Source organism: Thalassospira sp. A40-3, assembly GCF_015871485.1.
In the GTDB taxonomy this organism is placed as follows: domain Bacteria; phylum Pseudomonadota; class Alphaproteobacteria; order Rhodospirillales; family Thalassospiraceae; genus Thalassospira; species Thalassospira tepidiphila.
The window spans coordinates 413,187-528,529 of record NZ_CP065428.1; the positions used below are offsets into that span (position 1 = coordinate 413,187).

Sequence of the window (115,343 nt, forward strand, 5' to 3'; positions counted from 1 at the left end):
ATGTTGATCAAATGACCAACAAGGTCGCCGAGGAAGAGGCACGCCTCAAATCGGTGCAACAGCGTCTCAGTGAACTGAATGCCCGCCGTGCGCGCCTGACCGAACGCCATGACGAGGCTGTCGCCAAGCTTGATGATATCCGCATTGAGGCCGACTTTTCCGAGGCGCTTGAAGAAGCAAGTATGCATCTTGAAGAGTGTGAGGAACTGGTTGAACAGCGCAAACTGGCCGTCGAAGAAGCAGAGATGCGCTTGGCTGAAATGCGTGACCGTGAAGATGGTCTGAAAACCGCCGAAAGCGATGCGCGCGATGCATTGCGTGATGCCGAAAGCCGCAAGGCGCGCCTGACTGCCGAGATCGACGCACTTGAAAGCCTGCTGCGCGGCGGTGACGATGATAAATATCCCGGTGTGATCGAAAACATCACGGTTCAAAGCGGCTTTGAACTTGCGATGGCAGCCGCCCTTGGTGAGGACCTTGATGCGCCGGATGCAACCGATGCCGCAATGCATTGGGCCGCCATTGACCCGGCGACCGATGACCCGGCCCTGCCCGATGGGGTGTCGGCCCTTGCCAAATATGTTGAGGCACCCGCACTTTTGAACCGGCGTCTGTGGCAGATCGGCATTGTTGAAGACGAAGCAACCGGCAACTTCCTTGCCAAAAACCTCAAGGTTGGTCAGCGCCTTGTGTCGCGCGAAGGGGCGCTATGGCGTTGGGATGGCTATCGTATTCTGGCTGGGGCGGAACTGCCCGCCGCGGTCCGTCTGCGCCAGCGTAACCGACTTGATGAATTGCGCGGCGAGCTCGAAGAAGCCGATGCGGTGGTCGAAGCCGCAAGCGAGCGCGCCGAAATCGCCAGCGAAAATGTCGAACGCCTCGATGAAGAAATCGAGGCGGCCCGAACGGCCGAACAGGAAGCACACCGCGCGGTGCGCGATGCTGAAAACGCGGCCTCATCTGCACGTGAAGAAATCGCCAATATCAAACGCGATGCCAGCGCTATTGAAAGCCGCCTTCAGAACGCCGAAGAGGCCGAAAAACGCGCCAAGCAGGACCTTGATGAACTGATTGCTGAACAGGAAGAACTCGCCGCCCTGCCAGAGGAAAGCAGCGAGGGCCTGATGGAAATCAAGGCCGAACTGATCGAAAAACGCGCCAATTTGGCCGATGCGCGTGCGGACCATATGGAAGCCCGCAGTCAGCTTGAACGCATGCAAAGCACCATGTCGGGCCGGCGCAAGCGCCTTGAATTCGTTGAAAACGAAATTGCCACCTGGAATGAACGTGCATCGGGTGCCGGTGAACGGGTTGCCGAATTGCGCGAACGCCAGGAAGAGGCACGCATGGAGATCGAGGAGCTTGAACTCAAGCCCGAAGAGATCGAAGAACGCCGTGCCATTCTTTCTGACCGGATCGAACTTTCCGATCAAACCCGCAAAGATGCGGCTGATGAATTGCAGCGCGCCGAAAATGCCCAGCGCGAAGCGGATATCAACCTGCGCGAAGCCGAACAGAAACTGGCCGAAGCCCGTGAGGGTCGCGTGCGCTGTGAAGCGCTGCTTGAGCAGGCCGAACAGCATCGTCGCGATTTGATCGAACGTATCCGCGAACGTGTCAATGCGACGCCGGATCAGTTGGTTGAGCTTGGCAAGATTGACCTGACCAAGGACCTGCCAAGCGAAGGCGACATCGAAGCCCGTCTGCAACGCCAGACCCGCGAACGTGAAAACCTTGGTGCGGTTAACCTGCGTGCCGAGGTCGAACTGGCCGAGATGCAGGAACAGAAAGACACCATGGTGTCTGAACGCGATGATTTGATTGCTGCCATTGAAAAACTGCGCAATGGCATCAATCAGCTCAACCGCGAAGCCCGTGCGCGTTTGAAAGCGGCCTTTGACGAGGTGGACAAGCACTTCCAGCAATTGTTTGTCCGCCTGTTTGGTGGCGGCGGTGCGCACCTGATGCTGACTGATGCAGATGATCCGCTTGAAGCCGGACTTGAAATCATGGCATCCCCGCCGGGTAAAAAGCTTCAGCATCTGTCGCTTCTGTCAGGTGGGGAACAGGCGCTGACTGCTGTGGCGCTTCTATTTGCGGTCTTCCTGACCAATCCGGCCCCGATCTGCGTCCTTGACGAGGTCGATGCCCCGCTTGATGACGCCAACGTTGACCGCTTCTGCAAGCTGTTGGAGGCCATTGGCCGTCATGCTAATACCCGCTTCCTGGTCATCACCCACCACCGTATGACCATGGCCCGCATGAACCGTCTGTTTGGGGTGACCATGGCCGAGCGCGGTGTGTCTTCGCTGGTATCGGTCGACCTGCATCAGGCAGAAGTCTATTCCAAAAAAGAACAGACCGAGCTCGATTTCACCAGCTAATCCGTGCCGCTTATTAAGCATTCCATTAATAAACTGATAGGGCACGCGATGTTACACATCATTGAAACTCAATGATGGTGAAGGCCGAATGTCCCAGAAAGTGCGCGAGCTTTACGAACAGTTTCCCTATCCGTTGCGCGATCCAGGGCAGGAGAAAGACCGCCTGTTAATGCCGCCGATCGATACCCTGTCACGGGTCAATCATTACTGCTTTGGCGGCACAAAGGAATTTGATGCTACCTTCCGTGCGCTGGTTGCCGGTGGTGGCACCGGGGATTCGATGATCTGGCTGGCGGAACAGTTGCGCGATGTCGGTGGATCGGTGACCTATCTCGAACCGTCCGCGGCCAGTACCAAGGTCGCCCGTGCCCGGGCCGAGGCACGCAGTCTTTCAAATGTCACTTACGTCAATCAGACCATCTCTGAATTTGCCAAATCCAAGCCTGAGCCATTTGACTACATCAATTGTGCAGGTGTCCTGCACCATCTTGAAGACCCGAAAGAAGGCCTTCGCGATTTGACGTCGGTGCTTAAGGCCGACGGTGCGATGGGCATCATGGTGTATGGCGAACATGGGCGCCTTGCCGTGACCGAGTGGCGCAAAATGATCGAGCCATTGCTGGAAGGCAAAGACCTGCAGCAACAGTTGGCCATGACGCGAACATTGCTATCGGCCCTGCCCGAAGACAACATGCTGCTTAAAATGGGCGGTGGCCCGGGCTTCATCAAAGGGTTGCTCGAAAACGATCCGGAAATTGTTGATTTGCTGCTTCATCCCGTCGAATGCGCATATGACGTCCACGGGGTATATGGTTTCGCCTCTTCCGCGGGCCTTCATGTTGCGGCCTTTACCGGTTTCTTCGGGTTTGGAGGAACCGGCAAGGCGCATTACAAGATCGATAATCTGGTGCGTGATCCGTCCATTCTGCGCGAATTGGCGGCCAAGCCGCTTCGCGATCAGCAGGCCTTTTGCGAACGGTTCAGTGGCGCGATGCCGCTTCATGCATTCTATCTGACCCGTGAAGACAAGGGCCAAACTGCCGAAATGCTGCCCGACGCAGAACTGGCACCTTACTTCTTCGTCCCGCCCAACAAGACCTTCTTTGATGATCTGGTGGCACTCGCCGGCCAACCTGTTCTGATCGAAGACGGCAGTGGCAATGCGGTCGACCTGACCGGTGGGCCGGATCTGGTCCGCTTGCTGGCGGTCTTTGATGGCAAGAAGACGGTTGCAGAACTTGTCGCCATTCTGCGCGATGAAATTCTTGATACCCAGCCGATTGATATGAACTCGATTGCGATCAATACATTGGGGGCTGTGTGGGCGCTGTTTCACAAGTTCGATTGGATGTTGTCATCGAAGCCTGGTGGCTGGCAAAAAACCGACGGTGAGAGAACACTTAGCGTGCGCAAGATCTGATTGGTTTACGGGGGTAGTGCCCCTGCAAGCGTCATTCGGTGACCGCGGGTGAATCGGGAATGCCCACTGTCTTTAATCCACCGATATTTCATGGTTTTGGGCAAAAACGCTCCTGATTTTGGCAAATTGCCGGGGCCCGGTGAAAAACACCAAATTTGTCATCTGTGGTGTCAAAGGGGATAAAACCGGCAGGAACCAAGGAAAACCGCCGGTTGCAGGCCAGTGGCGCAGATCACTGTCAATTCTTTTGACTGCGACTATTGCCTAACTCTAAAAGTGTTTTCCTTCACATTTAAGGGGTTAAGTGACTGAAATAATTATTATTATTTCGGTTTTCAAAGGTCCGGGGAGACGGGGTTTTACAGCTTGACAGCCCATGGGGTGCTAAGTATGTTGCCCGCGCATTTCCTTGCGACGTTTGCAGGGCTGCCAAAGCGGGGTTCACGACAATGAGCGATGATAAAGATCGCGCTTCATTAGCAGAGCTTGAGAGCAAACTGGCAGCCGTAGCAGGCAAGCGAGAAGAACTGCACAGCCCGAACCGGGCGACCGGCAAACCATCTCAAGGGATGGCGCTTGGCATGAGGATTTCGGCGGAAATGATCGCTGCGGTTCTTGTCGGCTTGCTGATTGGCTGGGCGCTGGATCGGGTGCTTGATACGACACCTTGGCTGCTTGTTCTGTTTGTTTTTCTCGGAGCAGGTGCCGGAGGTTTGAACGCTTATCGCGTTGCCAAGGGTTTTGACAGTGCTGTCGGACTTGGTCGTGCGATGGGGGAGCGCAAGCAGGGGAACGGGGACAAATCCGAACCCTGATAATATTGAGCGAGGATTACGGTGGCTGGACCGCTAGAGCAGTTTGAAATCAAGCCCTTGGCCGAACTTTCGGTTGCCGGCATTGATATTTCCTTCACCAACTCCGCACTTTGGATGGTGATCGCAGCCGTTCTCGTAACGGGCTTCATGACGCTTTCGATGCGTCGCGGCGCGCTGGTTCCGGGCCGCTGGCAGGGATCTGCCGAGGTGATGTACGAATTCGTCGCCAATATGCTCAAGGACAACGTGGGAAGCGCAGGTCGCAAATATTTCCCGTTCGTCTTTACGCTGTTTATGTTTGTTCTGTTCGGGAACCTGCTTGGCATGATCCCGCACAGCTTTACCTTTACGAGCCACATCGCTGTTACCTTTGCGATGGCTCTGGTGATCTTCCTCGGTGTGACGGTCATCGGCTTCATGCGTCATGGTACGCATTACCTTCGGATGTTCTTCCCTGAAGGTGCGCCGATTGCGACCGCGATCATTCTGATCCCGATCGAAATCATCTCCTATTTCTCTCGTCCGTTCAGCCTGGCGATCCGACTGTTTGCGAACATGACCGTCGGCCACATCATGCTGAAAGTTATCGGTGGGTTCGTCGGCCTGATTGGCATTCTCGGCGTGCTTCCCTTTGCTTTGCTGACGGGGATTACTGTTCTGGAGTTTGGCATTGCTGCGCTTCAGGCTTACGTCTACACAATTCTCACCTGCATCTATCTCCATGATGCAATCCACATGCACTGATGTGTGTGGTTTGGTGTGATCTCTTCTGATTGCCTTTAAGAAATTCGAAAGGGTGAAGTTATGGAACTCGATGCTGCTAAGATGATCGGTGCTGGCCTGGCTGCTATTGGCATGATTGGTGCCGGTATCGGTGTTGGTAACATCTGGTCGAGCCTGATTGCGACTGTTGGCCGTAACCCGGCTGCAAAAGGCGACGTTGAACTGTATGGCTGGATCGGCTTTGCTGTTACCGAAGCTATTGCACTGTTCGCACTCGTCGTTGCGCTGATCGTTCTGTTCGGCTAATCGGCGCCTTTTGCGCGAATACACGGCCCGGCGAGGCACTCCCTCGCCGGCGTCGTTGAATTCGGGAGTAGGCTATGCCGCAGTTTGATATTGCGACGTTCTCGGAACAGATCTTCTGGCTGTTCGTCATTTTCGCCATCTTGTATTTCCTGATGTCGAGAATTGCGCTGCCGAAGGTTGGTGAAGTTCTTGAACGCCGTCAAAAAACCATCGAAGACAACCTTGGCAAGGCTCGGGCGTTGAAAGACGAAACCGATGCCGCCATCGCGAAATACGAGGCTGCTCTGGCAGAAGCTCGTGAAGCCGCTCAGGCTGACATTCGCGAAGCATCGGAAAAGGCTGCTGCAGAGCAAGCCAAGAAAACCGAAGCTATGGTCAAGAAGCTGTCTAAAAAGACATCTGATGCCGAGAAGGCAATTGCGGACGCCAAAGCGGATGCAATGACGGGTGTTGCAGAAGCAGCATCGGAAATTGCCCGTGAAGCAACCGACAAACTTATCGGTGTCAAGGTTCAGGCCAAAACTGCCGACAAGGCTGTTTCGGCAATCGTAGGAGAGTAAGACAATGGCAACCCAAGAGGTTACTTTCCTTACCGATCCATACACCTGGACCACGCTTTCTTTCGTGCTGGTCGTCGGTTTTGGCGGTTTCAAAGCCGTCAAAGGGATCTCGAGCGCACTTGATAAACGTGCACAGAAGATTTCCGACGAACTGGACGAAGCACAGCGTCTTCGCGAAGAAGCCCAGGAGCTTCTGGCCAATTATCAGGCCAAACAGCGTGAAGCGCTTAAGGAAGCTGACGAAATCCGTGCGCATGCCAAGGTGGAAGCCGACCGTATGCTCGAGAACGCCCAGGCAGAACTGAAAGCGGCGCTTAAACGTCGTGAACAGCAAGCTCTGGACCGTATCTCCAACCTCGAAAGCCAGGCTATTGCCGAAGTTCGTGCACATGTTGCCGAAATCGCAGCCAAGGCCACCATGGCCCTTGTCAGTGACAAGGTTTCTGGTGCAAAGGCAGACGAGTTGGTTGATAGCGCGATCGCGGAACTCAAAGGTCGTCTGAACTGATTTTTTCCGGTTTCCGGAAACTGAAAACCCCGCAGCGATGCTGCGGGGTTTTTTTATTGTTCGACAGTCCGGCTGAGGATCAGGACAAGTGTTCGCGGCCATGCGGTTCATCAAGGTCCAGAACCGGGCCCAACGGGACCACACCGGACGGATTGATCGTCGGGTGGCTTTCGTAATAGTGGCCCTTGATATGGTCCATAAAGACTGTCTCTTTGATCCCCGGGTGTTGATACAGATCGCGGGTATAGGCCCAAAGATTGGGATACTCATTCAGCTTGCGCAGGTTGCATTTGAAATGGCCGTGATAGACCGGATCAAAGCGCAACAAGGTTGTGAACAGGCGCCAGTCGGCTTCGGTAAGCCGGTTGCCAACAAGGTAGCGTTGCTTTGAAAGGCGTTCCTCAAGCCAGTCCAGCGCATCAAACAGCGTGGTGACGGCTTCTTCATAGGCAGACTGCGTGGTGGCAAAGCCGGATTTGTAAACGCCGTTATTCACATCGTGATAAACGCGTTCGTTCACTTCATCGATTTCACCGCGCAAATCTTCGGGATAGAAATCGACCGTCGTTGCACCAAGATCGTCAAACGCGCTGTTAAGCATGCGGATGATTTCAGCCGACTCATTGCTGACCAGCTTGTTGGTCTTCCTGTCCCAAAGCACCGGCACGGTGACGCGACCGGTGTAATCAGACATCGCATCGGTATAGACCTGATGCATGAAGTCACGGTCTTCGAGATGGTCCGGAAGGCCCGCGTCGCGATCAAACTTCCAGCCGTTCTCACCCATGTGCCAATGCACGACCGATACGCTGATCATGTCTTCCAGTCCCTTCAGGGCACGGAAGATCAGCGTGCGATGTGCCCAGGGACAGGCGTAGGATACATACAGATGGTAGCGGCCCTTTTCGGCCGGGAATTCGGCATCCTGATCGGCAGAGACCCAGTTGCGAAAAGCTGAAACCTGGCGTTTGAATTTTCCGCCGTTGCTTTTGGTGTCATACCATTTGTCGTGCCAGACTCCGTCGACAAGTAATCCCATGTCCGTTTCCCAAATTTTGTTAATCGGTTCTGGCAGGCATTCTGCCGCGGTTAAGCTTTATTGTGCTTATTTGCGCGTTGAAGACAATCCGTTGATGTGACATTAATTTGTTTCCAATCGCGCAACAGTACCCCGCTCAGGAGCCGCATAATGCTGATCGGAAATCTTGACGGCATGACCGTCTTTGCCCGTGTCGTCGAGGAACGCAGTTTTTCCGGTGCGGCGCGCAAGCTTGGCATGTCCAAATCCGCCGTCAGCAAACATGTAACCAAGCTTGAAGATAATCTTGGTATCCGGCTTCTGAACCGCACCACCCGTCGTCTTAGCCTGACAGATGCCGGGTCGACCTTCTATCAGCACTGCGCGCGTGTGGTTGAAGAAATCGAAACAGCCGAACATGCGCTGACCGATTTGCGCGGCACGCCGCGCGGCACATTGCGTATTTCAGCCCCGCTGACCTTTGGGCAGATGTATCTGCCGCAATTGGTGACCGAGTTCATGGATAAGTATCCCGGGCTGCATGTCGATATCCATCTGGCCGATCATATGGTCGATCTGGTGGCCGAGGGGATTGATATGGCGATACGTATTACCCGGCTTAAGGATTCCAGCCTGATCGCCCGCAAACTGGCCGATTTTACCGGCCATGTGGTGGCCTCACCGGGTTATCTGGAACAGTATGGCGAACCCAAAACGCCACAGGAACTGGCCGAGCATCGAACGATTTCCTACACCAACGTGCCAAGCCCCAATATCTGGGACTTTGACGGGCCTGATGGTCAGGTCTCAGTCCGGGTCAATCCGGTGATGTCATGCAACAATGGTGAATTCACGTCTGTCGCGGCTATTCGCGGCCTTGGTATTGCCCGTGAACCGGAATTCATCGTTGCGGAGGCACTTAGCGAAGGGCGTCTTGTCCGCATCCTGCATGATTACGATCCGCTTAGCAGTGGTGGTATTTACGCGGTTTATCCCGAACGCCGCCACCTGCCCAGCAAGGTGCGTGTCTTCATCGATTTTCTAGTCGAAAAGTTCAAAGGCGGATTGTGCAACTTCCATCAGGAAGCCTGTGCGGAATATCGTGAAGGACGCGGCCGTCAAAGACCACGGCCCTAATCACTTGCTTTCGACCCGCCAGCCCAGCAAACAGATCGCCCCGATCAAAAGCGCGACAAACGGGATCGGCAGCAAGTTTGTAATGCCGCCAATCACGGTCTTGAAACTGTCGGTCTGAAGGAACCCGGCCCAGTTGCTGCCATGCCAGATACGGTCATCGGGCACATGGCGGAAATCGGGCAAACCATCTTCGATCCGGCCGATATAGCCATCATTTTCCGCCACCAGCCCGGCCAACAGATCCGGGGTGGAGTTGGTGTTTCGGGTTTCGGCGGTCAGGACATCACGATCGACATGCAACGCGGTTTGACTGCGATCATCCTGATCACGTACCCGAACCCGGATCAAACCGCGGGTTTCAATCGGAACAGTCGCCTGCCAGGATTGATCGGGCAGTTGTTCGAAGGCGGCATTGATCTGTTCGCCGGTTTCCGGATTGATCACGCTGGCTGCTTCGGGGGCCGCGCCGATCTTGCGCCAATTCAGGATAAGGCTCTCGCCATCCGGGCTGCGTTCGGTCAGCACGGTGTTTTCATCAAGGGCCGGTTCCTTCATCAGCCAGTGCGATAAACGCCGCAGCAATTCTGCCACAGGGCCGCCGCCATCATGGCCGCGCTGCCAAAGCCACATCTGATCGGAACTCAGCATTGCCACACGGCCTTCCTCGACCCGCTGCATGGTCAGAAGTGGCAGGTCATCCACACCGGTCAGAAGCGTCATGGCATCGGGATCAGAAATACGCGTTTCGATCTGACGATACCATTGTCCCCATTTCGGGGGCGTGTTGGGGGATCCGGCAATGGCAGTTGTAACCGGGTGCAGGCGGCCGGCCTGATTAACACGGGGGACAAAGGCCTGCTCGATAATCCGTCCGGTCGGGGCTGCCGGCATCAGATCATTCAACGCCGTGCTGGCAAGCCCGTCCGGGCCGACATATTCCGGCCCGGCGACGACCAGTGCCGCGCCACCCCATTTTACGAAATCAACCACCTTTTCCAGATAGTGCGGCGGCAAGACGCCGCGCATCTGGTAGCGGTCAAAAATGATCAGATCAAATTGACGCAGGCGCACTTCGAACAGATCACGGATCGGAAACGGGATCAGTGCCAGTTCATTGATCGGCGTGTCGTCGCCCTTTTCTGGCGGGCGCAAAATAGTGAAATGCACAAGATCCACCCCCGGATCAGCCCGCAAAAGGTTACGCCACGCCCGCTCGCCCGGGTGGGGTTCGCCAGATAACAACAACACGCGCAACCGATCACGCACACCGGTGGTCTCAAGGATCAGCCGGTTGTTGGATTTGTCGGTTTCTTCCTCAAGCGTATCCATACGCAATTCGGCAAGAACCGATCCGGCATGTGGCACCGGGATGCTGACCCGGCGTTGTTCGTTGGCGGGCAGGGCAATTTCGCGTTCCGTACCATCTTCAAGCAGCATCCGTACCGGGATCGCCGTGCCGGGCGGCAATTGCGGATCGACCGCCTCGATCATGAATTCGGCGTCCTTGCCGACAATGCCGTAATCTGCACTTTGGCGAATGACCAACCGGCGATCACGTTCATCGCGTCCGCCACTGATCAAAACATGCAAGGGTGCGTTCAGATCAAGGCTGCTTGGCACGTCATGAACCTGCCCGTCGGTAATCATCATGACCCCACCCAACCGTTCGCGCGGCAAGCCGCCCAGCAACCGGTCAAGGACGGCAAACATGCGGGTATCGGTATCGCCCGGAACATCTTCAAAGCGAAGCTCCACCGATGGATCATCGGCAAAGCGATCTTGCAATTCGGCAATTGCCGCATCGGTTTGTGCCGCACGGTTTGCGATATCCTGGCTTGCCGACCGGTCAACAAGGACCAGTATGATATCGCTAAGTTTTTCGCTTTCACGGTCGGTAAATTGCGGTGCCAGAAGGGCCAGAAGAACCAGCACCATCACCAACCCGCGCCAGACCGTGCCACGCAGCCGGAAGATCGTGAACACAATGACCGCAACCAAACACAGAATAGCCAACCCTTGCAGGATGGTTATGTCGAGAAGCGGGGAAATCTGAAGGTTCTGCCATCCCTGGTTCATCGGCCCAACCTTTCCAGAATGGCAGGGATATGGACCTGATCGCCCTTGTAACTCCCCGTCAGGGCATACATCACCAGATTAACACCAAACCGATAGGCCATTTCGCGTTGCCGGGGGGATATGTCTTCGCTGCGCAGTTCATCGCGGCCTTCGGGAATGATCCAGGCCGATGCCCAGTCATTGCCCCCAAACAGAACCGACGCCACCCCATCCAGGCGTTGACTGGGACGCGCATCAAGCCATAGCGGTTCGGAAAACCGGCCAAAGGCATGGTCAAGCAGATAGAAACTGCGAAACAGAATGTGATCACTTGGCGCACGATCCAAAAGCGGGACTTCCAACCCGGCCAAAAGACGCCGCAAGCGCGCTGGTTGGACTTCGCGGTCCCGGCTGTCGATCAGGATCATGCCACCATTGTTCAGATAACGGTTCAATCGTTCCTGTGCGCGTTCGGAAAACGGTTCCTGCCCGTCAACCAGCGGCCAATAGATCAGCGGATAGAAACTAAGCTCGTCGGTCTCCGGATTAACGCCATCGACGGTGTTGAGGTCTGCCGCACTACGTCGGCGTAAAATTTCGGTCAGGCCGGTCATCCCGGCACGGCTCAGGCGATCTACCGGCGCATTGCCGGTCTCAAGATAAGCCAGACGCGGTTGCAGGGCGGCCTCGGGCAGTGTTGCCGCCATGGATGCTGCGGGCATCATCACGCTTGCGGTGGCCACACCGGTCAGGACGGCGGCCAGCAAAAGCGATGTCAGGGCATTGCTGCGTCGACTGCGCCGCAGCGACACGTTGTTCAGCACCAGCAAGATCGCGGCATCAAACAAGATCAGGATAAAGGCGGCCAACAGGCAAAGGGCGGCAAGGTCAACCTGGCTTTGATCGGTGATTTCGCGTGTGCTGATGCCCGATGGCCAAACCACATCGCGGCCGATATCGGAAAGTGACGGACCAAGGTTCAGCGCAACCGCCTGTCCGTTTTCACCGTAAATGCCCGGCGGATGGCGCGGATTGGGTGTCGGAAGCGGGGTTTGAACCGGCAGGATCAAGGCATCTGGCTGATGCGGTCGGCCAAAGCCATCCAGAATGGTCTGGGCAGGCAGGCTGCTTTGCAGTTCGGCATCGCTGCGATTGCTCGGACTGGCAAGGGGAAGAAGCCGCTGCCACAGCTCGACAAACAGGCCCGACATCGGCAGGTTCGACCAATCTGCCCACGGTGTGACATGGAAAAGAACAATCCGCCCGGCATTGCGCGGTGTGCTGGTGATCAGGGGCGTCCCATCGGTCAGACGTGCCCAAGTCTTGCTGACAATGTCCGGGTCGGGTTCGGCCAGCAATTGTCGGGTGACCGTGATGTCGTCAGGCACTTCGACCCCGTGAAACGGACTGTTGTCCGGAAAGTCGAGCAACCTTTTGGGCTTTTCCCACGACATTGACCCGCCAAAGTCGCGGTTGCCAAGTCGAAGCGTGACGGGCAGGAAATCGTTGCCAATCTGCGACGAACTGTCGCCCGCAAACCGCACCAGCATGCCGCCTTCATTGACCCAGCGTTCAAGTGCGTCAAACTGGCTGCCCAGCCCTGAAATCGGCCCGGCGGAAACCAGAACATCGACCTTGTCTTCAAGCAACGTTCCAAGCGGCGCATAAGTCACATCGGCATAGGGCGAAAGCGCCCGATCAAGGAAGAAATACTGATCAGACAACACCCCCGGACCATCGCCAGAACTGACCACGACGCCAACCCGGCGTTGTTGCCAGCGGGCACCGGTCTGAAACACCGATGCGGCACTTTCGACCCCCTCAATGCCAACGGATTGAATGGCGTTGGAAATATCACGCGGCAACAGAATGGCGACATCGCTTTGATCGCTGTCTGGTGTTATTTCCACCGTATGGCGCAGGATCACATTGCCGCGTTCGCCGCGGGCCAGCAGATTAATCTCACGCGGTTGATCGTCGCGATTATGGGCCAATGTTGCCAACATGCCGGTACCTGACCGGCTAAGCGACCGGATGGCGATACGGTCGGTAAAAGTCGGTGAAATCGTTGTGATCGGTGCGATATCAAGCAGTTCGGATGCGATTTTGGCCTTGCCGGGGCTGTCCATCTCGCTGGTTAGCCACAAGATGCTACCAACAGCCCGGTTCATTTCCGGGCGTTCGGAAATCAAATCCGAAAGGGCGGTATAATCCGAGGGCCAAGGACGTGGCTGCAAGCGATCAAACAGGTTTTTGGTATCGTTGGGCGATACCGGACCGACAATGTCTGGAAGTTTCCATGTGGTCGCGCCTGCTGCCTCGGGCGCGGTTTGGGCAATATAGACCGTTTGCAACTCGAACCGGGCCTGATTGGCGATCTGTTGCAATGCCGTGCGGTATTGCCGCCAGTTAGCGGCACTGTCCCAGCCGTTATCGGCAATGATCAATATCGCGCCATCATTGGCGGCAAAATCATTGCGGTTCATCACCGGGCGGGCAGCGGCAACAATCAGAAGCGTCAGGATCAAACAGCGCAGAATGGTTTGCCAGATCGGCGCGCGCTGAATATCGCGGCGTTTGCTTTTAAGGCCGCGCAAAATACGCGCAGCCGGGAAGATAACGGTTTTGGGTGACCGTGGTGCCGATCTGATCAAAAGCCAGACAATCGGCAATGCCAGCAACCCGGCCAGCATCGCAGGATACAGGAATGTGATGGCCGACAGGCTCATGACATCTCCTGCGTGTTATGGCGATGCAGGTTAGGACGACCGCGCCCGTTCGATCCGCTTTGATTTTGTCGTTCGCTCAGATGCTGATACAGGGCCAGCAATGTCGGGCTGGCACTTTCGGATGTGACATGCCGGTCATAAAGCCAGTCATTCTGGCGCGCAGCATCGCGGACCAATGCCCGCCATTTCTGGGCGCGAAGTTTATAGCCCTCCGTAAGGTCTTCGAACTTTTCGCTGCGAAAGATCATCTGATCATCGGTATCAAACAGATCAACCCGCCCCTGAAACGGCGGGGCGATTTCCGCAGGATCAAGAATTTGCACCAGCGCGCCGTCATTTTGATACTGGCCCAAACGGCGTACCGTGCGTGCCGACTGTTCGCTTTGATCCGCAAATTCAAGGAAGTCGCCAAGGATCAGCACCGAATGTTTGCGGCCGGGGTGAATGTTTGTCGCTTGGCCTGCGATGCTTTGCGGACTTGCCAGCATCGCGTGACCCAGTTTTTCAAGATGCTCTGCCGATGTGATGCGCGTACGTTCGCCATCAAAGGTGCCAACGGTTTCGCCGTTGCGGATCAAAAGGTCGGCCAATGCGATGGATATGATCAGGGTGCGTTCCGCCTTTGACGGCAGCTTGTCACTTGATGCCCAATAGGTCGACGGCGAAAGTACCGGCCAGATCCAGTAATTATGGCTGGCCTGCCATTCTGTCTGGCGGATGAAGGTATGTTCGCTGCGCGCAGATCGGCGCCAGTCAATCTGGTTGGTTGGATCGCCAGGAACATAAGGGCGAAATTGCCAGAAATCACTGCCCGGTCCGACCTTGCGATTGCCATGCAGGCCACTGCGCAGACTGATGGCCGTTCGGCGCGACTCATCAATCAGCTGTGGCAGTTTCGCCGCAAGGGCGCGGGCAGCGGCAACATGATCCTGCACGGGGGCGGTGACCAATTAGTTTTTCTCCTGCAGGTGGGCAAGCGCATCGGTAATCAGCCCCTTGGCGGTAAAGCCTTCGGCGCGTGCGCCATAGGTCAGGCCAAAACGATGGCGCAAAACAGGAACGGCAAGTTCTTCGATATCCTCGATCGAGGGGGCAAAGCGCCCAAACAGCATCGCACGCGCCCGGCACGCCAGTGACAGGGCCTGTGCCGCACGTGTACCGGGGCCCCAGGCAACATTTTCACGAATATCGGCAAGTGATGTGCTTTCCGGGCGGCATTCGCGACACAGGGCAATGATGGTATCAAGAACGCGGTCCGGCATCGGCAGGCGACGGACAAAGTCCTGTGCCTCCACCAGATCATCGGTTTGAAGAACCTGTCGCGGGCGGGCCGGATACCGGCCGGTGGTTTCGGTCACGATCTTGCGTTCTTCATCGGCATCGGGATAGCCTAGCCGGACTTCAAGCAGGAAACGGTCAAGCTGTGCTTCGGGCAGGGGATAGGTGCCTTCCTGCTCCAACGGGTTCTGGGTAGCCAGAACATGGAACGGTTCGGGCAGTTTGTGGCTGTAACCGGCAACCGAAACCTCGCGTTCCTGCATCGCCTGCAACAGGGCGGACTGTGTACGCGGGCTGGCACGGTTGATTTCATCGGCCAAAAGCAACTGGCAAAATACCGGTCCCTTGATAAAGCGAAACGCGCGTTTGCCGTCTGCTCCTTCTTCAAGAACTTCGGAACCCAGAATATCGGCGGGCATAAGATCGGGTGTGAACTGAACACGCTTGTCAAGCAGGCCAAGAACCTTGCCCAGCGTGTGCGCCAGAAGCGACTTGCCAAGGCCCGGCGCACCGACCATCAGCACATGTCCACCGGATAAAATGCCGATAAGTGTTTGCTCTACGGCATCATTCTGCCCAAATATAATACTGGAAATCATTTTGCGGGCTTCGGCCAGCCGTGCGACACACTCGTCCAGACGGGCTGCATCGCGTTCAAGACTGCTTTCCTGGGAGAAACCCATTTCTTCGGGGAATTGTGGCGCGTTTGTCATGGCGGTTGACTGTGCTTCCTATGTTGCAGTGCAGGCGTTGGCAGGCCAGAGAACGCAGATGAAATCGCATAAGTATAACGGGAAAACGTCTGGTTCAGGATCAACTCTACAGCATGAATGAAAACCAAAAAACCATCGATCTCGCCGAGAAGTTGTGGACGCGCTTGCGCGGGCAGAAGCCCGACACCGGGCGGCACCCACAAATCTGTGGCGATATCCCTATGTCTATAGGTCGGGATGGAACCTGGTTCTATCAAGGTGGTCCGATTGGCCGAATTGAGCTGGTGAAGCTTTTTTCTTCCGTGTTGCAGCGTGATGAGGAAGGCGGGCACTGGTTGGTGACCCCGGCCGAGATGGCCCGGATCGAGGTCGAGGACGTCGCCTTCATCGCAGTTGAAATGCAAAACGAAGGCGAAGGCAAAGATCAGAATATCCGTTTTCGGACCAATATCGACCAGTGGGTGGAACTTGATGATGATCATCCCCTGCGCGTTGAACACGACCCCGAAACCGATGAACCATCGCCTTATGTCGGGTTGGAGCGCGGCCTTGAAGCGCGCCTGAACCGGGCGGTATTCTATGAATTGGTCGAATTGGCCGAAGAAATTAGTGACCCTGACCACAACATGATACGTATCGGTGTTTACAGTCATGGGAAGTTTTTTGAGATCGGTCGGATGGAGGCCACGGAATGACACCCGATGACATCGTTGCCGCCTTGCGCGCGCCAACTGGCGATGTTTTGCAGCGCCGTGGCGACCATGCGGTGGACTTTCCGGGTTCGAAATCGCGCGCACGTGCATTTGCCGACGGGGAACTGATTTCGCGTCCGGCAGCCGTTCTGGTGCCGCTGGTCAAACGTGATGCGGGTTTGCATGTGATCCTGACAAGGCGTACTGATCATCTCAGCGACCACGCAGGTCAAATCAGCTTCCCCGGTGGGCGGCAGGAAGAATTCGACACCACCCTTGAAGAAACCGCGCTCCGCGAGACGGAGGAAGAAATTGGTCTTGCCCGCCGTCACATCGATCTGGTGGGGCGGATTGATGATTATTACACCGTGACCGGCTATCAGGTGACCCCGGTCGTCGGTCTGATTACACCGCCATTCGATCTTAAGCCCGATGACCACGAAGTGGCCGAAGTGTTTGAAGTGCCACTCAGTTTCATTCTTGATCCGCGAAATCAGAAACTGCAAACCGTGACGTTCGAGGGCACCCGCAGGCGGTATTTTGCGATCCCGTATCGCGAATATTACATCTGGGGCGCGACCGCCGGGATGCTTGTCAACTTCTCTGAAGTCATCCGGGCCAATGCGCCATCGCTTAACCGTTAATCCGAATATTAGGACAGAGCTTTATGTTGCGACAAATCATCCAGATCGGTCTTCCTCTGATCCTGCCCTTTGTGATTTACGGGCTGTGGCTGAAATGGGCCCGCGCCAAGGCCATCCGTGAAGGTCATGACATCATCCCGCCATGGAACAAGGGGCCGTGGCTGATGCTGTTTGGTTTGGGCGTGTTGCTGACCGCCGCAATCCTGATTTTCACTGCACTTGGGACTGGTGCGCCGCCCGATTCCATTTATCATGCGCCGGTATTGCGTGACGGCGTGGTCGAGCCGGGCTATTTCGAACCCAAGGAATAGAACAGCCCAGCCACCGTCGTGGCACTTGATATGACAGGTGGCAACAAGGCAGCGATGACAGCACTCGAAGTAACCGGCAGATTGCGGCCATACGGGATCATGGTCGCCGATGATACCGCCCGCGTGTTTGATGCCATTGCGCAGCAAGGTGGCTGTGCGCGCTTTGTTGGTGGTGTCGTGCGCGATGCGTTGCTGAAACGTGATCTGGTCGATGTCGATATCGCCTGTGATCTCGCGCCCGAGGAAACGCAGGCCGCGCTGGAAAAGGCGGGTATTCGTGTCATCCCCACCGGCCTGAAGCACGGGACTGTCACCGCAATTACCGATGCCGGTGCCTATGAAATTACGACGTTGCGTGTCGATGTCCTGACCGATGGCCGCCACGCGGAGGTCGCCTTTACCGACAGCTGGCTTGAAGATGCCAAGCGCCGTGATTTTACCTTCAACGCCATTTACTGCGACCTTGATGGCACGATCTATGACCCGTTTGATGGCGAAACCGATTTGCGCGACGGGCGGGTGCGATTTATCGGAGTGGCCGAAAACCGCATTGCCGAGGATTTCCTGCGCATCTTGCGGTTCTTCCGGTTTCAGGCCTGGTTTGGCCGCCCGCCGATTGATCCCGTCGGGGCAGAGGCCTGCCGCAAGGCGGTAAACGGCCTTCATGATATTTCGGTCGAACGTATTCGCGACGAGATGTTCAAGCTTCTGCGCTCGCGCAGTCCTGCTGGCACGATCAATGACATGATCGGGTTTGGCATTTTGCCGGCCATTCTGCCCAAACTGATCCACACCGACTGCCTGCGCATCATGCAGTGGCTTGATAGCACCGCCCTTGCCGATCCGGCGATCCAGCCCGATCCGTTGCGCCGTCTTGCAGCACTGTTTGCGCCGGGGGGCGATCGACGTAACAGCGATGATGACGAAGACAATCTGGCAGCAGCCGAACGCTTTGCGCGTGATTTGCGACTGTCGAACGAAGAAACCGACCGTTTTGCTGAAATGGTTGCGCATGCACCGTTGATTGATCCGAAACTGCGGCCTGAAATCGTGTGTCGCGATCTGTACCGGATGGGTGCACCCGCATTTCGTGATGCCGTGCTCTTGGCATGGAGCACGCGCGCTGCGGTGCCACCACGTTGCACACGCGCAGAAAATGACGAATGGAAAGCCCTGATTGAGGCCGCAGCAAACTGGCAACCCGTGAAATTACCAATACAGGGCCGCGATATCCTAAAAGCGGGCCTTGCACCTGCGGGGCCGCGTGTCGGGGCGCTTTTAAGACAGGCCGAGGAATACTGGATCGATCACGATTTCCAGCCCGGTCGGGACGAATTGATGGACTATATTGCCCGCCAGGTCACGGCAGGCGATGAGGAGAAAGAATGACTACAGGCGCAATTGGACATCGGATTTGCTGTTTTGGCGACAGTCTGGTCAATGGTGTTCGCGATGGTGAAAAGGGCGGCTGGCCGATGCGTTTGGCCCGGCGTCTTTTGGACGAGGCCGGGCGTGACGTCACGATCTATAACCTTGGTATTCGCGCGGAAACGTCCGAGGGGCTCAAGTCCCGCTGGCAGGGTGAAGCCAGCCTTCGCATGGTTGAAGAATTCCCGACGGTCCTGATCTTCAGTTTTGGGGTGAATGACGCCAATCACGCCGAAGACCGGGGCGAGGAAACCACCATGCGGGTTTCGCCGGCAAAGTCGGCGGCCAATGCCGCCGAGATCATCGGGGAGGCTTCCAAACTGGCACCGACCCTTTGGGTCGGACCGCAGGCCGTGATTAACGGCAGCAAATCCAGTCAGGAAATTAACCAGCGCCTCGAAGGCCTGAACCAGATTTATCTCGAAACCGCGCGCGGGTTCGATGTGCCCTATCTTGATCTGCTTGCCACGACGCTTGAAGACGATACATGGCAACGCGCATTACGGCGCGGCGATGGCTATCACCCCGACAAGTTCGGTTATGATCGGCTGGCAGATTTGATCTGGGAATGGGGTGCTGTGCAAAAGACCATTGGTCTTTCAGCGTCAGACGACTAAGGGCCGGTCAACCAATCAGGTCAGAATATCGAAATACTGACCACGACCGCCGGCACCGGCGGTCAGGTTGTTCAACGGATCGCCAGATGCGCTGTATGTCGGTGACGAGATCTTTTCGACATAGCTGTCTGAAATAGTTTTCTGTTCGCCGTCTTTCAGGAACTGCTTTTGTTCACTGCGGTCACGCTGATAGGACTGAACAGCGCGCTCGATCTCCTGATCCGATGTCAGGACAGAGGCGCGTGTCCCATCAATAATCCGGCTTTGCTCGGCAAAACGTTGCTCATCGCCACGTTGCTGGGCGATGGGGCTGGTCTGGCGGACGGGATTGGACAGCGAAAGATCAGAAAAAGGCGCGATATTTACCATTGACGGAACTGCTCGTTTGAACCGATTGGCGTTTTTAATTCGGCCGGAATATTACTCAGAGTGACTCGGATTTGAAGCCCTAATTTGCGCTTCAGAGCGACAAAAATGACAAGTCTTTGAAAAAGCGATCAAAGAAGTTTTGGTTCGCTGGCGTTGTTGCTGTCCGGGTCATAAATACCTGCCGCGAATCGGCGTGGACTGGTCTTTGCAAGCGCCTTGAGTTTTGCCGCTTCGACCGAAATATGATCAAGGGTGATGTCGGTGCGTTCTGCCGGAATCCGGATCAGCGCGGCACTGACACTCATCAGATCAAACCGTGCAGGTTGGCCATCGCGACCCTTGCCGGTCAGGTATCCACTTTCACGTGTTTCCGGGTCATAGAAACTCTTGATCTGGGCATCAAACATGGCCTGAACGCGTTGGACAGCCGCGACCGCATCCTCAAAATCAATCGATTGTACATAGGCAAAGAAATCATCACCGCCGATATGGCCAACAAACCAGTCATTCTGGCTCAGGACCTTACCCAGGATATCCTTGAAAAGCAGGATCGCGCGGTCACCCTGGCGGAACCCGTATTGATCGTTGAACGGTTTGAAATTGTCGAAATCGAAATAGACCGCAAACCGGCGTCGGCGCGGCTCCGCCAGGGCGCGTGCGGCATAACGGTAAATCGCACTATTGCCCGGCAGGCGGGTCAACGGGTTTTCATCGCGTGCATTCAGGGTATTGCGTTCATTGACCGCACGCAAAAGTGCACTTTGATCCAGAACACCCAGATACTGGTCATTTTCCGTCAGGATCACCCCGTCCAGCGCCTCGGTCGCGACAAAGGTTTCCAGAAGCTCCGACAGACTGGTGCGGATATCGGCAACCGGACAACGGCGCAAAAAGCGTTTTATATTGGCCCGGTTTGCCGGGTTTTGCAGCAATTCACGGCCAAACGGCGTGTAGATAAACGCCTTGAATTCTGAGTCCCGGACAATGCCCAACGGCTTGCCGTCATGGTCGACGACCGGCACCAGCGAGATATCCGGATTTTGTTGGAAGTAGCTCAGGATATCGACCGGATTGATATCAATCGGCAGGGCCGGTGTTTCCAGCAAGTAGGATCTGACAACATCATCATCGCGATCCGACTGGCGGCGCGAATCTGCAGCGATGTCGGCTGCTGAGGACACAATATCGGTCTGTTCGGGGATGTCGAGTGAGGGGCGCGCGATAAAGAAACCCTGCACCAGATCACAACCCAAACGCCGACAGCACAGGAACTCCTCACGGGTTTCGACACCTTCGGCGACCACCTGTGCCGCGATCATGTGGGCGAACGCCGTTATTTGCGTAACAAACAGTTCCTTGCGACGGTCGCGGTCGATGCCATCAATAAAGAACCGGTCGATCTTGATGATGTCAGGTTCGCATTCGTAAAGCGCACGCAACTGGGCAAAGCCGCTGCCGTAATCATCAATGGCAATCTTGAAGCCCTGACTGCGGTAGCGCACCAGAATGTCTTTGAGGTACCCGGCATTGCTGATGTCGTGGCGTTCGGAAATCTCAAGGAAGATGGTATCGCGTTCAAGTCCGGCGTCGCTCAGCAGGGCGGCAGTCTGACCGGGTTGGTAATCCTCGGTTTTCACAACGCGATTGTCGAAATTGTAAAACAGCTTGAGCCGCTTGGCGCCCGGAAAACGTGCGAACTTCTCAATCGCCTTGGCGCGCAGCATCATATCGACACTGTGCAGGTTGCCAGTATCCCATGCGGTATCAAACAGGGCCTGAATGGATGTAAATCCGGCTTCTTCCCAGCGCCGCAAAAGCGCCTCATAGCCGAAAACATGACCGGTGTGCGGACTGACAATGGGCTGAAAGGCGAAGTCGACTTTTTCGACGACCTGCTGCCAGTTACGGAGCATGACCGGTTGGGTCATGGGTCGGTCGGATATCCACTGTTCATCTGCATCAAAGGTCAAATGCAGTACCCCGATCTTCAAAATGGTCGGCTTTCCCGGAAGTTGTGAGAATTAGAAGTTCCGAGGTTTGCTGTTATCCCAGATATGACAACAAGTTCATGACAGTGGGGTTACGAATATGTGACATCCGCAGAAAACATCCGCTTTTTTATCAAGAAACGGCGGGATATCTATACAAAGGGGTTAGACAAATCGGCGAACCCGATACTGCTTCGACTAACCAATTGCCCGTGTTGCCAGCGGATGATGTTCCTGAACCAGTCCGCGCAGCCGTGACTCGAGAACATGGGTATAAATCTGGGTGGTCGAGATATCTGAATGACCCAACATCTTTTGCAGGCTCCGCAAATCTGCACCATTGGCCAGAAGGTGACTGGCAAAGGAATGGCGCAAGACGTGCGGCGATACCTTTGATGGCGGGACACCGGCCTCAATCGCCAGATCCTTGATTATTTTCAAAAACATCTGACGGGTCAAATGCCCGGTTTTCCCGCGTGACGGGAAAAGGTATGAGGATTGCCCGGGGCGATCAGCATGGCCGTTTGATTTGTCTGATGGAATGAAGGCATCGCGCACTTCAAGGTAATCACGCAGCGCATCGCGCGCCGGATCGGAAAGCGGCACCAGCCGTTCCTTGCTGCCCTTGCCACGCACAATCAGCATCTGCGGATCACGCGCCGCTGCGGCAAAGGGGAGCTCGACCAGCTCCGAAACGCGCATGCCGGTGGCATACATCAGCTCCACCATCGCAAGTAACCGCTTGCCCTTGATACCCGGATGATTGGTGGCGGCGATGATCAGACGATCAATTTCCTCAATCGACAGGAATTTCGGCAGGGTCTGGCCCTGTTGCGGACTATCGATATTCGATGACGGGTCATCATTGCGATACCCGTCGGAATAAAGGAACTTGTGAAACTGCCGCAAGGCCGACAGGCGCCGCGCCTGCGTACGCGGGGCAAGCCCGGCAGACCCCAGTTCGGCCATATAGCGTCTGACATCCGCATCGCTTGCCGATACCGGATCAGCCTTGCCCGCAGTCAGTGATGACGCATAATCTTCAAGATCACGCCGATAGGCATCAAGCGTATGCACACTGGCCCCGCGTTCAGCCGCCATCATTTCCAGAAAGGCCGATATCAACGAGCTTGTCAGTGCCTTGGCCATGACCGGTCCTGCCAGTGATTAAAGAGCCTACTGATTAAACGACATCAGCAGTTCTGTCGCCAGACGCCGTGCGTCATTTTCCTGCCCGATGACCAGAAGCGACGTCACAGTATCGCTCAGGACCTTGGGGTCGGCATTGTCGACAGCCGCGACCTGTTGGGCCTGAATGGCCAATGCCGCGGTTTTCGCCTTTTGCCGCGCAGCCGCAGCTGCGTTGAGTTGATGCGATACAGCACTGCTGGTTGTCATGCGTTGTTCGGCATAGGGGGCGGTCAGGATGCTGTCCCACAACGTATTGGGGACTTCGATGCCGAAACCTTCAAACAGGTTGAAAATCAGTTCGCTATAACGTCTTGCCGCGGCCTGATCGCCGCGCGCAGCCTGCATTTCCTGCCATTCGACCATACGTGCACGATGGCGGGCAAGGGCGGCTGCGCGATCAGATGCACTTTGCACATCCTCTGCCGAGGCCGAGTTGGGCATGACGGTTGCCGACGCCATGCCGCCACTTGATGTCGGTGCACCCGGCACGACGGCACCGCCAAGACCGAAGGTTTGCGTCGGACCGGATTGCGGATCAGCCCCAAAACTCTGCGAAGAACTTCCATCCGTTGCCATGGCTGTCGGTCGAACGGCGCCTGTTTCTTCAAGGCCGGAAATCGCCAGAACCGGATAAAGCAGGCTCAGGCGTGATGAAATGTCATTCGATGCATTGGCCGATGATTTGGCAACCTGAAGCCAGTTTTCTGCCCGCTCGAAATTGTTTGCGGCAATTGATGCCCGAAGGGCAGGAACAGCAAACCACGAAAAGTCGCCATTCACCGGAATGTCGGTCATCAGCGGCGCTGCCAGCCTTGCGACCTGCATGAAATCGCCTTCAAAATCCGCGGCGTCAAACAGGGCAGCCAGAATTTCGGCCCGTGCGGCGGCAACATCACTTTGTGCTGCGGCCTGATAAAGCTTGGCATACTGGCGCGCCTGAATGCCTTCGCTGGCATCATCAAGAACGCTTTCCAATGCCGCCGGTTCGAAATTCACCGACTGATAAACATCAGCCAGCTTTTCCGGGCTGATCAGGCCAAGATTTTCAGCCTTGCGGGCGGCCTCAAGGCGAACATCGGTCGCAGTCGCATCGGCAGTGGTAATGCCGATGATGGCGGCTGGATTTTCGGTTTCAAGCTGGCTGGTCGGGATCGATTGTTTGGCAACCGCCAGAAGTGCCAGATCGATCGGGCGCAAATCATTTAGCAGGTCGGCATCGGCAGTACTGCCACTGCGGATTGCGGAAACCAGACCAAAGAAGGTGGCATCGCTTTCGCCACCCATTTCACGCACAAGATCGACGGTGAAGGCCGCAGAAGTCGGGTCATTGGCGTAAAACGCGCACATCGCCGCCGCCTTAAGCCAGAAAAGCTCCTCGTAACTTGCGCCGTAACCTTCAATCGCGTCACACGCCGCATCAATTCTGGAGCCAATCAGAAGGGCGTTGACCTCTGCCTGCGCCAGCATGGAGCCGCGCGATCCTTGCGGGGCGGCGCGGACAAGTTCGATGGCGTCATCAAGCGCGCCCATTTCGATCAGCTTTGCAACACGCGCTTCAAGCAGGCTGATATCAGCCGAGCCCTGAGGCAGGGCGGCTGCGGACAGAAGCAGGCGTTTTTGCAAGTCACGCGCAGCATGGGTCGCCGGGGTCGCGGGCAATTCTGAAATCAGTTGTGCCGCAGACCGGCGGGTGGTGCCGTTCCACATATCGGCGCCAAGGCCACCGCGCGATTGATCAATGGTCCCGACGGCCTCGGCGTCGACTGCGCCAAGTGACAGCGATTGCACCGCGTTCGGATCCGACGGGAATGCATCAGTCTCGCTGGTGCCAGATGACGTATTGCCAAAGCTGCCTGATCGCGGGGCCGATGTGGCCCCCGGATTGGTCGGGCTTGGGGCAACCTGGCGTTCCGCGTCCTGTTCTGCTTCCTGTTTTAAAAACAACGGCACGGGGGCCGAGTTTTGCGCGTTTGCAGGGGCGGAACCCAGTCCCGTTCCCGTCATCATGGCCAGTACACAGGTCTGCATTAACAGGCGGGAACGCAATGTCATCTTAGTTAAACCTCGAATTCGGGATGGTTTCTTCGATTTGGGCGGTCGGGGCAGGAATGTCCCAGGTCACCAGGAAAGTGGCACCGCCGGCAATCACGGCGATAACCAGCAACAGGATGATGCGCGATAAAATTCTCATTTTAATCCAGACTTCGAAGCGTTTAAGCGATGGACGCGAATACCAGTATGCGGACGAAAATCAAAGATGCAAGAACCGCAACCGCCAATCATTCTGGCGATCCGTCCAAGTATCTTGAACCTGTCATCGCAATGGGGTGGTCGCACTCCAATTCGGCAACTTAAAGGCAGTATAAGTGCCTGTTACTCACAGAGAGTTAATGCCATCGCGCAGAACAACATTGGGCAAAACGATGCATAGGCATGCCTAAAGTGACTGAAAGGGGCAATTTGGCGCAGTATTTTTGTCGTGTTTTCTGTCCGGTTTGCTTGCGTTCGGGGGCAAGCTGGCCTAAAGATTTGGGTAATTTGTATCTCAATGATTGAACCACAGGACTGCAAACCGAACATGGACAGCAACATTGCCGAGTCGGGTTTGCACGAAGACGTGATCGCCAAAATTCGGGACGGCCTGAAAGGCCGGACATTGGTGTTCATTGGACTGATGGGTGCAGGAAAAAGCTGCATCGGCCGTATGGTCGCCAAGGAACTCAAACTGGATTTTGTCGATGCCGACCGCGAAATTGAAGAAGCCGCTGGCTGCTCGATCGCCGATATCTTCAAGCTGTATGGCGAAGAGGCGTTTCGCGACGGCGAGGAACGTGTAATTGCCCGTTTGCTTGATGGCGAACAGATCGTGTTGGCCACAGGCGGTGGTGCGTTCATTCGCGAACGTACCCGACAATTAATCCTCGAAAAATCCGTATCGGTCTGGCTTCGTGCCGACCTTGATCTGCTGATGCACCGCACCAGCGGGCGGACCCATCGTCCGTTGCTTAATAACGGTGATCCCAGACAAATTCTCGCGGATCTGATCGAGACGCGTTACCCGGTCTATGCCGGGGCAGACATTATTTTCGACTGTGATGAATCCTCAAAGGAAGCCACCCGCGATGCGGTTCTTGAACTGCTTGCCGATTCCTTTGATGACGATGGTCAATTGATCAAGACAGGAACCTGACAGAGTGAGCAATCACGACACCCTTCGCGTCGACCTTGGTGCGCGCAGCTATGACATCCTTGTTGGCAGCAACCTTTTGGCCGATACCGCCAAATATATTGCCCCGTTCGTCAAGAAGGCCGGTGTGGTCGTGATCAGCGATGCGGCACTGTCGGACAATCATTTACCGACCGTGCTGGCATCGCTTGACGGGGCGGGCATTCCTCACCGCGAAGTCGTCGTGCCGTCTGGTGAAAAGTCCAAAAGCTTTGCCATGTTCGAAAACGTCGTCGAACAGATTTTGGCGATGGGGATCGAACGGTCCACCCTGATCATTGCCCTCGGTGGCGGTGTCGTTGGCGATCTTGCCGGGTTTGTTGCGGCGTCTTTGTTGCGTGGTCTTGATTTCGTTCAGATCCCGACCACTTTGCTGTCGCAAGTCGATAGTTCCGTTGGTGGCAAGACCGGGATCAATTCCAAGTCGGGCAAGAATCTGATTGGTGCGTTTCATCAGCCGCGTCTGGTTCTGGCCGATACATCCGTTCTTGATACCTTGCCGGCACGTGAATTGCGGTCGGGTTATGCCGAGGTCGCCAAATACGGCCTGATCGATGATCCGGAATTCTTTGCCTGGCTTGAAGAAAACGGGCAGGCGGTTCTTGATAAAGATGGATCTGAGCGCCGTCAGGCCGTGATAAAAAGCTGTGCGGCGAAGGCCCGCATCGTGTCCGAGGATGAACGCGAAGGCGGCAAGCGTGCACTTTTGAACCTTGGTCATACCTTTGGTCACGCGCTTGAAGCCGAAACCGGATATGGCGAAAAGCTTTTGCATGGCGAAGCGGTTGCCATGGGTATGGTCATTGCCCATGACGTTTGCGGTGCCATGGGTATGGCACCTGCGGGCGAGAAAGACCGGATTGTTGCCCATCTGAAATCGGTGGGTCTTCCGGTGACGGCATCCGAGGTCACGGGCATGCATTGGGATATCGACAAGGTGATCAGCCACATGTCACGCGACAAAAAAGTCCGCGACGGCGAGATCACCTTTGTCATGACCCGCGGGATCGGCAAGGCGTTTACATCCAAGGCAATGGATGTTGAAAAAATGCGTGCCGCGATCACCCGATCCTGTCGGGGTTGATCAATATTATACTGATTCACAATGCGTGTGGGTCGACGGACGTGCATGGTGGCGGTCACTTCGCGGTGGTGACTTTGCCGCCAATGTGTTGTTGTTAACTTGTTTAACGGCATTTGACCTTATAGATGAACACAGAACAAACTTGCTCTGTTGCAATCACCGCTTGGAGACGGCCCTGAATGACGATCACGATTGTCGTGATTTTTTTGCTGCTGATGCTTTCGGCATTCTTTTCTGGCTCGGAAACCGCGCTGACGGCGGCGTCGCGTCCGGTCATGCATCACAAGGAACAGGATGGTGACATTCGGGCCGCAATCGTCAACAGGTTGCGGCGGTATCAGGAACGGTTGCTGGGCGCGATCCTGCTTGGCAACAACATGGTCAACATTCTGGCCTCTGCCCTTGCAACATCGGTGATGATCGAACTGTTTGGTGAAAACGGTGTCGTGTATGCGACGGCGGTGATGACCGCGCTTGTTCTGATTTTCTCGGAAATTCTGCCAAAGACCTACGCGCTTCAGCATGCCGATACCATGGCGCTGCGCGTCGCGCGCCCGATGAGCATCCTTGTCGTTCTGTTCGCGCCGATCACCCAGACCATTCAGGTCCTGGTGCAGGCGACCCTGCGCCTGTTTGGCAGTGGCGAGGGCCCCGGTCTTGATAGCGAACGCGAATTGCGTGGTGCCATCGAACTGCATGCCGATGACGTGGTTGTCGGTAACCACCATGCCGAACGCACGATGTTGCACGGGGTGCTTGATCTTGAAGATGTCGGCGTTTGGGAAATCATGGTGCACCGTCGCAAGGTGCAAATGATCGACATTTCCCGCCCGATGGAAGAAATCCTTGATACGGTTCTGGCAAGTCCGCACACCCGTATTCCGATCTACGAAAAGGACCCGGACAACATTGTCGGTGTTCTGCATGCGCGTGAAGTTCTCAAGGCGATTGTACGCGGGGCCAAGCCCGCCAGTGCCGAGGATGTCCGCGAACTGAGCTCTGAACCCTGGTTCATCCCGGATTCAACCACCCTTGCCGACCAGCTTAAGGCGTTCAAGGAACGGCACGAACATTTTGCCATCGTGGTTGACGAATATGGCGCGTTCGAAGGCGTTGTGTCGCTTGAAGACATTCTGGAAGAAATCGTTGGCGATATTGCCGATGAAACCGACGTCGAAGTGGTTGGTGTCCAGCCGCAGGCTGACGGATCGGTCATTGTGCGCGGCGATGTCACCATTCGCGACCTGAACCGTCGTTTCGGCTGGCGTCTGCCAGATGAAGAAGCCGCCACCGTGGCCGGTCTTTTGCTGTATGAAACCCGGCGTATTCCCGATGTCGGGCAACAGTTCCGTTTCCACGGTTTTGAGTTTGAAGTGCTGCGGCGTATTCGCAACCAGATCACCCGTGTGCGTCTGCGCGCGGTGACGGATCCGGCCGGGGAAGAACAGGAATAAACCTTCTTCCCCGCTTTACCGGTGTGTTGCCGACAAACCACTATAGCGTAAAAAATTTCAGCTTTATCTACTTATGGGTTAAACTCTTGTTTCAGGGTCTTGACCCAAAGGATTGCAGGGCCACTTGCAAATAAGGGCCCGTCACACTGTGTCATCCAGTGACGTCATTTCTATGTGACGTCAGTCAGTGTGAAACCAGATGATCTGATCGGGTTTGGGCATGTGGCAACAGCAACCTGCAGAGAGAGATGCATGGATACGAAAATTGTACCGGGTGTGGTCCAGGAACAATCCATCGCGACACTCAACCCCGCCGATTCCGTGATGGACGCCGTCACCATGATGACGGAGCGCAAGATTGGCGCTGTCATCATCGTTGATAACAACGCCAGACTGGCTGGAATTTTTACCGAGCGTGACCTTGTCAACCGTGTGGTGGCAAAGGGGCTGGATGCGGCATCTGTGCCGCTTTCCAAAGTCATGACCGCTGATCCCGATACGCTTGGTCCGAATGATTCCGCCATGAGTGCGCTTGATCTGATGAGTGCACGGCGATACCGCCACCTGCCGGTTGTCGATGGCGACAAGGTTGTTGGCATGGTGTCGATCCGTGACCTGTTTAATGTGGTCAAACGCCAACTCGAAGAAGATGTGCGGGAACGCGAAAAGTTCATCTTCGGATCGGACTACGGCGTGGCCTGAAGCCACCGGTTTTCTGGAAGCAGCATATGGCGTCGGTCTGACGGGGAATTCCCCGTCAGGCCTTTGCAACGTGATGAATTCCGATGAGTTTCCCGAAATTCCGGTGACCGTCTTTTGCCGCGAGGCTTGGGCGGCGGGAATGACGGAAAATGCGTTTGCGACTTGACAGCCCGCAGGTGAACGTCTTTACGTTTACGTAAAGGAGAAATTCCGATGCCACTGTCCCGCCCCGCAGAACGCGAACACATCCATACCCGCACCGTGACCTGTCAGGGGTTCCGGCGCAAAGACGGCCTTTGGGATATCGAAGGTCACATCACGGATGTCAAAACCTATGGTTTTTCCAATCATGATCGTGGTGAAATCCCCGCCGGCGAGCCAGTCCACGGGATGTGGATACGCGTTACCATTGGCGATGATCTTGTGATCCGCGAGGTCGAGGCCGTAACCGACTATGCCCCGTTTTCGGCCTGCGATGCGATTGCCCCGAATTACGAAAAGCTGGTCGGTTTGAAGCTTGGCCCGGGCCTGCGCAAACAGATCCGCGACCGGGTGGGTGGCGTTCATGGCTGTACGCATCTGAATGAATTGATGGGCCCGGTTGCGACCACGGCGTTTCAGACAGTCTTCCCGATATTGGCCAAGGAATCCCTGCAGGCACGCGATGAAACCGATGACAAACCGCCACGACGCAATCCGCTGATCAATACCTGCCATGGCTGGCGCAGTGACGGGCCCGCCGTCAAACGGATATCCCCGGAACTCTATACCGGTGGAGATTAACCGGGGCGTCTTGCAAGTGCATCTGCCCGGTCCAATATCCAAATGGTCCGTAACGTGTAATTGTCAGGTGGCGTGTGTTCATGTTGCGTAGGTGTGGAAACGCCAATAACAAGAAAGATTGCAAAGGCTTCTTGCACCCGTTTGAAATGGCGGTGTTCTATTGTTGCGTGACTGCCATATTACTTCTGACGGCATCCATCGCGAAGGCACATGATCTTGCATCGCCACAGGCAGAAGCCGGACAAGCCAATCTTGATGAACAGGATGGCTTCCTGATCTTGCAGACCAACCTGCACCCCCCCTATCAGGAACTTCATAACGGCATACTCAGCGGATATTCGGTTTCGATCCTGAACTGTGTGTTTGATCGGCTTGATATTGGCTATGGGCTGGCGATTGCACCCCGCCAACGCAACCGCGAAATGGTGCGCACCGGCAAGGCCGACGGGTTCTTTTTGGCCCGCATCAGCGACGCGATGGACGAATACGCCGTGGCGTCAAATCCGTTGGCGCTTGAAAAATGGGTTTGGGTATCACCCGCGATCAAGTCGGATGATCCCCGTGTCAGTCGGCGGCCTAAGCCCGGTGATTTTTCTACAGTCGGGGCGATACTGGGATCGAACGAGGCCGAGTGGTTGCTTGAACAGGGCTACACCGATGTCATGCGTGTACCTTCGATTGCGTCACTGGTCGCGCAAGTCGCAGCAGGTCGGGTCGAATATGCCCTTGTCGATAAGCACAGTTTTGAATTCGCCCGTAAGGAACTGCAACTGACAGCCGATAAGTTCCGGATGCAGTTCGAACGCTATGTGCCACTGGTTGTGTATTTTTCCAAACATTACGTTGCGACTTTCCCGCGGCTGCTTGATGACCTCAATGCCGTTTTGGAATTTTGTGAAACCCGCCCGATGCATTTGGAAGCCTGGGAACGCGAAGCAATCCAGAATGTTCAACTACCCGGCATTCGCCAGTTTGCAAGTTCCCCGGAACTTTTGGGCTATGTTTTTAACCAGTTGGATGAGACAGAAATACAGAGTGCCGATCAGAAACTTCTGACGGATCAAGAATGGATCACGCTGGCGCGCGAAGGTGCCGCCAGTGCAATCGCGACGGAAATCCTTGGCAATGATTTGTCAAAATACCTTCGCACGTTTCAGGCCAGTATTGGCGAACAAGTGGCAGAGGCATTCGTTTTTGACACCCATGGTCAGATCATCGGCATGAGCCGCCTGACATCGGATTTTGATCAGAGTGACGAAGCCCAGTTTCAGATGATCGATAGCCTTAATCGTGAAAAGGCACTGATCACTGATATTTGGTATGACGCCTCGACCCGTGCGTTCCTGTCGCAAATCACGGTGCCGATCATTGACCCGGATAGTGGTCAGACACTTGCCGCCCTGACCGTAGGCCTGAACGTTTCCGCAGCACTGCGTCCGGAAAGCTGAGATCACGTAACGGTAAATCGTCCGGATTACTTGCCGGGCGGCTCGGAAATTTCAATCGCGATATTACTGTACCAGTCCGCCGCGGCTTGCATCTCCGCATCCGTCAGGTCCTTGGCAATCGGTGTCATGACGTCATGAACCCGCTTGCCGGTGCGAAATGCCTTGAGTTGCGTTTCGATATATATATTGGTTTCGCCTGCCAGATTGGGGGCGTCTTCCAGTGTTGAAATGCCATTCGCGCTATGACAGCCAACGCAAAGCTCGGGTGCATCATCTTCGGATGTGTCGGCGGGCAGGGTGCCTGATACCTCGAAATGGCTGAACCAAAGCGCAACCTTGCTGATCTGATCATCAGACAGTCCGCTTGCGACCACGGTCATCATTTCATGTTCACGGGTGCCGGTCTTGAAGGCGTTTAGCTGGGCGATCAGATAATCGACCGGCTCGCCCCCGATATGCGGGGCAATCGGAATGCGCGCCAGCCCATCAAGCCCATGACAGGTGCGACACATTCCGGCAACCTTGCGGCCATCCTGAAGGGCGTCCGCATCAGGCGTGGACTTATCTTGGGCCGCCACATTGGACACGCCCCCGGCGGACAAAAGCCCGCCGAGGAGTGCGATCATAAATCTGCGCATCAATTGCCCTCATACCAGATGCGATACAGCGCACCGGCCAGATCATCGGAAACAAGGATCGAGCCGTCGCGCAATTGGGCAACATCAACCGGACGGCCAAGATATTCCTCGTTCTCGTCAATCCAGCCTTCGGCAAACGGTTCGATGGTGGCGTTTCCTTCATCGTCAATGAAGGTCACCATCACCCGCGCGCCCACCGGGGTTGTGCGGTTCCACGACCCATGCTGGGCCGAAAATATCGCGTTCTTGTATTTGGCCGGGAACATGTTGCCGGTATAGAAGCTCATGCCAAGGTCGGCGGCATGCGCCACGGTTTCAACCGCAGGCATGACCACATCATAGGGCACTTCCTGACCGGCATATTCATTGGTGCGGACATCACCGCCGCCATACCACGGATGGCCAAAATGTTGGCCTGCGGCGGTTTGATGGTTGATCTCGCCGGGCGGGATATCATCGCCCATGCCATCGACCTGGTTATCGGTCCACCACAGTTCACCGGTGACCGGATGGAAGTCATGCCCGACGGAGTTGCGCACCCCGTATGTGTAGACTTCGCGGCCGGTGCCATCGGTATTGATGCGGATGATGCCACCAATTCCCCACTCGCGATAAAGATCCAGCTTGTCTTCCGGCGCCACGTTAAACGGCTGACCAAGCGAGATATAAAGCTTTCCATCCGGGCCGATTTTGCAAACGCGCGCGGTGTGGTTATAGCTTTCCTCGGCGGGTGGGATCAGATCACCCTGCTTGACCACGTTGAACGCGGCAACGTCCGGGCTTTCATAGAAAAACTCGGCCGCCGGGAACACCAGAACACGGTTCTGTTCGGCGATATAAAGGAACCCGTCCGACGAGAAGCACGGACCGTTCGGGATGCTAAATCGAAGCGACGGGGCGAAGTCCTTGACCTCGTCGGCGACACGGTCCTTGTTGCGGTCGGTGACCGACCAAACCTTGTCCTTGCGCGTGCCAACAAAGGTCACAACCCCCTGTGGCCCGACGGCAATATGGCGGGCATCGGGGACAATGGCATAAAGACCGATCTTGAAACCATCAGGAAGCTTGATGCGCTCAAGGGTCTTTTTGATCCCTTCGGCGTAATCACCACCCTGTTCGATGACGGTGAATTCTGTCGTTCCGGTTGATTGGAAGTTGGAGAGTTTTTCAAGATTGTCCGGCGCAGGTGCTTGCGCGTAGGCGGTTCCGGACATGGCAAGCGCAATGCTCGCCATTAGAAGGCGTTTCGTCATTACGTAGTCCTCCCGATTGTCGCGGATGCCATTGACCGGCATCCGTGCCGCGCGAATTTCACCATTCGCACGGCTTGTGTATAAGCATTGCGCCTAATCGGTATGAACGTCTAGGTTGATTTCACTATGTGGAATTATTCTTAATTGTTTTTGTTGCCCAAGGCGATTTCGTATTCTGCTGGTGTCATGGTTTTGAGTGCCAGCGCGTGCACGCGATCCTTCAGCAACGCATCAAGCGCGCCATATACAAGGCGCTGGCGATTGACACGGTTTTCGCCTTCGAATTTTTCGGAAACCACAAGAACGGAAAAATGGGACTCGCCACGCGGGTCTGCACCGGCGTGACCGGCATGTTTGGACGAATCATCATTGATCTGTAGTTCGACCGGGCTGAATTGTTCGGTCAGGATGTCACGGATCTGGTTGGCGACCTGCATGGTAAGGGCCTCTGTTTTCTGGTGATGTTTGCAGATTGCTGCAAAAACGTTTCTTTACGTCACGTTCTGTCATGCGGTGACCGTTTTTCAAGCCTTTTATCGCATTTAAAGCGCCCGTATGATATTGCGCGCATCGAATTTTCAGAACATATAGACGCAAATGAACCGAGGACACCGCAACAAGCGCAAGACGCTTTACCATGAAGAACCCGTTCTGCCGGAATGTGACTGGCCGGAATGTGACGGGCATGGGGAATTCCGTGCGCCCAAGGATCGCAAGTTGCGCGACTATTACAAGTTCTGCCTGGAACATGTCCGCGAATACAACAAATCCTGGAACTATTATGCCGGCATGAAGGCCGAGGATATCGAAAACGACATGCGTCGCGATACCCACTGGCAACGCCCGACATGGCAGTTCGGTCATATCCGCGGATCAAAAAAACCGTTCAATTTCAAATTCAAGGACGGGTTCGGCTTCTTTAACGAAGACGGCGACCAGACCCATCATGGCCCCGGCGCCGAAGCCAGGGCCAATGCCGAACGCAAACGCAAAAGCGAAGAAGCCCAGCGTCGCGCTGGCGCCATGGGCATGCCTGCCGAACAGCAAGAGGCCATGGCGACCCTTGATCTTGGATGGCCGTTCACCCGCGATGAACTCAAGACGAAATACAAGGCACTTTCCAAAAAGTACCACCCTGATGCCAATGGCGGCGACAAGGCGGCCGAGGAACGGTTCAAGCGGATCAGCGCGGCCTATACGTCACTCACGCGCTATATCCGCGATCTTGAAGCGCGTGTGACACTTTAGCTTTCTGGCTAATTTTCTGCGAAATTTGGTCAAAACCGGTCTATCTGGTTGCAGTTTGCGTATCTGGAAGGTCTTATCGACCAAACCTTTTGCGATAATAGATATTTTTTGCGCATCTTCCCTTTGTGTGATGCGTCATAACCGCTATTAATGAGCAAGTTTAACGAAACGACCGCGTCACCAGCGCCGGTCCGAAAAACGCGCGAGTACTTATGAGCCAAGGTTACGAAGCGAGCGGTGCAGCGGCAGAACATCCGCTTGATACACCCGACATCACCATTTCCGTCCGTGAAACGTTCGGGATCGATATCGATATGGAAGTCCCGGCATTCAGTCAGGGCAGCGAACATGTGCCGGCGATTGATCCGACCTATCGTTTTGATCGCGATACCACGATGGCGATCCTGGCGGGTTTTGCCCATAACCGCCGCGTGATGATCCAGGGTTATCACGGCACCGGTAAGTCGACCCATATCGAACAGGTGGCAGCGCGTCTGAACTGGCCGTGCGTGCGCGTGAACCTTGATAGCCATATCAGCCGTATCGACCTGATCGGTAAGGACGCGATTGTTCTGCGTGATGGCAAACAGATCACCGAATTCCGCGAAGGCATTTTGCCTTGGGCGCTCAAACGCCCTGTTGCGATGGTGTTTGATGAATATGATGCCGGTCGCCCCGATGTGATGTTCGTGATCCAGCGTGTGCTTGAAGTCGATGGCAAGCTGACCCTTCTTGATCAGAACAAGGTCATCCACCCGCATTCGCATTTCCGCCTGTTCGCAACCTCGAACACGGTCGGTCTTGGCGATACCACGGGCCTTTACCACGGTACTCAGCAGATCAACCAGGCACAGATGGACCGTTGGTCGATCATTGCGACGCTGAATTATCTGTCGGTCGAAGACGAAACCAACATCGTCACCGCCAAGGTTCCGGCATTTGATACTGCCGAAGGCCGCCAGAAGATCGAGGCAATGGTTGCCCTTGCCAATCTGACGCGTCAGGGCTTTGTGGCTGGTGATATCTCGACCGTCATGAGCCCGCGTACCGTGATCACGCTTGCAGAAAACGCCAAGATTTTTGGCGACGTTTCCTATGCCTTCCGCGTAACGTTCCTTAACCGTTGCGATGAAGTCGAACGTCCGATTTTGGCGGAATATTACCAGCGTTGCTTTGGTGAAGAACTGCCTGAGGAAGCCATTAATGTAATGGTCCGCTAAGGCGTGGCTCTTAAGCAGATTGGCGAACTGGTTCCACAAGCGAGTAGTGCGATGAAGAATGATGAGGCTCTTTCCGGCTTCTTGCGCGGCACGGCAGCGACGTTTCGTGCGCTTGCCGGGCGCAATGATCTGGAAGTCGGCTTTGTCAAAGGCGGGCGTCCGGGCGGCTATGGTGAACATGTGCGTTTGCCGATGCCCAAACAGTCTATGCCCAAGGATGAAGTCGCCGATCTGCGCGGTGTTGCCGATGGCTGGGCGCTTAAGATGCGCCACCATGATGCCACCCTGCACGCCAAACGCATGCCCGAAACGGCCGAGGCACAGGCTGTTTACGATGCGCTTGAAACTGCACGTGTCGAAGCAGTGGGTTCGCGGTATTTCCCCGGTGTGCGCAAAAACCTTCGCGAACATGCCGAACAGGATTGCCATGCCAAGAACTATCACCGTGTGACATCGCGCGACGATGCCCCGTTTGCCGATGCGATCGGGATGCTGGCGCGTGAAGTCTTTACCGGTGAAAAGGCCCCTGAATCTGCCGGTCCGCTGATTGATCTGTGGCGTTCACATATCGAAGAAAATGCCGGTTCAGACCTGAGCAACCTGCGTGATCTGCTGGACGATCAGGATGCCTTTGCACGCGGCATGCGCAAATTGCTTGATCACCTTTCGCTTGAAGACGACCTCGACGATGCCCCGCCCGAACAGGAAGGCGAGGATGACGAGCAAAAAGACGGCGAAAATGATCCCGATCAGGAAGACATGGAAAGTCAGGGCGGCCAGCAGGGCCAGAATGACGATTCCGAACCTGATGGCAGCGATGATCAAACCGACGCCGGTTCCGAAGAAGCCGAAGCCGGTGAAGGCGACATCGATGATCAGCAGCTTGAAGCCATGTCGCAGGAAGAAAAGCCTGCCGGACCGGGCGAGCAGCCGGAATTTGATGGCCGCAACGAGCCAGTTGAACGTGGCTATGAGCCGTTTACCCGCGAATTTGACGAGGTCGTCACCGCAGATGATCTGTGTGAAAACCTCGAACTGTCGCGCCTGCGCGCCATGCTTGATAAGCAGCTGGCCAACCTTCAGAACGTGGTTTCCAAGCTTGCCAACCGTCTGCAACGCCGCCTGATGGCGCAGCAGAACCGTGGTTGGGACTTCGACCTTGAAGAAGGCATTCTTGATGCCGCCAAGCTGGCCCGCATCGTCTCGACCCCGTCGACGTCGCTGTCGTTCAAGCAGGAACAGGATACCGACTTCCGCGATACGGTTGTCACCCTTCTGATCGATAATTCCGGCTCCATGCGGGGCCGTCCGATCACGATTGCCGCCCTGTCGGCTGATATTCTGGCCCGCACACTGGAACGTTGTGGCGTTAAGGTCGAAATCCTTGGTTTCACCACCCGTCAGTGGAAAGGTGGCCAGTCGCGCGAAAGCTGGGTCGAGGCCGGAAAACCGCCGAAACCCGGTCGTCTGAACGATCTGCGGCACATCATCTACAAGGCTGCCGATACGCCATGGCGTCGGGCACGCAAGAACCTTGGTCTGATGCTGCGCGAAGGGCTGCTTAAGGAAAACATCGACGGCGAAGCACTGCTTTGGGCGCATGAACGTCTTCTGGGTCGCACCGAACAACGCCGGATCATGATGGTGATTTCCGATGGTGCGCCGGTGGATGACTCGACCCTTTCGGTCAATTCCGGGAATTATCTGGAACGTCATCTGCGCGAAGTGATCGAATGGATCGAAACCAGATCTCCGGTCGAACTTCTGGCGATCGGGATCGGTCATGACGTCACGCGTTATTATCGCCGGGCGGTCACGATCAACGATCCGGAAGAACTCGGTGGCACCATGCTGCGTGAATTGTCCGATCTGTTTGACGAGCAGGGCGCGCGCCAGCCCAAACGTCCGATGCGCCATGTGCCCGCCGATAACGCGCAGGCCCGCGATCATGCCACAGGCGATCGCGACCGCTGGTAAGGGCAGGGGTGCTTGAAGGATGACCACGATCACCCGCTTTGCACCAAGCCCGACCGGATATCTTCATCTCGGCCATGCGGCCTCAGCCTTGTTTTCTGCAAAACAGGCCGGGCCGGATGGCCGTTTTCTTTTGCGGATCGAAGATATCGACCAGACCCGGTGTCGTCCGGAATATCTGGATGCGATCTATGAAGACCTCGCCTGGCTTGGCCTTGAATGGGAAAAACCGGTTCGGGTGCAGTCCGATCACTTTGCCGATTATCAGGCGGTGCTGGATCGCTTGTTCGACATGGAACTTCTTTATCCGTGCTTTTGCACCCGCAAGGACATTCAGGCGGAAATCGCCCGCATCGGCAACGCACCACACGGCCCGGATGGCGCGCTTTATCCCGGGACCTGCCGACAGTGTTCGCCAACCGAACGCAAGAATCGCATTGCAGCCGGTGAAAGCTATGCACTTCGCCTTGATATGTGGGCTGCGATCAAACGGGTGGGCAAGGAACTGACATGGTTTGATCGCTCGGCAGGCAAACAGATCGCCACCCCGGAAATCTTTGGCGATGTGGTTCTGGCACGCAAGGATACCCCGACCAGCTATCATATCTCGGTTACCCATGATGATGATCTGCAGGGCATAACCCTCGTCACTCGTGGTGAGGACTTGTTTTTTGCCAGCCACCTGCATCGTTTGTTGCAGGAATTGCTGGGCTATGACGTGGCGGAATATCACCATCACGGGCTTTTGACCGGGCCTGATGGCAAACGCTTTGCCAAGCGTGACAAATCCAAGACGCTCAGATCCATGCGCGAAGAGGGGATGTTGCCCGCCGACGTGATCAAGCTGGCGGATCATTTCTGATTGACCGGGGCTGGTCGGTGATCCCTTAGTAAGCCGTAATATTTTGTGTTTTTCATATTCCCGTTGTCGTTGATTATTACCTCCGTATAGGATGTTTTGATCGAACGATGATGTCGGGGGCACAAGACCAGATGAAAAAAGATGCTGGCTTGGTTAGGGGAATTGCGAAGCGCATTCTCGACCCGGGCATAGAAATAAGTGCCGGGGAAGAGTTGAACGGAAAGGTTCAGCGCGACCTTCTTGATCTGGCCTATCGCAACAATTGGGCAAACATTTTGGTCAACCTTGCTGCGGGCGGCAGTTTGGTTGTGATGCTCTGGCTGCTGGGCGATCTTGCACCGATCACTGTGGTCTGGTTGATGGTCGTGACGGTGGTCTGTTTTGTGCGCTTCTGGGGTGGGTATCTGTACCGGATGGAGCGTGAAAACGTCAGTAACCTGTCCGATGCCTTGTTGCGCAAGTGGCGATTTCGCTACCAGACTGGTGTGGTTGTAACCGGGCTTCTTTGGTCAATGGTCGGAGTGATCGAAATTCCGACGGTCCATGGTGAAAGCCAGTTTCTCACCATGATTATCATCGCTGGTATGGCCGGCGGCGCCACGGGAATTCTGGCGCCCGTCTTTTGGGTCGGGCGCATTTACCTTTGCGCCCTGTTGCTTCCGCCGGCGGTCATTCTCTCGCTGATGCCAGAATCGAACTACATCCTGTCGGCATTGGGGCTGGTGTTCCTTATGGTGATGCTGGTGACGCACCGGAACAACCATGCTGTCCTTTTCCGATCCTTCGTCCTGAAGCATCAGAACCATGGGCTGGTCGAAGACCTCAGGCAGAAAAACCGGATTACCGAAAACTGGAATGCCACCCTCGAAGCGCGGGTCGAACAGCGCACAGAGGAGCTGCGCAATCTGGTCGAACACGATGCCCTGACCGGTATCCTGAACCGTGACGGGATTGTCGCATGGTTCGAACATAAAAAGAGATCGGACGCGCTTCTGGATTACGCTGTGCTGTTTATCGATCTCGACCGGTTCAAACAGATCAATGATGGCTTAAGCCACGCGATTGGTGATGAAGTTCTGCGTGCTGTCAGTATGCGACTTCGGGAATGTGTTGATGACCGCCATGCGTTGGGCCGTTGGGGCGGGGATGAGTTTCTGATCGTTCTGGCCGCCCCGCATGAAGAGCTTCACCCACTGGTCGAAACCACGGTTGAACTGGCGCAGCGTGCGGTTAATCAGCCGATCAATATTGTCGGTCATACATTGCATGTCGGGTTCAGTACTGGCGTTGCCTTTTCGTCCGGACGTAATCCGTCGATATCCGAACTGATCCACTGGGCGGATCTGGCCGCGGCCGAGGTCAAGCGATCCGGCCGGGGCAGTGTGCATAACTACGACAAGATGCTGCTGACGGAGCAGGAACGCCGCCTGAGCGTGACACAGGCGCTGCGCCGGGCACTGAGTGCTGATGAGTTTTATATCGAGTACCAGCCGGTCATTGATGCAACCCGTTGCGAAATAATCGCCTACGAGGCGCTTTTGCGCTGGAATAGCGCGGTGCTTGGCACTGTGCCACCCGATGAATTCATTCCAATTGCCGAGGAAAGCGCGCTCATCGTTGATATCGGGGAATGGTGCATGCGGCGCGCCTGCCAGACCCTGCATGACAATACCGAGATTCCGGTCACCACGAAAATTGCCATCAACGTTTCGATCCGTCAGATCGTGATGCCGAATTTTCCCGATATGGTTTCGCGCATCCTGACGGAAACCGGTCTTGCATCCAGTCGGTTGGTTTTGGAAGTCACGGAATCGATCTTTGAAAAACGCCAGACGTCGCAGATTTCCGCCGTGCTTGATCATCTGCACGCGATGGAAGTTGGTATTCATATCGATGATTTCGGGACCGGGTATTCATCCTTGTCGCGCCTGCATGAAATTCATGTCGATGCGGTCAAGATCGACAAATCCTTTGTCTTGTCGATGGATGAAAATGCCCGCGTGGTGATCGAGGCGGCAATTCTGATCGCTCATCGCTTTGGTCTTAAGGTCATTGCCGAGGGGATCGAGACCCCGCAACAGCGCGCGGAACTCCGCGCGATGGGGGTAGATGCCTATCAGGGGTACTTCTTTGCCCGTCCGGGACAACTTCCGTGTCGTGACATTCACTGGAAAACTGATCCGGATTTGCCGACCTGAGGCTGTTTCTTTGGAACTGGCGCAAAAAAAAAACGGCCTGCCGCAAGTGTGGCAAGCCGTTCACAGTCCTGTTCTGCTGGGGGACAGAATCAGCGGCTAAAATCAATCAGAACAAGGAAGCTGACCGGCACAAGCGCCAGTGCGACATAAATCCAGAAGGACGCGATCGGAACGCCGAACGCGGCAAGAACATAACCGGCAAGGTAAAGTGCCAAGCCAATTACAGCGACCAGCAGAATGCCCAAAAGCGGCAGAGAAACTTTGCTATCTGATTTCATGTCCCGTCATGCTCCCGAAACGGATTTCTTAACTCATGGTGTTGAACCTACCATGCTGTGCGCGTAGGCGTTTTGATCCGTATCAATAAACGCGACAGTTTGAATCCAAAGGCCTTTGCAGGCATGAAGCAGGGTACTCTTATTATATAAACACAGAGAATCGATTGTTCGCACTGTCTCAGGATGGCGCAATTGCCTGTAAATGGGGTCTTTGTTATTGTCGCCCCGGTTTGGAAAATATCAGATTCCGTGCGGTTGAGTTGGGCAAATACCGGCACAAACCAAGGATTATCGTCAAAACAGCTCTGATAAGCGTTTTTGTCGCGGTTTTCGGTTGATGAAGGCTTGACGGCATGGGTTAGAGGCGGTAATAACCCGCTTCCAAGCGCGGGCCTGCATGTTCAGGCCAAGCGTCCTTTTGCGAATTTATAGACCAGGAGATCAGGTCATGGCACGTCGCTGCCCGGTATCCGGCAAAGGCGTTTTGGTCGGCATGAATGTGAGCCACGCCCACAATCGTACCAAACGTCGTTTCCTCCCGAACCTGCAGCCGACCTCGCTGCTTAGTGAGTCGCTCGGTCGTTCGGTGCGTCTGCGTCTGACCACCAATGCTGTCCGCACCATCGAAAAACGTGGTGGTCTGGATGCGTATCTGCTCAGCACTGCAAATGCAAAGCTGCCGGCAGATTTGGTGAAAATCAAACGCCAGGTCGCCAAAGCTGTTGAAGCAAAAGCTGCCTAATTAAGGCTTCTGCTTTACAGACAGAATTTACGAAGGCTCGCTTTTTAGCGGGCCTTTCGTTTTTTTCGGCTCTGGGCTTGGCCATCCGATGCATCGGTTCAGGTGCACCAGACAGGCTGCCAGACATCGTCGGGCGGCTTTTTTTGTGCCGTGCCGCACTGGCAGTTATCCAAGGGTTTCTTGGGCTACGCAAGGGTGCAGTCTCAATAAACGCGACTCGGCAGAACACGAGCTTTGCGCTTTTGGAAATTTGCTCTATACTTTGCTCTATCAGTGGTTTACGTCGCCGTGTCGCCCGGTTTGGTGAAACGTCATGATATGTTCATCAACAGCGATTCCCGGACCTGCTAAATAAGGCAAGCGACTCGGTAAACACGGTGGAGCGGATGGTATGCATTTATCGCCCAATGCGTGTCCGGCACTTGTTCTTAACGCCGATTTTCGGCCGTTGAGCTACTTCCCGCTATCTCTTTGGTCATGGCAGGATACGCTCAAGGCAGTCTTTCTTGAACGCGTCGATGTTCTTTCCGAATACGATCGCGAAGTACGCTCTCCTTCCTTTAAAATGCGCCTGCCCAGCGTCATCTCGCTCAAGGAATATGTCCCGCTTAAAAGCAGCCCGGCCTTTACCCGGTTTAACGTCTTCCTGCGCGATGAATTTTCCTGTCAGTATTGCGGCGACCGCCTGCCGACAAATGAACTGACCTTTGATCATGTCATCCCGCGTGCGCGCGGAGGGCGAACCAATTGGGAAAACATCGTCACGGCCTGTTCTGACTGCAACCTGTTTAAAGGCAGTCGATCGGTGCGCGAGGCTGGCCTGCGACTACGCAGGACGCCGGGACAGCCCTCGATGCACGAACTCCAGACCACAGGACGCCGTTTCCCGCCAAACTATCTTCACGAAAGTTGGCGGGATTTTTTATACTGGGATACCGAACTGGAATACGACTTCTAGTCGACACCAAAACTTTTACAAAGTTCAGCTTGGCAACGAAAAAGCCGACGGCAGGACCGTCGGTTTTTTTGTATTCGCTGGTTCAAGAAAACTTACAGATCGAGGGTAAGCTTTAGAAGTGCCGTACGTCCTTCGCCATAGCCGCAGGCCGTGGCTGAACTGCAACCTGCGACATATTCCTTGTCAAACAGGTTGCTGACATTGAGGCTGAGGTTCCACTGGTTCTCAACGCCGTAGCCAAGGCCAGCGTCAAACAATGTTGCTGCCGGTACTTCGTACTGGTTGGCCTCGTCCGCATAGGATGCGCCTTGATAACGTACACCACCACCTAGGCGAAGGCCGCTGAGCGTGCCCTGACGGATGGTGTAATCGAGACCAAGGGTCGCCATCTCGGTCGGGACGGTGACCGGTTGCTTACCAATCACACTTGCGTCTTCGTCCTTGGTAACTTCAAGGTCGTAGGCAGTTGCGCTAGCACTGAGCAGCAGGTTCTCAGTGATGTTCGCCTTGGCCTCAAACTCGATACCCTGTGAGTTAACTTCACCAAGCTGACGCTCGTTCTGGAAGGTGCCGGTAATCACGTTCTGACGGGTCAGGTCAAATACAGCAACCGTGAAAAGGCCATCGAAGCTATTGGGGACGTATTTCAGGCCTGCTTCATACTGGCTGCCGGTTTCCGGTTCATACACCCCTTGGGAGCTTGAACCGAGAACCGGGTTAAAGAACGTTGCAGCGCTTACATACGGGGTCAGACCATTGTCGAAGGTATATGCCAAGCCAGCGCGACCGCTCCACTCACCTGTGGTTTCGCTATAGTTGTTGTACCGGGAAATCGGATCGTCGCCATCGGTTTTGACATAATCATAACGACCATTCAGCGTCGTGATCCAGCCGTCACCAAATCGGATTTGATCCTGAGCATATACACCGATCTGGTTCATGACAATGTCCTGATCGAGATAGGCAGATCGTGCGACCTGTGCGGTGCCATGTACGGGATTCAGCGGATCAATATCGGTACCTGCGCCGGAATATTCTTTGCGCGACATATCAAACCGCTTTAGGTCGATGCCACCAAGCAATGTGTGATCAAGTGCACCGGTCTCAAAGCGCTGTTCGAGCTGGTTATCAAGACCGATGGATGTGATCTGGGTGCGGTGTTCGAACCCCCAGCGATCAAGGTCGTAATTGGTGGTTGTTGGTGATGTTCCACCGGTGGCATAGCCACTTGGGTAGTAGTAAATCTCATGAATGTCCGCATGTCCGATCCGCGCATTCTGGCGGAAGGTTAGGTCGTCATTGAGATCGTGTTCAAGTTCGTAACCGACCATAACCTGACGGCGCAGGTTTTTATCAAGGTCGGGTTCAGAGAAGTTGGTTTCCGGATCAATCTTGCCATAAGGCGCATCTTTGGCAGTGCCGAAATAGGGCAGGAAACCAAGGCCACCATTATGCTTGCCGTCCACGAAGGTAAAGCTGCTAAGCAGGGTCAGGCTGGTGTCTTCGTTCGGCGTCCAGGCTAAGCTTGGTGCAACCGTCCCCTGGAATCCTTCATTGTCGTCGGCCTGTTCGTCGCCATTGGTAAAGTTACCGGTCAGGCGGTATGCTGCAACGTCACTAAGCTTGTCGCTGAAATCGATGCCTGTGCCATATTTCCCCGTCTCGGTGACGGAAAACTCAAGACGGCGCAGTGGCACATCGGTCGGGCGTTTGCTGACATAGTTTACCATGCCGCCGGGATTGGTGCTGCCATACAGGACAGAGGCGGCACCGCGAAGGACCTCTACCCTTTCAAGAGTGTAATCATTGACCAAGAATGCGCCAAAGCCATAGGCGTAGTTTTGCAAGCCATCAAGATAAGCTCCGCTCTGGGTTGCTTCAAAGCCACGAATGAAGAACCAGTTGGTATCCGTGTCGGAGCCATAAGGCTGGGTGAATACGCCAGCGGTATATCGCAATGCTTCATCGACTTTGTCGACACCGCGGCTGTCCATCTCTTTGCGGCCGATAACGGATACGGATTGCGGGATTTCCTCAATGGCGGTGCCGGTTTTTGAGCCGGTTGCACTGTGTGTAGCAACATATCCGTTTACAGGAGCATGTGCAGGCTCTGCTTCGGACTCAATGATCAGAGGTTTAAGGGTAGTGCTTTCGCCGTCACGTTCTGTCGCGTCATCTGAAGACTGCGCAAGCGCAAAATCGGGTGCGGCAAAAACCAATGCAAGTGCCGTACCCAGCAAAAGGGTTGAAGACAATTTCTGTCCTGTAAAACGCATTTGGGATTCCCTGTATCGGTTGTCTTTGACGACGACCTGTCGGGCGGGAACCGGCGGGTCATCTGTGATGATGGCCTTTTCGATATCACGCGTTGGGGGATGGGATATTGAACCGGATTTCGGCGTATTGAACGGAATTTGGCTTAAGTTACGCGATCTGTTCCTTGCGCCATGCACCCGGCGTGGTGCCAACGATTTTGCGGAACACGCGGGTCAAATGCGCCTGATCGGCAAAGCCGACCCGAAGGGCGACCGACGCTAGCGGTGTCTCGGCATCTTTAAGCAGGGTTTTGGCGCGCTCCACCCGGGCTTTCATCTGCCACTGTTGCGGCGGCATGCCGGTACTTTCGCGGAAGGCCGAGCAGAAATAGGATTGCGAGAGCCCGGTCAACTGTGCCAGTTCATCAAGGCGGATGGTGCGTCCGCAATTCTGTTCGATATAATCGACCGACTTGCGCAAATGGTACGGTGCCAGTTTGCCGCGTTTGCGTTGCGGTTCACTTGCCGCGCGCGGTTGCAGCAGGGCCGCGGTCAACGCGCTGATCAAACCTTCGCCATAGATCTGCGGGCTTTGGTGTTCGCTTTGCAGGTCGTCGGCCAGCAACCGAACCAACGTATTGATGCGCGGATCACAAAAACCGATGCGGGGTGTTTCTAGGGTCGCGAGGTCAAGTGGGGCGCCCATGCTGTTTTCAAGCGCGTCGACATCAAGATGGATATCAAGATGGCGCAGACGACACGCGCCGAAGACCTCGGATGAGACCTCCATCCCGGCCGGGATATAGGACAGGCATCCTTTGCCGCGACGTTGCTGATCTGCCGCGTCATCTGAGGAACGGACGTTGATACGCCCATCGCCCACGCAATCAATGATCGCTACCAGACGCGGGGCTTGCGAAACATAGGTTCCCCCGGCCTCCGCTTCACATTCCACATGCCATAAATCGGAAATGGCGGTGTTCCAGCGACGGAACCGCAGGTCATCAAGAAGGGAAATACCTTCGATGTGGCTGGTCATATGCGGATGGAATGCCATGGCGCTCACGACAATGGGGTCCTTTGTGCAGTCGGAACTTATGGTGCGAATGGGTCTCAATATAACCGGGAATTTTCTGCAAACAATAACAATTCTCATTATCAGGCGAAGAATTGTCAGATTTCTGAGCAATTGTTCGCGCAAAAGGCGGCCTTTGGAAATGCAAAAACCCGCCTGACGTGTCAGACGGGTTTTGTGAGGCTTGGCTTCAGCAGCGTCGAAGGTGTTCGCGGTTATTTCTTCATCCAGCGCGACGATGCGATCAGGCAGAAAACAGTGAGTGCTGACGAGAAGAACACGTTGACCGTCGGCATGGTGATGCCAAACAGGGTCCAGTCGATCTTGTCACAGCGAATGATCGGTTGTGCCATAAGCTGCGCTTTGAGGTCTGCCACGGATGCGGCGCCGCTTTGCACGCCCCCACACATGGCGGGCCCTTCCCACCACAATTCCTGAACACCAACGTGGTAAAATGCAATCGCCGTTCCGACGGCAAAGGTCGCAGCACACAGATAAACCACCGCTCGTGCGGCGGCAGGAAAGCGGATCAGCAACAGCGCGACGATCGAAAGACCGGCAACCATATAAAATGGCACACGTTGATAAAGACACAGCACACAGGGAAGCAGCTTCTGGACATATTGCGCGTAAAAGGCAAAGCCAATGCTGCCCGCTGAAACCAGCAGCAGGGCAAGGGGTGGAAAGGCCGGGATGAAGCGTGGGCGCAGCAAATTGAACATCAGTTGGTCCGTTTATTGGCGTGCATCAGAATTTGGCGTCGGGTCAACCATGCGGGATCAGCTTTATCGCGGCAAACCCGCCGACAAGAACCACGATAAATATGGTGAAAACGAGGCCCAGTCGACGTTCGATGAAGTCGCGGATGACAGGGCCGAATTTCCAGATCAGGGCAGCAATGACAAAGAACCGCAATCCGCGCGCCAGGATCGATGCCAGCGTAAAGACAACCGGGTCAAGTGCGGTCACACCCGACAGGATGGTGATTACCTTGTAGGGGAATGGCGTTACACCGGCAATGAACACCGCCCAGGCACCCCATTCATTATAATAGTCGCGGAACTGATCAAACTTGTCGGCATAGCCATAAAGCTCAAGCACGGGCTGTCCGACCGTTTCAAACAGGAAGAAACCGATACCGTATCCGACAAGCCCGCCAAGGACAGACCCGACGAGGCAAATCAGCGCATAGCGCCAGGCGCGCGTCGGGGCGGCAATGATCATCGGGATCAGCAAAATGTCAGGCGGGATCGGAAAGACAGAGCTTTCAATCGCTGCAATGAAAAACAGGGCCCAGCCGGCATGGCGGTGGCCGGCAAGGTTCATGGTCCAGTCATAGAGGCTGCGGATCACGGCAATAGCGCCTTGTCATGTTGTCTGCGATTTGGGAGCGGCGCTTGGCCTTGAAAACAGGCCAGATCAAACCGCATTTTGCCGGCAATCGCAATGGCGCAGTTTATCCGTATCTACGCAGACGTATTTTTGCACAAAGCCCCATTGACCCGGCGAAATTTACGGCTATTATCCCGCCCGTTGATGGAGGGTGCGCACACGCACCCGAATTGCCTGCCCCTGTGGCGGAATTGGTAGACGCGGCAGACTCAAAATCTGTTTCACTTAGTGAGTGGGAGTTCGATTCTCCCCGGGGGCACCATCGCTTTTCCAAACCCAGCCGTAATCGGTTGGGTTTTGCTCTTTTAGCTTCCCACATCTTTTCCAGACGCTGCGTATTAATCGATATGTGCCACGTTGAGATACGGGGTGCTTAAAGGCAGTGTTGGCAATGGTGATGGAACATTGCGTTATCAGTCGGTTTTCTTCGGGGTTGTACTTGCGCGGACAACAAGCTCTGCGCCGACCTGAACCTTGACCGCAGGCAGGGAGCCCTCTGCATTTAAGAGTTCATCAAGTACCGTAACAGCCATGCTTCCGATTTTGCGTTTCGAAACATCTATCGTCGTTAAGGACGGGTCAAGAGTGGCGCTCATTGGAAGGTTATCAAACCCGACGATCGAGATGTCCTGTGGAATCTTATATCCTTTTTCTTTCAGGGCTTTGGTAAATCCATATGCCATGATGTCGTTCGCGCAAAAATAAGCTTCAGCAAGGCTGTCGTGATTGGAAAGCGCCTTGAAGCTATCTTCATATGCCGAGGCGATGGTGGAACCGATTGACAGGATGTGACTGCTGTTCACTGTCAGTCCGAGATGGTGCATGTTTTTCAGGAAGGCTTTCTTGCGCAGAGCAAAGTTTCGGGTCTGAGTTTCACTGCCGACAAAGCCAATTTTACTAAAACCAAGATCTTTTAAGTGCGAAAGCACGGTGTAAACCGCATCGCCATTGTTCATGTCGACGAAATTTGCATCAATGAGATCATAAAAAGAATCAATAAAAACAGTTGGTAATCTGAAGTCCTGGATTTTCTGAATATCTTCACGCGTTAGCTCGGTGCCAAGTATGATGGCGGCCGTTGCATCCGAATTTGCCAGGATGTCTGTGATGTCACTTGCTGTGACATTTTCATAGCTTAAAACCTGCAGCTTATAACCACGACTGGTTGCCTCTGATGACATACCGTCAATGTAATCAGAAATGAAATGGCTATGGTCACGGTTCACAGTATGACCGTGTTTGGCGATCTTGAGAAACTTGATGGTTTTCGCCGTTTTTTCGCGATTTTTGGGAGCGCGCGGCAGGTAGTTCAACGAAGAAACAACTTCAAGGACCCGTGAACGGGTAACGCCGGAAATTTCACCCTTGCCATTCAGAACAAGCGACACCGTAGAAGGGGAGACACCCGCCTGTTCGGCAATCTGTTTGATCGTCGGTTTGTTATTTTTTTTCATGTACTTAACCTTGGTGCTCTTCCCTGATTCTTCATTGTTTATGTTTTTTAGTAAACATCCTGCCGGATATCAATGCAACTGTGATGTAACAGTTTGTGTCAAACAGATGCTTGCCAACATAAAAATGAATTGATAGTTTTTAGTCAATAAACATAAAAATTTACTAAAAGTATGGGGAGGATCCATGCGCTTTTTTGACGGGCACCTGACCGTTCTAATCGGGCTGATCGTCACGTTGATGACGGCGGGCGCGATTGTTTCTGATGGAAACTATCTTTCGCTGTTTAATCTTCAGTCGATGGCGGGCCAAGTGCCTGAAATCGGGTTGTTGGCGATCGGTGTTTTGCTGGCGATGTGTGTCGGGAATGGCGGCATCGAATTGTCGGGGATCGCGTTGGCCAATCTTTCGGGCGTCGTCGCTGCGACCATTGCTGTAAGTTTTTTCTCTGCCTCTCAGGACCCGGAGATTTTCTCGCTCATCTTTATCGTGGTGGCATTGGCAACCGGGTTTCTTGGCGGTTTGCTGAACGGCCTGTTGATTGCCTATCTTAAAATCACGGCGATCCTTTGCACGCTGGGCACGCAAATGCTGTTTATCGGGCTTGCCGTTGCGATTTCCGATGGTCGTTCGGTAAGGGTTGGTGCACCGGGCCCGCTTTATGAAATCGGCAACGGATTGTTGTTTGAAATCCCGATCAGTTTCCTTTTGTTCATCGGGGTTGCCTGCATCATCGGTTTTGTTCTGCGCTATACGCCGTTTGGCATGTGGCTGATGCTCAATGGGTCAAACCCCAAGGCCGCTGAGTATGCCGGGTTTCCAAAAAACAAAGTGATCATTTCGACCTATACCGTAAGCGGCATCCTGTCGTCGCTTGCCGGGATCATAATTGCCGCGCGGACCATCAACGTGAAGTGGGATTACGGCACATCCTACCTTCTGGTGGCGATCCTGATTGCGGTGATGGCCGGTGTTAAACCCGAAGGCGGTTATGGGCGGGTGATCTGTGTTGTTCTGTCGGCAATCACGCTGCAGATGATGTCGAGCATGCTCAACTTCATGGGCCTTTCAAACTTTATTCGTGATTTCGCTTGGGGGGCCCTGTTGCTTGGGTTCCTCGCGATCGGGCGGTTCAGATTGCTTGATCTGATTAACCTGCAAAAACATGCGATCTCTGCCTCTGTGCGCAGCCCTCACGCACAGAAGTAATCAAAAATCAGAGGGAAACATCTGGCCAAACAGAATATTTCCAATTGGGAGGAAACATTATGAAAATTGCCAACCTTATGAAAACCACAGCTTTCGCACTGGCTGCGATGTCTGTTCTTGGTTTTGCTGCTCCGTCCTCGGCGCAGGACACAAAATCCATTACGACTGTCGTTAAAATTAGCGGTATTCCATGGTTTGATCGTATGGAAACCGGTGTTACCAAGTTTGCCGAACAAAACCCCGAAATGGATATTCGTCAGGTCGGTCCGGCAACGGCGGATTCCGCCCAGCAGCTTCAGATCGTCAATGATCTTGTGGCAACTGGCGTAGACGCACTGGCTGTTGTGCCGATGGATCCAGATATTCTCGAAGGTATCCTTGGCCGCGCGATGGACCGCGGCACAATCGTTGTGACGCACGAAGCCGATAACCAGACCAACACCCATGCCGATATCGAAGCATTCGATAACAGCGATTATGGTGCGGCCCTGAACGAACGTTTGGCGCAGTGCATGGGCGAAAAAGGCAAGTGGACAACGTTTGTTGGATCGCTGGGAAGCCGTACGCACATGCAGTGGGTTGGTGCCGGCGAAGAAAATGCCAAAAAATATCCGGGTATGGAATTGGTCGACCCGAACAATGAATCGTTCGATGATGCCAATGGTACCTATGAAAAAGCCAAGGAAATCCTCCGCAAACATCCTGACATCAAGGGCTTCCAGACTTCGGCTGGCAACGATGTTCTTGGTGTCGGACGTGCGATCGAAGAAGCTGGTCTTGCCGGCAAGGTCTGCCTGGTTGGTACCGGTCTTCCGAACCCGTCAACGGCCTATCTGGAATCTGGTGCGATCACCGCAATTGGTTTCTGGGATCCGCAGAAAGCTGGCATGGCAATGAATGCCGTTGCCAAGCTGATGCTTGAAGGCAAAGAAGTTACCGATGGCATGGACCTTGGTGTTGAAGGCTACGAAAGCGTGACCGTCACACCAGGCGCAGGCAAAGGTCTTCTGATTGTTGGCAATGGCATGGTCCTTGTCGATAAGGAAACCTACAAAGATTACCTTTTCTAAGCGAACCCGGTTGAGGCAGCCCGGAATGTGTCTTGGCATGTTTCGGGCCGCCCGGCCTCGTCAAAGGCCGGGACATGTCAGCAGGAAAGGGTCTGACTGGTGACGCAAAACACGCAGAAAAATCGCTGTTTTCTTGAACTAAGAAACATTCACAAACGTTTTGGCGGTGTCCATGCCCTGCGCGGTGTTGACCTGTCACTTGAAGCCGGGGAGGTATACCACCTGCTGGGCGAAAACGGTTGTGGCAAAAGCACCGTGATCAAGATCATGGCCGGGGCGCATCCGCCCAGCGAAGGCCAGATTGTTCTTGATGGCGAGGTGTTTAACGAACTTACCCCCATTCAATCTCTCGATTTCGGGATTGAGACCGTCTATCAGGACCTGTCTTTGATCCCCAATCTGAGCGTAATGGAAAATGTTGCCCTTGGGGAGCAACTGGTCGAAGGCCACGGCAGGCTTCTGCGCCGTATTGACCGGGCGCGGATGCAGCAAACGGCGACCAAAGCCCTGTCGCAAGTGGGCCTGGACGTAACACCCGAACTGATGTCGACGATTGTCTCGGAACTGCCTTTGGCAACACGTCAGCTTGTGGCAATTGCCCGTGCGATTGCCTGTGAAGCACGCCTTGTCATCATGGATGAACCGACGACGTCGCTGACCCGTCGCGAGGTGGAAAACCTTATTGATGTGGTCTCACGTCTGCGGTCGCAAAATGTCGCGGTGCTGTTTGTCACCCACAAACTCGAAGAATGCTATCGTATTGGCGGGCATGCGATCGTATTTCGTGACGGGCAATGCGTGGCACAAGGACCGATTGAAAGTTATAGCAGGGCCGATTTGGCCGAACTGATGACAGGTCGTCAAATCAGCGAAAAGCGATACCGCGAAGGTAGCCCTTTGGAAGATACGCTGATGTCGCTTTCGAACTTCAGCATGCCGGGCCGTTTCAACGATGTCGGATTTGATCTTCGCAAAGGCGAGGTACTTGGCATTACCGGGCTGTCGGATTCTGGGCGAAATGAACTTGCTTTGGCAATAGCCGGTATCCGGCCTGCGGCAAGTGGCACGATCTCTATCAATGACAAGAACATCCGCATTGCAACAGCATCGGATTCAATTGATGCCGGCATTGCCTATGTCCCGGAAGATCGTCTGTCCGAAGGCCTGTTTTTAAGCAAATCTATCTATCAGAACGAAGTGGCTCTGATCCTGCGTAAACTTGCGGGGTTCATGGGCATTCTCGACATGAAGAAGGGTAAGGAAATTGCCCGCGAAATTTCGGCCGACATGCGTCTGAACACCGCAGATATCGAATTGCCGGTTTCATCGCTTTCGGGTGGGAACCAGCAACGCGTTCTGATTGGTCGCTGGTTAAGCATCACTCCGGAAATTCTCGTGCTGCATGGTCCAACTGTTGGTGTCGATGTCGGGTCAAAGGACGCGATCTATCAGACAATTCAGAAAATGGCTGAAGACGGTATGGGGCTGATCATCGTCAGCGACGATTTGCCTGAACTTCTTCAAAACTGTGACCGCATACTTGTGATGAATGCCGGCGAGGTCGTCTCAGACCTCAATGGGGCATCCGCAAGTGAAGACGATATTTACCAGGCGATGCTTGGTTCAGTACAGGAAGGTGCAGCATGAGTTCGGCTGGAACCTCAAACAAACCTGCTCCGGGCCATGTATCGGCATCCGGGCAATTGCAGCAGCGCCGGGGATTGGGTGATCTGATTGCCAAGAAACCGGAATTGGTGACCTTGGGTCTTCTTATTGCCATTTGTATCGCTGTCGCCATTGCAAACCCGGCCTTTTTGCAGCCATCCACCCTGATTGATATTGGTCGTGCCAGTGTCGTGACCGGCCTGTTTGCATTGGGTGTTTTTGTGATCCTGGCGGCAGGCGGCATTGATGTGTCATTTACGGCCATCGCAGCACTGACGATGTATTCGATCACACTTCTGGCAATCAACCATGCACCGAACATGCCGATCTATGTCGTGTTCCTGATCGCGGTTGCCGGTGGCATTGCACTGGGCGTTCTCAATGGCTTTCTGGTTTATACGCTGCGTGTGCCGTCTCTGATTGTCACGATTGGGACGCAGTACCTGTTTCGGGGCGGCTTGCTGGCTTTTGTCGGCACGACCTGGATCATGGAGTTGCCCGGTCAGATGGGCACGTTCGGGCGTATTTCCCTGCTAGAATTTGAAACGGCAAATGGCGCAACGGTCAGTTTGCCTGTTTACTTCCTGATCCTGCCAGCAGCAGCGATCCTGACCTGGTGGATCATGCGCCGTACCCTGATGGGACGCGCCATCTTCTCGCTTGGTGGAAGTCCGGATGTCACCGCCCGTCTGGGGTACAACGTCAAGATCGTCCATCTTTTCGTGTTTGGTTATGCTGGTGCTTTGGCCGGCCTGGCAGGCATCGTTCATGTGACGGCCAACCGTTTGGCGAACCCGTTTGATCTTGTCGGAACCGAAATTGCGGTGATTGCAGCGGTTGTTCTGGGCGGGGCCCGGATCACCGGCGGAACCGGGTCGGTGATTGGCACCATGCTGGGCGTTTTGCTTGTCGTTGTGGTCGATAATGTTCTTGTGATGGTTGGAATTCCAAGCACATGGCAACGGGTGTTCGTCGGCGCGTTCATTCTGCTTGCCGCGGCGTTCTTCGTAACCCGTCAGCGCAAATTCAAACCTGCGAAATAAAGAGAAAATCATGAAAAAATTTATGAATGATCCGAAGAATTTCGTCGATGAAATGCTTGAAGGCATCTATCTGGCGAACAAAGAGGTCACCTATGTTGCCGATGACAAGCGCTGCTATGTCAAGGCCGAGCCGGTCAAAGGCAAGGTTGGCATTGCCACCGGTGGTGGTTCGGGGCATTTGCCGCTGTTTCTGGGTTATGTCGGCAAAGGCATGCTCGATGGTGCGGCTGTTGGCGGCGTGTTTCAGTCACCCAGTGCCGAACAGATGCTTGAAGTGACCAAGCATATCGATCAGGGGGCTGGTGTCCTTTACATTTACGGCAATTATACCGGGGATATCATCAATTTCGATATGGCGACCGAGCTGGCCGACCTTGAAGACATCAAGGTGATGTCGGTTGTCGGCAATGATGATGTGGCGTCCTCTGTCGTTGGTGAAGAACACAAGCGCCGTGGCGTTGCCGGGATATTCTTCCTTTATAAAGCTGCCGGTGCGGCCGCACAGGAAGGCATGTCACTTGAAGAGGTCGTTCGCGTTGCCGAAAAGGCCAAAGATCGCACACGCACCATCGGTGTCGCGCTGAGCAGCTGCATCATTCCCGAAGTTGGCAAACCATCCTTTGAAATCGGCGATGACGAGATGGAAATCGGCATGGGGATCCATGGCGAAAACGGTATTACCCGTAAAAAACTGACTGCTGCTGATCCGCTCGTCGACGAGATGATGGAGAAAATCTTCGCCGAGCAGGATTACAAGAAAGGCGACGATGTTGCCATTCTGGTTAACGGTCTTGGCGCGACACCGCTTGAAGAACTTTACATCATGTTCCGTCGTGTTTCCCAATTGATGAGCGAGCGCGAGATCAACGTGAAGCATGTTTGGGTCGGTGAATTTGCGACTTCGATGGAAATGGCCGGTGCATCTGTTTCGGTTCTGCATCTTGACGAAGAACTTGACCGCTTGATGGCCGCCAAAGCCGACACGCCATTCTTCAAACATTTCGCAAAGTAATCGGAGGCTAGGATGGAGACGATTAATACCGGCAATATTGCCGCCCTGTTCGAAGCCTTTCATGAGACGTTTCGCGACAAGCGTGATGAGCTGATCGCCCTGGATGCAAAGGTCGGTGACAGTGATCTTGGCATAACAATGAATTCTGCGTTTGAGGCTGCCTCTAAAACGGTCTCTGACATGGATGGCGAACCACTGGGCAAGCAGTTCAAAATGGCTGGTGCGGCAATGGCAAAGGCAGCGCCCTCGACAATGGGGACGTTGACAGCAACCGGATTTATGCGCGGAGGCAAGGCTGTTGACGATGCTGCCGCGATTGGTACCAAGGAAATGACGGCCTTCTGGCGGGCGTATACCGACGGGATTGCCGAACGCGGCAAAGCCAAACTTGGCGATAAAACTGTCTTGGATGTGCTTGAGCCCATCGCCCGGAGCCTTGAACAATCTGCCGACCAAAACCACCCGTTGGTCGATGCGGTTGCAGACGCCGCACGTGCCGGACAGGCAGCGCTGGTAGCAACCAAGGATATGGTCGCCCAGCACGGCAAGGCTGCGGCGTTTGCCGATAAAAGCAAAGGTCTTCAGGATGCGGGGGGCACGGTTGCCTTCCTGTTGATTGAAACGCTCGCACGCTTTGTAAAAGGCTGACTTTCTAAGTCTCAGCATGATTGCGCCGTGCTTGGGCGGCATGCTGAGACCTTTTCCTCCTTGCACCACACTGCAATGACTTGCATCGAAAGGACCGGGTTATGGAATATAGAACACTAGGCAGATCAGGGTTGAAAGTCTCAGCCCTTTCGATGGGGACATTTACGTTTGGCGGCGACGGCCCGTTCGCAATGGTCGGTTCGCAACAGGTGCCCGAAGCACGCCGTCTTGTTGATTGCTGCATCGATCACGGGGTGAACCTGTTTGATACCGCCAATATGTATTCAACTGGTCTGTCCGAGCAAATCCTTGGCGAAGTTCTTGATGGCCGACGTGATCAGGTTCTTGTCACATCCAAGGCCCGCATGCGGATTGGCGATGGCCCGAATGATGAAGGGGTAAGTCGCTATCACCTGATCCGGGAATGCGAAAAGACGCTCAAGAATCTTCGCACCGATCACATCGACATCTATTACATGCACGAATGGGATGGCGTCACCCCGGTCGAAGAAAAGATGGCCGCTCTTGATACTTTGGTCACACAGGGCAAGGTGCGCTATGTCGGCTGCTCAAACTATTCGGGCTGGCACATCATGAAATCTTTGCAGGCATCCGAACGGGATCGCCGTGTGCGGTTCGTCACACAGCAAATTCATTACACCCTTGAGGCCCGCGAAGCAGAATATGAACTTCTGCCGATTTCGGTGGACCAAGGGCTTGGAGTTTTGGTCTGGAGCCCATTGGCGGCGGGATTGCTCTCGGGCAAGCATCGCCGTAGTCAGCCTGTTGCGGAAGGGTCCCGGCAGGCTGCGGGCTGGACCGAACCACCCATCCGGGATCAGGATCGTTTGTGGGACATAGTTGACGTCCTGATCTCGGTGGGTGAAAAACATGGCGTTGAGGCCGCCCAGATTGCACTGGCTTGGTTGTTAACCCGCCCCGCAGTTTCATCGCTTGTAATTGGGGGCAGCAATATCGATCAGTTCAAAGCTAATTTCCGTGCGTTTGATGTCAAGCTTGATCCAGATGATCTTAAACGTCTTGATGAGGTCAGTGCTCCGCCGTTGATTTATCCTTACTGGCATCAGGGACAATTTGCACATGACCGTTTTTCCGAAGGTGATTGGGCCTTGCATGCTAGGCCGGGTAAATAGCTGGCCCTCTCGGAAACTATCGTCCATGAGTTAAGCCTGATTTTCTTTTCAATTAGAATGAACGTGTCTTGTTGAGCAAGCTGTGATGCGTGGCCCTCGTTTCCAATTTTGGGGGCGTAAAAGTTGAATGTGCCCATCAAATGAAAGGGACTTTCGTTTGAGAAAGCCCCGAGTTCTTCTGCGCGCGGTCATCTTCGCCTATCGATTTTTCATAGCCTCGCTGAACGGCAGGTTGAATAATCATGTTGTTTCAGCTTTGGAGTTGACAGCAATCTGAGCCGAGAAATCTTAAGTACTGCGTGGTCAGCGGATATGATGAAATCCATTCCGTAAATTCATTCACGAAGTACAAGATACAAGCTCCGAAATGCTGCCTGTATTTTGGAAATGTACTGATTTCATTGAGTTTTCTCCGCCCTCAAAATCTGTTTCACCTAGTGAGTGGGAGTTCGATTCTCCCCGGGGGCACCATCACTTTTCCCAAAAGATAGAATGACAAAAATTGCGAGCTTGGTGAGACAGGCTGATCGCCTGCATGTTTTGCCGGAGCGATAACCGATCATGTCAGGTGTTCGATTGATCGGTTGCCGCTCAAATTTCTTTTAATGATCGCCGTTTTGAGCCATTTTTTTGTTGGCATTGTAATTGCTGCTCCCTGAGTCCTTATCAACTTAGGGAGGAAAAAATGCAAAAAGCAAAAATGCTTGTCTCTGCATCCATGATGCTTGGTCTTATCGGCGCAATCGGTACCGCTTCGGCCGATGACCGGTTTACATCACCGTTTGGACCAGATGATCAAATCGGGGCAGCGAACTATCTCACTTCGGACGTAACACTTGCAGCCAGTAAGCTGATTTCCGAAGGCAAGGTCTATTCACTGGGGATGGAAATTTCACGTGATACGCCGGCCTTTGCACCACGTGGTGTCGCTGTGACGGTTTTCTCGCCTGGACAAAGCGGTAACAAAACAATCGGCAGCAATGCAGGAACCTATAACGATGACATGTTCACCGGCTGGCTCGGTGTCGGGACACAGATTGATGGTCTGGGCCATCTTGGTGATCATCATACCTATTATAACAATAACCACGCCGAAGACATGGTCGCAGCCACCGGCCTGACCAAGCTGGGCATCGAACATGTGCCGCCGATGGCAACACGTGGTGTCTTGCTTGACGTTGCTGCGATCAAGGGGACTGATCGTCTTGAAGGTGGCTATGTCATCACCCTTGAGGACATCTTGGCGGCCCAAAAAGCTGCGGGTACCGAAATTCGCAAGGGAGATGTGGCTCTGATCCATACCGGATGGCTTGATTTGGTCGGGAAGGACAATGAGCTTTACGGAACGACCGAACCGGGCCTTGGTCTGGAAGCAGCGGAATGGTTGGCAAATCAGGGGGTTGTGGCCGTTGGTGCCGATACATGGGGGCTTGAAGCTGTTCCCCATGAAGATCCCAGTGCTTTCTTCCCGGTCCATGTGAAGCTTCTGGCAGAAAACGGTGTCTATATTCTTGAAAACATCGTCACCCGGGACCTGGCCGCAGACCGGGCGCACGAGTTCCTGTTCGTTCTTGGACAGGCCAAGCTTAAGGGCGCTGTACAGATGATCATCAACCCGGTTGCCATTCGCTAAGCCGGTCTGATCATCTTGATAACTTTAGAACCGGCGGCCAAGCGACCAAACAGGCCGCCGGTTCTTGTGCCACGATACAAACCGAAGTTTGCAAACGGGCAAATCAATAAACGCCGCGATAAATCGCCTCGATCTCCTTGGCGGTCATGTCGCGCGGATTGCTGTCGATCAGGCGATGGATCTTGGTAAAGACTTCCTCGGCCATTTCCGGCAGGGACTCTTCGGTGACGCCAAGATCGCGCAGGCGGATTTCAAGACCGCTGGCCGGGACCATTTCCTCGATCCGTTTGACGAACGCCTCGGCGGCGGCGTCTTCGCTGTCGAAATCGACCCCTTCGATCAGGCACGGAGCGAGTTCGGCATACAGCTTTTTCGCGGCTGGCAGGTTAAAGCGAATCACCTGCGCCATGACCAGCGCATTGGCATGACCATGCGGGATGTGGAAACGTGCGCCCAGCGGATAGGCCAATCCATGAATGGCGGCAACCGATGCATTGGCAAAGGCCATCCCGGCAATCAGCGATCCCTGCAACATGGCAGAGCGTGCTTCCTTGTCACCCGGATTTTCAATCACCTTCATCAGGTTCTTGCCAAGCAGCGAAAGGGCGGTGACCGCCATGCCATCGGCAATCGGGTTTTTGCGTGTGCGGCTGGTATAGCCTTCGATCGCATGGACCATGGCATCAAGGCCCGTGGCCGCTGTGACCTTTTGCGGCAGGCCATAGGTCAGTTCCGCATCAAGAAGGGCGATATCGGGCATCAGTTGCGGGGTGTAGACAACCTGTTTCAGGTGGTCGTTATCGGTAATCACCGACACCCATGTAACTTCCGATCCGGTCCCGGCGGTGGTCGGGATCTGGATCAACGGCAGTCGATCACCGGTTGCCTTGTCCACCCCATAGATCTCTTCGATGGTCTGATCGCTGTTGGCAAGCAATGCAACCAGCTTGGCACTATCAAGCGAGCTGCCGCCGCCAAGGCCGATTACGCCATCCGCCTTCCAGTCACGCGCCCCCGAAATGGCGGCTTCGACAATTTTCTGGGGCGGGTCGGCCTCGACCTCGGAAAAGACCTGAACCGCGATACCGGCGGCCTCAAGTGCATCTTGCGTCTTTTGCGCAAAGCCCAGTTCGACGATGCCCGGATCGCAGACAATGGTGACACGGCTGGCGCCGAGTTCCTTGATCAGGCTGCCGGTCTTGGCAATGCCACCGGCTTCGCAGACGATGCGCGGCACGCTTCGGAACATGAAACTCATGATGTGTCTCCTTATCCGGGATCAGTTGGCATTCCCGGCGAGACCGCCGAGGCACATATATTTAATCTCGACGAAATCATCGACGCCGTATTTCGACCCTTCGCGGCCGATGCCGGATTCCTTGACCCCGCCAAACGGGGCTGATTCGGTCGAAATGATGCCTTCGTTGATGCCAACGATGCCGTATTCAAGCGCCTCGCCAACCCGCCAGATGCGGCCGATATCACGGGCATAGAAATAAGCCGCCAGACCAAATGGCGTGTCATTGGCCATGCGAATGGCGTCTTCTTCGCTGCTGAACTTGAACAGTGGTGCAACCGGACCAAAGATTTCCTCGGAGAAAATCCGCATATCCGACGTAACCCCGGTCAGAATGGTCGGGGTAAAGAAATTGCTGTCGGGCTTGGCGCGATCACCACCCAGAACAGCCTTTGCCCCACGAGAAACCGCGTCTTCGACCAGTGCTTCGACTTTTTCAATCGCCTTGGCATTGATCAGCGGGCCCTGGGTGATGCCTTCTTCGGTGCCCAAACCGACACGCAATTTGCCAACGGCCTCGGCCAGTTTGGCGGCAAAGGCGTCATAGACACCTTCCTGAACCAGAATGCGGTTGGCACAAACACAGGTCTGACCGGCATTGCGGTATTTCGAGGCAATCGCGCCTGCAACGGCCGCATCCAGATCGGCGTCGTCAAAGACAATAAACGGCGCATTGCCGCCAAGCTCCAGGCTGACTTTCTTGACGGTATCAGAACACTGACGCATCAAAAGTTTGCCGACCTGGGTAGAGCCGGTGAAGGACAGCTTGCGCACGATCGGGTTGGCAGTCAGTTCACCACCGATTTCCGCCCCGTGTGATGCCGTGACGATATTGATCACGCCATCGGGGAACCCGGCGCGTTTGGCCAGTTCAACCAGTGCAAGCGCGGTCAGCGGGGTATCTTCCGCCGGTTTGATGACGACAGTGCAACCCGCGGCAAGGGCCGGGGCACATTTGCGCGTGATCATTGCCATCGGGAAGTTCCACGGCGTGATTGCGGCAACAACACCAATCGGCTGTTTGACGGTGATGATGCGTTTGTCCGCCCCATGCGACGGGATAACATCGCCATAAATGCGTTTGCCTTCTTCGGCAAACCATTCAAGGAAAGACGCGCCATAGGCCACTTCGCCGGATGCCTCGGCCAGGGGTTTGCCCTGTTCGCGGGTCATCAGCAATGCAAGGTCGGCCTGTGCCGCCATGCAGAGGTCAAACCATTTGCGCAATACATTTGCACGTTCCTTGGCGGTTTTGGCCCGCCAAGTTGGAAGGGCGGCATTGGCGGCATCAATCGCACGATTGGTTTCGGCCGCGCCCATATCGGGCACATCGGCAAGATGTTCGTCGGTGGCCGGGTCAACAACCGCAAAGGTTTTGCCGCTGTCGGATGCAACCCATTTGCCGTCGATATGCCCCTGGGTTTGCCAAAGGCCAGTATCATTTAGCTGGATGGTCATGGTGGCTATTCCTTTTCGTTACAGCACGGCGGCATAGATCGCGCGTGCGGCGTCGAACGTCATTTCACGCGGATTGTTGATCAAAAGGCGTTCGACCTTCATCGCATCGGTCGCCAGCATGTCGAGATCGCTTTCCGCCACGCCGACTTCGCGCAAGGTGCGGCTGAACGGCATGCGCTCGACCATGTCGGTCATGAAAGCAATGAAGCGATCACAGGCAGCATCGTCATTTGCGAACTTTTCACCCGGCAGAATGGCGCGGGCGAGTTCGGCATATTGCGATACGGCTGCATCCCGGTTGAATTTCAAAACCTCGATCAGGACCAGCGCATTGCTGTGTCCATGCGGGACATGGAAATGCCCGCCCAGTGGATAGGCAAGGGCATGAACCGCTGCGACCGGGGCATTGGCAAAGGCCATTCCGGCCAGCATGGACCCCTGAAGCATGGCTTCACGCGCTTCGCGTGACGGGCTGGCAGAAACCGCATCATCGATATGGGCGGTCATCAGCTGCATCGCGCGGATGGCAAGTCCGTCCGACAGGGCATTTTTCTTGTGCTTGGTGGTGTAGGCCTCGATGGCGTGCACCATGGCATCAATGCCGGTCATGCCCGTGATCGGGGCCGGAAGACCCATGGTCAGTTTGGCATCAAGCAGTGCGACATCGGGATAAAGCAGGCTGGATACCACGCCCTTTTTTTCGTGCTTCGGCGTGGTGACGATCGAAATCGGCGTGACTTCCGAACCGGTGCCCGCCGTGGTTGGCACCTGAATAAGCGGCAGGCGCGGACCGGTTGCCAGACCGATGCCATAGATCTCGTCAAGTTTCTGATCCTTGCCACACAGAAGGGCGACCAGTTTTGCGGTATCAAGCGATGAACCGCCGCCAAGGCCGATGACGATATCGGCCTTGAAGTCACGGGCACCCTTGACCGCGGCAAGAATGCTTTCCTCGGGCGGGTCTGCCTGAACATCGGTCCAGAGCAGGGTTTCAATCCCGGCTTCTTTAAGGGCTGCATAAGGGGCGTCGATCAGGCCAACCTTCTGCAAGCCCGGATCGGACAGAAGAACGGCGCGTTTCGCGCCGAACTCCTTGCACAGGGTGCCGAGTTGCAAGGCACCGTCGAACTCGCAGATGACGCGAGGGGTGGTTTCAAACACAAAGTCTGACATGGGGACCTCGTCTTTTGACATGTCTGTTGTCGGGGCTGTCGTCGGAATTAGGCGGTTTCCAGTTCAGCCTTGGAAACGGTGCCACGTTCGATGCGATAACTGCCCGCCACCAGATCGGCGGAGTGGCTGTCATCAGACTCAGAGATCAGAACGCACAGCCCGCTGCTGCCAAGATCGGAAATGACTTCCGACAGGCGGCGTGACAGGACAGGTGCGACCCCTTCGAACGGTTCATCGAGCAACAAAAGATTGCGACCGGGCATCAATGCGCGCCCGAGCGAGACCAGTTTCTGCTGACCACCGGAAAGCTGCAGCGCACGGCGATCCCGGAACTGAGCGATTTCCGGCAGCAGGTCATAGACCCATTTCAACCGTTCCGCGGCGTCCGCAATACCGTTGGTCCAGGCCGGAAGAAGAATGTTTTCCTCGACCGTCAGGGACGGGATCAGACGGCGATCTTCGGGCATATAGCTGATGCCGGCTTTGGCACGCGCAAAGTCAGCCATCTTGCGCAGGTCCTGCCCATCAAAGGTGATGGTGCCCTGATCTGCGTCCAGAAGGCCCATGATGGCGCGCATCAGCGTGGTCTTGCCCGCCCCGTTATGGCCAATCAGGCCAAACATCTTGCCGGACGGCACCGAAAGCGAGACATCGCGCAGGATCGGAATATTGCCGATCGATACATCGAGATTACTGATTTCCAGGGTCATGATGCGCCATTCCCTTGTTTGGTGGTGGGACGATGGCCGGTTACAAGATCGCGGACCTGCTGATCGGCCAGAACAGCCGCAGGTTCGCCATCAGCAATGATTTCGCCGCTATAGAATGCCAGAACGCGCGAGACATAGCGTTCGACCACATCCATGTCATGTTCGACAAACAGCACGGTCACGCCATGCTGACGCACGGCATTCATGACCGTATCCATCAGGTCGGTTTTTTCATCCACGCTGACACCACTGGTCGGTTCATCAAGCAGCAGCATCTGAGGATTGCCGATCAACGCCATGGCGATATCAACCAGTTTACGCGCACCCTGCGGAACGGCGGTTACCAGTGAATCGCGATAGTTTTCGACACCGAATTCCTTAAGGATTTCCTCAGCCCTGGCGATGCGGGCATCGCTGCGAAGGGGGCTTAGGAAACTCGGACGGGCGCTTTCGGCCGCAGCCAGCGCGACAATCAGGTTGTCGATCACGGTCATTTCCGGGAACAGCTGGGCAACCTGGAAGGAACGCGCCATGCCGGCCCGCGTGATCGCACGCGGGGAATGGCCCATGATCGACTTGCCTTTAAACAGGATCTCGCCGCGCGTCGGCTTGAGATAGCCCGTCACCATGTTGATGAAGGTCGTTTTACCAGCCCCGTTGGAGCCAATCACACCAACCACTTCACCCTTGTTGATCTGAACGTTCAAATCCTTTGCGGCGATGACCGCGCCGAATTCCTTGTTCAGCGAACGTGTTTCAAGAATGCAGGTCATGCCCGTTCTCCTGTTTTTTCACGGCTGACCAGGCTCCACAGCCCTTTGGGCAGGAAGATAATGACCGCAAGCAGTGTGAAACCGAGGATCATCTGCCAGGTATGGGGAACGAATTCGATGGCGTAGGTCCGCACGAACGAGAACACGATGGCCGCAATAAACGGTGCCGCCACGTGGCCCAAACCACCCAAAAGCGCGATAAAGACAAATTCGCCTGATGTGGTCCAATAGGCCATCTCCGGATCAACGTGGCCGGTGGCCAGCGCCGTCAGACCGCCACCAAGGGCCGATACCGCTGCCGCAGCGACATAGTTGCCATAAAGCAACCAGCGCGGTGACAGACCAAGATATTCAACACGGACTTCATTTTCGCGAACAGCCTCGCAAATGACGCCAATGCCTGCCTTGGTGTACCGATGGATCAGAACAGCAACGATCAGACCTGAGACCACAGTCATGGTAAAGACGGTGTGCTGGCTGCCAGCGCCCGCTTCGGGGGCCCAGCCAAACAGGGTCCAGTCATGAACGTTAAAGCCGTCCGTGCTGCCCAGTTCCTGACTTTTGACAAGGATGCCAAACAGGATCATCGAAAATGCCAGCGACAGCATGGCAAAGAAGATTTCGCGATAGCGCGTCAGCAACAGACCCAACAGCATGGCAACAACGATTGCGACAAACATGCCAAGTGACAGGGCGGCAATCGCATCATGAATGCCAAAGAACTGGCCGCCCATGCCAACGGTGTAACCACCGATGCAATAGAACAGGCCCTGGCCAAAGGATACGAGGCCGGAACGCATCTGCATGACGACGCCCTGGACGACAAGTGCCTTGGCCAGTGCGATGGTCAAAAGGAAGATCAGCCAACCCGGCGAAACGAAGCCGAACAGAACGCAGGCAAGCGCAATCAGTCCGAGCGAGATTTCAGTTTTATCAAGACGCATGTCAGATTTTCCTCGCCAAAGTACGGCCAAACAGGCCTTCGGGACGGAACGCCAGAACCAGTGACATCACGCCATAAATGACGAACAGTTCGAATTCAGGGGCATAGTGAACAGCGGCTGCACGGCTTAACCCGACCAAAAGGGCACCAACAGCGGCCCCCCCGATGCTGCCAAGGCCACCGATAACCACCACGGCAAAGGCCAGAACGATCACTTCGATGCCGATCCCCGGCACGACAGAGATCGCAGGCGCAGTCAGCGCACCGGCAAGTGCGCCCAGTGTGGTGCCCAGAACGAAGGTGATGGTGAACATCAGTTTCACGTTCACGCCCATGGCAACCGCGATTTCGCGGTCATGGATCACTGCACGCAGGACCTTGCCCTGGTTGGTGCGTTCAAGCCACGCCCACAGGCCAAGCCCAAGCAATGCGGATACCCCGACCAGGGCGACGTCGTAATTGGAAACCTTAAGCAAGCCGAGCGATGTTCGCCCAAGCTCGGAATAAGGCTGATAGGCGAAATAGGGGCTGACACCCCAGACGATTTTCATACCGTCTTCAAGGATCAGAAGAAGGGCATAGGTAATGATCACCATCAGGATTTCGTCGCGGCCATACATGAGGCGCAGCAATCCGCGTTCGACGATCACACCGACAATCAGACCGGCAACCAGCGCGGCACCAACCAGCAACAAATAGCTGACCCATGCCGGGCCCATGCCGTTGTTGAAATACCAGCCAACCAGTGACGCTGCCGAATAGGCGCCAATGGCATAAAAGCTGCCATGCGCCATGTTCAGGATGCGCATCACCCCGTAAATCACGGTCAGGCCGGCAGCCACAAGAAACAGCCACGATGCATAGATCGAGCCATCAATCAGGACGGCAAGAAGACTTGTCATCACAAATATCCAGTGTGCAGGGAAAGGGGCGGACACCCCAAGGGAGACGGGATGTCCGCAGGATCAGGAAGCTCTGTAAAACAGAGCGGGCAACTTAGTTACACTTCGCGCCCGGGAAGCCGTCTGCGATCCAGTCCGCAGCAGCAACACCTTCCGGGGGTGTTACGCATTCGCCATCAAACGAAACAGCGTTCTTGATCGAGGCAACGCCATCTTCGTAGTGGTATTCACCATAGGTGATACCCTGCATGGCCTGATGACCATTGGCGCGTGCCATTTCAACCGTGCCCGAAACCGACTCAAAGGTTGCACCTTTCATCGCAGCAGCAAGTTGCTCTGCCGACGGGATTTCCTTATCGGCGACACCGGCATTCTCGGCGGCATATTTCAGGCCAAGGATCGCCTGGGCCATCTTGGTTGCCGGATAGACCGGCTCAAGGTCATAGGCGTTCTGATAGACACCCTCAAACCAGGTGTTCAGTTCGTTGTCCGGGGCAAACTGGCCAAACGGGCCACGTGCACCGATGATCATGCCGTTCGGGGCCTGATCCTTGTAGGTGGCAAAGGATGCCTCGCCGCAGGTCAGAAGACCGGTTGCATCTTCAAGCAGGCCACGTGCGTTTGCCTGCAGAACCAGTGCTTCCATGTCACCACCCCAGAAGGAGCTGTGAACGATTTCCGGGCGCTTCACGGACAGGGCAGAGATTTCTGCACCGTACTGACCCTGATAGATTTTCGGGAATTGCTCTTCGACGATTTCTGCTTCGGGCATCAGGACCGATGCAGCCGCAGTGAAGTCAGCCCAGCTGTCCTGACCCCAGGAATAGTTCTGCTGGATACCGGCAAGACGGGTAACGTCCGGGCGGGTTGCCGCAAGGTAGCGAACAGCACCGATGTTATCGACAGATGCGTCAAGGCCGGTACGGAACATGTAGGCCGCGTCCGGGTTATCAGCAAACAGGCGGGGAGTACCGCAATCATATGCGATGGTGAAGGTTTTCAGTTCTTCGGCAACCGGCGCAATTGCCAGGCAGTCGCCCGAAGAAACATAGCCGATGACGGCATCGACTTTCTGACGCTGAACAAGGTTGCGATATTCTTCAACCTGCTTGGTTGCACCACCGGCTTCGTCGATGATCACGGCTTCGATTTCAGCACCATTGATGCCGATCTTGTCGTATGGTGCGGGCAGGTTGCCCTTGTTCAGCTCTTCAACAAGAACCTTGGCGGCATTTGCCGACGGAACACCGAACGGACCAGCTGCCGGACCGGACAGGAAGGTCACGATCCCGACGCGGAATTTGCCGTTCTCAGCAGCCGATGCAGAACCGGCTGCGCCAGCTGCAAGGGCAAGCGCTGCGACGCCCGATACAAGGTATTTGCTGAATTTTGATTTATTGTTCTTCACTATTTCCTCCCTTGGGAAAGGTCATGGAGTTGGCGGTGGAACTGCCTCCGACCCGCCGGCCACGGCATCGCGGCGACGTTTGACCATCTCTTTTGATGGTTTGAGGTCTTCGGCATCGTAGATCGCCCAGTTCCCCACCATCAGTTTCGATGGCGGAAAGTCTTCGTTGTGGACGACCGTGCCCACGGCTTGCGCCTGGACAATCTGGTGAGTTTCGGGATCGATATAGGATGCAAATCCCGGCGGATCTTCGGGCAGGGCCAGTTGCAATCCTTCAAGTGCGGTGATGAGCGCGCGGTCATCGTCAACGCCGCCAGCCTTTTCAATGGCGCGTGCAATGGCGATGATCCCGGTATAGGCGCCTTCGGCCGCATAGGTCGGATAACGCCCGGTCATGTCGTGAAACTGTTTGACGAACCGCTTGTTACGTCCGGTGTCGGGCCAGTTATTGTGATGGCGCGCCGACAGGATCAAACCCGGATAGGGCTGATCACCAAGAGCCATCATCACATCGTAATTTGCACCGGTATCGAAATTGGCCAGACGGGTGGTTTCAAAGAAACGGGTTGATGCCGCCTGTTTGATAAAGGCGATGAAGTCCCCGCCCCAAAGGGCGGTTACGACCACGTCGGCCTTCGCCGATTGCAGGGCGTTGATATAGATCGAATAATCCGGCTCATAAAGCTTCGGCCACAAATCGCCGACGGTCTCATATTCGACACCCAGTTCATCAAGGGCGAGTTGCAGATCCGTCCAGGAAACATGGCCGTAATCATAATCCGGTCCGACAAAGGCAAGGCGTTTCCAGCCGGTTTCTTTTTGCAGATCGCGTAAATAACGCGCACCGGCGGCCATCGACGTCCAGCTGTCATTGGTGACGCGGAAGTAATAATCGTGGCCGGCCTCGATGCTGAGCCGCGATGACGCATGATCGGTACCGACCATGATGATCTTTTCGTTCTTGGCGAGATCGCTTACGGCGTGGGCCACACCCGATGACACGATGCCGCAGAAGAACTTGGCATTGTCATTGGTGATGAAATCCTGTGCCAGACGGACCGCATAGGATGCCTTTGATCGCGGGTCATCGGCGATGACGCGTAGATTGGGCACATCCAGGCCGGATTTTGCTTCGGCTTCGAGGTCCTGAAGGGCGATCTTGATGCCGGAAATACTGTCGCGGCCATAGGTGGCCGACCGTCCGGTCATCGGGTACAAACAGCCGATGACTGCATCTGCGTTCTGTGCAGGTGCGCCCAGCTCAAAACGTTCTGCCTGTGCGGTATTGGCCGCAAACAGTGCGAACGTGGCTACAATAATGGTGATGCACCCGGAAACCGGGTGTTTGAGCATCTCCATGACTTTCCTCCCTGCGAATGGTTGTTCCATCCGCGTTTGTACCTTTGTCTCGCTATTCCGCAAAGGCTGTGCCAGTTGCGAAATTTCGGTGCAAAGTCAGGAAAGCCGCGCGATTGACCATTTTGGGCCAAAACCATGGAGCGGTCTTGAGCGCGAATTTGAGCGTTAGGCGCTCAAACAGCAAAACACCCTTGAGCGGAAACCGCTCAAGAGTGCATCGGAAATGCTTCGGGTTGGGGATAGGTTATTGCAGGCCCAGCCTTTGTAGTCGGCGTTTCAGGGCATGACGTGAAATACCAAGTATTTCTGCCGCACGGCCTTTGTGACCGTCGGCCTGATCAAGCGCATCTTGCACCAGATGACGCTCGGTGTTGTCCATGCGGTCCTGCAATTGCGCATTGCCATCCGAAACTCCGCCATGCCGATCATCCGGGTTATCATCCGTTACGTGGAATTCAGCCGGCAGCAGATCCGTTGAAATCTGTTTGGACGGATAAAGAATGGTCAGACGCTCAATCAGGTTTTTAAGTTCGCGCACATTGCCGCGCCAGCGATGATGGCGCAGCAGATCAAGGGTTGCATCGTCAAAATGGATCGGATGGCATCCTTCGGCCTTTGCCTGATGATCGGCGAAATGGTCGACCAGTTTGATAATGTCCTCGCCGCGGTGGCGCAGTGCCGGGATATCAATGGTGATGACGTTCAGGCGGTAAAACAGGTCTTCACGGAAATTGCCCAGACGAACTTCCTCGGCAAGGTCGCGGTTGGTCGCGGCAATTACGCGGACATCGGCCGATGCGGAATGTTCGCTCCCGACCGGGCGATAGTCGCCGTTTTCAAGGAAGTGCAAAAACTTCGCCTGCAGCGCCAGCGGCAATTCGCCGATTTCATCCAGAAACAGACTGCCGCCATCAGCAAGACGGACAAGGCCGGTGCGTTTCTGATGCGCACCGGTGTAGGAGCCCTTTTCGGCGCCAAACAGTTCGCTTTCGATCAGCTGTTCCGGCAGGGCGGCACAGTTGACTTCGATAAAGGCGTTGGAAGCACGCGGGCTTTGGCCGTGAATGGCACGCGCAACCAGCGCCTTGCCGGTCCCGGACTCCCCTTGCAACAGGATGCGGCTGGCACTGCTTTGTGCGACACGGTCGATCGTTGTGCGCAATTCGCGCATCGGCGCGCATTCGCCAATCAGACCGTTGGTCGGGACATTGCGCTTGCGGTGGTAATCAAGCTCAAGTGCGGTGCGGTTCTGATCAAGGGTGGTGTTGATCGTGTGGATCAGCTCATCAAGTTCGAACGGCTTGCTAAGGTAATCGGCCGCACCGAGTTTGACGGCCTTCACCGCTGCACGCGTGTCACCATGGGCCGAAATCATGATGACGGGCACGTCGATATCAAGTTTGCGGATGCTATCAAGGACCTCCATGCCATCGGCACCGGGCAGGCGCAGATCAAGCAGGATGATATCGAACTTGTTTTCACGGACTTGCAAAAACGCATCTTCACCGGAATGGACGCCGGTGACATCCATGCCTTCGGTACGAAGCGCAAAGCTTAGCGATCGGACGAATGATTCCTCATCATCAACGATCAGAATCCTGATCTGGCGGGGCATTTCTCGATGTTTCCTCCTTTGAAGTTTCCGATTTCGTTGCCGGGAACTTCAATGTGATGATCGTGCCCTCTTGCGGGGCACTTTCAATATTGATTGAACCGTTATTTGACTCGACCAGTTGTTGGCTGATTGTCAGGCCAAGTCCGGTTCCTTTGCTTTTCATGGTAAAAAATGGCTGCACGACGTCAAGCAAATGCTCTTTGGGGATGCCCGAACCATCATCGGTGACGCGGATCTCTACCTGATCCTGATGGCGCTCTGCGCGCAGGCTCACTGTGCCGCCGGGCTGACAGGCCTGAATGGCATTGATCCCGATATTCAGCAGGATCTGCAGCACCTGATCGGGGTCGACAAAGATCGTCAGGCGGGAATCGCCGCTGGTGTAAAACCGCACCTGGGCCTCTTCGGCGACCGGCGTCAGGACGCGCGATGACTGTCGGAACAGATCCCGTATTTCGGTTTCCTGCGGGCAGGCTTCACCGGGTCGGCCATAAGCCAGAAGATCATTGACCACGCGTGACAGACGATCAATCTGGTGGCCCATATCATCCAAAAGTGTTTTGCGCTCACCATCGGGTTCCTTGCGCACAAGGGCCTGAACGGTGGTTTTCATCGTCGCCAGCGGATTGCGGACCTCATGCGCGACACCGGTGGCAAACTGGCCCAGAACGGCAAGCTTTTCGGCGCGCACTGTACGATCAATCAGGTCTTTAAGCTGCCAGGCCATGGTGTTGAAGGCCTTGGCAACCGTGCTGATTTCATCGCGACGGCGACCTTCGGGCAGGCGGTAATACAGATCGCCCGATGCAATACTGTGTGCCCCCTGAACAAGTGTATCGACCCGTCGGCGCAGGCTGCGCGACAGGGCAAAAAAGATCGCCAGAATAACCACAATGATGACGGCGGCTGTCACCGTCAGCCAAAAGCGCGTTTCATCAATCGGCTGCAGGATGGTGCCCGGTCGAACACTCATCACAAGGTTCCATCCCGGAAGGATGCTGGGACCTTCGATCAGTTCGCCAGTGACCTCGGTCGGGCGCCCGGTGGCATCAAGAACAATACCGCCCGGCGTGCGCAAAAGCGGATCGATCACACCCGATACCCCGGCACTTGCCAGAAGCTCGGTCAGGGATGCCAGACGCACATGCAGAGCGACAGACGTGTTCTGCCCCAAGCCGGTATCGCGGATGTGTGCCCGCATTAAAATCCAGCCGGAATTGCCATTTTCAGGCAATTTGGGGCCAATAAACTCAATACCTTCATGCTCTACACGCGGCAGGCCGGAAATATCCCAGCCGTTTTTCGACCAATAAGGCGGGCCGGATGCGGCTTGGCCTGCAACCAACCGATCAAGATTGTCGTACCAGTCAAAAAACAGTACACCATAAAGGTCAGGCGAATCTGCCTCCACCCGAAGCAGCGTCAGAGCCTCTTCCGCCTGTGGGGAGTTCGGCGCTTCAATAAAGGCCGGCAGGGCCGGGTGGTTTGACAGGGTGACCAACTGATAGATGCGCGCATCTAGAAAGGCAGAAAGTTTGTTTGACGTCGCCGCGACCTGCGCGCTGAGCCGCTCACCTGTCAGACGGTCAATCAGTTCATTGGAAAAGCGCTGATAAAAGAAACTGAGTGCCAGAAGCGCGCACACGACAACACCGACCGATAACAAGGTATATCGGCCAACAAGGCTTAGTCGTTGATTTCGGGACCAATGAAATCCGGCCAAAAGCGTTCCCTTGAATTAGGACTCGGTACTCGAACTATAAATTGGCCCACGTGCCAAAGAAATCTCTTTAATTTAAATGCTCGAGTTTGACGGCGAGGAGGCATCCAGAGATTTAGCGATGCGCCATGCTTGCGGTGCTGCAGGCGAGTGTCACAGCACCCCATTCCATTACCTGCGCCAGGCATTTCTCATAGCGGCTGGTTTGATCGGCTGAAAGTCGATCGGCCAGTTCTGTCCAAAGTGCCACGCCATAGGTCGCCGCGCTGATCTGCATATAATCGTGGGCGAATTTTGCAGGCGTGTCGCTGGCGATGATTTCTGATGTCATCTGTTGCCAGTATGCCAAAAGCTTCTTTGCCAGCTCCGTATCACCGCGGGTGCCCACGATCAGGTCGCTGATCAGGGCCTCGAACGCCTTGGCACTTGTGCCGTCCTTGTGCCGGGTCAAACGACCGGCAAGGGTCAGGGCATGAATGCCGTTTGTGCCTTCATAAATCTGGCAGATGCGCGCATCGCGCAGTGTTTGCTCGACCCGGTATTCGCGCAAATAGCCATAGCCGCCAAGAACCTGTATGCCGATCTGGGCGGCTTCAACCCCGGCATCGGTGCAGAACGATTTGCAAATCGGGGTCAGGAATTCGATCAGATCGGAATTTATACCCGTCTCCATCAACGCAAAGGTCTTATAGGCCATCAAGCGGCCGGTCGTCGCCAGCATGTCCTGACGGGCCAGCATGCGCGCAACGTCGTGATGCTGATCGATGGAAATCGGTTGACCGGTATTTCGGTCGCGGCCCTGCTTGCGCTCCGCGGCGTAGCCTTGGGCGATGTGATGGGCACGCGTGGCATGTGCCACCCCCTGCAAGGCGACATCAAGTCGGGCATGGTTCATCATGGTAAACATGCACATCAACCCCTTGCCAACCGGGCCAATCGGGGTGGCGGTTGCGCCGTCAAACGCCAGTTGGCAGGTGGGTGAGGCATGCAAACCCATCTTTTCTTCGATCCGGGTGACCGTGACGGCGTTGCGTTCCGTCTCGCCAATATCGGACGGGCACAGAAACAGCGTCAGCCCCCGAACCCCGTCTTCGCGGGTACCGGTCCGCGCCAGCACCAGATGAACGATTTCATCACTCAGATCCTGATCCCCACCGGAAATAAAGATCTTCTCCCCGGTCAGAACCCAACTGCCGTCTTGTTGCTGGCTTGCGACCGTGCGGATATCCGAAAGGTCTGAGCCTGCTTGCGGTTCGGTCAGGCACATGGTGGCAAGATGGCTGCCCGATGCCAGCTCGGGAAGCCAAGTCTGGCGTTGGTCATCGGTGCCAAATTGCGCAATCAGTCTGGCTGCACCAGGGACAAGTCCGGTGACCATCTGAAAGGAATGACAGGCCCCGGCCAGTATTTCGCTGATCGCGCCACAGACGGTGGCCGGGGCACCCTGACCACCAAATTCCTCGGCCAGTGAAATCGATTGCCATCCCTGTTCGACATAGCTCTGATAGGCCGTGCGAAACCCGGACGGCATCAGGACCCGGCCATTTTCGATTTTGCAGCCTTCCTGATCGCCCGGCTCGTCAATCGGGGCGATGACGTCTTCGGCAAAGCGGGCAAAATGATCCAGAATTTCGCGGGTGATTTCCGTATCAAAGCCGTGATCTGCGGCGCGGTTTTCATCGCCGGTCACTGACAGGGCAAACAGAATATCGTCAATCGGCGCTTTGAAGGGGATCACGACGGCGTCTCTTAAGCTTGCGTTTCCTGATGGAGTGTCAGGCGGATAACCTTGTCTTCTGACAAGGCAGCCTTGACCGTATCAGGCACGGGAACAGCAACCAGACTTGCCGGGTTGTCCGGGTTGGCCCGCCCCCAGACGCGGGTTTGCGATCCTTCAAGCAAGGTGGTTTCACCCAGCGTAAAGCGATGGGAAAGGTCGAACGATTTGCCGCCCCAGCGTGATACTTCGACGTGATGCACGATCAAATCCCCGACCCGGGCAGGCGCCATAAAGCTGGCATCACCACGCACCAGCGGCGTTCCGCGAAAATCGCCATCCTTTGCGATCATCGTGGCAAGATCGAACCCGGCAACTGACAACAAGGCCAGAAGGCCGCCTTCCATCCAGTCATAGAAGTTCGGGTTATAGACAATCCGGGCCGGGTCACAGTGACCCCATTCAACACGGATTTCACGGGACAGTCGCAACATGGAACCTTACCTGATCTAAGCGTTATTTTACCTGCTGAATACGGATCAGCATCTCTACAAGGTGTGCGCGTTCGTCGGGATCAAACCCTTCCAGAAGCTTGTCTTCGTGCTTTTGAACCGCACGGCTGGCCTCAAGGAAAAGCTCGATCCCCTTTGCGGTGGTGCGCAGCGCATAGACACGACGATCGGTTGGCACCTTGTTGCGCACGATTAATCCGCGCGCCTGAAGTTCATCGACCATGACGACAATGTTCGACCGTTCCATGGCAAGCGACCGCGCCAGATCGGTCTGACTGATGTCTGGGTTTTCATTGATGATGGCAAGCGCGCTATAGGTCGTCGGCTTCAGATCAAGATGCGTCAGGCTGGCGACAAAATCGCTATGGATCGACATATAGGCACGCTTGAGGTTATAGCCGACAAAGCCGCGCAGCGGACTGTCGGGCGACAATCCCGCAATACCGGTATCCGTATCGTTTTTCTTCTTTTTGTTTGCTTGCAACGGTGTCTCCATCTTTTTGGACGCGGCTATCCTGTGACGATATCCACCAGCCAGAATGTCAGTACCGGGAACGCGACAATGATCGCGATGCGCAGGCACTCGACCAGCAGGAACGGCACCGCCCCGCGGAAAATCTTGCGGGTCGGAATATCGGGTGCCATCGCCGATATCATAAACAGATTAAGCCCGACCGGGGGTGTGATCATCCCCAGTTCAACAACAATCAGGGTGATGATACCAAACCACAGCGCCTGATGGGTCGGGTCCATCCCGAAATCCATCGCCATAAAGGCCGGGAAAAATACCGGCACGGTCAAAAGGATCATCGACAGGCTGTCCATGATGCACCCCATGACGATGTAAAACAGGATCACCACCATCAGAACCGTCATCGGCGCGATCCCGGCCGTGCCGACCCACTCGGCGGCCATGGTCGGTACGCGGGTCAGGGCAAGCGCGACATTAAAAAGATCTGCGCCAAAAATGATGGCAAAGATCATTGCCGTGGTTCCGGCAGTCTCGATCACGCATTCAAAGAGGCCCTTCACCGACAGGCTGCGCATCAGGAAACCGGTCAGCGCAATCAGAACCACCCCAACAGATGCCCCTTCGGCCGGCGTAAAGACACCGCCATAAATCCCGCCCAGAACAGCAATGAAAACAAGCGCAACATGCCAGATCCCGCCAAGCGACCTGATGCGTTCGCGCATCGGGAGTCCGGCATGGGCCGGGCCTTCTTCGGGAAACAGGCGAACGTAAACGCCAATCGCCAGGATAAAGCCAAGCACGGCCAGAAGCCCCGGAATGGTCGCGGCGAGGAACAGTTTGACGATGTTCTGTTCAGTCAGAAGCGCATAAATGATCAAAACCACCGATGGCGGGATCAGAATGCCAAGCGTGCCGCCCGCGGCAAGTGTTCCGGCCCCAAGTGCGCCGGAATATCCGTGGCGCCGCATTTCGGGCAAGGCAACGCGTCCCATGGTGGTTGCGGTCGCAATCGAGGACCCGCAAATCGATCCGAACGCCGCACAGCCGGCAACCGATGCCATGGCAAGTCCACCCCGCCAATGACCAAGCCAGGCATTGGATGCGGTAAAGATTGCGCGGCTGATGCCCGTCCGGGTGGCGATCTGCCCCATCAGGATAAACAGCGGAATGACGGCAAGGTCATAGGAAATGTACTTATCGACAATTGCGGTCTTGAGATAAGCCGACAGCGGCAACCATCCCGACAGGACCACATATCCGCCCGCCCCGACAACGGCCATTGCCAATGCAATCGGCATGCGCAGGAAAATAAGCGCCAGCAGGACGACGACCATAATGATGCTGATTTCAACCGGGCTCATTGTGGGGCATCCGTTTGCGATGAGGTGGTTGGGCGAACAAACTGTTCGATCACGTTCGACAAGGCGGTCAGGGCTGAAAGCCCAAGCCCGAACAGTGCGAAGCCGTAGATAATCCAGGTGGGCATTCTCAAAAGCATGCTGCGGTCGTTATAATCAAACATATCAATCAGGCCGTAAGCGACCCGCCAGGAAATAATCACCCAGCCACAACAGAACAGGATCTCCCAGAGTTGATCCAGAATGGTGCGGGTGCGTTGGGGGAAGGCCATGCTGAAAATGTCGACCATGACATGGTTGCCCTTGCGTTGGCACAACGGCAAAAACAGAAATGCGGCAATCCCGCATCCCATTTCGACAATTTCAAAGTCACCACGAATGCCGCCAATGCCGATATATCGCATCGTCACGGACAGCGTTACCGTGACGGCGACAGCAAGCATGACGGCACCCGCAACGGCAGCGGATGCAATGCAGGCACGATCAACAAACTGACCAAGAAAATGAATGGGCGCAGCGCGATTGCCGCGCCCATTGTGATCACGGGTGGCGCCTGACATGTCAGGCGGTCTCGGCGTCGATCAGCTGATTAAGGCGATCAATCATCGCCTTGCCATCATGTCCGGCATCATTGAGGGTCTCGATCCACTCATCGACGACCGGCTGGGTCGCAGACTGCCAACGTTCGATTTCGTCTTTGGGAATCTCGACGAACTTGTTGCCGCGATCGGCACACATTTTGTAGCCAACCGATTCAAAGCTATCGAACTGTTTGCCAATCTGGCGTGACAGATCGATACCGGAATTGGCATCAATCACTGCTTTCAGATCATCGGGCATACTGTCATAGGCATTGCCCGCCATCAAAAGCGCAAACGAGTTGGCATAAAGACCGCGTCCGCCTTCTGCCGGGGCGCAATGCACGGATGTCAGTTCATGCAGTTTGAAGGCCGGAACCACTTCATAGGGCAGGCAGGTGCCATCAATCACGCCATTGGCAAGACCGACGGCCATTTCCGTAACCGGGAAGAAGATCGGCTCGGCGCCCAGAATGGACAGGGCCTTACCAACATTCTGGTTCGGGGCGCGGATTTGCAGGCCGTCAAGATCAGCCTGATTTTCAATCGCCTTGTCGCGCATGTGGAACTTGCCACCGGCATGAACATGATAGGCCAATGGCTTCATGCCACGGTATTCGTCCTGACCAAACTCATCCATGAACTTGTGCATGGCAACCGATGTTGCCTCGGCCGTTGTCACCATGAAGGGCAGGCTCAGCGTTTCGGAAATCGGATAACGACCCGGGGTGTAGACGGTTAGCGTCCAGGCGATATCCACAACGTTGTTTGCCACCTGTTCGGCAAGCTGCGGCGGTTTGCCGCCAAGCTGCATGGCCGGGAAAATCTGAATATCGATACGGCCATCGGACTGTTCGCGGATGGTCTTGGACCACGGTTCGAAGAACGCCTTGTGCATCGGTGCAACCGGCGGCAACATATGATGCAGACGAAGGGTCACTTCGGCTGCGCGTGCCTTGCCAATGATTGCAGGCGCTGCAAGTGCGCCGCCCATGATGCCGAGCATCTGGCGGCGATTAACGGAAAATCCTGACATCGAACGTCTCCTCACATTATGGGCGCACCGGTTTTTTGGGTGGCCCTGTTCCTTCCTGATTGTTCTGGCGTCCGCTTTGTGCGGTTTCTTGCCGATCCTTGATCTTATGGTATGCGATCTGATGGCCGCAATTATCTGCGGCTCTGTTATAGGCGGTTACTTGAAATTCGGTGCACGTTTTTCAAGGAACGCCTTCAATCCTTCCTGTGCATCTTCGCTGGTTTGCGTCAGGGCGGCACACAGGCTTTCGGTAAACAGGCCATCGGTTTTTGCCATGTCTTCGATCCGTGACAGGGCCTGGATCATGACATAGTTCGAAAGCTGCGCATTTTCGGCAACCGTATTGGCAAGCTCGATGGCCTTTTCTTCGGCGGCTTCCTCGCTGTCACAAACATAATGCGTCAGGCCAAGGCGAAGGCCGTCTTCGGCGTTGTATTTGCGCCCGGTCAGCATCATCTCGATCATGCGATCCGCACCCAGAATCCGGCCGACCCGGACCGATGCACCGCCGCCAACGAAAATGCCACGGCGCCCTTCGGGAAGCTGGAAAAAGGCGGTTTCATCGGCAATACGAATATGGGTCGCACTGGCCAGTTCAAGGCCGCCACCGATGACCGCCCCCTTAAGCAAGGAAATCACCGGCAATCCACCATACTGGATCATATCCATGATGCGGTGCCAGTTGCGTGAATGGCGCATCGTATCGGCGGCATTGCGCGCAACATGTTCGGCCAAATCAAGCCCGGCTGAAAAATGCCCGCCTTCACCAGCCAGGATAACAACCCGCACCCCTTCTGGCGGATTGGCAAAAAACGCCTCAAATGCTGCCATCAAAGTATCGCTGACCGCGTTACGCTTTTCAGGTCGCGTGATGGTCAAACGGGCAATCGATCCGTTGATTGCGACGTTCAATACGTCATTCGCGCCGTTGGTCATGTTCTTGTTCCTTACGTAAAGCAATCTGGTCTTTATTTTGCCTGCAGGCGAACCGCGCCGTCGATCCGGACGACGGTACCATTCAGCATGGTATTTTCGACGATATGGCGGGCAAGGTCGGCATATTCCTGTGCCTTGCCCAGCCGCTTGGGAAACGGAATGTTGGCTTCAATCGCCTGACGGGCTTCTTCGGGCAGGGTGTCGGTCATTGCGGTGGAAAAAAGACCCGGTGCAATCGCCATCACCCGCACACCGATCCGCGCCAACTCGCGCGCGGCTGGCAACGTCATTGACGCAATCCCGCCCTTTGATGCCGCATAGGCGCACTGGCCGATCTGCCCGTCTTCATACCCGACCGATGATGTGTTGATGATCACGCCGCGTTCGCCATCGTCATTTACCGGGGTTGCTTCCGACAGCAACTGCGCGGCATAGCTCATGGTGATGTAGCTGCCGGTCAGATTGACGTTCAGTGTTTTGACAAAATCATCAATCGGAAGGCTGCCATCGCGTGGCAAGATGCGGTTGGCGGTGCCAATGCCAGCGCAATTCACAAGGATGCGCGGCAGGCCAAGATTTTGTTTCACGGTCTTGAATGCAGCTTCGACCGAGCTTCGGTCTGACACATCGACTTCCAGACCAATTCCGCCAGTTTCACTGGCGACTCGTTTGGCGGCATCGCCGTTGCGATCAAACACCGCGACCTTCGCGCCCGCAACCGCAAATGTGCGTGCGGTGGCGGCACCAAGGCCGCTGCCGCCGCCGGTAATGATGGCGGGAACCTGATTGAGCTGCATTTCCTTACCCAAAGTTTGTTATGTTTTATAACAATTATGTTTACACAGTAAAAGAGCGGCGTCAATCGTCATTAGTCAACTGAAATCGCATCAAAATTCGCCCCCCTCGCGCGCGAGCATAATTATACTCAAGGTCAAATTGTTGGGTCCACGTACACGCATAAAGATATTGCGCTTGATGTGATGAATTATGATTGTTATGAATTATAACAAATAAGAAAATGAAAACTGGAGGTTTCGTCTCATGCCTATGATTGCTGAACCCGGACTCCGTCCGGTTCGCATGGGAGATACACGTGTCTCGATGTCCAAAAAGGACAACGGCACGATCTATATCCGATCAACGGAAACGCCGGATGACTATCCGCGCACCATCACTGACAAGCTTGACCATTGGGCGCAACATACACCCGATCATCTGTTTCTGGCCGACCGTGACAAAACCGGCGGCTGGCAAAAACGAAGCTTCCTTGAAACCCGAAACGAGGTCCGCAGTCTTGCGCAGTACCTCATCGAACAGGACCTGTCCGAAGATCGCCCGGTCCTGATCCTGTCGGGCAACAGTCTTGAACACGGGCTTCTTGCATTGGCATCGATGTATGCCGGTATTCCCTATGCGCCGGTGTCACCAGCCTATTCGCTGGTGTCGTCCGATTTCGCCAAGCTGCGCCATATCTGTGATCTTTTGAACCCCGGTCTGATCTTTGTGGATGATGGTGCCAAATATGCCAAGGCACTGGCCGCCGTCATGCCAAAGGATGCCCGTCTGCTGGTTCTGGAAAACCCGCTGTCGCAATATGACTGCGATGTTTTCAATGATGTTCGTCAGACCACACCGACCGATGCGGTCGATGCCGCCAATGGCAAAATCACCGAAGACACGATTGCCAAGTTCCTGTTCACGTCCGGCTCCACCGGGATGCCAAAGGCCGTGATCAATACCCAGCGGATGCTGTGTTTTAACCAGATGATGCTGCGTCACGCGTTGGCATTCCTGCAGGATGAACCACCGGTGATGGTTGACTGGTTGCCCTGGAACCACACCGCAGGCGGCAACCATAATTTCGGCATCGCGCTTTATAACGGCGGCAGTTTCTATATCGATCAGGGCAAACCGACCCCGGACGGTATTCATGAAACCGTGCGCAATCTTTGCGAAGTATCGCCCAACATCTATTTCAACGTTCCCAAGGGGTACGAGGCACTTGTCCATCATCTGCGCGAAAACAAAACACTGCGCGAGATGTTCTTTGCCAAGCTCAAACTCATGCAATACGCCGGTGCCGGTTTGTCGCAATATGTCTGGGACAATCTGGAAAAGATCGCCGAGGACACGGTTGGCGAAAAGATCGTCATCGTCACCGGCTATGGCTCCACCGAAACGGCCCCCTTTGCCTTTACCACCACTTGGGCGGTTGATCAGGCGGGCAGTGTCGGCCTTCCGGCCGTCGGGCTTGATATCAAGCTGGTGCCCAATGCCGAAAAGCTCGAAGTCCGTCTTAAGGGACCGAGCATTACACCGGGATATTGGAAGCAACCTGATAAAACCCGCGAGTCTTTTGACGATGAAGGCTATTACCTGATTGGTGATGCCCTGAAATTTGTTGATCCGGATAATATCGAACGCGGCTTCCTGTTTGATGGCAGGGTTTGCGAAGATTTCAAACTCTCGACCGGGACGTGGGTGCATGTCGCCGCTATCCGGACGGCCATTGCCCAGACCTTTGCGCCCTATGTGCGTGATGCGGTGCTGACCGGTTTGAACGAAGGCTATGTCGGTGCGCTGATCTTTGCCGATTTCACCGCCTGCAAAAAGCTTTGCCCGGATCTGCCCGCCAACGCGTCGGAGCGCGATATCGCAACCCATCCGGCCGTGCAGGCGCATTTCCAGAAATGCCTCAATGAGCTGGCGACCAAATCGACCGGCAGTTCGAACTTTGTCGCGCGCGCGATCCTGCTGGAAAGTTCGCCGGAACTTGATGCGCACGAAGTCACCGACAAGGGCTCGATCAATCAGCGCGCGGTTCTGACCAAACGCGCTGACAAGGTCGCCGAACTTTATACCGACCCGTCACCCGCCGGGGTCATGATTGCCAAAAAGGGATAAGCAGAATGACTGCGAACGCCAAAGGTCTTCGGACCGAATTTGAAGATGTCTGGCTGCTGGGCGGAAAACGCACACCGTTTGTCGATTATACCGGGGCGTTCGGGCTGGTCTCCCCGATTGATCTTGGCATCAAGGCCGCCCGCGCGGCCATCGAGGACGCCGGGGTGAATGCGAACGATATCGATTTCACCGTCGCCGGATCGATGGCCCAGGCATCCTATGATGCCTATATGACGCCTCGCCATATCGGGATTTACGCCGGGGTGCCGGTGGATCGCCCCGCCCATCTTGTGCAGCGGATCTGTGGTACCGGGATCGAAGTCATCCTGCAGGCCGCTGATCATATTTCACTTGGTCGTGGGGATCTGGCACTTTGTGTTGGCACTGAATCCATGAGCCGCAATCCGATTGCCGCCTACACCCATCGCAGTGGTTTTCGCATGGGGCAGGTCGAATTCAAGGACTTCCTGTGGGAAGCGCTTCTGGATCCGGCGGTGAGTTGCACCATGGGCGACACGGCCGAAAATCTTGCCAAGAAATATAACATCACCCGCGAAGAAGTGGATCGCTTTGCCGAACGCAGTTTTGCCCGTGCCGTTGCTGCGCACGAAAACGGCTTCCTTGCCGGTGAAATTGCCACAGTAACCAACGAAACCTTTGAATTTGCCGATGGTAATCCGCGCTCCATCCGCCTGCCGCGCAAGATCGATCAGGTCGACCGCGACAGCCACATCCGGCCATCGCCCTATGACATTCTGGCAAAGCTGCGCCCTGCCTTTGGCGGGGTCCAGACGGGCGGCAATTCATCAGCCGTGGTGGATGGCGCGGCGGGCGTTGTTCTGGGCAGTTCCGATTATGCCCGCAAACACGGCCTGACACCGCGTGCCCGCATCATCGCTGGCGCAGCTGTCGGTGTGCCGCCGGAAATCATGGGTATTGGCCCAGTCCCGGCCATCGAAGCCGTTCTCGATCAAACCGGTATGACCCTTGATCAGATTGACCGGATCGAAATCAACGAAGCCTTCGGCGCGCAGATACTGGCCTGCATCCGCGAACTTGGCCTTGATGAAGACAAGGTCAATGTCAATGGCGGCGCGATTGCAATTGGTCATCCGCTGGGTGCGACCGGAGTTCGGATCACCAATACGCTGGCGCGCGAACTGGTCAAATCCGGCGGTCGCTATGGCATCGCATCGGCGTGCATTGGTGGCGGGCAGGGCATTGCTGTTCTGATCGAAAACACGAAATTGGCATAGGCACGATCCAGGGCGCCATCAACTGCGCCGGGTCGCGACAAACGGAGACGTTATTTTTAGCCGGGACATTGGTTTTGGGCCCGGTTTGGCGATCAGCCCAACCCATGGGGTAAAGGCTTCCAAGGGTGGTCTGATCAAATCGAGGAGCCGACAGACAAGGTAACAAAAACAAAATTGCCGGTGTCGGTTTTCTCAGGGAGGAAACAATGAAACGACTTAAACTTGGTTCAGTGATTGCCTTGGCGTCAGTTGCCGCCATGTCTGCCATTTCCGGTGCGTCTGCCCAGGAAGTGAATTTCCGTCTGGCCCACTGGTTGCCGCCAACCCATCCGGTACAAACCATGGGGCTTGAAGAATGGACAAACTCCATCCGCGAGGCATCCGGCGGCAACATCGACTTCACGATTTTCCCGGCCCAGCAACTGGGCTCCGCACCGGATCACTATGACATGACCCGCGATGGCATTGCCGATATCGGCTATATCAATCCGGGTTATCAGGCCGGGCGTTTCCCGATCTATGGCCTGACCGAGGTGCCCTTCAATGTGAAGGATGCGGTCAATGGATCGGTCGCCCTTCACAAGTGGTATGCGAACTACGCCGAACAGGAAATGCCGGAAGTCAAACTCTGTCTGGTCAACCCGCATGACCCCGGCACCATCCATTCAAAAATGCCGGTCCGCGTGCCGGAAGATATCAACGGCCATGCGGTACGTCCGGCGCACGCGACCATGGCACGGTTTGTAAACCTGCTGGGTGGGGCAAGTGTTCAGGTCCCTGCACCCGAGGCCCGCGAAGCCATCGCCAAGGGCACGGCAGATGCGATCACCTTCCCGTGGAACTCGATCTATATCTTCGGGATTGATCAGGAAACCAAATATCACCTTGATATGCCGTTCTATGTCTCTTCGCAGATCCTTGTGATCAACCGTGGTGTCTATGACGGGTTGTCGGCCGAAAACCGCAAAGTCATGGATGATCACTGCACGCCGGAATGGTCCGGTCGTTTTTCCAAGGGTTGGGCCGAGAACGAGGCATCGGGCCGTGACAAGATGATGGCATCGGGTGATCACGAACTGTATCAGCCGACCGCCGATGAACTGCAACAATGGCGCGATGCCGCCGAACCGCTTGTTGCTCAATGGCGCGAGAGTGTTACGGCCAAGGGCGGTGATGCCGATGCCATTTACAAGGCCTTCATCGACGCGCTCGAAGCCGAGAACGCCAAATATTGATGACACTCCCTGTATCGGCGGCATCGCATCTCGGTGCTGCCGATACCTCTGAAAGTGCATAAATCATGCGGGTTCTTCATCGCTCCCTGACATATCTCGAAGCCTTTTCGCGCAAGGTCGAAATGGTCTCGGCCATTTTGCTTGCGGTGATTACGTTGCTGGTTCTGGCCTCTGCAATTGGTCGCTACCTGTTTGCATGGCCGATCCCCGATGCATTTGATTTTTCGCGCCTGTTTCTGGGCGTGGTCATCATGTGGGGCTTTGCCTGCGTGGGCTATCGCGGATCGCACATCAAGGTCGATCTGTTTGCCCTGATGCTGCCCGCGCGTGTTCGCCGATGGACGGATTTCTTTGCCTGGATGGTCTTGCTGGGTTTCACCGGCTTGCTGTGCTGGAAGATGCTGGCGCGTGTCACCAGCGCCTATAACAGTGGTGAGACGACATTTGATCTGCAAGTACCCGTCTGGCCGGTCATGGGGCTGATCTGGCTTGGCGTTGCGGTCAGCATGCTGACCATTCTGGCGCGCGCCTTGATGATCGCGCTGACCAATGCGGGTCTGGATGATTTTGAACCCGCCGAGTCAGAGCCGCATATTGCCTCCGACCCGCAAAAACAAAAGCAAACTGGTGGTTCAGGGGGAACTGATGACTGAAGCCGATTTTGTCGCACTTGGCGGGTTTGTTGCGCTGTTTGCCCTGATGCTGCTTCGGGTTCCAATCGGCATTGCGATGGGGATTGTCGGTGTCGGCGGCTTTGCCGCAATCGTTGGCCCGACGCCTGCACTCAACCTTCTGGCGCAATCGCCGATCCGCACCATCACCGACTTTAACCTTAGCCTCATTCCGTTCTTTATTCTGATGGGCGTTCTTGCCACCAATTCCGGCATGTCGCGCGAACTGTTTCGCGCAGGGCAGGCGTGGCTGGGATCATTTCGGGGCGGCATGGCGCTTTCGACCATCGCGTCCTGTGCGGGGTTTGCCGCCATATCGGGATCATCGGTCGCAACGGCGGCAACCATGACCAAGGTCGCATTGCCGGAAATGCAGCGCAGTGGCTATCGCGATCATGTGGCGACCGGGGTGATTGCCGCGGGCGGAACGCTCGGCATCCTGATCCCGCCATCGGTTGTTTTGGCGGTGTATGGCTTTATCACCGAACAGGATGTCGGCAAGCTTTTCATTGCCGGGATCATCCCGGGCCTTTTGGCGATTGTGATGTATATGCTGGCCTTTCGGGTGACCTATGCCCGTGGATTGCCGGCGGGCGAACCGTTTGATTTACGCAACGCCATTCGGTCCTTGCGCGATGTCTGGGCGGTTCTGGCCCTGTTCATCGCCATTATCGGCAGCATCTATTTAGGTGTTGTCACCGCAACAGAGGCCGCGGCGGTTGGCTCTGTCCTGACCGCCCTGATCGGGGTGATCCGGGGGCGGCTTGGCTGGCGTAGCATTCTTGATAGTCTGGTCGAGGCCCTGCGCACCTCGGTTGCGATCTATACCATTCTGATCGGTGCGATCCTGTTTGGCTATTTCCTGGCCATCACCCAGACCCCGCAAAAGATCACCGCGTGGCTGGTCGGGCTCGATATCGGGGCCTATCCGACACTTGCCCTGATCCTTGTGTTTTTCCTGTTGCTGGGCTGCATCCTTGATGCCATGGCGATGATCATTCTTCTGGTGCCCATCGTGTTTCCGGTGGTCACCCAGTTGGGGTTTGATCCGATCTGGTTTGGCATCATTGTTGTCATGACGGTCGAACTTGGCCTGATCACACCGCCTGTCGGGATGAACGTGTTTGTCATCAATTCGATTGCCCGCGAAGTGCCCCTGCAAAAGGTGTTTCAGGGTGTCATCCCGTTTGTTGCGGTCGACATCATTCGCCTGATCCTGTTGGTGTTGGTGCCTTCCATCGTTCTTTTCCTGCCGACGACCATGAATTAAAGAGGCCGATATGAAGCTTGAACTTGAACATTTTTGCGATCTGACGGTCGAGCTGGAAGCCCCGATGGAGCTTGGCAATTCGATGCGCGGCACACGCCGGATCATTCCGATCATTGGTGGGCATGTCGAAGGCAAATCGTTGAACGGCCGCGTTCTGGCATTGGGCGCGGACTGGCAAACCGTTTTTGACAACGGAGTGGCCGAACTTGATACCCGATATTGCATCGAAACCCATGACGGGGCGCTGATTGATATCCGCAATTTCGGGTTCCGGCATGGGCCCAAGGATGTTCTGGACGCGCTTGCACGCGGTGAACATGTCGATCCGTCGAAATATTACATGCGCACCCAGCCCCGGTTCGAAACCGGCGATGAACGCTATAGCTGGCTTAATCACCGGATCTTTGTCGGATCCGGACAGCGTGAAAAAAGCACGGTCTATGTCTCGGTCTACGAAGTCCTGTAATAGCCGCTTTGGGGACTTAAAGCGCAGCCCCAAACAAAAACGCCCCCAATAAATCGGGGGCGTTTTTTCATTTTGAGTTCTTTGCCTAGAACACCACGCTTGGCAGCCAGTTGGCCAGTGACGGCCAAAGCCAGATCACGAAAATGCCAAACAGCTGAAGCGCGATAAACGGCACCACACCCTGATAAATCTGGCCGGTGGTGATTTCCGGCGGGGCGGCACTGCGCAGATAAAACAGCGAGAAGCCGAATGGTGGCGTTAAGAACGATGTCTGCAGGTTGATCGCAATCAGGATCGCAAGCCACACCGGATCATGGCCCATCATGATCAGCCCCGGCGCAATCAGCGGCAGCAGGATCACCGTGATTTCCACGAAATCAAGGAAGAAGCCCAGCACAAAGATCAACGCCATGCAGAAGATCAGCGCCCCAGTCGGACCACCGGGCATCGATTCAAGGATTTCCTCCACATGGTCTTCACCGCCCAGCCCGATAAACACCAGCGAGAACATGCTGGCTGTCAGGATCGTAGCAAAGATCATCGAACTGACCGTCATGGTCGATGTCAGGGCCGATTTCAGAATGTCGGCTTTCCATGCCTGACGCAGGCAGGCGAGGATCGCGATAATCCCGATAACAGCCAGCGCCACATAACCAGCGCCCAGGGCATAATCAACACCGGTCAGGTCACTGCGCTGGAAACGCACCGGCGCGACACCTGCCATGATCGCCAGGATCAAAAGTGCGACGGTCCCGGTCAGAACCAGATTGCGGTTCGCCCCCTGACGGACACCCGCCATCAGGATCGCACCGATTGCACCGACTGATGCCGCCTCGGTCGGGGTGGCAACCCCGCCCAGAATGGCACCCAGCACGGCAATGATCAGAAGCACAGGCGGCAAAACCGCACCCACCACTTCGCCCGCACTGGGGCGGCCATCATCGCTTTGAACCGGTGGCATATCGGCCGGGCGTATCAGCCCGCGCAGAAGGATATAGATGATATAAATCGCCACCAGCGTCAGACCCGGGATCAGCGCACCGGCAAAAATCTGCCCGACCGAAATGGTTTCGATGGTGAACTTGCCCTGTTCATATTGCGCCTGCTGATAGGCCGATGACATCACATCCGACAGAATGATCAAAAGCGTCGAGGGCGGGATAATCTGGCCCAATGTGCCCGCGGTGCAAACAAGGCCCGATGCCATTTTCGGGTTATAGCCAGTGCGCAACATGGTCGGAAGCGCGATCATGCCCATGGCAATCACCGTGGCGCCAACGATGCCGGTTGAGGCCGCGAGCAACGCCCCCACCAGCACCACCGAAATCCCCAAACCGCCGCGCAACTGCCCGAACAGTCGCCCCATGGTATGGAGCAAATCTTCAGCAATGCGGGATCGTTCAAGGACGACACCCATGACGACAAACAGTGGAATGGCGATCAGGACATCATTGGTCAGCGTGCCAAACACGCGCTGCCCGAACGCCCCCATCAGGCCGATATTCATCGTGTCGGTGACCCAGCCGAGATAGCCGAAAATCACTGCCGTTCCGGCAATCGAAAACGACACCGGAAAACCCAAAAGGATGCAGCCCATCAGGGCGGCAAACATCAAAAGATCAAGATATTCCATCACTTCGCACCGCCTTGATCTTCAACATTGCCGCGCAGCAAAACCACCTGCCTCAGAAGACAGGCGACGGACTGGATAATCAACAGAATACAAAAGGCCGGGATCAGGGATTTCAAAAACCAGACGGCCGGAATGCCCCCCACCGAAATCGCCCCTTCCATCATCGAGATCGAATTGATCACCGATGGCCAGGTCCAATACAGCAGTGCTGCCATCGACGGGATTGCCAGAACCACATAGCCAAACGCATCGATCCGCGCCTTGGTCTTGTCGGTGGCTGCGGCATAAAAAATGTCCACCCGGACATGGCCATCAACCAACAGCGTATAGCCCGCCCCCAACATGAACAAAGCGGCATGCAGATACAGAACGCTTTCATTCAGCGCAATTGAACTGAACCCGAAAACATAGCGCAGCAAGACCACGGTAAACTGCAGCAGAACCATCAGAAGTGCGAACCAGCGCACGGTCATCCCGGTCCAGTGATTTATCTGGTCAAGTGCATCAGCAAGGCGTTGCATGACATCTCCCCGTGAAAGGCACGCCTGAAAAAAGAAACCGGTGCCGAATATTTCCGGCACCGGTCATAACGTCTATCAGAAGCCAAGCGCTTTGGCGCGTGCATTCATCTGACCGTTATCGGCATAGGTCATGTAACCGCCGATCAGGTCACGATATGCAACAAAGCTTTCGGTGACTTTTTTGGTCAGTGCATCGTCGCTTTCGCGAAGCTCAGCAATCACCTCGGCACCGGCTTTGGCCATGGCTTCAACAACCTCGTCCGGAAGCTTGCGAACCTTCACATCCTGTTCTGCAACAAGCTGTTTAAGGGCCATGGCATGCTTGGTCTCGTACTCGGTCCAGACTTCGTTATAAAGGCTGTCTGCCGCGAACTTGACGACGGCTTTCAGATCATCAGGAAGATCGGCATAGGCCTTGGCGTTCACCGCGCATTCCTCGGCCGAGGACGGCTCGCCAACACCCGGCCAGTAGTAGTTTTTGGCAACCTGATAGAAGCCAAGCGCACTGTCGCTCCACGGGCCGATGAATTCACCGGCATCAAGCGCACCAGACTGAAGTGCCTGGAACATGTCACGACCGCCCATGGCCTGAACCGCCATACCAAGTTTCGAGCACATCTCCGATGCCAGACCGGTGGTGCGGAACTTCAGCCCCTTAAGGTCATCGACCGAGTTGATTTCGTTACGGAACCAACCTGCCCACTGCGGGCCGGAGTTACCGCACAGGAACGGCTTCAGTCCGAACTGACCATAGATTTCGTCATACAGTTCCTGACCGCCACCATAGTTCAGCCAGCCAACCTGTTCATCGGCGCGCAGGCCAAACGGCTGCGACCCGAACAGAAGGATACCTTTGGATTTCGAACCCCAGTATGCCGGAACCGCGTGATAGATCTCGGCCGTTCCTTCGGCAACGGCGTCAAACACACCATTGCCCGGAACCAGTTCGCCCGCGGCATGAAGTTTCACTTCAAGACGACCGCCCGAAAGTGTGGTGATACGGTCTGCCAGTTTCTGCGCAGCCACACCCGGCCCAGGCAGGTTTTTCGGCCATGCGGTGACCATGTTCCACTGGCGCTTGTCCTGTGCGATGGCAGGGGTTGCGAATGTTGCAGCGGCCGCTGCACCTGCACCGGCAACACCGGCGGTCAGAAATTCACGTCTTTTCATGTTAAGAAGCCTCCTTGATTGTACCCTGATAGGGCGATGCAGGGGCAGTCGTCACTGCCCCCACGCGTGAGTTTTAATTACTTGCCGAGAATCCCGGGCAGGTTCAGCCCGTGTTCCCGGGCGCAATCCAGTGCGATGTCATATCCTGCATCCGCATGACGCATCACACCGGTTGCCGGATCGTTCCAAAGGACGCGTTCGACCCTGCGTGCGGCATCTTCTGTGCCGTCACAACAAATCACCATGCCGGAATGCTGCGAGAAGCCCATTCCGACACCGCCGCCATGATGCAGCGATACCCAGGTTGCCCCGGACGCCGTATTGAGCAGCGCATTAAGCAACGGCCAGTCACTGACCGCATCCGAGCCATCTTTCATGGCCTCGGTTTCGCGGTTCGGGCTTGCAACCGAACCGCTGTCAAGATGGTCACGCCCGATGACGACCGGGGCTTTCAGTTCACCATTCTTGACCATTTCGTTGAACGCCATACCCAGACGGTGGCGCTGTCCCAGACCGACCCAGCAAATACGCGCCGGCAAGCCCTGGAAGGAAATGCGCTCGCGCGCCATATCCAGCCAGTTATGCAGGTGCGGGTCATCGGGGATCAGTTCCTTGACCTTCTGGTCGGTCTTGTAGATGTCCTCGGGATCACCCGAAAGGGCCGCCCAGCGGAACGGACCAATGCCCTTGCAGAACAGCGGGCGGATATAGGCCGGAACAAACCCCGGGAAAGCGAAGGCGTTCTCGAACCCTTCCTCAAGCGCCATCTGACGGATGTTGTTGCCGTAATCGACCGTCGGGACACCCGCCTCGTGGAAGGCAACCATGGCTTCGACCTGAACGCGCATCGATGCACGCGCCGCCTTGGAAACAGCCTTGGGATCGGATTCCTGTTTTTCGCGCCATTCGGCCACGGTCCAACCCTGCGGCAGGTATCCATGTACCGGATCATGCGCGGATGTCTGATCGGTGACGATGTCCGGGCGAACGCCGCGCTTGACCAGTTCCGGGAAGACATCGGCCGCATTGCCGATCAGGGCAACGGACTTGGCTTCGCCTGCCTTGGTCCAACGCTCGATCATCTCAAGCGCTTCGTCCAGCGAATGGGTTTTCTCGTCGACATAACGCGTACGCAGGCGGAAGTCCGCACGGGTTTCATCGCACTCAACTGCCAAACAGCACGCACCGGCCATCACAGCCGCCAACGGCTGTGCGCCACCCATGCCGCCAAGGCCACCGGTCAGAATCCACTTGCCCGTAAGGTCGCCGTCATAATGCTGGCGGCCGGCCTCGACAAAGGTTTCATAGGTGCCCTGAACGATGCCCTGTGACCCGATATAGATCCACGAGCCCGCCGTCATCTGGCCATACATCGCCAGACCCTTTTTATCGAGTTCGTTGAAATGGTCCCAGTTGGCCCAATGCGGCACAAGGTTGGAGTTCGCGATCAGAACACGCGGCGCATCCTTGTGCGTGCGGAATACGCCAACCGGCTTGCCCGACTGCACCAGAAGGGTCTGGTCATCTTCAAGTTCCTTCAGGCTGGCAACGATCTGATCGAAATCCTTCCAGGTGCGCGCAGCCCGGCCAATGCCACCATAGACAACCAGCTCATGCGGGTTTTCGGCAACATCGGGATGCAGGTTGTTCATCAACATGCGCATCGGTGCTTCGGTCAGCCAGCTTTTCGCCGAAATCTTGCTCCCGGTGTCGGGATAAATATCACGCTGGTTGTGACGCGGATTGTTGGTCATGACTTGCCTCTTAGTGCTGGGGCCAAATCGGCCAGTGTCTTCAGGATTTCAGTAAGATGCGTGCGCAATTTTGCTGCACGGCTTTCGTCATAGGACCAAGGGGCTTCCTCGGCCGTTAGATAGGTGGATTGCGCCAGTTCCATCTGGATGGCGTGTTGATTGATCTCCGGGCGGCCATAATGGCGGGTGGTCCAGCCGCCTTTGAAACGACCGTTCAGAACCGCACTGTATCCTTGGGCCTGCGAACAGATTTCCGACGTCAGCGTCTCGATCATCGGATCGCATGTCGCGCCCAGATTGGTGCCGATATTGAAGTCCGGCAGGGTCCCGTCAAACAGGAACGGAATGTTTGAGCGGATCGAATGGCAATCATAGAGGATCGCCACACCGTGTTTGGCGCGCACCCGTTCAAGCTCGGCCGCCAGTGCCTGATGATAGGGCGCGTGGAAGGTTGCGGCCCGATAGGCGATGTCATCCTCGGTCGGGGCAACGTCCCAGATATTCTCGCCGTCAAAATCGGTCAGCGGCACAAGGGTGGTGGTGTTCTGACCGGGATAAAGGCTGACACCTTCGGGGTCGCGGTTGGCATCAATCGCATAACGATGAAACGTCGCACGCACCGTCGTCACACCATCGAGCAACCCGTCATAAAGGGTATGGATATGCCAGTCGGTATCAGCCAGTTCACAGCCACGATCATTCAGTTTCGCCGCTATGTCGTCCGGTACATAAGTGCCGGTATGGGGCAGGCCCAGAACAATCGGGCTATCGCCACGTTTGATTTCAACCGGATCGGTCATGGTTATGCTGCCTCCCCAACGACAAAGCCCGAAAGCTTGGCCGCAGCCACAAGGCTGCCACCCGTCACAAGTTCGGCGGCCTTCGCCAGATCCGGCGCCATGTAACGGTCTTCCTTGACGGTCGGGATGTCGGCACGAACGGATTTCAGAACATTGAGCAGACCCGGGCTGGTCTTAAGCGGCGCACGGAATTCAACACCCTGTGCGGCACAGATCAGCTCGACACCAAGGATGTAGGAAAGGTTGGCATTCATCCGTGCCAGTCGGCGCGCACCGTGCGCGGCCATCGACACATGGTCTTCCTGATTGGCGCTGGTCGGCGTGCTATCGGTCGAGCACGGGTTGGCCAGATGTTTGTTTTCACTCATCAGCGCTGCCGTCGTCACCTCGGCAATCATCAGACCGGAATTCAGGCCCGGTTCCGGCGTCAGGAATGGTGGCAGATCGTGCGACAGGGTCGGATCGACCATCAGCGCGACACGGCGCTGGGCAATCGCGCCGATCTCGGCAACGGCAAGCGCGATCTGATCGGCGGCAAAGGCCACGGGTTCGGCGTGGAAGTTGCCGCCTGAAACAATGCGGCCGTCTTCTTTGAGAACCAGCGGGTTGTCGGTCACGGCATTGGCTTCGATCTCAAGCGTCTGACCGGCAAAGCGCAGCAAATCCATCGCCGCCCCGGTGACTTGCGGTTGGCAGCGGATGCAATAGGGGTCCTGAACGCGGGTATCGCCTTCGCGGTGGCTTTCGCGGATTTCCGACCCATTCATCAGATCGCGCATCGCACGCGCGACATTGATCTGGCCCGGATGACCGCGAAGCGTATGGATTTCATCGACCAGCGGCGCGGTCGATCCCATGATCGCATCGGTCGAAAGCGACGATGTCACAATCGAACTCGCCGCATTGCGCCAGGCCGAAAACAGGCCGACCAGCGCGCAGGCGGTGGAAAACTGCGTACCGTTAATCAGCGCCAGGCCTTCTTTCGGACCCAGCACCACCGGCGTCAGGCCAGCCTTGGCAAGTGCCTCGCCACCCGGAAGCGTCGTGCCTTCATAGATGGCATCGCCCGCACCAATCATGACGGCTGCCATGTGCGCCAGCGGGGCCAGATCGCCCGATGCGCCAACCGATCCTTGCGATGGAACGACGGGGGTAACACCCTTGGCCAGCATGCCTTCGATCAGTTCGATCAGATCCCAGCGCACACCAGATGCACCGCGCCCCAGCGACAGCAATTTCAACGCCATCATCAAACGGGTGGTCGCGATATCAAGCGGCTCACCCACGCCGCAGCAATGGCTCAGGATCAGGTTGCGTTGCAGGGTTTCGGTATCTTCCGGGGCAATCTTGACCGAGGCCAGTTTGCCAAAGCCGGTATTCACGCCATATACCGCATCGCTGCCGTCGGCAGCCTTGCGCACCATTGCGTGCGCCGCTTCAACACCATCGCGGGCTGCGGGGTCGAGTTTGACTGCGACCTGATCACGCCAGATGCGTTCAAGCTCTGCCAGTTTGACCGAAGCGGGGATAAGGGTGACCGTCATAATCTATCCTTAAGGGCATATGTTGATGCGGTGGCGCGGTTATCTTTGGGCTCAGGCGGCGGTGCTTTCACCGCCAACAATGCGTTCGAACAGCGGGTTGAACCCGATGCGGTATGCAAGCTCGGCCGGGTGTTTGGCATTCCAGATGGCAAGATCAGCCCGCAGTCCCGGTTTGATCCGACCGGTATCAGAAAGGCCAAGCGCGCGCGCCGCATGGGCGGTTGCGCCAACAAGCGCCTCTTCGGGCGTCAGGCGGAACAGCGTGCAGGACATGTTCATGGTTAAAAGGATTGATGCCAGTGGCGACGAGCCGGGATTGCAATCGGTCGCAATCGCCATCGGCACGCCGTGCTTGCGGAATGCGTCAATCGGCGGCAGCTGGGTTTCATGCAGGGTATAAAACGCACCGGGCAGAAGTACCGCGACCGAACCTGCCTTGGCCATGGCAATCGCGTCTTCTTCGGTGGCGTATTCAATATGATCGACCGACATCGCCCCATATTCGGCGGCCAGTTTGGTGCCGCCGATATTCGATAGCTGTTCGGCATGGAGTTTGACCGGAATGCCAAGCGCGCGGGCAACGTCAAACACGCGTTTGATCTGGTCGGTGTTAAAGGCAATGCCTTCGCAGAATCCATCAACCGCATCGACTAACCCTTCAGCGTGGGCGGCTTTCAGGGCCGGGATGCAGACATCATCAATATAGCCGTCCGGGTTATATTTATATTCAACCGGCACCGCATGGGCGCCAAGGAAGGTGGTTTTGATCCGTACATTACGATGATCGGCAATTTGCCGGGCTGCGCGCAGCATATTAAGCTCGGTCTCGCGATCAAGGCCGTAACCCGACTTGACCTCGATCACCGACACGCCCTCTGCCAGCAGCGCATCCACGCGAGGCAGGGCGGATGCCAGAAGATCCTCTATTGATGCTTCGCGGGTCGCCTTAACGGTCGAAACAATTCCGCCGCCCGCACGCGCAACTTCTTCATAGCTTGCACCCTTCAGGCGCATTTCAAACTCAACCGCACGGTCTCCACCATGGACAACATGGGTGTGGCAATCAATCAGGGCCGGGGTGATCAGGCGACCTTCAAGGTCCCGCGCTGGACCGTCAAGATACTCGGCCGGGATGGCGTCATCGGCACCGACCCAATCGATCAGGCCGTCCTTGATGGCAATCGCGCCGCACTCGATCAGGCCATAACTGTCCTGATCCTCAATCGTGACGATTTTTGCGTTTCGAAGCAGCATCGCGAAGCATCACCCCTTGATAAGTTTGTTATTAAAGATAATATGTACGTACATAATATTTCTGTCAAGACGGGTAGAGGCAATGAAGGTTCTTTGGGCAAATCAGGCACTTACGACATCAGGCTGGCAGCGCAATGTCCGGATCGAGATCGATGAGAATGGCAGAATTGCTGCGATTCAGGCCGATTCTGCTGCGCCATCCGATGCCACCAGCAAAACCGATATTCTTCTTCCGGCGATTTCAAATCTGCACAGCCATGCGTTCCAGCGCTCCATGGCTGGCTTGACGGAACGGCGCGGCCCCGACCCGCGCGATACCTTCTGGACCTGGCGGCAATTGATGTTCCGCTTCCTCGATCAGCTGACCCCGGACCATGTCGAAGCGATCGCGGCCTTCGTTCAGATGGAAATGCTGGAAGCCGGCTATGCCAACAATACAGAGTTCCATTACCTGCATCACCGCCCCGGTGGGCATTTGTATGACAATATCGCCGAGATGGCCGAACGTATTGCGGCGGCCACCGAAATCACCGGCATCGGCCTGACGCTTCTGCCCGTGCATTATCAATATGGCGGCTGTGACAAGCGCCCGCTCGGTCCCGGTCAAATCCGTTTTGGCAATGATCCCGACCAGTTCACCAAGTTGTATGAGGAATCCGTTCGCGCGATCAAAAACCTTCCCGCCGATACGGTGATGGGGGTTGCGCCGCATTCCCTGCGTGCCGTTGGTCGCGAAGATTTGCTTGCTACAAGCCTGCTGTCGAAAGATGGCCCGATCCACATGCATCTCGCCGAACAACTGGCCGAGGTGGATGAAGTGCGCGACAGCTGGGGCAAGCGCCCGACAGAATGGCTGCTTGAAAATGCCGATGTGAATGCAAACTGGTGCCTGATCCACTGTACCCAGATGGAAGAGCATGAAACGCTTGAGTTGGCTAAAACCGGTGCGGTGGCAGGCCTTTGCCCGATCACCGAAAGCAGTCTGGGCGATGGTATCTTTGATGGCGTGCGCTATCTCAATGCCGGTGGCGTGATTGGTGTGGGATCGGATTCCAATATTCGTATTTCGCTCTCGGAAGAATTGCGAACTCTGGAATACAGCCAGCGCCTGCGCGATAACTCCCGCGCGGCTTTGGCGACCGAACAAAAATCGACCGCACGTCGTATCTATGACGCGGCCGCCAAGGGTGGCGCACAGGCCGCCGGGCGCGATGCGGGCCGGATTGAAGTTGGCGCGCTGGCCGATTTGATGGCGCTGGATGGTTCGGCGGTTGACCTGATCGGTCGGACAAGCGATACGATCCTCGACACATATATCTTTGCCGGAGATGATCGCATGGTGCGTGATGTCTGGTCGGCCGGTCGCCATGTTGTGACCGAGGGCCGCCACATCGCCCATGACGCGATCACCAACCGGTATCGCAAGGTGATGGAACAACTCAAGGAAGCAGTGTGAACAGCCTGGAACAGCAAAGCTGGCAATCCGTCCATGACGAGGTTTTGCGCCGCATTCATACCCGTGAGTGGAAGCCCGGCGACCTGATCCCCAAGGAAGTCGAGCTGGCCGAGCAACTTGGCTGTGCGCGGGCCACCGTGAACCGTGCACTGCGTGAGCTGGCATCCGAAGGTTTCCTGGATCGCAGGCGCAAGGCCGGTACGCGCGTCGCGGCCCACCCGGTGCGGCGCGCCAAGCTTGATATTCCGGTCATCCGGCTTGAGATCGAAGGACGCGGACAGAAATATGCCTACGCACTGCTGTTTAGCGAACGGCGTACACCGCCACCGGAAATCTGCGCCAATCTGGGTGTCACGGCCGAAAGTGACATGTTGCATATCACCTCGCTTCATCTGGCCGATGGCAAACCGTTCATGTTTGAAGATCGCTGGGTGTCGATTGCCGCAACGCCGACGATCCTTGATGCCGATCTTGAAAAAATCAGTGCCAATGAATGGCTGGTGTTGCATGCGCCCTACACCCGCGGCGACATCTATTTTTCCGCGGTCAATGCCAGCGCGGCAGAGGCCAAGGTGCTGCGCACCGACCCCGGCACATCGCTTTTCCTGATGGAACGTACCACCTGGGAAAATAACACTGGCATCACATCGGCCAGACTTCTGTTTGCGCCGGGCTATCGCAAACATTCTGCGATCTGATTTTCAATCCAAAAAGGGCTAGCCGGGTTGTCGTGAAACACGTCCGGCTAGCCCTTTTATGTAGATTAAAGGCAAAATGCTTTAGGACAGGTATTTGTTGAACCAGTCAATGGTGCGTTGCCATGCCAGTTCGGCTGCATCCTTGTCATAACGTGGTGTGGAATCATTATGGAAGCCATGGTTGGCGCCCGGATAGATATAGGCCTCATAGACCTTGTCATTGGCCTTTAATGCCTTTTCGTAGGCAGGCCATCCGGCATTGATACGCTCATCAAGTTCACCGTATTGCAACAGGATCGGTGCCTGAATACGGGGGACATCCTCGACCGCGGGCTGACGTCCATAGAACGGAACGGCGGCCCCCAATTCCGGATAGGCAACCGCGGCGGCATTGGCGACACCGCCACCATAGCAAAAGCCAGTGATGCCGGTTTTATCCGTGGTGGCCTCGTGGGCGGTAAGGAATTCGATGGCGGCAAAAAAGTCGTTCATCAGCTTGGTGGGGTCGACTGTGCGTTGTAATTCGCGGCCCTTGTCGTCATTGCCGGGGTAGCCTCCAACCGATGTCAATCCATCCGGGGCAAGTGCGACAAAGCCTGCCTTGGCTACACGCCGCGCGACATCTTCGATATAGGGGTTCAGACCCCGGTTTTCATGCACGACCACAACACCGGGTACCTTGCTGCTCACATTGGCCGGTTTGACCAGATAGCCACGCACTTCCCCGTGACCGTTGGGCGACGGGTACATGATGTATTCAGCAACAATATCGGGATCGGTAAAGTCGACCTGATGAGCCATGGCATAGTTTGGGCTCATGGCGTTAAGGATCGCAAGGGCGGTCATTCCACCAACCGCATATCGGCCCGCACGATCAAGAAACTCACGGCGATCAATCATGCCGTGGGCATAGAAATCATAAAGTTCGAGAAGTTCCGGAGAAAAATCCTTGGCAGTCAAACGTTCCATCATGCGATCCTTGTGAAATTACACATCAGATTTTGGGGCTTGCTGGTGACGAATATCTGATTATCCGGATTGAACTGTCAGCCTGAATCAGGGGGGCTGAATGTCGCTCTGCATCCTGATTTGCATCTGATTTCTATTTTCAACGAAGTTGGAGAATTCGCAAATCACAAACGTGCTACCTGCGAGATTGGCGTTACCAGGATCACATATGTCGCTGTCTTTCCAAGTCATCTCTCGGGCGTCTGGCGGTGGCTGGTTTTGCCATGTCATCGAGCCCCTTTGAACTTGGAAAATTGTTAAATGCGCTTCTTAAGGCGCGATAACCCGGATCGGTTTGCCGTTTTGCCAGGCCAAAATGGCCTCGACCGTCTGGCCGTAAAACACGTTCCAGGTATTGCGGGTGACATAGCCAAGATGCGGGCTTAGCAACAGGCCATCACAATGGCGCAGCGGATGCGATACGGGCAGTGGTTCCTTGTCGTAAACATCGAGTGCCGCACCGGCAATCTCGCCACTGTTGAGCGCGTCAATCAGGGCAGTATCATCAACGATCGGGCCGCGTGATGTGTTGATCAGATAGGCGGTTGGCTTCATCTGTTTGAGCTCATTCGTACCAATCAGGCCAAGGGTGCGATCAGACAGGCGTTGATGGATGGTGACGAAATCTGACGCACGCAGCAAATCTTCCTTGGTTGCCATATGGGTCACGCCCAATTCGTCGCAGCGCTCCTGCGTCAGGTTGGCACTCCAGGCGCAGACATTCATGTCAAAGGCCTGCGCCATTTTCGCGACCTTTGCGCCCAACCGTCCAAGCCCGATAATCCCCAAGGTCGATCCTGCAAGATCCTGACCGATTCCGACTTGCCAGCCGCCGGCGCGCATCGATGCGTTTTCCGCCATGAGATTGCGGGCCAATGCCAGCATCAGGGCAAAGGTCAGTTCGGGCGTTGCCGTCGATGGGGATTCTGTGCCGCAAACCGTGATGCCCAGTTCACTTGCGGTTGCGACGTCAATGGCGTCATTGCGTTTGCCGGTGGTCACGATCAGCCGCAGGTTCGGAAGCGCACGCAAAATGTCACCTGTAAGAGCTGTGCGTTCACGCATGACACACAGGACGTCAAACGGCTCAAGGCGGCTGATCAGATCGCCTGTATTGCAAACATGATCGTCAAATACGGTGATCTCGCCGTGAGTCTGGACGTCTGTCCAGTCGGCCGACTGCAGGGCGATGTTTTGATAGTCATCAAGAATGGCAATACGCATCTGGGCTGTGTTTCCAATGGGTCAGGGCTGGGGGTCTGTCGCGTCAGTCTGCGATATGAAGGGCAAGAAATTCGGCTGTGCGGGCATGGGCAACTTTGGCCGCCGCTTCGACATGGGCGGATGGACGTGCTTCGTTGGCAAAGGCATGGCCGGCTTCATACATATGCACTTCCATGCCGGGTAGCGCTGCCTTGGCGTCTTCGATCATCTCCACCGGGACGTGACCATCAGACAGGCCGAAATGCGCCAGAAATGGCGTGTGCAGGGGCTTATCCAGATATTGGTCGATGCGCGTGCCATAAAATGAAACACCTGCCGCGATATCAAGACATTGGGCGCTGCGCAGTGCCAATCCACCGCCCCAGCAAAAACCGATCACGCCAACCTTGCCGCCCTTGGCAGACAGGGCGCGGGCGGCAGCATCGACATCGATCAGGGTGTTTGGCAACTCAGACGCCATCATCAGCGCACGCGCCCGATCAAAATCGTTGAAGTCCACAACCGCACCACGCTCAATCCGGTCAAACAGGGCAGGGATGGCAACCTCGTAACCCAGGGCGGCATATTTGCGCGCAACCCCCCTGAGCTGCTCGGTGACGCCAAAGATTTCCTGCAGGATTACAATCGCGCCGCGTCTTGTGCCAACGGGTGGTTCAAGCCAACAATCAAGCTTGTGCCCGTCAGCTGCGGTAAGGGTCTCCATCATGTCCTGTCGTTTCCTTTCTCGGCGCAATGGTCTTTTCGGTGATGATATCGAATTACCGGGCGAGAACAATCATCATGGTCACAGCGGATAATGTATCCTCAATTGGCTTGCCCTTTGGGATGATGATGTGACATCACTAAGGTATGAGGAATAAATCGTTCTTTTTGCAGGACTTGGCTTGGTCCAGGACGCAAAAAGAACCCGCGTGACGATATCAGGAGAGAGAATTCATGAAGCTTTTGCGCTATGGCCCGGTCGGGGCGGAGAAACCGGGGCTTTGTGATGCGGATGGCGTCATCCGCGATCTTTCCAGCGTGATTGATGATCTTGATCCAACCACGATTTCCGATGAAACCTTTGCACGTATTGCGGCACTTGATCCGGAAAGCCTGCCGGTCGTGTCGGGTGATCCGCGCATTGGCGCCTGTGTCGGGCGCCCGGGCAAATTTATCTGCATCGGTTTGAACTATTCCGATCATGCGCAAGAAGCCGGTATGGAACTGCCGCCAGAACCGATCATTTTCCTTAAGGCAACATCGGCGGTTTGTGGCCCGAATGACACGATTGAAATTCCGCGCGGTTCGACCAAAACCGATTGGGAAGTCGAACTGGGCGTGGTGATCGGCAAGCACACCAAATATGTCGACGAGGCCGATGCGCTTGATCATGTCGCAGGTTATTGCCTGATCAATGATGTTTCCGAGCGCGCGTTTCAGCTCGAACATTCTGGCCAGTGGGTAAAGGGCAAAAGTGCCGATACCTTCGGCCCGATTGGTCCGTGGCTTGTCACACGCGATCAGGTTGCCGATCCACAAAACCTTTCCATGTGGCTTGATGTGAATGGCAAGCGTTATCAGGACGGCAGTACGAAAACCATGGCCTATGGTGTCGCATTCGTCGTCAGCTATCTTTCGCGCTTCATGAGCCTGCAACCCGGTGACATCATCTCGACCGGCACCCCGCCGGGTGTGGGTATGGGGCAAAACCCGCCGGTGTACCTCAAATCCGGTGACGTAATGGAGCTGGGAATCGATGGCTTGGGCGCGCAGCGTCAGGAAGTCGTTCAGGGCTAGGCAACGCTGCCATGCAAATATCGGGATGCAGCAATCGAGATCACGTCACAGCAATGTGATCTCGGCTGCATTCCTCTGTTAAATAACGATTTTTCGCGATGATCTGCGTGATCTGGCGGATCGTCACGCCAATATTTCAGAAATTTTTGCCGACAGACTTGCGCTTTGCCCGATTCAGGACATTTTTGTCAGGACAAAGTGCATTGACGTTCTTCTGTGATGTGCGATAAATGACTAGTAGTCATTATTGTTCAGTGCTTAAGCAATGTGAAATGCGTGTCCAAGGGGTATGGGGATACCGTGCGCATAAAGCGCCCTTACAGGATTGGTGATGCACATGTCTAATCTGGCGATCAAAGTGAACGAGTCTTGGCCGGTTTCGGTCAATCCGATGGATGTTTCAGTTGATGAGGCTGGCCCTGTGTCTCGGACTTCAAAGGCACAGGATGGTGTCGGTAGCTTTGCGTTTGCAGATATCTATTTGCGCGGCGCGCCTTGCTTTCTCAAGGGAATGATGCTGCAAGCCCGTGGCGAAGACGTCAAGGGAACCCTGCGCAAACCCGATGCTGGTGTACTGGCATTTGAAAATGGTGCGTGCGAGTTGACGGCGACGCCGCTGTTTCTGACAGTTGCGATGTCTGCGGCCGATGAGCACAGCCTTGCGGACATGCAGGCTTATTTCGAAAACAAGCTGCGGACCCTCTCGCCCCAGACCAAAATCGAAATTGACTGGCGAAATAAATGACCAGTCGTCACTTCTTTGTGATCAAAAAGCCCGTTCAGGATTGAGCGGGCTTTTGTTTTGTTTGCCTGGTCGCAACGGGTATGTGATCGCGATCCGCTTTGCGCATTCAGGCCCTTGCCGTTGACGGTAATTGTGTGTTCTCAGCTCATGATAAATCGATCACGAGCCCCGCGCACGACGCGCGTTATATGCTCGACAATTGCCGCGACACTTCGCGTATCCTTGGTGTCCGGGTGCTGAAGCATCCAGTAGTTTCGGGTGAAACGGATTTCGGGCAGCAGGCGAACGAGGTCGGGGATGCCTTCGGTGGCGTAGTCGTGCAGGATACCGATGCCGTATCCGTTCCGCACCGCCTCCATCTGGGCCACCACACTGCCGCATTCAAATCGGCGCTTCATCAACTTGCCAAGGCGGGCGGCGTAATCCAGTGCGCGACTGTAAATCAGATCCTCGATATGGGTGACAAACAGGCGGTCTGTCAGATCGGCCTCGGTTTTGACCGCACCAAAACGTTCGATGTAGGATTTGCTGGCATAGACACTGAGCGTATAGTCGGTGAGTTTGCTGATCACCAGGCGCCCTTGTTTCGGTCGGTCGAGCGTGATGGCGATATCGGCTTCGCGTTGAGACAGTGAAAAAGTGCGTGGCAACGGGACAAGCTGGATCACAAGATCCGGGTGATTTGACGCAAAGTGAGCCAACTCACTTGCCAAAAAATAATTGCCCAATCCATCGGGGACGCCGACGCGAACCGTGCCGCTGATCAGCTCTGACTGGTTGGAAACGGCGGTGCCCGCACGCAAAAAAGCCGACTCTGCGGCCTCTGCTGCCTGCATCAATTCCCGTCCCGCCGGGGTCAGGTCCGATCCGGTGGTGCGCCGTTCGATCAGTTTGGTACCAAGTTCCTGTTCAAGCGCGGTCAGCTGGCGGCCCACCGTTGCGTGGTTCAGGCCAAGCTGCCGGGCAGCGGCAAGGATCTGGCCTTGGCGGGCAACGGCCAGAAAGATGCGGAAGCGATCCCAATCCATGATGGGTGTGATCCTGTCGTGACTTTAATTTTTGCACATCGAATTTGCGGAAATGATAATTGATGTGCATCCCTGTGCATAGCCATAATGGATGCAGGATATTAAGGGGGAAGACCCCCACTTATATTAAGATCGTCCCACTGATCATCAGGTTTATCGGGAGAAACCCAATGGCAACCCAACTTACCCATTACATCAACGGCAAACGCGTTGCCGGTAACTCCGGCCGCTCAGTACCGGTTTTCAATCCGGCAACTGGCGCACAGAGTGCGACGGTTGATCTGGCATCGAAGGCCGAGGTCCGCGCCGCTGTTGAATCCGCGTCTGCCGTTGCCGCCGAATGGGCCGCAACCACGCCGCTGCGCCGTGCACGTATTTTGAACAAGTTCCTCGGCATCCTCGAAGATCGTTCCGAAGAACTGGCAGCCGCCATCACGGCCGAGCATGGCAAGGTTCTGTCCGATGCGCTGGGCGAAGTCACCCGCGGGATCGAGGTTGTTGAGTTTGCCACCGGCGCGCCGCAGCTGCTTAAGGGCGAGTTCACCGAAAATGTCGGCACCAAGGTTGATAGCCATTCCATCCGTCAGCCGCTTGGTATCGTTGCCGGTATCACACCGTTCAACTTCCCGGCCATGGTGCCGATGTGGATGTTCCCGGTCGCCCTTGCCTGCGGTAACTGCTTTATCCTCAAGCCGTCAGAGCGTGACCCGTCCGCGTCGCTTCTGCTGGCCGAATGGCTGACCGAAGCGGGTCTTCCCGATGGCGTGTTCAACGTTGTTCAGGGCGACAAGGAAGCGGTTGATGCGCTTCTGTTTGATCCGGATGTTTCGGCCATCAGCTTCGTCGGCTCGACCCCGATTGCCAAATACATCTATGAAACTGCAACCGCGCAGGGCAAGCGTTGCCAGGCCCTTGGTGGGGCGAAGAACCACATGATCATTATGCCCGATGCCGACATGGATCAGGCGGTCGATGCCCTGATGGGCGCTGCTTACGGATCGGCCGGCGAGCGTTGCATGGCAATTTCGGTTGCGGTGCCGGTCGGCAAGGAAACGGCAGATACCCTGATCGAAAAACTGGTTCCGCGCATCAATGAACTGCGCGTGGCACCGGGTATTGATCCGGCGGCCGAAATGGGCCCGCTTGTGACCGCAGCCCACCGTGACAAGGTTGTCGGCTATATCAACAAGGGTGTCGAAGAAGGTGCCAAGCTGGTGGTGGACGGCCGTGACATCAAGCTGCAGGGCTATGAAGATGGTTACTTCGTTGGTGGTACGCTCTTTGATGACGTCACCCCGGATATGAGCATCTACAAGGAAGAGATCTTTGGCCCGGTTCTGTCGGTTGTGCGTACCGATGATTTCGAGACCGCTGCCAACCTTGTTGATGATCATGAATATGGCAATGGTACCGCGATCTTCACCCGCGATGGCGACACCGCCCGTGAATTTGCTGCACGCACCCAGACCGGCATGGTTGGCATCAACGTGCCGATCCCGGTTCCGATGGCCTTCCATTCGTTCGGTGGCTGGAAAGCTTCGCTGTTTGGCGACCATCACATGCATGGCCCGGAGGGTGTGCGGTTCTATACCAAGCTGAAAACCATCACCACGCGCTGGCCGACCGGCATTCGCAAGGGCGCTGAGTTCGTCATGCCCACCATGAAATAAGTATTGCACTCATCGCAGTATCAAAGGGCGCGCAAAGCCAAATTTGCGCGCCCTTATTGGTTCGGGGGTGTTAGCTGCCAAAGGATGCCGGTTTGGCGGGCTTGATGGCCTCCATGATGGTGCCAGGGATGAAAACGCGGAAGGTTGCCCCGCGTCCTGCGGGACTTTCAGCCCATATCTTGCCCTGACAATGTTCGACAACATGCTTGGCGATCGCAAGGCCAAGACCTGAGCCGGATGGTTTGGGTTTGTCATCAGCGTATTTGCCGCCGCGCGAAAACTTGTCAAAGATGATTTCAAGCTCGTTCGGGGCAACGCCCTTGCCGTTATCGGTGATCGAAACCAGATAGCCGCCATCCATGGCTTCCCCGCGCACCGATACTTCGGGGTGATCCGGCGCAGAGAACTTGGCAGCGTTCGACAACAGATTGATGAAGACCTGCGTCAGGCGGTCGCGGTCAACATGCAACAAAGCCGAATTGCGCGAATATTCCTTGGTCAGAACAACACCCTTGGCATCAAACAGGCCTTTGACCGCATCAATACTTTCATCAAGCACCGTGCGTGGATCGACTTCGACCGCGCGCCAGTCGGAATGACCGGCTTCAAGACGGGCAAGGTCAAGATGATCGTCAATCAGGCGGGTCAGGCGTTCGCTTTCGCGGACAATGATTTCAAGGAAGTGATCGGCTTGTTTCGGGTCGAGGTTCGGGGAGTCGACCAGAATTTCCGAAAATGAGCGGATCGAGGTCAGCGGCGTTCTGAATTCATGGCTGACCATGGTCAGGAATTCATCCTTAAGCCGGTCCAGTTCCTTGAGCCGTTCGTTGGCGGCACGCAGTTCGGCAGCGGCTTTTTCAAGTTCGCGCGACTTGGTTTCAAGGCGCTGGGAATATTCGATAACGTGAGAGGTTTCTTCGAGGATCTCAAGCACTTCATCAAGGCTGACCATCTCGCCCTTGGCAACAGATGACACCATCACACGGGCCGATGCCGCCCCGATGGAGCCCGCCAGAAGTCGTTCGGTAAAGGCAATCATATCGGCATCGGCTTCACCCTTGCCCCGCCAGGATGGATCGATGCTTTGATCAAACTGGCGGAACGACTGATAGGCGCGATCCCGGCCCAAAAACCGTTCGACCAGTTCATAAAGATCATTGGCCGAGGCCGATGACCGCCAGATCACGGTGTCCTGCCCCTTGCGGGAAAAGGCATCGACAAACAGGGTGGCCTGAATGCGTTCAAGTGCGCTTGGTTCGGTAAACAGACTGATCAGAACATAGGCCGCTGTATTGAGTGAAATCGACCAGATCAGCGCATGGGTCAGGGGTGCAAAATCCGTCAGACCAAACAGGCTTTCGGGGCGCAACCACGGATGACCAAACGCGCCATTGAGAATAAGCGACGGATCCATCCAGCCGCTATCGGCAAGCGATGGCAGCAAAAGGGTATAGCCCCAAACGGCAAAGCCGAGGGTCAGTGCCACCTGCGCGCCGGTGCGTGTGCCACCTTTCCAGTAAAGCCCGCCAATCATGATCGGAATGAACTGGGCAATGGCGGCAAAGGAAATCAGCCCGATTTCGGCCAGCGCATCACTGGCTCCGGCAGACCGGTAATAGGCAAAGCCCATAAACACCACGACGACGATGGAGGCACGCCGGATAAAGATCAGAAGCCCGGTCAGATCATCACGTTCAGTCAGGCGCAGCGGGCGAATGCGCAAGAGTGCGGGGACGATCAGGTCGTTACAAACCATGGTCGAAAGCGCGATGGTCGCAACAATCACCATGCTGGTACTGGCCGACAGGCCGCCGACATAGGCGAGTAACGCCAGCATCGATTGGTCTTCAAACAGCGGCACGGAAATCACAAAGAAGTCCGGGTCCGACCAGACCGGAAGGGCGCCAAGCCCGGCCAGTGCAATCGGCAGAACAAACAGGTTCATCGCAAGAAGATAAAGCGGGAAGGCCCAGCTTGCGGTGGCAAGGTGACGTTCATCAACATTTTCAACAATGATCACCTGAAACTGGCGCGGCAGGCATAGGATGGCCGCCATCGACAGCATCATAAGCGTGAGCCAGCGCGAACTGCCCCCTTCGGGCAGCATCAGAAGCTTTGCCGTGTCGGCGTTTTCGGCTGATTGGGCAAACAGGTCGCCAAGCCCGTCATACATGACAAACGAGACAAAGAAGCCAACGGCCAGAAGAGCAAACAGCTTGACCAGACTTTCAAAGGCGATTGCGGCCACCATGCCTTCGTGATGTTCATCAGCATCAATGAAGCGCGTGCCAAACAGAATGCCAAACAGCGTCAGGCCAACGGCGGCCCAAAAGCCGCTATCGGAAAAGATGCTGACCGTTTCGCGGACCGGTTCGACCATGCCAAATTCCCAGCCGGTCAGCACGGTGTAGCTGGTGGCAATCGCCTTGAGCTGAAGCGCGATATAGGGCGTGGTGCCGATCACCGCGATCAGGGTCACAAGGACCGAAAGCTGGGTGCTTTTGCCATAGCGTGACGAGATAAAGTCGGCAATCGAGGTAATGCGATGGGCCTTGGAAATGCGCAGCATCTTGCGCAGCAAAAACCACCAGCCCAGAAAGATCACGGTCGGGCCAAGGTAAATCGTCAGATACTCAAGTCCGTTGCGCGCAGCTGTTCCGACCGCGCCATAAAACGTCCATGACGTGCAATATACCGCGATGGATAAGGTATAGACCGTCGGGTTGCGGACCCAGGAATGACCATCACGCGCACGCTTGTCGCCCCACCATGCAATCGAATAAAGCAGGCCGACATAAATCAGCGAAACAAGGATAACCAGTTCCGAGGATAGCATGGGCTATTTCCTCTCGATCTGGGCGGCACTGCGCAGCGCACGTGTCAGAACCGCGCACAGCGCAATCAGGATGGCCCATCCGGCAAAGAAATAGACAAACAGGATCGGCAGGCCAAGGATCGTGCCATCAAGCGAAAACATCCCCACAATCGGCGGCAGCCAGATAAACAGCGCCACCAGCATCAGAACAAGTGCGCGTTCGGTAAGTTTGCGTGGTGGTGTGATGGAGGCCTCCTGCGCATTGATGGGGAACGCAAACGCGCGTGTCAGTTTTCCGCACGTTCCAGCAGGGCTTTGACCCGGGACACGACATCGCGTGTGGAAAACGGCTTGGTGACAAAGTCGTCCACGCCAAGTTCAAGCCCCTTGCGGCGATCCACTTCGCGGGTTTTGGCAGTCAGCATCATGATGGGCATTTGTCGGGTGTTGGGATCGTTACGCGCTGCGCGCACGACTTCAAACCCGTCGCAAACGGGCATCATGACATCAAGTAAAACCATGTCCGGAATATCGCGCGCAATCATCGAAATCGCCGTACGGCCATCCGTTGCAACACTGACGTCATAGCCTTCCTTTTCCATCAGAAAGCTGAGTGATTCGACAATGGTTTCCTCGTCTTCGGCAATCAAGACCTTTGGTCTCTCATTCAAGGACGTTCTCCCCGATTTTTTGGATTTTTATATTCCCAATCCTAACGACTTACGGGCTGAATGATAATGCTACTTTGGGGTGGTATACATAAGACGTTGCTTGAAAGCTCTCATCGGATCATTTTTTGGCGGTTTTTGGCGTGCCATCGGCCATTTCATAGGCGCGTTGTGCGCAATCATCGCGCGGGCACTGGCGACATGAAATCCCGACCGGCACCGCCGACTCAGGACGATCAAGCGACAATCGGTCGCCATAAACCACATCATTTGAAAAGGCCGTGTCGCAACCGATCATCACCGAATGAACCGAGCGCGGAACGCCATATCCCCCGGCCCCGGACCGCAAGGCGCGTGCAACAAACAGAAATTCACTGCCATCGGGCAGGCGGACAAATTGCGGGATGACGCGTTCGGGCGCGGTATAGGCTTCGTGCACCACCCAGCGCGGGCAGGCCCCGCCGTAACGTGGCAATTGCAGACCCGATGCCGAGAACCGTTTGGAAATGTTTCCGGCGATGTCGGTGCGCACCAAGTGGAACGGAATGCCCTCGGCGCCTGGGCGGCGCAGCGTTGTCAGGCGATGGCAGATTTGCTCCCAGCTTGCCGCGTAGCGTTGCTGCAAAAGTTCGATGTCATGGCGCATGCTGCGTGCGTCATCCAAAAACAGGTCATAGGGAAACAGCAGTGCGGCGGCGGTATAGGATATCAATGCCTCGGTTGCGCGAACCCGTCCGGCTTTGCTGCCAATCTGGGCGCGATCCAATATCTCATTGATCGGGTCGGCGGCTTCAAGTCGGCAAATTGTGCGCGCTGCCTGAAAGCGCGCAGAGGTGATCGGAAGCGCACGTGAAATGCGCAGGGTATTGTTCTTGGCATCCCACTGATAACCGCTTGTCAGGAAGTCCTCGGACGGGCGGCGTTCGATCCGGGTGTTGTGGGTGTCTTCCAGATAATTGATCAGATCGGTCAGATAGAGCCCGCCATCAGGATCAATCACCGGGCGCATCGTGTTGGCGTGGTCTTCAAGGGCGGGGAAGTGGTTGGCATTGTCATATAGCAGATCATCAACTTCCTCGGCCGGGCTGGCGGCCGGGCGGCCAGCCTCGCCGCGTTCGAGAAAGTTGAAAATTTCGGTCGCCGATTCTGCCAGGCGCTGGGATTCGCGCACCAGTGTCGCGTTAAAGCGTGCGCGCTGGTCACGTGACAGATCATCATAATCATCGAAAATCTCGGCCACTGTGCGGATCGAGGTAATCCGGGTCAGGATCGAATGGCTGGCCTCGGTCAGGAACGGGTCATGGCTGAGCCGTTCGGACAGCGCGTCAATATCATCAAGACCACTGCGATAGGCGCGATATAGCGACAAGAACGCTGTGATCATGCCCGGTGAGGCCGCAATCATGGCGGGGAATTCGCGGCTTTCGACCGGGGTGGTGCGAAAGACCGGGTCGGAAGCAACTTCGGCCAGATCCGAAAGCAACCGGCTTTCCTCGGAGCCTGACAGGCTGTGAGGATGAATTTCCAGTGCCTCGGCAATCCGCATCAACAATCCACCGCCGATCGAGCGGCGGTTATGTTCAATCAGATTAAGGTAGGACGCCGAGATACCCGCAGCCTTCGCCAGGGCATTCTGGGTCATCCCGATGTCTTTTCGCCGTCCGCGAATGCGGTGTCCGATGGGGGCCTGACGCGCCATACTAAAGTCTTACCTGTTGACAGAATTTACTAATTTTCACAAAGCTCATCTATATATTTACAAAAAAGTTCTTTTATATCAACTAGGTGTTGATTCATTTTCAGATGATCCTCATTGTTTTGTCAGGTCGATAAAAAAACGAACCAAAAACAGGCCTCAGATTTCTCTGAAACAGATCCCAAGACATTGGGGAGGAAAACCATGTCGGAGACTAAGCTTATCGGAAATGTATCTCGTCGTACGATCCTGAAGGGATCCGCGGCAACCACGGGTGCAGCCCTCATCGGCGGCACTTTCCCGATGCATTTCATCAAGAACGCGCATGCCCAGACCTTCCGGGGTGATCCGGGCAGTGCTGCCAGCGTCAAACTCGGTTTCAACGTGCCACAGACCGGCCCGTATGCCGATGAGGGTGCTGACGAATTGCGTGCCTATCAGCTTGCGGTCAAGCACCTTAATGGCGAAGGCGATGGCGGTATGCTCAATACCATCAAGCCGCTTGAGCTCAAGGGTAACGGCATCCTCGGCAAGAAAGTCGAGTTCGTGACCGGTGATACCCAGACCAAGTCCGATGCTGCGCGTGCTTCTGCCAAGCGTATGATTGAAAAAGACAATGTGGCAATGATCACCGGTGGTTCGTCCTCTGGTGTGGCTGTTGCCGTGCAGGGTCTTTGCCAGGAAATGGGCGTCATCTTCATGGCGGGTCTGACCCACTCGAACGACACCACCGGTAAAGACAAAAAGCGTTATGGCTTCCGCCACTTCTTCAACGCTTACATGTCCGGTCAGGCGATCGCGCCGGTTTTGCTCGACGAGTATGGCGCAGAACGCCGCGCCTATCACCTGACGGCCGATTACACCTGGGGCTGGACCCAGGAAGAATCGATCAAGGCCGCGACCGAAAATATCGGTTGGGAAACTGTGAACACCGTTCGTACCCCGGTGGGTGCGGGTGACTTCTCCCAGTACATCACCCCGGTTCTGAACTCTGGCGCAGATGTCCTGATCCTGAACCACTACGGTAAGGACATGGTCAACTCCCTGACCCAGGCCGTTCAGTTCGGTCTGCGTGACAAACAGGTGAATGGCAAGAACTTCGAAATCGTTGTTCCGCTGTATTCCCGCCTGATGGCACAGGGTGCTGGCGATGCAGCCAAGGGTATCCTTGGGACCACCAACTGGCACTGGTCGCTTCAGGATGCCGGTTCGCAGGCCTTCGTGAAATCGTTCGGTCAGGAATACGGCTTCCCGCCGTCCCAGGCTGCACATACCTGCTACGTCCAGACGCTGCTTTATGCAAACGCCTGCGAAATGGCCGGTACGTTCGCACCTTGGGAAGTCATCAAACAGCTCGAAGGCTTCGAGTTCGATGGCGCCGGCAATGGCCCGACCTTGTACCGTGCAGAAGACCATCAGTGCTTCAAGGATGTTCTGGTTGTGCGTGGTAAAGAAAACCCGCAGTCCAACTTCGACCTTCTTGAAGTCGTCAAGGAAGTGCCGCGTGCACAGGTCGAGTATCCGGCCGACATGTTCGGCGGTGAACTGGGTCCGTATCAAGTCTGATGCACCCAAATTGATGCAAGCAGGGCCGGCCATCTCCCAATGGTCGGCCCGTTTGCCCTCTGGCCTCGGCCTGTACGACTTTTGATTAAGTCCCTTACGAATACGCGGCGGATATCTGATGGACGCTATATTTCTTCAAATCCTGAATGGTCTGGACAAGGGCGGTGCCTATGCACTGATTGCGCTTGGCCTGACCCTGGTGTTCGGCACGCTTGGCGTGGTGAACTTCGCGCATGGTGCCATCTTCATGATGGGCGCATTTTGCGCGGTAACTCTCGAAAAACTTTTGACCCTTTCGGTCAAGGTCAAGGATGAGTCGGTCACCTTCTTTGACGCCTACAAGGAAACGCCCTACCTCGAACTGTGGTTTGGCGATACCGGCACGGCAATCATTGACTGGTCTGTACCGCTGTCGATCATTCTGGCGATACCGGTGATGTTGCTCATTGGCATTGTCATGGAACGCTCCCTCATCCGGCATTTCTACAAGCGTCCTCACGCCGAACAGATTCTTGTGACTTTTGGTCTGGCCATCGTGCTTCAGGAACTGGTCAAGGCCGCCTTTGGCGCAAACCCGATCCCGCAGGGCGCACCGGATATCGTTTCCGGATCTGCCGCCGTTGGTGCGATCTTTGGTCTGGGCGAAGCGGTGGTTTATCCTTGGTGGCGTCTGATTTATCTGGCGTTCTCGCTGATCACCATTGGTCTTGTGTTCTCGTTCCTGCATTTCACCACCTACGGGATGGTGGTGCGCGCCGGGATGGCCGACCGCGAAACGGTCGAACTTCTGGGCATCAATATTGAACGTCGCTTTACGATTGTGTTTGGCATCGCGGCAGTGGTCGCGGGTCTGGCAGGCGTGATGTACACGCCGGTTCTGCCCCCGGATTACCATCTGGGTATGGACTTCCTGGTGCTGTCATTTGTCGTGGTTGTTGTGGGTGGCATGGGCTCCTTGCCCGGTGCGGTGGCCGCTGGCTTCCTGCTGGGGATCTTGCAGTCCTTCTCGTCCATGACCGAGGTAAAAGACATCTTCCCGGGCATTGACCAGATCATCATCTACCTTGTTGCCGTCGTCATTCTGCTGACCCGTCCGCGTGGTCTGCTGGGACGCCGGGGCGTGATGGAGAGCTAATAATGTCAAATACAAAAATCGTCTCGCCCAAGAAAGATATGATCTTTATGGCCATCCTGACGGTCGTGGTTCTGACCATGCCGATTTGGTTGCAACCCTTCGGGGCGGCCTATCCTGACCTGATGCAGAAGTTCATGATCTTTGGCATCTTTGCCATCGGCTATAACATCCTGTTTGGTCTGACTGGCTATCTGTCCTTTGGTCACGCAGCCTTCCTGGGTGTGGGGTCCTATACCGCCGTCTGGTCGTTCAAGCTGCTGTCAATGAACGTTATTCCGGCCATGATCTTTGGCACGGTGCTGTCGGGGCTGTTTGCGCTCGCGATCGGCTTTGTGTCCTTGCGTCGTTCGGGGATTTATTTCTCGATCCTGACACTGGCCTTTGCACAGATGTCCTATAACCTTGCCTATTCGGTTCTGACCCCGATCACCAATGGTGAAACCGGTCTGCAACTTGCACAGTCCGATCCGCGCATTCTTGATCACATGTCAGGCATCGTTGCCGACGGATCGCTGCCGACCCCGAACCTATTCGGGATCGAGGGGATCGGTTATTCCGGCTTCTATATCTGTGCCGCCCTGATGCTGATATCGTTCTTCATATATCTGCGCATCTTCCGCTCACCGTTCGGGCTTAAGCTGCGTGCGATCAAGTCGAACCAGAACCGCATGGGCTATACCGGGTTCAGCACCCGTCCGTACCTGATGACCGCCTTTGTCATCTCGGGCATGTATGCCGGTCTTGCCGGTTCGCTTCTGGCGGTCACCGATCCGCTGGCCGGGGCCGAGCGCATGCAATGGACCGCATCGGGCGAGGTCGTTCTGATCACCATCCTTGGTGGTGTCGGGACCCTGATTGGTCCGCTTCTGGGCGCTGGTATCATCAAGTATTTCGAGAACATCTTCTCGGCCTTTAACGATGACGTGCTGCTGAATGCGTTCTCCTTCCTGCCCGATTGGCTGGCCCATCCGGTGGCATCCGTGGTCGGCCTATTTGTCGGCGAAGGCTGGCACCTGACCCTTGGTCTTGTCTTCATGCTGATCGTGATCTTCCTGCCCGGTGGCATCATGGAAGGTATCACGCGCCTGACGCGCCTGGTTACCAAACGTGACAAGGCCGAGCCGAAGTCCGAAGCCCACGAAACCAAAGAAAAAGAACAAACATCGGCGGGGGAGGTCTGATCCATGTCCGAATACATTCTTGACGTCACCGACGTCGACAAGAACTTTGGCGGTCTGCAGGCGCTTTCCGATATCAACCTTCGGGTCAAGGAAGGCACCGTGCACGCGATCATCGGGCCAAACGGGGCTGGCAAATCGACATTGCTGAACGTGATTGTCGGACGTCTGGCACCAAGCCGCGGTCGTGTGTTGCTTGGCGATCAGGTTCTGACCGGCAAGGAACCGCACGAGATCAATCAGCTTGGTGTCGCGCGTGTTTTCCAGACGCCGGAAATCTTTCCGGAACTGTCGCTTTTGCAAAACGTGATGGTTCCGGCCTTTGCCAAGCGCGAAGGCATTTTCAAGATGAACTTCCTCAGCAGCCTGTTTGCGGAAAAAGAAGTCCGCGAACATGCCGAACACCTTCTTGAAGATGTCGGCTTGCTTCAGCACAAGGATCATCTTGCCGGTTCGATGTCGCGTGGTGACAAACGTCGTCTTGAACTTGCCATGTGCCTTGGGCAACAGCCGAAACTGTTCCTGCTGGATGAACCGACAGCTGGCATGTCGCGCCATGACACCAACCGCACGATTGATCTGCTCAAACGGATCAAGGAACGCGGCATGACCAAGGTGATCATTGAACACGACATGCATGTTGTCTTCAGTCTGGCCGATCGCATCAGCGTCTTGGCCCAGGGTGCCATCATTTGTGAAGGCACGCCGGAAGAAGTACGTAACGACCCACGGGTCAAGGAAGCCTATCTCGGAGGGGAAACGGTATGAACGCTTTGCCAAAACAGGAACCCGTCCGTAAACAGGGTGGAGATCCGGCGTTTTTCTCGGTCTATGACATCCATGCCTATTACGGCGAAAGCTATATCGTTCAGGGGCTGTCCTTTGATGTCCGCGAGGGCGAAATTCTGGCCCTTCTCGGTCGTAACGGGGCGGGCAAGACGTCCACACTCCGCACGCTTGCGCGCATGGGCGACCCGGAACTCAAACACGGTGAAATCTGGCTTGATCACCAGCCGTTGCACGAAATGAAGGCATGGCAGGCCGCCCGTCTGGGTCTGCAACTTGTGCCCGAAGATCGGCGCATCATTCCGGGCATGACGGTTCAGCAAAACCTTGAACTGGCCCAGATTGCCGAGCCGCATGGCTGGTCGATCCAGCGCATCTATGAACTGTTCCCGCGTCTTGGTGAAAGGGCGGAACAGGAAGCCATCACGCTTTCCGGTGGCGAACAACAGATGCTGGCGATCGGGCGTGCACTTGCCCGTGACATCAAGCTTTTGCTGCTCGATGAACCCTATGAAGGCCTGGCGCCGGTCATTGTTCAGGAAATTGAAAAGACCCTGCAAAACGTCAAGAAGCTCGGCATTACGACGATTATTGTCGAGCAGAATGCAATTGCAGCCCTTAAACTGGCCGACCGCGCGATTATCATGGATAGCGGCGAGATCGTCTTTGACGGGACCGCGCAGGCTGTTCTCGATAACGAGGAACTGCGCGACCAGTACCTTGCCATCTAAAGACAGGGGGGCGTCACCGAAACTTTTTTGTAAGGGGAGTTTCGGGACAGGTAAGGCCGTGCCTTCGGGGCGCGGCCTTTTCCCTTTTTATGGCTTAAAGATCCGGATCGACGGCAAGCCCCTCGAAATCCTTCAGCACATTCAGCACAATCG

The 115,343-nt window shown here is 55.6% G+C and carries 104 protein-coding genes and 1 tRNA gene (2 of these 105 cut by a window edge); 51 read left to right on the plus strand and 54 right to left on the minus strand.

The window, feature by feature from the left end; all coding sequences use genetic code 11:
• From smc to IT893_RS01890, 7 genes are all read left to right on the plus strand, one after another.
• Positions 1 to 2,384: the 3' portion of a chromosome segregation protein SMC gene (gene smc / locus IT893_RS01860; protein WP_197146638.1), read on the plus strand. Its footprint begins 1,150 nt before the window's first position; only the last 2,384 of its 3,534 coding nucleotides appear in the window; the start codon falls outside the window, past its left edge; its stop codon occupies positions 2,382 to 2,384.
• Between the two features lie 88 nt (positions 2,385 to 2,472).
• The gene (locus tag IT893_RS01865; protein WP_197146639.1) at positions 2,473 to 3,804 is read left to right on the plus strand and encodes a bifunctional 2-polyprenyl-6-hydroxyphenol methylase/3-demethylubiquinol 3-O-methyltransferase UbiG; all 1,332 of its coding nucleotides are present in this window, start codon (positions 2,473 to 2,475) and stop codon (positions 3,802 to 3,804) included.
• Between the two features lie 449 nt (positions 3,805 to 4,253).
• Complete coding sequence (locus tag IT893_RS01870; RefSeq protein WP_040823076.1) at positions 4,254 to 4,619, plus strand: AtpZ/AtpI family protein; 366 nt, start codon at positions 4,254 to 4,256, stop codon at positions 4,617 to 4,619.
• A gap of 21 nt (positions 4,620 to 4,640) precedes the next feature.
• Positions 4,641 to 5,363, plus strand: coding sequence for a F0F1 ATP synthase subunit A (locus IT893_RS01875; RefSeq protein WP_008889876.1), 723 nt, complete (start codon positions 4,641 to 4,643; stop codon positions 5,361 to 5,363).
• Between the two features lie 60 nt (positions 5,364 to 5,423).
• Entirely contained in the window at positions 5,424 to 5,648 is a 225-nt protein-coding gene (locus tag IT893_RS01880) for an ATP synthase subunit C family protein (RefSeq protein ID WP_007089066.1), read from the plus strand.
• Between the two features lie 74 nt (positions 5,649 to 5,722).
• Complete coding sequence (locus tag IT893_RS01885; RefSeq protein ID WP_008889877.1) at positions 5,723 to 6,208, plus strand: ATP synthase subunit B'; 486 nt, start codon at positions 5,723 to 5,725, stop codon at positions 6,206 to 6,208.
• A 4-nt stretch (positions 6,209 to 6,212) separates the two neighbouring features.
• Positions 6,213 to 6,716: a F0F1 ATP synthase subunit B gene (locus IT893_RS01890; protein ID WP_063089146.1), complete on the plus strand. Its 504-nt coding sequence runs from the start codon at positions 6,213 to 6,215 to the stop codon at positions 6,714 to 6,716.
• Positions 6,717 to 6,795: 79 nt separating this feature from the next.
• Here the strand turns inward: IT893_RS01890 and IT893_RS01895 are convergent, their stop codons facing one another.
• Positions 6,796 to 7,755, minus strand: a complete 960-nt coding sequence (locus tag IT893_RS01895) for a glutathione S-transferase family protein (RefSeq protein ID WP_197146640.1) — start codon at positions 7,753 to 7,755, stop codon at positions 6,796 to 6,798.
• A 150-nt stretch (positions 7,756 to 7,905) separates the two neighbouring features.
• On the opposite strand from IT893_RS01895, the gene IT893_RS01900 reads away from it, so the two are divergent.
• Positions 7,906 to 8,871, plus strand: a complete 966-nt coding sequence (locus IT893_RS01900; protein ID WP_008889880.1) for a LysR family transcriptional regulator — start codon at positions 7,906 to 7,908, stop codon at positions 8,869 to 8,871.
• On the opposite strand, the gene IT893_RS01905 is transcribed toward IT893_RS01900, so the two are convergent.
• Genes IT893_RS01905 through IT893_RS01920 form a run of 4 tightly spaced genes read right to left on the minus strand, consistent with a single transcriptional unit; the run spans position 8,872 to position 15,646 of the window.
• Positions 8,872 to 10,947, minus strand: a complete 2,076-nt coding sequence (locus IT893_RS01905) for a hypothetical protein (protein ID WP_197146641.1) — start codon at positions 10,945 to 10,947, stop codon at positions 8,872 to 8,874.
• Complete coding sequence (locus IT893_RS01910) at positions 10,944 to 13,655, minus strand: DUF4159 domain-containing protein (protein WP_197146642.1); 2,712 nt, start codon at positions 13,653 to 13,655, stop codon at positions 10,944 to 10,946. Before IT893_RS01910 ends, IT893_RS01905 begins: the two co-directional genes overlap by 4 nt.
• A complete protein-coding gene (locus IT893_RS01915; RefSeq protein ID WP_197146643.1) occupies positions 13,652 to 14,605 on the minus strand; it encodes a DUF58 domain-containing protein in 954 nt (317 codons plus the stop codon). The genes IT893_RS01910 and IT893_RS01915 overlap by 4 nt, the downstream gene beginning before the upstream one ends.
• Positions 14,606 to 15,646 (minus strand): MoxR family ATPase, encoded by a 1,041-nt coding sequence (locus IT893_RS01920; protein WP_063089141.1) that lies wholly within the window; start codon positions 15,644 to 15,646, stop codon positions 14,606 to 14,608.
• Between the two features lie 113 nt (positions 15,647 to 15,759).
• Here IT893_RS01920 and IT893_RS01925 point away from each other — a divergent pair, with 113 nt between their 5' ends.
• From IT893_RS01925 to IT893_RS01945, 5 genes are read left to right on the plus strand one after another with little or no spacing between them, the layout of a single operon-like run.
• The gene (locus IT893_RS01925) at positions 15,760 to 16,341 is read left to right on the plus strand and encodes a DUF1285 domain-containing protein (protein WP_197146644.1); all 582 of its coding nucleotides are present in this window, start codon (positions 15,760 to 15,762) and stop codon (positions 16,339 to 16,341) included.
• Entirely contained in the window at positions 16,338 to 16,982 is a 645-nt protein-coding gene (locus IT893_RS01930) for a CoA pyrophosphatase (protein WP_008889886.1), read from the plus strand. Before IT893_RS01925 ends, IT893_RS01930 begins: the two co-directional genes overlap by 4 nt.
• Before the next feature lie 23 nt (positions 16,983 to 17,005).
• A complete protein-coding gene (locus IT893_RS01935) occupies positions 17,006 to 17,293 on the plus strand; it encodes a hypothetical protein (RefSeq protein WP_008889887.1) in 288 nt (95 codons plus the stop codon).
• Positions 17,294 to 17,323: 30 nt separating this feature from the next.
• On the plus strand, positions 17,324 to 18,682 hold the full coding sequence (locus IT893_RS01940) for a CCA tRNA nucleotidyltransferase (protein WP_252724048.1): 1,359 nt from the start codon (positions 17,324 to 17,326) through the stop codon (positions 18,680 to 18,682).
• Positions 18,679 to 19,338, plus strand: a complete 660-nt coding sequence (locus IT893_RS01945) for a GDSL-type esterase/lipase family protein (protein WP_197146646.1) — start codon at positions 18,679 to 18,681, stop codon at positions 19,336 to 19,338. The genes IT893_RS01940 and IT893_RS01945 overlap by 4 nt, the downstream gene beginning before the upstream one ends.
• A 15-nt stretch (positions 19,339 to 19,353) precedes the next feature.
• On the opposite strand, the gene IT893_RS01950 is transcribed toward IT893_RS01945, so the two are convergent.
• The 5 genes from IT893_RS01950 to IT893_RS01970 all read right to left on the minus strand — a co-directional run bounded on the left by IT893_RS01950 (position 19,354) and on the right by IT893_RS01970 (position 25,077).
• On the minus strand, positions 19,354 to 19,707 hold the full coding sequence (locus tag IT893_RS01950) for a hypothetical protein (protein ID WP_197146647.1): 354 nt from the start codon (positions 19,705 to 19,707) through the stop codon (positions 19,354 to 19,356).
• A 128-nt stretch (positions 19,708 to 19,835) separates the two neighbouring features.
• Positions 19,836 to 21,635 (minus strand): EAL domain-containing protein, encoded by a 1,800-nt coding sequence (locus IT893_RS01955; RefSeq protein WP_245227846.1) that lies wholly within the window; start codon positions 21,633 to 21,635, stop codon positions 19,836 to 19,838.
• 258 nt (positions 21,636 to 21,893) lie between these two features.
• Entirely contained in the window at positions 21,894 to 22,844 is a 951-nt protein-coding gene (xerD, locus tag IT893_RS01960; RefSeq protein WP_197146648.1) for a site-specific tyrosine recombinase XerD, read from the minus strand.
• A 27-nt stretch (positions 22,845 to 22,871) separates the two neighbouring features.
• Positions 22,872 to 24,938 (minus strand): antifreeze glycopeptide, encoded by a 2,067-nt coding sequence (locus tag IT893_RS01965; RefSeq protein ID WP_197146649.1) that lies wholly within the window; start codon positions 24,936 to 24,938, stop codon positions 22,872 to 22,874.
• Between the two features lies 1 nt (position 24,939).
• On the minus strand, positions 24,940 to 25,077 hold the full coding sequence (locus IT893_RS01970) for a hypothetical protein (protein ID WP_165374927.1): 138 nt from the start codon (positions 25,075 to 25,077) through the stop codon (positions 24,940 to 24,942).
• Between the two features lie 387 nt (positions 25,078 to 25,464).
• Between IT893_RS01970 and IT893_RS01975 the strand changes: the two genes are divergently transcribed.
• From IT893_RS01975 to IT893_RS02000, 6 genes are all read left to right on the plus strand, one after another.
• Positions 25,465 to 26,076, plus strand: a complete 612-nt coding sequence (locus tag IT893_RS01975) for a shikimate kinase (RefSeq protein ID WP_252724049.1) — start codon at positions 25,465 to 25,467, stop codon at positions 26,074 to 26,076.
• Positions 26,077 to 26,080: 4 nt separating this feature from the next.
• Positions 26,081 to 27,196, plus strand: coding sequence for a 3-dehydroquinate synthase (aroB, locus tag IT893_RS01980; RefSeq protein ID WP_197146651.1), 1,116 nt, complete (start codon positions 26,081 to 26,083; stop codon positions 27,194 to 27,196).
• A 179-nt stretch (positions 27,197 to 27,375) separates the two neighbouring features.
• Positions 27,376 to 28,650: an HlyC/CorC family transporter gene (locus IT893_RS01985; protein ID WP_008889896.1), complete on the plus strand. Its 1,275-nt coding sequence runs from the start codon at positions 27,376 to 27,378 to the stop codon at positions 28,648 to 28,650.
• 252 nt (positions 28,651 to 28,902) lie between these two features.
• A complete protein-coding gene (locus tag IT893_RS01990) occupies positions 28,903 to 29,352 on the plus strand; it encodes a CBS domain-containing protein (protein ID WP_197146652.1) in 450 nt (149 codons plus the stop codon).
• A gap of 213 nt (positions 29,353 to 29,565) precedes the next feature.
• Positions 29,566 to 30,135 (plus strand): DUF2889 domain-containing protein, encoded by a 570-nt coding sequence (locus tag IT893_RS01995; RefSeq protein ID WP_197146653.1) that lies wholly within the window; start codon positions 29,566 to 29,568, stop codon positions 30,133 to 30,135.
• 167 nt (positions 30,136 to 30,302) lie between these two features.
• Positions 30,303 to 31,583 carry a transporter substrate-binding domain-containing protein gene (locus IT893_RS02000; protein WP_252724050.1) on the plus strand — a complete coding sequence of 427 codons (1,281 nt, stop codon included), beginning with the start codon at positions 30,303 to 30,305 and terminating at the stop codon, positions 31,581 to 31,583.
• A gap of 26 nt (positions 31,584 to 31,609) precedes the next feature.
• Here the strand turns inward: IT893_RS02000 and IT893_RS02005 are convergent, their stop codons facing one another.
• The 3 genes from IT893_RS02005 to IT893_RS02015 form a co-directional block, all read right to left on the minus strand.
• The gene (locus IT893_RS02005) at positions 31,610 to 32,221 is read right to left on the minus strand and encodes a c-type cytochrome (RefSeq protein ID WP_197146655.1); all 612 of its coding nucleotides are present in this window, start codon (positions 32,219 to 32,221) and stop codon (positions 31,610 to 31,612) included.
• Positions 32,221 to 33,474, minus strand: coding sequence for a sorbosone dehydrogenase family protein (locus IT893_RS02010; protein ID WP_063089129.1), 1,254 nt, complete (start codon positions 33,472 to 33,474; stop codon positions 32,221 to 32,223). Before IT893_RS02010 ends, IT893_RS02005 begins: the two co-directional genes overlap by 1 nt.
• Positions 33,475 to 33,614: 140 nt before the next feature.
• Positions 33,615 to 33,911 (minus strand): BolA family transcriptional regulator, encoded by a 297-nt coding sequence (locus IT893_RS02015; RefSeq protein WP_197146656.1) that lies wholly within the window; start codon positions 33,909 to 33,911, stop codon positions 33,615 to 33,617.
• A gap of 160 nt (positions 33,912 to 34,071) precedes the next feature.
• Between IT893_RS02015 and IT893_RS02020 the strand changes: the two genes are divergently transcribed.
• The 5 genes from IT893_RS02020 (at position 34,072) to IT893_RS02040 (ending at position 40,976) form a co-directional block, all read left to right on the plus strand.
• Positions 34,072 to 34,722 carry a DnaJ domain-containing protein gene (locus tag IT893_RS02020; protein WP_008889903.1) on the plus strand — a complete coding sequence of 217 codons (651 nt, stop codon included), beginning with the start codon at positions 34,072 to 34,074 and terminating at the stop codon, positions 34,720 to 34,722.
• 212 nt (positions 34,723 to 34,934) lie between these two features.
• Positions 34,935 to 35,942 carry a cobaltochelatase subunit CobS gene (gene cobS, locus IT893_RS02025; protein ID WP_008889904.1) on the plus strand — a complete coding sequence of 336 codons (1,008 nt, stop codon included), beginning with the start codon at positions 34,935 to 34,937 and terminating at the stop codon, positions 35,940 to 35,942.
• Positions 35,943 to 35,993: 51 nt separating this feature from the next.
• The gene (gene cobT / locus IT893_RS02030; RefSeq protein ID WP_064781123.1) at positions 35,994 to 37,919 is read left to right on the plus strand and encodes a cobaltochelatase subunit CobT; all 1,926 of its coding nucleotides are present in this window, start codon (positions 35,994 to 35,996) and stop codon (positions 37,917 to 37,919) included.
• 19 nt (positions 37,920 to 37,938) lie between these two features.
• A complete protein-coding gene (gene gluQRS / locus IT893_RS02035) occupies positions 37,939 to 38,778 on the plus strand; it encodes a tRNA glutamyl-Q(34) synthetase GluQRS (protein WP_197146657.1) in 840 nt (279 codons plus the stop codon).
• Positions 38,779 to 38,990: 212 nt separating this feature from the next.
• Positions 38,991 to 40,976, plus strand: coding sequence for a bifunctional diguanylate cyclase/phosphodiesterase (locus tag IT893_RS02040; RefSeq protein WP_252724051.1), 1,986 nt, complete (start codon positions 38,991 to 38,993; stop codon positions 40,974 to 40,976).
• 89 nt (positions 40,977 to 41,065) lie between these two features.
• Here the strand turns inward: IT893_RS02040 and IT893_RS02045 are convergent, their stop codons facing one another.
• Positions 41,066 to 41,254 (minus strand): hypothetical protein, encoded by a 189-nt coding sequence (locus tag IT893_RS02045; protein ID WP_008889908.1) that lies wholly within the window; start codon positions 41,252 to 41,254, stop codon positions 41,066 to 41,068.
• A 448-nt stretch (positions 41,255 to 41,702) separates the two neighbouring features.
• Between IT893_RS02045 and rpmB the strand changes: the two genes are divergently transcribed.
• Together rpmB and IT893_RS02055 are read left to right on the plus strand one after the other, a co-directional pair.
• Positions 41,703 to 41,996: a 50S ribosomal protein L28 gene (rpmB, locus tag IT893_RS02050; RefSeq protein WP_008889909.1), complete on the plus strand. Its 294-nt coding sequence runs from the start codon at positions 41,703 to 41,705 to the stop codon at positions 41,994 to 41,996.
• 391 nt (positions 41,997 to 42,387) lie between these two features.
• Positions 42,388 to 42,954 (plus strand): HNH endonuclease, encoded by a 567-nt coding sequence (locus tag IT893_RS02055; protein WP_008889910.1) that lies wholly within the window; start codon positions 42,388 to 42,390, stop codon positions 42,952 to 42,954.
• A 92-nt stretch (positions 42,955 to 43,046) separates the two neighbouring features.
• Here IT893_RS02055 and IT893_RS02060 read toward each other — a convergent pair whose 3' ends face one another.
• The 4 genes from IT893_RS02060 to IT893_RS02075 all read right to left on the minus strand — a co-directional run bounded on the left by IT893_RS02060 (position 43,047) and on the right by IT893_RS02075 (position 47,637).
• Positions 43,047 to 45,230, minus strand: a complete 2,184-nt coding sequence (locus IT893_RS02060; protein ID WP_197146659.1) for a TonB-dependent siderophore receptor — start codon at positions 45,228 to 45,230, stop codon at positions 43,047 to 43,049.
• Positions 45,231 to 45,378: 148 nt separating this feature from the next.
• A complete protein-coding gene (locus IT893_RS02065) occupies positions 45,379 to 46,266 on the minus strand; it encodes a helix-turn-helix transcriptional regulator (protein ID WP_197147638.1) in 888 nt (295 codons plus the stop codon).
• A 233-nt stretch (positions 46,267 to 46,499) separates the two neighbouring features.
• Complete coding sequence (locus IT893_RS02070) at positions 46,500 to 47,006, minus strand: disulfide bond formation protein B (RefSeq protein WP_197146660.1); 507 nt, start codon at positions 47,004 to 47,006, stop codon at positions 46,500 to 46,502.
• Between the two features lie 43 nt (positions 47,007 to 47,049).
• Positions 47,050 to 47,637, minus strand: a complete 588-nt coding sequence (locus IT893_RS02075; RefSeq protein ID WP_008889914.1) for a YqaA family protein — start codon at positions 47,635 to 47,637, stop codon at positions 47,050 to 47,052.
• Between the two features lie 215 nt (positions 47,638 to 47,852).
• On the opposite strand from IT893_RS02075, the gene IT893_RS02080 reads away from it, so the two are divergent.
• A tRNA-Leu gene (locus IT893_RS02080) sits at positions 47,853 to 47,938 on the plus strand.
• Between the two features lie 151 nt (positions 47,939 to 48,089).
• Here IT893_RS02080 and IT893_RS02085 read toward each other — a convergent pair.
• Entirely contained in the window at positions 48,090 to 49,130 is a 1,041-nt protein-coding gene (locus tag IT893_RS02085) for a LacI family DNA-binding transcriptional regulator (RefSeq protein ID WP_197146661.1), read from the minus strand.
• Between the two features lie 184 nt (positions 49,131 to 49,314).
• Here IT893_RS02085 and IT893_RS02090 point away from each other — a divergent pair, with 184 nt between their 5' ends.
• The 8 genes from IT893_RS02090 (at position 49,315) to IT893_RS02125 (ending at position 58,562) form a co-directional block, all read left to right on the plus strand.
• On the plus strand, positions 49,315 to 50,337 hold the full coding sequence (locus IT893_RS02090; RefSeq protein ID WP_197146662.1) for an ABC transporter permease: 1,023 nt from the start codon (positions 49,315 to 49,317) through the stop codon (positions 50,335 to 50,337).
• A 59-nt stretch (positions 50,338 to 50,396) separates the two neighbouring features.
• Positions 50,397 to 51,407 carry a substrate-binding domain-containing protein gene (locus IT893_RS02095; protein WP_008889917.1) on the plus strand — a complete coding sequence of 337 codons (1,011 nt, stop codon included), beginning with the start codon at positions 50,397 to 50,399 and terminating at the stop codon, positions 51,405 to 51,407.
• Between the two features lie 99 nt (positions 51,408 to 51,506).
• A complete protein-coding gene (locus IT893_RS02100) occupies positions 51,507 to 53,054 on the plus strand; it encodes a sugar ABC transporter ATP-binding protein (protein WP_197146663.1) in 1,548 nt (515 codons plus the stop codon).
• Positions 53,051 to 54,115 carry an ABC transporter permease gene (locus IT893_RS02105; RefSeq protein ID WP_008889919.1) on the plus strand — a complete coding sequence of 355 codons (1,065 nt, stop codon included), beginning with the start codon at positions 53,051 to 53,053 and terminating at the stop codon, positions 54,113 to 54,115. The genes IT893_RS02100 and IT893_RS02105 overlap by 4 nt, the downstream gene beginning before the upstream one ends.
• Before the next feature lie 10 nt (positions 54,116 to 54,125).
• The gene (locus tag IT893_RS02110) at positions 54,126 to 55,127 is read left to right on the plus strand and encodes a dihydroxyacetone kinase subunit DhaK (protein WP_197146664.1); all 1,002 of its coding nucleotides are present in this window, start codon (positions 54,126 to 54,128) and stop codon (positions 55,125 to 55,127) included.
• Positions 55,128 to 55,139: 12 nt separating this feature from the next.
• Entirely contained in the window at positions 55,140 to 55,775 is a 636-nt protein-coding gene (locus IT893_RS02115) for a dihydroxyacetone kinase subunit L (RefSeq protein WP_197146665.1), read from the plus strand.
• 101 nt (positions 55,776 to 55,876) lie between these two features.
• Complete coding sequence (locus tag IT893_RS02120; RefSeq protein ID WP_197146666.1) at positions 55,877 to 56,929, plus strand: aldo/keto reductase; 1,053 nt, start codon at positions 55,877 to 55,879, stop codon at positions 56,927 to 56,929.
• A 685-nt stretch (positions 56,930 to 57,614) separates the two neighbouring features.
• Positions 57,615 to 58,562, plus strand: a complete 948-nt coding sequence (locus IT893_RS02125; RefSeq protein ID WP_197146667.1) for a cyclase family protein — start codon at positions 57,615 to 57,617, stop codon at positions 58,560 to 58,562.
• Between the two features lie 103 nt (positions 58,563 to 58,665).
• Here the strand turns inward: IT893_RS02125 and IT893_RS02130 are convergent, their stop codons facing one another.
• The 19 genes from IT893_RS02130 to IT893_RS02220 all read right to left on the minus strand — a co-directional run bounded on the left by IT893_RS02130 (position 58,666) and on the right by IT893_RS02220 (position 79,326).
• Complete coding sequence (locus IT893_RS02130) at positions 58,666 to 59,820, minus strand: iron-containing alcohol dehydrogenase (RefSeq protein ID WP_120225668.1); 1,155 nt, start codon at positions 59,818 to 59,820, stop codon at positions 58,666 to 58,668.
• A gap of 21 nt (positions 59,821 to 59,841) precedes the next feature.
• Entirely contained in the window at positions 59,842 to 61,317 is a 1,476-nt protein-coding gene (locus IT893_RS02135; protein WP_197146668.1) for an NAD-dependent succinate-semialdehyde dehydrogenase, read from the minus strand.
• 18 nt (positions 61,318 to 61,335) lie between these two features.
• Positions 61,336 to 62,490, minus strand: coding sequence for an iron-containing alcohol dehydrogenase (locus tag IT893_RS02140; protein ID WP_120225844.1), 1,155 nt, complete (start codon positions 62,488 to 62,490; stop codon positions 61,336 to 61,338).
• Positions 62,491 to 62,537: 47 nt separating this feature from the next.
• Positions 62,538 to 63,200, minus strand: a complete 663-nt coding sequence (locus tag IT893_RS02145) for an ABC transporter ATP-binding protein (protein ID WP_063089116.1) — start codon at positions 63,198 to 63,200, stop codon at positions 62,538 to 62,540.
• The gene (locus tag IT893_RS02150) at positions 63,197 to 63,973 is read right to left on the minus strand and encodes an ABC transporter ATP-binding protein (RefSeq protein WP_120225667.1); all 777 of its coding nucleotides are present in this window, start codon (positions 63,971 to 63,973) and stop codon (positions 63,197 to 63,199) included. Before IT893_RS02150 ends, IT893_RS02145 begins: the two co-directional genes overlap by 4 nt.
• Positions 63,970 to 64,917 (minus strand): branched-chain amino acid ABC transporter permease, encoded by a 948-nt coding sequence (locus IT893_RS02155; protein ID WP_008889929.1) that lies wholly within the window; start codon positions 64,915 to 64,917, stop codon positions 63,970 to 63,972. The genes IT893_RS02150 and IT893_RS02155 overlap by 4 nt, the downstream gene beginning before the upstream one ends.
• 1 nt (position 64,918) lies before the next feature.
• Positions 64,919 to 65,818, minus strand: a complete 900-nt coding sequence (locus IT893_RS02160; RefSeq protein ID WP_008889930.1) for a branched-chain amino acid ABC transporter permease — start codon at positions 65,816 to 65,818, stop codon at positions 64,919 to 64,921.
• A gap of 94 nt (positions 65,819 to 65,912) precedes the next feature.
• A complete protein-coding gene (locus tag IT893_RS02165; RefSeq protein WP_062955840.1) occupies positions 65,913 to 67,226 on the minus strand; it encodes an ABC transporter substrate-binding protein in 1,314 nt (437 codons plus the stop codon).
• A gap of 21 nt (positions 67,227 to 67,247) precedes the next feature.
• Positions 67,248 to 68,585, minus strand: coding sequence for an ABC transporter substrate-binding protein (locus tag IT893_RS02170; RefSeq protein WP_120225665.1), 1,338 nt, complete (start codon positions 68,583 to 68,585; stop codon positions 67,248 to 67,250).
• A 244-nt stretch (positions 68,586 to 68,829) separates the two neighbouring features.
• Positions 68,830 to 70,200 (minus strand): sigma-54 dependent transcriptional regulator, encoded by a 1,371-nt coding sequence (locus tag IT893_RS02175; RefSeq protein WP_197146669.1) that lies wholly within the window; start codon positions 70,198 to 70,200, stop codon positions 68,830 to 68,832.
• Positions 70,169 to 71,923 carry a PAS domain-containing sensor histidine kinase gene (locus tag IT893_RS02180; protein ID WP_197146670.1) on the minus strand — a complete coding sequence of 585 codons (1,755 nt, stop codon included), beginning with the start codon at positions 71,921 to 71,923 and terminating at the stop codon, positions 70,169 to 70,171. The genes IT893_RS02175 and IT893_RS02180 overlap by 32 nt, the downstream gene beginning before the upstream one ends.
• Before the next feature lie 112 nt (positions 71,924 to 72,035).
• Positions 72,036 to 73,658 carry an acyl-CoA dehydrogenase family protein gene (locus IT893_RS02185; RefSeq protein WP_197146671.1) on the minus strand — a complete coding sequence of 541 codons (1,623 nt, stop codon included), beginning with the start codon at positions 73,656 to 73,658 and terminating at the stop codon, positions 72,036 to 72,038.
• Between the two features lie 11 nt (positions 73,659 to 73,669).
• A complete protein-coding gene (locus IT893_RS02190) occupies positions 73,670 to 74,131 on the minus strand; it encodes a thioesterase family protein (protein ID WP_197146672.1) in 462 nt (153 codons plus the stop codon).
• Positions 74,132 to 74,153: 22 nt separating this feature from the next.
• On the minus strand, positions 74,154 to 74,633 hold the full coding sequence (locus IT893_RS02195; RefSeq protein ID WP_197146673.1) for a MarR family winged helix-turn-helix transcriptional regulator: 480 nt from the start codon (positions 74,631 to 74,633) through the stop codon (positions 74,154 to 74,156).
• A 26-nt stretch (positions 74,634 to 74,659) separates the two neighbouring features.
• Entirely contained in the window at positions 74,660 to 75,982 is a 1,323-nt protein-coding gene (locus IT893_RS02200) for a TRAP transporter large permease (RefSeq protein WP_064781105.1), read from the minus strand.
• Positions 75,979 to 76,539 (minus strand): TRAP transporter small permease, encoded by a 561-nt coding sequence (locus IT893_RS02205; RefSeq protein ID WP_197146674.1) that lies wholly within the window; start codon positions 76,537 to 76,539, stop codon positions 75,979 to 75,981. Before IT893_RS02205 ends, IT893_RS02200 begins: the two co-directional genes overlap by 4 nt.
• A gap of 1 nt (position 76,540) precedes the next feature.
• Positions 76,541 to 77,593, minus strand: a complete 1,053-nt coding sequence (locus tag IT893_RS02210; RefSeq protein ID WP_197146675.1) for a TRAP transporter substrate-binding protein — start codon at positions 77,591 to 77,593, stop codon at positions 76,541 to 76,543.
• A 156-nt stretch (positions 77,594 to 77,749) separates the two neighbouring features.
• Complete coding sequence (locus IT893_RS02215) at positions 77,750 to 78,529, minus strand: crotonase/enoyl-CoA hydratase family protein (RefSeq protein ID WP_197146676.1); 780 nt, start codon at positions 78,527 to 78,529, stop codon at positions 77,750 to 77,752.
• A 32-nt stretch (positions 78,530 to 78,561) separates the two neighbouring features.
• A complete protein-coding gene (locus tag IT893_RS02220; protein WP_197146677.1) occupies positions 78,562 to 79,326 on the minus strand; it encodes an SDR family NAD(P)-dependent oxidoreductase in 765 nt (254 codons plus the stop codon).
• 244 nt (positions 79,327 to 79,570) lie between these two features.
• Between IT893_RS02220 and IT893_RS02225 the strand changes: the two genes are divergently transcribed.
• From IT893_RS02225 to IT893_RS02250, 6 genes are all read left to right on the plus strand, one after another.
• On the plus strand, positions 79,571 to 81,433 hold the full coding sequence (locus tag IT893_RS02225) for a feruloyl-CoA synthase (RefSeq protein WP_252724053.1): 1,863 nt from the start codon (positions 79,571 to 79,573) through the stop codon (positions 81,431 to 81,433).
• 5 nt (positions 81,434 to 81,438) lie between these two features.
• Positions 81,439 to 82,689: a thiolase family protein gene (locus tag IT893_RS02230; RefSeq protein ID WP_197146678.1), complete on the plus strand. Its 1,251-nt coding sequence runs from the start codon at positions 81,439 to 81,441 to the stop codon at positions 82,687 to 82,689.
• Positions 82,690 to 82,895: 206 nt separating this feature from the next.
• Complete coding sequence (locus IT893_RS02235) at positions 82,896 to 83,924, plus strand: TRAP transporter substrate-binding protein (RefSeq protein WP_197146679.1); 1,029 nt, start codon at positions 82,896 to 82,898, stop codon at positions 83,922 to 83,924.
• 65 nt (positions 83,925 to 83,989) lie between these two features.
• Positions 83,990 to 84,577 (plus strand): TRAP transporter small permease, encoded by a 588-nt coding sequence (locus IT893_RS02240; RefSeq protein ID WP_197146680.1) that lies wholly within the window; start codon positions 83,990 to 83,992, stop codon positions 84,575 to 84,577.
• Positions 84,570 to 85,865, plus strand: a complete 1,296-nt coding sequence (locus IT893_RS02245; protein ID WP_063089092.1) for a TRAP transporter large permease — start codon at positions 84,570 to 84,572, stop codon at positions 85,863 to 85,865. Before IT893_RS02240 ends, IT893_RS02245 begins: the two co-directional genes overlap by 8 nt.
• Positions 85,866 to 85,875: 10 nt before the next feature.
• Complete coding sequence (locus IT893_RS02250) at positions 85,876 to 86,331, plus strand: DUF3237 domain-containing protein (RefSeq protein ID WP_197146681.1); 456 nt, start codon at positions 85,876 to 85,878, stop codon at positions 86,329 to 86,331.
• Between the two features lie 85 nt (positions 86,332 to 86,416).
• On the opposite strand, the gene IT893_RS02255 is transcribed toward IT893_RS02250, so the two are convergent.
• The 7 genes from IT893_RS02255 to hutI all read right to left on the minus strand — a co-directional run bounded on the left by IT893_RS02255 (position 86,417) and on the right by hutI (position 95,007).
• Positions 86,417 to 87,964 (minus strand): TRAP transporter large permease subunit, encoded by a 1,548-nt coding sequence (locus tag IT893_RS02255; protein WP_008889949.1) that lies wholly within the window; start codon positions 87,962 to 87,964, stop codon positions 86,417 to 86,419.
• Positions 87,964 to 88,485 (minus strand): TRAP transporter small permease subunit, encoded by a 522-nt coding sequence (locus IT893_RS02260; protein ID WP_008889950.1) that lies wholly within the window; start codon positions 88,483 to 88,485, stop codon positions 87,964 to 87,966. Before IT893_RS02260 ends, IT893_RS02255 begins: the two co-directional genes overlap by 1 nt.
• A gap of 75 nt (positions 88,486 to 88,560) precedes the next feature.
• Entirely contained in the window at positions 88,561 to 89,655 is a 1,095-nt protein-coding gene (locus IT893_RS02265; RefSeq protein ID WP_008889951.1) for a TRAP transporter substrate-binding protein, read from the minus strand.
• Positions 89,656 to 89,732: 77 nt separating this feature from the next.
• Positions 89,733 to 91,409 carry a urocanate hydratase gene (gene hutU / locus IT893_RS02270; protein WP_197146682.1) on the minus strand — a complete coding sequence of 559 codons (1,677 nt, stop codon included), beginning with the start codon at positions 91,407 to 91,409 and terminating at the stop codon, positions 89,733 to 89,735.
• Entirely contained in the window at positions 91,406 to 92,209 is an 804-nt protein-coding gene (gene hutG / locus IT893_RS02275; protein ID WP_197146683.1) for an N-formylglutamate deformylase, read from the minus strand. The genes hutU and hutG overlap by 4 nt, the downstream gene beginning before the upstream one ends.
• A 2-nt stretch (positions 92,210 to 92,211) precedes the next feature.
• Positions 92,212 to 93,753: a histidine ammonia-lyase gene (gene hutH / locus IT893_RS02280; protein ID WP_197146684.1), complete on the minus strand. Its 1,542-nt coding sequence runs from the start codon at positions 93,751 to 93,753 to the stop codon at positions 92,212 to 92,214.
• A gap of 51 nt (positions 93,754 to 93,804) precedes the next feature.
• On the minus strand, positions 93,805 to 95,007 hold the full coding sequence (hutI, locus tag IT893_RS02285; RefSeq protein WP_197146685.1) for an imidazolonepropionase: 1,203 nt from the start codon (positions 95,005 to 95,007) through the stop codon (positions 93,805 to 93,807).
• An 82-nt stretch (positions 95,008 to 95,089) separates the two neighbouring features.
• Here hutI and IT893_RS02290 point away from each other — a divergent pair, with 82 nt between their 5' ends.
• Together IT893_RS02290 and IT893_RS02295 are read left to right on the plus strand one after the other, a co-directional pair.
• The gene (locus IT893_RS02290; protein WP_197146686.1) at positions 95,090 to 96,463 is read left to right on the plus strand and encodes a formimidoylglutamate deiminase; all 1,374 of its coding nucleotides are present in this window, start codon (positions 95,090 to 95,092) and stop codon (positions 96,461 to 96,463) included.
• Positions 96,460 to 97,161, plus strand: a complete 702-nt coding sequence (locus IT893_RS02295; RefSeq protein WP_197146687.1) for a GntR family transcriptional regulator — start codon at positions 96,460 to 96,462, stop codon at positions 97,159 to 97,161. The genes IT893_RS02290 and IT893_RS02295 overlap by 4 nt, the downstream gene beginning before the upstream one ends.
• A gap of 81 nt (positions 97,162 to 97,242) precedes the next feature.
• Here the strand turns inward: IT893_RS02295 and yghX are convergent, their stop codons facing one another.
• The 3 genes from yghX to IT893_RS02310 all read right to left on the minus strand — a co-directional run bounded on the left by yghX (position 97,243) and on the right by IT893_RS02310 (position 100,099).
• Positions 97,243 to 98,130, minus strand: a complete 888-nt coding sequence (yghX, locus tag IT893_RS02300; protein WP_197146688.1) for a YghX family hydrolase — start codon at positions 98,128 to 98,130, stop codon at positions 97,243 to 97,245.
• 309 nt (positions 98,131 to 98,439) lie between these two features.
• A complete protein-coding gene (locus tag IT893_RS02305) occupies positions 98,440 to 99,393 on the minus strand; it encodes a D-2-hydroxyacid dehydrogenase family protein (RefSeq protein WP_197146689.1) in 954 nt (317 codons plus the stop codon).
• A 43-nt stretch (positions 99,394 to 99,436) separates the two neighbouring features.
• Positions 99,437 to 100,099 (minus strand): dienelactone hydrolase family protein, encoded by a 663-nt coding sequence (locus tag IT893_RS02310; protein ID WP_197146690.1) that lies wholly within the window; start codon positions 100,097 to 100,099, stop codon positions 99,437 to 99,439.
• 230 nt (positions 100,100 to 100,329) lie between these two features.
• On the opposite strand from IT893_RS02310, the gene IT893_RS02315 reads away from it, so the two are divergent.
• Entirely contained in the window at positions 100,330 to 101,172 is an 843-nt protein-coding gene (locus IT893_RS02315) for a fumarylacetoacetate hydrolase family protein (protein WP_197146691.1), read from the plus strand.
• A gap of 331 nt (positions 101,173 to 101,503) precedes the next feature.
• Positions 101,504 to 101,917: a DUF2218 domain-containing protein gene (locus IT893_RS02320; RefSeq protein WP_197146692.1), complete on the plus strand. Its 414-nt coding sequence runs from the start codon at positions 101,504 to 101,506 to the stop codon at positions 101,915 to 101,917.
• Positions 101,918 to 102,057: 140 nt separating this feature from the next.
• On the opposite strand, the gene IT893_RS02325 is transcribed toward IT893_RS02320, so the two are convergent.
• Complete coding sequence (locus IT893_RS02325; RefSeq protein WP_197146693.1) at positions 102,058 to 102,945, minus strand: LysR family transcriptional regulator; 888 nt, start codon at positions 102,943 to 102,945, stop codon at positions 102,058 to 102,060.
• A 170-nt stretch (positions 102,946 to 103,115) separates the two neighbouring features.
• Here IT893_RS02325 and IT893_RS02330 point away from each other — a divergent pair, with 170 nt between their 5' ends.
• Positions 103,116 to 104,615: a CoA-acylating methylmalonate-semialdehyde dehydrogenase gene (locus IT893_RS02330; RefSeq protein WP_064781083.1), complete on the plus strand. Its 1,500-nt coding sequence runs from the start codon at positions 103,116 to 103,118 to the stop codon at positions 104,613 to 104,615.
• Positions 104,616 to 104,685: 70 nt separating this feature from the next.
• On the opposite strand, the gene IT893_RS02335 is transcribed toward IT893_RS02330, so the two are convergent.
• The 4 genes from IT893_RS02335 to IT893_RS02350 all read right to left on the minus strand — a co-directional run bounded on the left by IT893_RS02335 (position 104,686) and on the right by IT893_RS02350 (position 109,797).
• A complete protein-coding gene (locus IT893_RS02335; protein ID WP_197146694.1) occupies positions 104,686 to 107,451 on the minus strand; it encodes a sensor histidine kinase in 2,766 nt (921 codons plus the stop codon).
• A gap of 3 nt (positions 107,452 to 107,454) precedes the next feature.
• On the minus strand, positions 107,455 to 107,634 hold the full coding sequence (locus tag IT893_RS02340; protein WP_063089075.1) for a hypothetical protein: 180 nt from the start codon (positions 107,632 to 107,634) through the stop codon (positions 107,455 to 107,457).
• Between the two features lie 83 nt (positions 107,635 to 107,717).
• On the minus strand, positions 107,718 to 108,101 hold the full coding sequence (locus IT893_RS02345; protein ID WP_040823096.1) for a response regulator transcription factor: 384 nt from the start codon (positions 108,099 to 108,101) through the stop codon (positions 107,718 to 107,720).
• A 118-nt stretch (positions 108,102 to 108,219) separates the two neighbouring features.
• Entirely contained in the window at positions 108,220 to 109,797 is a 1,578-nt protein-coding gene (locus IT893_RS02350; protein WP_197146695.1) for a helix-turn-helix domain-containing protein, read from the minus strand.
• A 201-nt stretch (positions 109,798 to 109,998) separates the two neighbouring features.
• Between IT893_RS02350 and IT893_RS02355 the strand changes: the two genes are divergently transcribed.
• The 5 genes from IT893_RS02355 to IT893_RS02375 all read left to right on the plus strand — a co-directional run bounded on the left by IT893_RS02355 (position 109,999) and on the right by IT893_RS02375 (position 115,190).
• Positions 109,999 to 111,360 (plus strand): ABC transporter substrate-binding protein, encoded by a 1,362-nt coding sequence (locus IT893_RS02355; RefSeq protein ID WP_197146696.1) that lies wholly within the window; start codon positions 109,999 to 110,001, stop codon positions 111,358 to 111,360.
• Between the two features lie 118 nt (positions 111,361 to 111,478).
• Positions 111,479 to 112,495, plus strand: a complete 1,017-nt coding sequence (locus tag IT893_RS02360; RefSeq protein WP_008889976.1) for a branched-chain amino acid ABC transporter permease — start codon at positions 111,479 to 111,481, stop codon at positions 112,493 to 112,495.
• Between the two features lie 2 nt (positions 112,496 to 112,497).
• Positions 112,498 to 113,676, plus strand: coding sequence for a branched-chain amino acid ABC transporter permease (locus tag IT893_RS02365; RefSeq protein WP_197146697.1), 1,179 nt, complete (start codon positions 112,498 to 112,500; stop codon positions 113,674 to 113,676).
• A 3-nt stretch (positions 113,677 to 113,679) separates the two neighbouring features.
• On the plus strand, positions 113,680 to 114,441 hold the full coding sequence (locus tag IT893_RS02370) for an ABC transporter ATP-binding protein (RefSeq protein WP_063089072.1): 762 nt from the start codon (positions 113,680 to 113,682) through the stop codon (positions 114,439 to 114,441).
• Entirely contained in the window at positions 114,438 to 115,190 is a 753-nt protein-coding gene (locus tag IT893_RS02375) for an ABC transporter ATP-binding protein (protein WP_008889979.1), read from the plus strand. The genes IT893_RS02370 and IT893_RS02375 overlap by 4 nt, the downstream gene beginning before the upstream one ends.
• Before the next feature lie 94 nt (positions 115,191 to 115,284).
• On the opposite strand, the gene IT893_RS02380 is transcribed toward IT893_RS02375, so the two are convergent.
• Positions 115,285 to 115,343, minus strand: partial view of an Lrp/AsnC family transcriptional regulator gene (locus IT893_RS02380; protein ID WP_008889980.1) — the 3' portion only. 412 nt of this gene lie beyond the right edge of the window; 59 of the gene's 471 nt are visible here — the last part of the coding sequence; its start codon lies beyond the right edge, outside the window; its stop codon occupies positions 115,285 to 115,287.

What these genes read in the sequence shown, in the direction of transcription:
- IT893_RS02150 (WP_120225667.1), bottom strand. Translation starts at nt 63,973, where the DNA reads ATGACCTGCATTCTTGAAACACGTTCGCTGAACAAGGAATTCGGCGCG.
- IT893_RS02350 (WP_197146695.1), bottom strand. Translation starts at nt 109,797, where the DNA reads ATGGCGCGTCAGGCCCCCATCGGACACCGCATTCGCGGACGGCGAAAA.
- IT893_RS01885 (WP_008889877.1), top strand. Translation starts at nt 5,723, where the DNA reads ATGCCGCAGTTTGATATTGCGACGTTCTCGGAACAGATCTTCTGGCTG.
- IT893_RS01955 (WP_245227846.1), bottom strand. Translation starts at nt 21,635, where the DNA reads ATGACCCAACCGGTCATGCTCCGTAACTGGCAGCAGGTCGTCGAAAAA.
- IT893_RS02355 (WP_197146696.1), top strand. Translation starts at nt 109,999, where the DNA reads ATGTCGGAGACTAAGCTTATCGGAAATGTATCTCGTCGTACGATCCTG.
- IT893_RS02235 (WP_197146679.1), top strand. Translation starts at nt 82,896, where the DNA reads ATGAAACGACTTAAACTTGGTTCAGTGATTGCCTTGGCGTCAGTTGCC.
- IT893_RS02215 (WP_197146676.1), bottom strand. Translation starts at nt 78,529, where the DNA reads ATGACCAACGGCGCGAATGACGTATTGAACGTCGCAATCAACGGATCG.
- IT893_RS02175 (WP_197146669.1), bottom strand. Translation starts at nt 70,200, where the DNA reads ATGCCCCGCCAGATCAGGATTCTGATCGTTGATGATGAGGAATCATTC.
- IT893_RS02375 (WP_008889979.1), top strand. Translation starts at nt 114,438, where the DNA reads ATGAACGCTTTGCCAAAACAGGAACCCGTCCGTAAACAGGGTGGAGAT.
- IT893_RS01895 (WP_197146640.1), bottom strand. Translation starts at nt 7,755, where the DNA reads ATGGGATTACTTGTCGACGGAGTCTGGCACGACAAATGGTATGACACC.
- IT893_RS02010 (WP_063089129.1), bottom strand. Translation starts at nt 33,474, where the DNA reads ATGACGAAACGCCTTCTAATGGCGAGCATTGCGCTTGCCATGTCCGGA.
- IT893_RS02205 (WP_197146674.1), bottom strand. Translation starts at nt 76,539, where the DNA reads ATGTCAGGCGCCACCCGTGATCACAATGGGCGCGGCAATCGCGCTGCG.
- gluQRS (WP_197146657.1), top strand. Translation starts at nt 37,939, where the DNA reads ATGACCACGATCACCCGCTTTGCACCAAGCCCGACCGGATATCTTCAT.
- hutI (WP_197146685.1), bottom strand. Translation starts at nt 95,007, where the DNA reads ATGCTGCTTCGAAACGCAAAAATCGTCACGATTGAGGATCAGGACAGT.
- IT893_RS02005 (WP_197146655.1), bottom strand. Translation starts at nt 32,221, where the DNA reads ATGCGCAGATTTATGATCGCACTCCTCGGCGGGCTTTTGTCCGCCGGG.
- IT893_RS01880 (WP_007089066.1), top strand. Translation starts at nt 5,424, where the DNA reads ATGGAACTCGATGCTGCTAAGATGATCGGTGCTGGCCTGGCTGCTATT.
- IT893_RS02315 (WP_197146691.1), top strand. Translation starts at nt 100,330, where the DNA reads ATGAAGCTTTTGCGCTATGGCCCGGTCGGGGCGGAGAAACCGGGGCTT.
- IT893_RS02070 (WP_197146660.1), bottom strand. Translation starts at nt 47,006, where the DNA reads ATGTTCAATTTGCTGCGCCCACGCTTCATCCCGGCCTTTCCACCCCTT.
- IT893_RS02105 (WP_008889919.1), top strand. Translation starts at nt 53,051, where the DNA reads ATGAGTTCGGCTGGAACCTCAAACAAACCTGCTCCGGGCCATGTATCG.
- IT893_RS01910 (WP_197146642.1), bottom strand. Translation starts at nt 13,655, where the DNA reads ATGAGCCTGTCGGCCATCACATTCCTGTATCCTGCGATGCTGGCCGGG.
- IT893_RS01930 (WP_008889886.1), top strand. Translation starts at nt 16,338, where the DNA reads ATGACACCCGATGACATCGTTGCCGCCTTGCGCGCGCCAACTGGCGAT.
- IT893_RS02125 (WP_197146667.1), top strand. Translation starts at nt 57,615, where the DNA reads ATGCAAAAAGCAAAAATGCTTGTCTCTGCATCCATGATGCTTGGTCTT.
- IT893_RS02370 (WP_063089072.1), top strand. Translation starts at nt 113,680, where the DNA reads ATGTCCGAATACATTCTTGACGTCACCGACGTCGACAAGAACTTTGGC.
- IT893_RS01925 (WP_197146644.1), top strand. Translation starts at nt 15,760, where the DNA reads ATGAATGAAAACCAAAAAACCATCGATCTCGCCGAGAAGTTGTGGACG.
- cobS (WP_008889904.1), top strand. Translation starts at nt 34,935, where the DNA reads ATGAGCCAAGGTTACGAAGCGAGCGGTGCAGCGGCAGAACATCCGCTT.
- IT893_RS02290 (WP_197146686.1), top strand. Translation starts at nt 95,090, where the DNA reads ATGAAGGTTCTTTGGGCAAATCAGGCACTTACGACATCAGGCTGGCAG.
- IT893_RS01965 (WP_197146649.1), bottom strand. Translation starts at nt 24,938, where the DNA reads ATGACATTGCGTTCCCGCCTGTTAATGCAGACCTGTGTACTGGCCATG.
- IT893_RS01940 (WP_252724048.1), top strand. Translation starts at nt 17,324, where the DNA reads ATGACAGGTGGCAACAAGGCAGCGATGACAGCACTCGAAGTAACCGGC.
- IT893_RS01995 (WP_197146653.1), top strand. Translation starts at nt 29,566, where the DNA reads ATGCCACTGTCCCGCCCCGCAGAACGCGAACACATCCATACCCGCACC.
- IT893_RS01920 (WP_063089141.1), bottom strand. Translation starts at nt 15,646, where the DNA reads ATGACAAACGCGCCACAATTCCCCGAAGAAATGGGTTTCTCCCAGGAA.
- xerD (WP_197146648.1), bottom strand. Translation starts at nt 22,844, where the DNA reads ATGGCCAAGGCACTGACAAGCTCGTTGATATCGGCCTTTCTGGAAATG.
- IT893_RS02170 (WP_120225665.1), bottom strand. Translation starts at nt 68,585, where the DNA reads ATGGAGATGCTCAAACACCCGGTTTCCGGGTGCATCACCATTATTGTA.
- IT893_RS02015 (WP_197146656.1), bottom strand. Translation starts at nt 33,911, where the DNA reads ATGCAGGTCGCCAACCAGATCCGTGACATCCTGACCGAACAATTCAGC.
- IT893_RS02140 (WP_120225844.1), bottom strand. Translation starts at nt 62,490, where the DNA reads ATGTCAGACTTTGTGTTTGAAACCACCCCTCGCGTCATCTGCGAGTTC.
- yghX (WP_197146688.1), bottom strand. Translation starts at nt 98,130, where the DNA reads ATGGAACGTTTGACTGCCAAGGATTTTTCTCCGGAACTTCTCGAACTT.
- IT893_RS02220 (WP_197146677.1), bottom strand. Translation starts at nt 79,326, where the DNA reads ATGCAGCTCAATCAGGTTCCCGCCATCATTACCGGCGGCGGCAGCGGC.
- IT893_RS01985 (WP_008889896.1), top strand. Translation starts at nt 27,376, where the DNA reads ATGACGATCACGATTGTCGTGATTTTTTTGCTGCTGATGCTTTCGGCA.
- IT893_RS02250 (WP_197146681.1), top strand. Translation starts at nt 85,876, where the DNA reads ATGAAGCTTGAACTTGAACATTTTTGCGATCTGACGGTCGAGCTGGAA.
- IT893_RS02360 (WP_008889976.1), top strand. Translation starts at nt 111,479, where the DNA reads ATGGACGCTATATTTCTTCAAATCCTGAATGGTCTGGACAAGGGCGGT.
- IT893_RS02055 (WP_008889910.1), top strand. Translation starts at nt 42,388, where the DNA reads ATGCATTTATCGCCCAATGCGTGTCCGGCACTTGTTCTTAACGCCGAT.
- IT893_RS01890 (WP_063089146.1), top strand. Translation starts at nt 6,213, where the DNA reads ATGGCAACCCAAGAGGTTACTTTCCTTACCGATCCATACACCTGGACC.
- IT893_RS02310 (WP_197146690.1), bottom strand. Translation starts at nt 100,099, where the DNA reads ATGATGGAGACCCTTACCGCAGCTGACGGGCACAAGCTTGATTGTTGG.
- IT893_RS01990 (WP_197146652.1), top strand. Translation starts at nt 28,903, where the DNA reads ATGGATACGAAAATTGTACCGGGTGTGGTCCAGGAACAATCCATCGCG.
- IT893_RS02325 (WP_197146693.1), bottom strand. Translation starts at nt 102,945, where the DNA reads ATGGATTGGGATCGCTTCCGCATCTTTCTGGCCGTTGCCCGCCAAGGC.
- rpmB (WP_008889909.1), top strand. Translation starts at nt 41,703, where the DNA reads ATGGCACGTCGCTGCCCGGTATCCGGCAAAGGCGTTTTGGTCGGCATG.
- IT893_RS02135 (WP_197146668.1), bottom strand. Translation starts at nt 61,317, where the DNA reads ATGACCATCCAGCTAAATGATACTGGCCTTTGGCAAACCCAGGGGCAT.
- hutH (WP_197146684.1), bottom strand. Translation starts at nt 93,753, where the DNA reads ATGACGGTCACCCTTATCCCCGCTTCGGTCAAACTGGCAGAGCTTGAA.
- IT893_RS02095 (WP_008889917.1), top strand. Translation starts at nt 50,397, where the DNA reads ATGAAAATTGCCAACCTTATGAAAACCACAGCTTTCGCACTGGCTGCG.
- IT893_RS02060 (WP_197146659.1), bottom strand. Translation starts at nt 45,230, where the DNA reads ATGCGTTTTACAGGACAGAAATTGTCTTCAACCCTTTTGCTGGGTACG.
- IT893_RS02200 (WP_064781105.1), bottom strand. Translation starts at nt 75,982, where the DNA reads ATGAGCCCGGTTGAAATCAGCATCATTATGGTCGTCGTCCTGCTGGCG.
- IT893_RS01935 (WP_008889887.1), top strand. Translation starts at nt 17,006, where the DNA reads ATGTTGCGACAAATCATCCAGATCGGTCTTCCTCTGATCCTGCCCTTT.
- IT893_RS01865 (WP_197146639.1), top strand. Translation starts at nt 2,473, where the DNA reads ATGTCCCAGAAAGTGCGCGAGCTTTACGAACAGTTTCCCTATCCGTTG.
- IT893_RS02230 (WP_197146678.1), top strand. Translation starts at nt 81,439, where the DNA reads ATGACTGCGAACGCCAAAGGTCTTCGGACCGAATTTGAAGATGTCTGG.
- IT893_RS02245 (WP_063089092.1), top strand. Translation starts at nt 84,570, where the DNA reads ATGACTGAAGCCGATTTTGTCGCACTTGGCGGGTTTGTTGCGCTGTTT.
- IT893_RS01945 (WP_197146646.1), top strand. Translation starts at nt 18,679, where the DNA reads ATGACTACAGGCGCAATTGGACATCGGATTTGCTGTTTTGGCGACAGT.
- IT893_RS02225 (WP_252724053.1), top strand. Translation starts at nt 79,571, where the DNA reads ATGCCTATGATTGCTGAACCCGGACTCCGTCCGGTTCGCATGGGAGAT.
- IT893_RS02190 (WP_197146672.1), bottom strand. Translation starts at nt 74,131, where the DNA reads ATGTTGCGACTGTCCCGTGAAATCCGTGTTGAATGGGGTCACTGTGAC.
- hutU (WP_197146682.1), bottom strand. Translation starts at nt 91,409, where the DNA reads ATGACCAACAATCCGCGTCACAACCAGCGTGATATTTATCCCGACACC.
- IT893_RS02330 (WP_064781083.1), top strand. Translation starts at nt 103,116, where the DNA reads ATGGCAACCCAACTTACCCATTACATCAACGGCAAACGCGTTGCCGGT.
- IT893_RS01975 (WP_252724049.1), top strand. Translation starts at nt 25,465, where the DNA reads ATGGACAGCAACATTGCCGAGTCGGGTTTGCACGAAGACGTGATCGCC.
- IT893_RS02260 (WP_008889950.1), bottom strand. Translation starts at nt 88,485, where the DNA reads ATGCAACGCCTTGCTGATGCACTTGACCAGATAAATCACTGGACCGGG.
- IT893_RS02255 (WP_008889949.1), bottom strand. Translation starts at nt 87,964, where the DNA reads ATGGAATATCTTGATCTTTTGATGTTTGCCGCCCTGATGGGCTGCATC.
- IT893_RS02340 (WP_063089075.1), bottom strand. Translation starts at nt 107,634, where the DNA reads ATGCTGGTGGCGCTGTTTATCTGGCTGCCGCCGATTGTGGGGATGTTT.
- IT893_RS02365 (WP_197146697.1), top strand. Translation starts at nt 112,498, where the DNA reads ATGTCAAATACAAAAATCGTCTCGCCCAAGAAAGATATGATCTTTATG.
- IT893_RS02065 (WP_197147638.1), bottom strand. Translation starts at nt 46,266, where the DNA reads ATGGCATTCCATCCGCATATGACCAGCCACATCGAAGGTATTTCCCTT.
- IT893_RS02145 (WP_063089116.1), bottom strand. Translation starts at nt 63,200, where the DNA reads ATGACCCTGGAAATCAGTAATCTCGATGTATCGATCGGCAATATTCCG.
- IT893_RS02320 (WP_197146692.1), top strand. Translation starts at nt 101,504, where the DNA reads ATGCACATGTCTAATCTGGCGATCAAAGTGAACGAGTCTTGGCCGGTT.
- IT893_RS02120 (WP_197146666.1), top strand. Translation starts at nt 55,877, where the DNA reads ATGGAATATAGAACACTAGGCAGATCAGGGTTGAAAGTCTCAGCCCTT.
- IT893_RS02085 (WP_197146661.1), bottom strand. Translation starts at nt 49,130, where the DNA reads ATGAAAAAAAATAACAAACCGACGATCAAACAGATTGCCGAACAGGCG.
- IT893_RS02160 (WP_008889930.1), bottom strand. Translation starts at nt 65,818, where the DNA reads ATGACAAGTCTTCTTGCCGTCCTGATTGATGGCTCGATCTATGCATCG.
- IT893_RS02335 (WP_197146694.1), bottom strand. Translation starts at nt 107,451, where the DNA reads ATGCTATCCTCGGAACTGGTTATCCTTGTTTCGCTGATTTATGTCGGC.
- IT893_RS02115 (WP_197146665.1), top strand. Translation starts at nt 55,140, where the DNA reads ATGGAGACGATTAATACCGGCAATATTGCCGCCCTGTTCGAAGCCTTT.
- IT893_RS02090 (WP_197146662.1), top strand. Translation starts at nt 49,315, where the DNA reads ATGCGCTTTTTTGACGGGCACCTGACCGTTCTAATCGGGCTGATCGTC.
- IT893_RS01905 (WP_197146641.1), bottom strand. Translation starts at nt 10,947, where the DNA reads ATGAACCAGGGATGGCAGAACCTTCAGATTTCCCCGCTTCTCGACATA.
- IT893_RS02045 (WP_008889908.1), bottom strand. Translation starts at nt 41,254, where the DNA reads ATGAAATCAGATAGCAAAGTTTCTCTGCCGCTTTTGGGCATTCTGCTG.
- IT893_RS02020 (WP_008889903.1), top strand. Translation starts at nt 34,072, where the DNA reads ATGAACCGAGGACACCGCAACAAGCGCAAGACGCTTTACCATGAAGAA.
- IT893_RS01870 (WP_040823076.1), top strand. Translation starts at nt 4,254, where the DNA reads ATGAGCGATGATAAAGATCGCGCTTCATTAGCAGAGCTTGAGAGCAAA.
- IT893_RS02305 (WP_197146689.1), bottom strand. Translation starts at nt 99,393, where the DNA reads ATGCGTATTGCCATTCTTGATGACTATCAAAACATCGCCCTGCAGTCG.
- IT893_RS02265 (WP_008889951.1), bottom strand. Translation starts at nt 89,655, where the DNA reads ATGAAAAGACGTGAATTTCTGACCGCCGGTGTTGCCGGTGCAGGTGCA.
- IT893_RS01950 (WP_197146647.1), bottom strand. Translation starts at nt 19,707, where the DNA reads ATGGTAAATATCGCGCCTTTTTCTGATCTTTCGCTGTCCAATCCCGTC.
- cobT (WP_064781123.1), top strand. Translation starts at nt 35,994, where the DNA reads ATGAAGAATGATGAGGCTCTTTCCGGCTTCTTGCGCGGCACGGCAGCG.
- IT893_RS02210 (WP_197146675.1), bottom strand. Translation starts at nt 77,593, where the DNA reads ATGTCAGGATTTTCCGTTAATCGCCGCCAGATGCTCGGCATCATGGGC.
- IT893_RS01970 (WP_165374927.1), bottom strand. Translation starts at nt 25,077, where the DNA reads ATGAGAATTTTATCGCGCATCATCCTGTTGCTGGTTATCGCCGTGATT.
- IT893_RS02155 (WP_008889929.1), bottom strand. Translation starts at nt 64,917, where the DNA reads ATGCGTCTTGATAAAACTGAAATCTCGCTCGGACTGATTGCGCTTGCC.
- hutG (WP_197146683.1), bottom strand. Translation starts at nt 92,209, where the DNA reads ATGACCGATCCGGTTGAAATCAAACGTGGCGATAGCCCGATTGTTCTG.
- IT893_RS02110 (WP_197146664.1), top strand. Translation starts at nt 54,126, where the DNA reads ATGAAAAAATTTATGAATGATCCGAAGAATTTCGTCGATGAAATGCTT.
- IT893_RS01900 (WP_008889880.1), top strand. Translation starts at nt 7,906, where the DNA reads ATGCTGATCGGAAATCTTGACGGCATGACCGTCTTTGCCCGTGTCGTC.
- IT893_RS02240 (WP_197146680.1), top strand. Translation starts at nt 83,990, where the DNA reads ATGCGGGTTCTTCATCGCTCCCTGACATATCTCGAAGCCTTTTCGCGC.
- IT893_RS02130 (WP_120225668.1), bottom strand. Translation starts at nt 59,820, where the DNA reads ATGAGTTTCATGTTCCGAAGCGTGCCGCGCATCGTCTGCGAAGCCGGT.